This window comes from Hoyosella altamirensis (assembly GCF_014191505.1).
Classification (GTDB): domain Bacteria; phylum Actinomycetota; class Actinomycetes; order Mycobacteriales; family Mycobacteriaceae; genus Hoyosella; species Hoyosella altamirensis.
Map to the genome: position 1 here is coordinate 692,058 of NZ_JACHWS010000003.1, position 115,343 is coordinate 807,400.

General features: G+C 61.6%; 100 protein-coding genes, 5 tRNA genes and 2 pseudogenes (2 of these 107 cut by a window edge). 39 read left to right on the forward strand and 68 right to left on the reverse strand.

Translation table 11 applies throughout. The features are described 5' to 3' along the window. The 4 genes in view from ndk to FHU29_RS17350 are tightly spaced (at most 53 nt apart) and all read right to left on the reverse strand, a layout consistent with a single transcriptional unit that may run on beyond the window. On the reverse strand, nt 1-325 hold the 5' portion of the coding sequence (ndk, locus tag FHU29_RS17335; RefSeq protein ID WP_064439327.1) for a nucleoside-diphosphate kinase. The gene continues 89 nt to the left of window position 1, outside the view; only the first 325 of its 414 coding nucleotides appear in the window; its start codon is at nt 323-325; its stop codon lies off the left edge, out of view. Between the two features lie 43 nt (nt 326-368). Beyond that, a complete protein-coding gene (locus tag FHU29_RS17340; protein ID WP_232322907.1) occupies nt 369-749 on the reverse strand; it encodes a DUF4233 domain-containing protein in 381 nt (126 codons plus the stop codon). Between the two features lie 53 nt (nt 750-802). Next, nucleotides 803-2,290: a bifunctional tetrahydrofolate synthase/dihydrofolate synthase gene (folC, locus tag FHU29_RS17345; protein ID WP_232322890.1), complete on the reverse strand. Its 1,488-nt coding sequence runs from the start codon at nt 2,288-2,290 to the stop codon at nt 803-805. Further along, a complete protein-coding gene (locus tag FHU29_RS17350) occupies nt 2,287-5,007 on the reverse strand; it encodes a valine--tRNA ligase (protein WP_074390769.1) in 2,721 nt (906 codons plus the stop codon). Before FHU29_RS17350 ends, folC begins: the two co-directional genes overlap by 4 nt. Nucleotides 5,008-5,332: 325 nt before the next feature. Between FHU29_RS17350 and FHU29_RS17355 the strand changes: the two genes are divergently transcribed. From FHU29_RS17355 to FHU29_RS17365, 3 genes are all read left to right on the forward strand, one after another. Then, complete coding sequence (locus FHU29_RS17355; protein WP_157094954.1) at nt 5,333-5,509, forward strand: hypothetical protein; 177 nt, start codon at nt 5,333-5,335, stop codon at nt 5,507-5,509. 52 nt (nt 5,510-5,561) lie between these two features. Continuing rightward, nucleotides 5,562-5,912: a hypothetical protein gene (locus tag FHU29_RS17360; protein WP_064439329.1), complete on the forward strand. Its 351-nt coding sequence runs from the start codon at nt 5,562-5,564 to the stop codon at nt 5,910-5,912. A gap of 161 nt (nt 5,913-6,073) precedes the next feature. Further along, nucleotides 6,074-9,556: a serine/threonine-protein kinase gene (locus FHU29_RS17365; RefSeq protein ID WP_064439330.1), complete on the forward strand. Its 3,483-nt coding sequence runs from the start codon at nt 6,074-6,076 to the stop codon at nt 9,554-9,556. Here FHU29_RS17365 and FHU29_RS17370 read toward each other — a convergent pair. The 9 genes from FHU29_RS17370 to FHU29_RS17410 all read right to left on the reverse strand — a co-directional run bounded on the left by FHU29_RS17370 (nt 9,516) and on the right by FHU29_RS17410 (nt 19,263). Beyond that, nucleotides 9,516-10,325 carry an alpha/beta hydrolase gene (locus FHU29_RS17370; protein ID WP_064439331.1) on the reverse strand — a complete coding sequence of 270 codons (810 nt, stop codon included), beginning with the start codon at nt 10,323-10,325 and terminating at the stop codon, nt 9,516-9,518. The two genes, FHU29_RS17365 and FHU29_RS17370, sit on opposite strands and share 41 nt — an antisense overlap. Nucleotides 10,326-10,464: 139 nt before the next feature. Further along, nucleotides 10,465-10,875, reverse strand: coding sequence for a hypothetical protein (locus FHU29_RS17375; RefSeq protein ID WP_083962178.1), 411 nt, complete (start codon nt 10,873-10,875; stop codon nt 10,465-10,467). Next, nucleotides 10,872-11,186: a class I SAM-dependent methyltransferase gene (locus FHU29_RS17380; protein ID WP_083962179.1), complete on the reverse strand. Its 315-nt coding sequence runs from the start codon at nt 11,184-11,186 to the stop codon at nt 10,872-10,874. Before FHU29_RS17380 ends, FHU29_RS17375 begins: the two co-directional genes overlap by 4 nt. After that, nucleotides 11,183-12,469: an MFS transporter gene (locus FHU29_RS17385; RefSeq protein WP_064439332.1), complete on the reverse strand. Its 1,287-nt coding sequence runs from the start codon at nt 12,467-12,469 to the stop codon at nt 11,183-11,185. Before FHU29_RS17385 ends, FHU29_RS17380 begins: the two co-directional genes overlap by 4 nt. After that, nucleotides 12,466-13,743, reverse strand: coding sequence for an ATP-grasp domain-containing protein (locus tag FHU29_RS17390; protein WP_064439333.1), 1,278 nt, complete (start codon nt 13,741-13,743; stop codon nt 12,466-12,468). Before FHU29_RS17390 ends, FHU29_RS17385 begins: the two co-directional genes overlap by 4 nt. Further along, entirely contained in the window at nt 13,740-14,960 is a 1,221-nt protein-coding gene (locus FHU29_RS17395) for an aminotransferase class V-fold PLP-dependent enzyme (RefSeq protein WP_064439334.1), read from the reverse strand. Before FHU29_RS17395 ends, FHU29_RS17390 begins: the two co-directional genes overlap by 4 nt. Nucleotide 14,961: 1 nt before the next feature. Next, nucleotides 14,962-16,293, reverse strand: a complete 1,332-nt coding sequence (locus FHU29_RS17400; protein ID WP_064439335.1) for a pyridoxal-phosphate dependent enzyme — start codon at nt 16,291-16,293, stop codon at nt 14,962-14,964. Continuing rightward, complete coding sequence (locus tag FHU29_RS17405) at nt 16,290-17,810, reverse strand: type III PLP-dependent enzyme domain-containing protein (protein WP_064439336.1); 1,521 nt, start codon at nt 17,808-17,810, stop codon at nt 16,290-16,292. Before FHU29_RS17405 ends, FHU29_RS17400 begins: the two co-directional genes overlap by 4 nt. A 76-nt stretch (nt 17,811-17,886) precedes the next feature. Beyond that, entirely contained in the window at nt 17,887-19,263 is a 1,377-nt protein-coding gene (locus tag FHU29_RS17410) for a DUF2252 domain-containing protein (RefSeq protein ID WP_232322891.1), read from the reverse strand. Nucleotides 19,264-19,375: 112 nt separating this feature from the next. Between FHU29_RS17410 and FHU29_RS17415 the strand changes: the two genes are divergently transcribed. Continuing rightward, nucleotides 19,376-20,356: a pirin family protein gene (locus FHU29_RS17415; RefSeq protein ID WP_064439337.1), complete on the forward strand. Its 981-nt coding sequence runs from the start codon at nt 19,376-19,378 to the stop codon at nt 20,354-20,356. Nucleotides 20,357-20,392: 36 nt separating this feature from the next. Here FHU29_RS17415 and FHU29_RS17420 read toward each other — a convergent pair whose 3' ends face one another. The 19 genes and pseudogenes from FHU29_RS17420 to FHU29_RS17505 form a co-directional block, all read right to left on the reverse strand. Beyond that, complete coding sequence (locus FHU29_RS17420) at nt 20,393-20,908, reverse strand: SRPBCC family protein (RefSeq protein WP_064439338.1); 516 nt, start codon at nt 20,906-20,908, stop codon at nt 20,393-20,395. Next, complete coding sequence (locus FHU29_RS17425) at nt 20,905-21,549, reverse strand: TetR/AcrR family transcriptional regulator (RefSeq protein ID WP_064439339.1); 645 nt, start codon at nt 21,547-21,549, stop codon at nt 20,905-20,907. The genes FHU29_RS17420 and FHU29_RS17425 overlap by 4 nt, the downstream gene beginning before the upstream one ends. A 66-nt stretch (nt 21,550-21,615) precedes the next feature. Beyond that, nucleotides 21,616-23,022, reverse strand: a complete 1,407-nt coding sequence (locus tag FHU29_RS17430; RefSeq protein ID WP_064439340.1) for an MBL fold metallo-hydrolase — start codon at nt 23,020-23,022, stop codon at nt 21,616-21,618. Nucleotides 23,023-23,122: 100 nt separating this feature from the next. Beyond that, complete coding sequence (locus FHU29_RS17435) at nt 23,123-24,088, reverse strand: linear amide C-N hydrolase (RefSeq protein ID WP_064439341.1); 966 nt, start codon at nt 24,086-24,088, stop codon at nt 23,123-23,125. Between the two features lie 91 nt (nt 24,089-24,179). Then, a complete protein-coding gene (locus tag FHU29_RS17440; RefSeq protein ID WP_064439342.1) occupies nt 24,180-25,796 on the reverse strand; it encodes an amidohydrolase in 1,617 nt (538 codons plus the stop codon). A 24-nt stretch (nt 25,797-25,820) separates the two neighbouring features. Then, on the reverse strand, nt 25,821-27,059 hold the full coding sequence (locus FHU29_RS17445; protein ID WP_232322893.1) for an MFS transporter: 1,239 nt from the start codon (nt 27,057-27,059) through the stop codon (nt 25,821-25,823). Nucleotides 27,060-27,176: 117 nt separating this feature from the next. Next, nucleotides 27,177-28,154, reverse strand: a complete 978-nt coding sequence (locus FHU29_RS17450) for an iron-siderophore ABC transporter substrate-binding protein (protein ID WP_232322894.1) — start codon at nt 28,152-28,154, stop codon at nt 27,177-27,179. A gap of 131 nt (nt 28,155-28,285) precedes the next feature. Beyond that, complete coding sequence (locus FHU29_RS17455; protein WP_064439345.1) at nt 28,286-29,857, reverse strand: dipeptide ABC transporter ATP-binding protein; 1,572 nt, start codon at nt 29,855-29,857, stop codon at nt 28,286-28,288. Beyond that, on the reverse strand, nt 29,854-30,675 hold the full coding sequence (locus FHU29_RS17460; protein WP_064439346.1) for an ABC transporter permease: 822 nt from the start codon (nt 30,673-30,675) through the stop codon (nt 29,854-29,856). The genes FHU29_RS17455 and FHU29_RS17460 overlap by 4 nt, the downstream gene beginning before the upstream one ends. Then, a complete protein-coding gene (locus FHU29_RS17465) occupies nt 30,672-31,676 on the reverse strand; it encodes an ABC transporter permease (RefSeq protein ID WP_064439347.1) in 1,005 nt (334 codons plus the stop codon). The genes FHU29_RS17460 and FHU29_RS17465 overlap by 4 nt, the downstream gene beginning before the upstream one ends. Continuing rightward, nucleotides 31,673-33,361 carry an ABC transporter family substrate-binding protein gene (locus tag FHU29_RS17470; RefSeq protein WP_083962181.1) on the reverse strand — a complete coding sequence of 563 codons (1,689 nt, stop codon included), beginning with the start codon at nt 33,359-33,361 and terminating at the stop codon, nt 31,673-31,675. Before FHU29_RS17470 ends, FHU29_RS17465 begins: the two co-directional genes overlap by 4 nt. 155 nt (nt 33,362-33,516) lie before the next feature. Further along, nucleotides 33,517-35,556 carry a S9 family peptidase gene (locus FHU29_RS17475; protein ID WP_064439518.1) on the reverse strand — a complete coding sequence of 680 codons (2,040 nt, stop codon included), beginning with the start codon at nt 35,554-35,556 and terminating at the stop codon, nt 33,517-33,519. A gap of 159 nt (nt 35,557-35,715) precedes the next feature. Beyond that, a pseudogene (gene mobA, locus FHU29_RS23375) lies at nt 35,716-36,180 on the reverse strand (molybdenum cofactor guanylyltransferase); the annotation flags it as partial. Next, nucleotides 36,177-36,641 carry a type II 3-dehydroquinate dehydratase gene (gene aroQ, locus FHU29_RS17480; protein ID WP_064439348.1) on the reverse strand — a complete coding sequence of 155 codons (465 nt, stop codon included), beginning with the start codon at nt 36,639-36,641 and terminating at the stop codon, nt 36,177-36,179. The pseudogene mobA and the gene aroQ, both read right to left, overlap by 4 nt. Nucleotides 36,642-36,643: 2 nt before the next feature. Continuing rightward, nucleotides 36,644-37,924, reverse strand: a complete 1,281-nt coding sequence (gene clpX, locus FHU29_RS17485; RefSeq protein WP_064439349.1) for an ATP-dependent Clp protease ATP-binding subunit ClpX — start codon at nt 37,922-37,924, stop codon at nt 36,644-36,646. 331 nt (nt 37,925-38,255) lie between these two features. Then, nucleotides 38,256-38,918: an ATP-dependent Clp protease proteolytic subunit gene (locus FHU29_RS17490; protein ID WP_064439350.1), complete on the reverse strand. Its 663-nt coding sequence runs from the start codon at nt 38,916-38,918 to the stop codon at nt 38,256-38,258. Between the two features lie 59 nt (nt 38,919-38,977). Beyond that, a complete protein-coding gene (locus tag FHU29_RS17495) occupies nt 38,978-39,565 on the reverse strand; it encodes an ATP-dependent Clp protease proteolytic subunit (protein ID WP_041451546.1) in 588 nt (195 codons plus the stop codon). Nucleotides 39,566-39,775: 210 nt separating this feature from the next. After that, nucleotides 39,776-41,185 (reverse strand): trigger factor, encoded by a 1,410-nt coding sequence (gene tig, locus FHU29_RS17500; protein WP_064439519.1) that lies wholly within the window; start codon nt 41,183-41,185, stop codon nt 39,776-39,778. A 141-nt stretch (nt 41,186-41,326) separates the two neighbouring features. Further along, nucleotides 41,327-41,400, reverse strand: a tRNA-Pro gene (locus FHU29_RS17505). 229 nt (nt 41,401-41,629) lie between these two features. On the opposite strand from FHU29_RS17505, the gene FHU29_RS17510 reads away from it, so the two are divergent. Beyond that, nucleotides 41,630-41,700, forward strand: a tRNA-Gly gene (locus FHU29_RS17510). 59 nt (nt 41,701-41,759) lie between these two features. Here FHU29_RS17510 and FHU29_RS17515 read toward each other — a convergent pair. From FHU29_RS17515 to FHU29_RS17525, 3 genes are read right to left on the reverse strand one after another with little or no spacing between them, the layout of a single operon-like run. Further along, on the reverse strand, nt 41,760-42,761 hold the full coding sequence (locus FHU29_RS17515; RefSeq protein WP_064439351.1) for a DUF2804 domain-containing protein: 1,002 nt from the start codon (nt 42,759-42,761) through the stop codon (nt 41,760-41,762). Beyond that, nucleotides 42,758-43,048 (reverse strand): GNAT family N-acetyltransferase, encoded by a 291-nt coding sequence (locus FHU29_RS17520; protein ID WP_064439520.1) that lies wholly within the window; start codon nt 43,046-43,048, stop codon nt 42,758-42,760. Before FHU29_RS17520 ends, FHU29_RS17515 begins: the two co-directional genes overlap by 4 nt. A gap of 60 nt (nt 43,049-43,108) precedes the next feature. Continuing rightward, the gene (locus FHU29_RS17525) at nt 43,109-44,692 is read right to left on the reverse strand and encodes an alpha/beta fold hydrolase (RefSeq protein ID WP_157094956.1); all 1,584 of its coding nucleotides are present in this window, start codon (nt 44,690-44,692) and stop codon (nt 43,109-43,111) included. Between the two features lie 77 nt (nt 44,693-44,769). On the opposite strand from FHU29_RS17525, the gene FHU29_RS17530 reads away from it, so the two are divergent. Then, nucleotides 44,770-45,552 carry a hypothetical protein gene (locus FHU29_RS17530; RefSeq protein ID WP_064439522.1) on the forward strand — a complete coding sequence of 261 codons (783 nt, stop codon included), beginning with the start codon at nt 44,770-44,772 and terminating at the stop codon, nt 45,550-45,552. A 23-nt stretch (nt 45,553-45,575) separates the two neighbouring features. Here the strand turns inward: FHU29_RS17530 and FHU29_RS17535 are convergent, their stop codons facing one another. The 8 genes from FHU29_RS17535 to FHU29_RS17570 all read right to left on the reverse strand — a co-directional run bounded on the left by FHU29_RS17535 (nt 45,576) and on the right by FHU29_RS17570 (nt 54,336). Further along, a complete protein-coding gene (locus FHU29_RS17535; RefSeq protein ID WP_064439352.1) occupies nt 45,576-46,370 on the reverse strand; it encodes an Fpg/Nei family DNA glycosylase in 795 nt (264 codons plus the stop codon). Nucleotides 46,371-46,382: 12 nt separating this feature from the next. Continuing rightward, nucleotides 46,383-46,856: a ribose-5-phosphate isomerase gene (locus FHU29_RS17540; RefSeq protein ID WP_064439353.1), complete on the reverse strand. Its 474-nt coding sequence runs from the start codon at nt 46,854-46,856 to the stop codon at nt 46,383-46,385. Nucleotides 46,857-46,911: 55 nt separating this feature from the next. Next, nucleotides 46,912-47,526 carry a mycothiol-dependent nitroreductase Rv2466c family protein gene (locus FHU29_RS17545; RefSeq protein WP_083962183.1) on the reverse strand — a complete coding sequence of 205 codons (615 nt, stop codon included), beginning with the start codon at nt 47,524-47,526 and terminating at the stop codon, nt 46,912-46,914. 100 nt (nt 47,527-47,626) lie between these two features. Further along, complete coding sequence (locus tag FHU29_RS17550) at nt 47,627-48,529, reverse strand: SGNH/GDSL hydrolase family protein (RefSeq protein ID WP_083962184.1); 903 nt, start codon at nt 48,527-48,529, stop codon at nt 47,627-47,629. 55 nt (nt 48,530-48,584) lie between these two features. Then, nucleotides 48,585-49,196 carry a GNAT family N-acetyltransferase gene (locus FHU29_RS17555; RefSeq protein ID WP_083962185.1) on the reverse strand — a complete coding sequence of 204 codons (612 nt, stop codon included), beginning with the start codon at nt 49,194-49,196 and terminating at the stop codon, nt 48,585-48,587. An 85-nt stretch (nt 49,197-49,281) separates the two neighbouring features. After that, the gene (gene uca, locus FHU29_RS17560) at nt 49,282-52,830 is read right to left on the reverse strand and encodes an urea carboxylase (protein ID WP_064439355.1); all 3,549 of its coding nucleotides are present in this window, start codon (nt 52,828-52,830) and stop codon (nt 49,282-49,284) included. A 26-nt stretch (nt 52,831-52,856) separates the two neighbouring features. Continuing rightward, nucleotides 52,857-53,471: an urea amidolyase associated protein UAAP2 gene (locus tag FHU29_RS17565; RefSeq protein ID WP_198156516.1), complete on the reverse strand. Its 615-nt coding sequence runs from the start codon at nt 53,469-53,471 to the stop codon at nt 52,857-52,859. 25 nt (nt 53,472-53,496) lie between these two features. After that, entirely contained in the window at nt 53,497-54,336 is an 840-nt protein-coding gene (locus tag FHU29_RS17570) for an urea amidolyase associated protein UAAP1 (RefSeq protein ID WP_064439357.1), read from the reverse strand. A gap of 332 nt (nt 54,337-54,668) precedes the next feature. On the opposite strand from FHU29_RS17570, the gene FHU29_RS17575 reads away from it, so the two are divergent. Continuing rightward, nucleotides 54,669-56,147, forward strand: a complete 1,479-nt coding sequence (locus tag FHU29_RS17575; protein ID WP_064439358.1) for a high affinity choline transporter 1 — start codon at nt 54,669-54,671, stop codon at nt 56,145-56,147. A 68-nt stretch (nt 56,148-56,215) separates the two neighbouring features. Then, nucleotides 56,216-56,917 (forward strand): TetR/AcrR family transcriptional regulator, encoded by a 702-nt coding sequence (locus tag FHU29_RS17580; RefSeq protein WP_269747830.1) that lies wholly within the window; start codon nt 56,216-56,218, stop codon nt 56,915-56,917. A 353-nt stretch (nt 56,918-57,270) separates the two neighbouring features. Here FHU29_RS17580 and FHU29_RS17585 read toward each other — a convergent pair whose 3' ends face one another. Further along, nucleotides 57,271-58,119 carry a class I SAM-dependent methyltransferase gene (locus tag FHU29_RS17585; protein WP_232322895.1) on the reverse strand — a complete coding sequence of 283 codons (849 nt, stop codon included), beginning with the start codon at nt 58,117-58,119 and terminating at the stop codon, nt 57,271-57,273. Nucleotides 58,120-58,243: 124 nt separating this feature from the next. On the opposite strand from FHU29_RS17585, the gene pepN reads away from it, so the two are divergent. Further along, a complete protein-coding gene (gene pepN, locus FHU29_RS17590) occupies nt 58,244-60,814 on the forward strand; it encodes an aminopeptidase N (protein ID WP_064439360.1) in 2,571 nt (856 codons plus the stop codon). Nucleotides 60,815-60,884: 70 nt separating this feature from the next. Here pepN and FHU29_RS17595 read toward each other — a convergent pair whose 3' ends face one another. From FHU29_RS17595 to FHU29_RS17600, 3 genes are all read right to left on the reverse strand, one after another. After that, nucleotides 60,885-61,463, reverse strand: a complete 579-nt coding sequence (locus tag FHU29_RS17595) for a DUF5130 domain-containing protein (RefSeq protein WP_260152858.1) — start codon at nt 61,461-61,463, stop codon at nt 60,885-60,887. Further along, entirely contained in the window at nt 61,354-61,611 is a 258-nt protein-coding gene (gene ctaJ, locus FHU29_RS23885; RefSeq protein WP_439951633.1) for an aa3-type cytochrome oxidase subunit CtaJ, read from the reverse strand. The genes FHU29_RS17595 and ctaJ overlap by 110 nt, the downstream gene beginning before the upstream one ends. Before the next feature lie 69 nt (nt 61,612-61,680). After that, nucleotides 61,681-62,367: an HNH endonuclease gene (locus FHU29_RS17600; RefSeq protein ID WP_064439361.1), complete on the reverse strand. Its 687-nt coding sequence runs from the start codon at nt 62,365-62,367 to the stop codon at nt 61,681-61,683. A 256-nt stretch (nt 62,368-62,623) separates the two neighbouring features. Here FHU29_RS17600 and FHU29_RS17605 point away from each other — a divergent pair, with 256 nt between their 5' ends. From FHU29_RS17605 to FHU29_RS17615, 3 genes are all read left to right on the forward strand, one after another. Next, nucleotides 62,624-63,571, forward strand: coding sequence for an ABC transporter substrate-binding protein (locus tag FHU29_RS17605; RefSeq protein WP_423785890.1), 948 nt, complete (start codon nt 62,624-62,626; stop codon nt 63,569-63,571). A 36-nt stretch (nt 63,572-63,607) separates the two neighbouring features. Then, nucleotides 63,608-64,549 carry a mechanosensitive ion channel family protein gene (locus FHU29_RS17610; protein WP_064439363.1) on the forward strand — a complete coding sequence of 314 codons (942 nt, stop codon included), beginning with the start codon at nt 63,608-63,610 and terminating at the stop codon, nt 64,547-64,549. A 62-nt stretch (nt 64,550-64,611) separates the two neighbouring features. Beyond that, on the forward strand, nt 64,612-65,013 hold the full coding sequence (locus FHU29_RS17615) for a globin (RefSeq protein WP_064439364.1): 402 nt from the start codon (nt 64,612-64,614) through the stop codon (nt 65,011-65,013). A gap of 15 nt (nt 65,014-65,028) precedes the next feature. Here the strand turns inward: FHU29_RS17615 and FHU29_RS17620 are convergent, their stop codons facing one another. The 7 genes from FHU29_RS17620 to FHU29_RS17650 form a co-directional block, all read right to left on the reverse strand. Further along, a complete protein-coding gene (locus FHU29_RS17620; RefSeq protein ID WP_064439365.1) occupies nt 65,029-65,718 on the reverse strand; it encodes a DUF8185 domain-containing protein in 690 nt (229 codons plus the stop codon). Beyond that, complete coding sequence (locus tag FHU29_RS17625) at nt 65,715-66,131, reverse strand: acyl-CoA thioesterase (RefSeq protein ID WP_269747832.1); 417 nt, start codon at nt 66,129-66,131, stop codon at nt 65,715-65,717. The genes FHU29_RS17620 and FHU29_RS17625 overlap by 4 nt, the downstream gene beginning before the upstream one ends. Nucleotides 66,132-66,205: 74 nt before the next feature. Beyond that, nucleotides 66,206-71,254, reverse strand: a complete 5,049-nt coding sequence (locus FHU29_RS17630; protein WP_064439366.1) for an NAD-glutamate dehydrogenase — start codon at nt 71,252-71,254, stop codon at nt 66,206-66,208. A gap of 95 nt (nt 71,255-71,349) precedes the next feature. After that, nucleotides 71,350-71,763, reverse strand: coding sequence for an acyl-CoA thioesterase (locus tag FHU29_RS17635; RefSeq protein ID WP_074390774.1), 414 nt, complete (start codon nt 71,761-71,763; stop codon nt 71,350-71,352). A 3-nt stretch (nt 71,764-71,766) separates the two neighbouring features. Continuing rightward, nucleotides 71,767-73,443 carry an energy-dependent translational throttle protein EttA gene (gene ettA / locus FHU29_RS17640; RefSeq protein ID WP_064439367.1) on the reverse strand — a complete coding sequence of 559 codons (1,677 nt, stop codon included), beginning with the start codon at nt 73,441-73,443 and terminating at the stop codon, nt 71,767-71,769. A gap of 118 nt (nt 73,444-73,561) precedes the next feature. Then, nucleotides 73,562-74,191: a single-stranded DNA-binding protein gene (locus FHU29_RS17645; RefSeq protein ID WP_183377597.1), complete on the reverse strand. Its 630-nt coding sequence runs from the start codon at nt 74,189-74,191 to the stop codon at nt 73,562-73,564. A gap of 80 nt (nt 74,192-74,271) precedes the next feature. After that, nucleotides 74,272-76,344 (reverse strand): bifunctional copper resistance protein CopD/cytochrome c oxidase assembly protein, encoded by a 2,073-nt coding sequence (locus FHU29_RS17650; protein ID WP_157094958.1) that lies wholly within the window; start codon nt 76,342-76,344, stop codon nt 74,272-74,274. A 174-nt stretch (nt 76,345-76,518) separates the two neighbouring features. Between FHU29_RS17650 and FHU29_RS17655 the strand changes: the two genes are divergently transcribed. The 5 genes from FHU29_RS17655 to FHU29_RS17675 all read left to right on the forward strand — a co-directional run bounded on the left by FHU29_RS17655 (nt 76,519) and on the right by FHU29_RS17675 (nt 80,306). After that, nucleotides 76,519-77,154 (forward strand): SipW-dependent-type signal peptide-containing protein, encoded by a 636-nt coding sequence (locus FHU29_RS17655; RefSeq protein WP_064439368.1) that lies wholly within the window; start codon nt 76,519-76,521, stop codon nt 77,152-77,154. Beyond that, entirely contained in the window at nt 77,154-77,792 is a 639-nt protein-coding gene (locus FHU29_RS17660) for a hypothetical protein (RefSeq protein WP_064439369.1), read from the forward strand. The genes FHU29_RS17655 and FHU29_RS17660 overlap by 1 nt, the downstream gene beginning before the upstream one ends. Nucleotides 77,793-77,801: 9 nt before the next feature. Continuing rightward, nucleotides 77,802-78,383, forward strand: coding sequence for a signal peptidase I (locus FHU29_RS17665; protein ID WP_083962189.1), 582 nt, complete (start codon nt 77,802-77,804; stop codon nt 78,381-78,383). Continuing rightward, complete coding sequence (locus tag FHU29_RS17670; protein WP_064439371.1) at nt 78,380-80,110, forward strand: hypothetical protein; 1,731 nt, start codon at nt 78,380-78,382, stop codon at nt 80,108-80,110. Before FHU29_RS17665 ends, FHU29_RS17670 begins: the two co-directional genes overlap by 4 nt. 122 nt (nt 80,111-80,232) lie before the next feature. After that, nucleotides 80,233-80,306, forward strand: a tRNA-Arg gene (locus FHU29_RS17675). An 88-nt stretch (nt 80,307-80,394) separates the two neighbouring features. On the opposite strand, the gene FHU29_RS17680 is transcribed toward FHU29_RS17675, so the two are convergent. Genes FHU29_RS17680 through FHU29_RS17690 form a run of 3 tightly spaced genes read right to left on the reverse strand, consistent with a single transcriptional unit; the run spans nt 80,395 to nt 82,573 of the window. Next, the gene (locus FHU29_RS17680; RefSeq protein ID WP_064439372.1) at nt 80,395-81,348 is read right to left on the reverse strand and encodes a hypothetical protein; all 954 of its coding nucleotides are present in this window, start codon (nt 81,346-81,348) and stop codon (nt 80,395-80,397) included. Beyond that, a complete protein-coding gene (locus tag FHU29_RS17685) occupies nt 81,349-81,915 on the reverse strand; it encodes a DUF4232 domain-containing protein (protein ID WP_083962190.1) in 567 nt (188 codons plus the stop codon). Nucleotides 81,916-81,931: 16 nt separating this feature from the next. Beyond that, entirely contained in the window at nt 81,932-82,573 is a 642-nt protein-coding gene (locus FHU29_RS17690; protein WP_064439374.1) for a DUF4232 domain-containing protein, read from the reverse strand. A 158-nt stretch (nt 82,574-82,731) separates the two neighbouring features. Between FHU29_RS17690 and FHU29_RS17695 the strand changes: the two genes are divergently transcribed. Then, entirely contained in the window at nt 82,732-83,544 is an 813-nt protein-coding gene (locus tag FHU29_RS17695; RefSeq protein WP_064439375.1) for a hypothetical protein, read from the forward strand. A 34-nt stretch (nt 83,545-83,578) separates the two neighbouring features. On the opposite strand, the gene FHU29_RS17700 is transcribed toward FHU29_RS17695, so the two are convergent. Beyond that, nucleotides 83,579-83,947 carry a hypothetical protein gene (locus tag FHU29_RS17700; protein ID WP_064439376.1) on the reverse strand — a complete coding sequence of 123 codons (369 nt, stop codon included), beginning with the start codon at nt 83,945-83,947 and terminating at the stop codon, nt 83,579-83,581. A 235-nt stretch (nt 83,948-84,182) separates the two neighbouring features. On the opposite strand from FHU29_RS17700, the gene FHU29_RS17705 reads away from it, so the two are divergent. The 10 genes from FHU29_RS17705 (at nt 84,183) to FHU29_RS17750 (ending at nt 94,034) form a co-directional block, all read left to right on the forward strand. Next, entirely contained in the window at nt 84,183-85,175 is a 993-nt protein-coding gene (locus FHU29_RS17705; RefSeq protein ID WP_064439377.1) for a YihY/virulence factor BrkB family protein, read from the forward strand. Between the two features lie 71 nt (nt 85,176-85,246). Continuing rightward, the gene (locus FHU29_RS17710; protein ID WP_064439378.1) at nt 85,247-85,663 is read left to right on the forward strand and encodes a DUF4383 domain-containing protein; all 417 of its coding nucleotides are present in this window, start codon (nt 85,247-85,249) and stop codon (nt 85,661-85,663) included. A gap of 84 nt (nt 85,664-85,747) precedes the next feature. Beyond that, complete coding sequence (locus tag FHU29_RS17715; RefSeq protein ID WP_064439379.1) at nt 85,748-86,347, forward strand: sigma-70 family RNA polymerase sigma factor; 600 nt, start codon at nt 85,748-85,750, stop codon at nt 86,345-86,347. Next, nucleotides 86,344-87,075: an anti-sigma factor gene (locus FHU29_RS17720; RefSeq protein WP_064439380.1), complete on the forward strand. Its 732-nt coding sequence runs from the start codon at nt 86,344-86,346 to the stop codon at nt 87,073-87,075. The genes FHU29_RS17715 and FHU29_RS17720 overlap by 4 nt, the downstream gene beginning before the upstream one ends. 44 nt (nt 87,076-87,119) lie before the next feature. After that, nucleotides 87,120-88,673 (forward strand): molybdopterin-dependent oxidoreductase, encoded by a 1,554-nt coding sequence (locus FHU29_RS17725; RefSeq protein ID WP_064439381.1) that lies wholly within the window; start codon nt 87,120-87,122, stop codon nt 88,671-88,673. A 115-nt stretch (nt 88,674-88,788) separates the two neighbouring features. Next, a complete protein-coding gene (locus FHU29_RS17730) occupies nt 88,789-89,481 on the forward strand; it encodes a fasciclin domain-containing protein (RefSeq protein WP_064439382.1) in 693 nt (230 codons plus the stop codon). 131 nt (nt 89,482-89,612) lie between these two features. After that, nucleotides 89,613-90,134: an O-acetyl-ADP-ribose deacetylase gene (locus FHU29_RS17735; protein ID WP_064439383.1), complete on the forward strand. Its 522-nt coding sequence runs from the start codon at nt 89,613-89,615 to the stop codon at nt 90,132-90,134. A gap of 48 nt (nt 90,135-90,182) precedes the next feature. Further along, on the forward strand, nt 90,183-90,779 hold the full coding sequence (locus FHU29_RS17740) for a PadR family transcriptional regulator (protein ID WP_083962193.1): 597 nt from the start codon (nt 90,183-90,185) through the stop codon (nt 90,777-90,779). A gap of 53 nt (nt 90,780-90,832) precedes the next feature. After that, on the forward strand, nt 90,833-92,884 hold the full coding sequence (locus tag FHU29_RS17745) for an NADPH-dependent 2,4-dienoyl-CoA reductase (protein ID WP_064439384.1): 2,052 nt from the start codon (nt 90,833-90,835) through the stop codon (nt 92,882-92,884). A 94-nt stretch (nt 92,885-92,978) separates the two neighbouring features. Beyond that, the gene (locus FHU29_RS17750; protein WP_064439385.1) at nt 92,979-94,034 is read left to right on the forward strand and encodes a zinc-dependent alcohol dehydrogenase family protein; all 1,056 of its coding nucleotides are present in this window, start codon (nt 92,979-92,981) and stop codon (nt 94,032-94,034) included. 33 nt (nt 94,035-94,067) lie between these two features. Here the strand turns inward: FHU29_RS17750 and FHU29_RS17755 are convergent, their stop codons facing one another. Further along, complete coding sequence (locus FHU29_RS17755) at nt 94,068-94,616, reverse strand: hypothetical protein (protein ID WP_064439386.1); 549 nt, start codon at nt 94,614-94,616, stop codon at nt 94,068-94,070. 266 nt (nt 94,617-94,882) lie between these two features. Here FHU29_RS17755 and cmrA point away from each other — a divergent pair, with 266 nt between their 5' ends. From cmrA to FHU29_RS17780, 5 genes are all read left to right on the forward strand, one after another. Then, complete coding sequence (gene cmrA / locus FHU29_RS17760) at nt 94,883-95,689, forward strand: mycolate reductase (protein WP_064439387.1); 807 nt, start codon at nt 94,883-94,885, stop codon at nt 95,687-95,689. Between the two features lie 11 nt (nt 95,690-95,700). After that, nucleotides 95,701-97,374 carry an AMP-binding protein gene (locus FHU29_RS17765; RefSeq protein WP_064439388.1) on the forward strand — a complete coding sequence of 558 codons (1,674 nt, stop codon included), beginning with the start codon at nt 95,701-95,703 and terminating at the stop codon, nt 97,372-97,374. A gap of 59 nt (nt 97,375-97,433) precedes the next feature. Further along, the gene (gene orn, locus FHU29_RS17770) at nt 97,434-98,072 is read left to right on the forward strand and encodes an oligoribonuclease (protein ID WP_064439532.1); all 639 of its coding nucleotides are present in this window, start codon (nt 97,434-97,436) and stop codon (nt 98,070-98,072) included. A gap of 64 nt (nt 98,073-98,136) precedes the next feature. Further along, nucleotides 98,137-98,209: transfer RNA gene (locus FHU29_RS17775), tRNA-His, on the forward strand. A 151-nt stretch (nt 98,210-98,360) separates the two neighbouring features. Continuing rightward, the gene (locus FHU29_RS17780; protein ID WP_083962194.1) at nt 98,361-98,801 is read left to right on the forward strand and encodes a hypothetical protein; all 441 of its coding nucleotides are present in this window, start codon (nt 98,361-98,363) and stop codon (nt 98,799-98,801) included. Nucleotides 98,802-98,811: 10 nt separating this feature from the next. On the opposite strand, the gene FHU29_RS17785 is transcribed toward FHU29_RS17780, so the two are convergent. Then, nucleotides 98,812-100,005 (reverse strand): L,D-transpeptidase, encoded by a 1,194-nt coding sequence (locus FHU29_RS17785; RefSeq protein WP_064439534.1) that lies wholly within the window; start codon nt 100,003-100,005, stop codon nt 98,812-98,814. A gap of 288 nt (nt 100,006-100,293) precedes the next feature. Between FHU29_RS17785 and FHU29_RS17790 the strand changes: the two genes are divergently transcribed. The 3 genes and pseudogenes from FHU29_RS17790 (at nt 100,294) to FHU29_RS23750 (ending at nt 101,407) form a co-directional block, all read left to right on the forward strand. After that, nucleotides 100,294-100,366, forward strand: a tRNA-Lys gene (locus FHU29_RS17790). Between the two features lie 183 nt (nt 100,367-100,549). Then, nucleotides 100,550-100,660 (forward strand): annotated as a pseudogene (locus tag FHU29_RS23745) (type IV toxin-antitoxin system AbiEi family antitoxin domain-containing protein); the annotation flags it as partial. Nucleotides 100,661-100,909: 249 nt separating this feature from the next. Further along, the gene (locus FHU29_RS23750) at nt 100,910-101,407 is read left to right on the forward strand and encodes an endonuclease domain-containing protein (protein ID WP_341478983.1); all 498 of its coding nucleotides are present in this window, start codon (nt 100,910-100,912) and stop codon (nt 101,405-101,407) included. A 66-nt stretch (nt 101,408-101,473) separates the two neighbouring features. On the opposite strand, the gene FHU29_RS17800 is transcribed toward FHU29_RS23750, so the two are convergent. From FHU29_RS17800 to FHU29_RS17820, 5 genes are all read right to left on the reverse strand, one after another. Further along, nucleotides 101,474-102,568: an ABC transporter ATP-binding protein gene (locus FHU29_RS17800; RefSeq protein WP_064439390.1), complete on the reverse strand. Its 1,095-nt coding sequence runs from the start codon at nt 102,566-102,568 to the stop codon at nt 101,474-101,476. Between the two features lie 26 nt (nt 102,569-102,594). Further along, a complete protein-coding gene (locus FHU29_RS17805; RefSeq protein WP_064439391.1) occupies nt 102,595-103,914 on the reverse strand; it encodes an ABC transporter substrate-binding protein in 1,320 nt (439 codons plus the stop codon). Between the two features lie 24 nt (nt 103,915-103,938). Further along, a complete protein-coding gene (locus FHU29_RS17810; RefSeq protein ID WP_064439535.1) occupies nt 103,939-104,790 on the reverse strand; it encodes a carbohydrate ABC transporter permease in 852 nt (283 codons plus the stop codon). 50 nt (nt 104,791-104,840) lie between these two features. After that, the gene (locus FHU29_RS17815; RefSeq protein ID WP_074390776.1) at nt 104,841-105,773 is read right to left on the reverse strand and encodes a carbohydrate ABC transporter permease; all 933 of its coding nucleotides are present in this window, start codon (nt 105,771-105,773) and stop codon (nt 104,841-104,843) included. Nucleotides 105,774-106,229: 456 nt separating this feature from the next. Further along, on the reverse strand, nt 106,230-109,712 hold the full coding sequence (locus FHU29_RS17820; RefSeq protein WP_064439393.1) for an indolepyruvate ferredoxin oxidoreductase family protein: 3,483 nt from the start codon (nt 109,710-109,712) through the stop codon (nt 106,230-106,232). Between the two features lie 203 nt (nt 109,713-109,915). Here FHU29_RS17820 and FHU29_RS17825 point away from each other — a divergent pair, with 203 nt between their 5' ends. Continuing rightward, entirely contained in the window at nt 109,916-110,395 is a 480-nt protein-coding gene (locus FHU29_RS17825) for an Lrp/AsnC family transcriptional regulator (RefSeq protein WP_013805828.1), read from the forward strand. Nucleotides 110,396-110,423: 28 nt separating this feature from the next. On the opposite strand, the gene FHU29_RS17830 is transcribed toward FHU29_RS17825, so the two are convergent. Together FHU29_RS17830 and FHU29_RS17835 are read right to left on the reverse strand one after the other, a co-directional pair. Then, entirely contained in the window at nt 110,424-111,356 is a 933-nt protein-coding gene (locus FHU29_RS17830; protein ID WP_064439394.1) for a 2-oxoacid:ferredoxin oxidoreductase subunit beta, read from the reverse strand. Then, entirely contained in the window at nt 111,353-113,218 is a 1,866-nt protein-coding gene (locus FHU29_RS17835) for a 2-oxoacid:acceptor oxidoreductase subunit alpha (RefSeq protein ID WP_064439395.1), read from the reverse strand. The genes FHU29_RS17830 and FHU29_RS17835 overlap by 4 nt, the downstream gene beginning before the upstream one ends. A gap of 120 nt (nt 113,219-113,338) precedes the next feature. Between FHU29_RS17835 and FHU29_RS17840 the strand changes: the two genes are divergently transcribed. Together FHU29_RS17840 and FHU29_RS17845 are read left to right on the forward strand one after the other, a co-directional pair. Then, nucleotides 113,339-114,136, forward strand: a complete 798-nt coding sequence (locus FHU29_RS17840; RefSeq protein WP_064439396.1) for a 2-keto-4-pentenoate hydratase — start codon at nt 113,339-113,341, stop codon at nt 114,134-114,136. Between the two features lie 16 nt (nt 114,137-114,152). Beyond that, nucleotides 114,153-114,344, forward strand: coding sequence for a ferredoxin (locus FHU29_RS17845; protein ID WP_064439397.1), 192 nt, complete (start codon nt 114,153-114,155; stop codon nt 114,342-114,344). A gap of 124 nt (nt 114,345-114,468) precedes the next feature. On the opposite strand, the gene dmpG is transcribed toward FHU29_RS17845, so the two are convergent. Further along, nucleotides 114,469-115,343, reverse strand: partial view of a 4-hydroxy-2-oxovalerate aldolase gene (dmpG, locus tag FHU29_RS17850; protein ID WP_064439398.1) — the 3' portion only. 175 nt of this gene lie beyond the right edge of the window; the window shows 875 of its 1,050 coding nt (coding positions 176-1,050); its start codon lies off the right edge, out of view; it ends in the stop codon at nt 114,469-114,471.

The following is a 115,343-nucleotide window of genomic DNA, read 5'->3' on the forward strand; positions in this document are numbered from 1 at the left end:
GAGCAAAGTCTCCACGGATAGAGCCCGGGGCTGCCTTGTCGACAGGGTCGGTGCCGCCAGCGATCTGACGGAAGGCTCCCACGGCGCGCGGCCCCTCCACCACTGCGGCCACCAGCGGACCCGAGGTGATGAAGTCAAGCAGAGACTGGTAGAAGGGCTTGCCTTCATGCTCGGCGTAGTGCTTTGCCGCGAGATCGTCGGCGACGTTCTTCAGCTCTAGAGCTACGAGCTTCAGGCCGCGCCGTTCGATACGGGCAACAACTTCCCCGACGAGGCCACGGGCCACTCCATCGGGCTTGATCAAGACTAAGGTGCGCTCACTCACGCGCCTAGCGTATCTGCCATGCGCTGAATACTTGCGCGGGGTCCTACTTCCGTTCGCCTTCGGCGCCCTCAGACCCCTCAGCGTTCTCAGCGGCACTGATCTGCTGGCTCGGCAGCAGCCCCGCCTTGATCCGGCTCTGCAGGTCGTTGCGCAGATACAAGATGTACCCCCACACCGCGGCGAAGATCAGACCCAGGATGCCGAGGGCCACGCTGATGACGAAAGTCCCCACCATCAGCACCTGCAGCGCTATGTCGAACTTCAGCGCCCACGGCCGCCCTTGCAGCCCAGCACCGAGAATCATCAGAACGGCGAGACCGATGACGTAGCTGCCGGAGAACCAGGTAATCCCATCCCCCACGCGCCACACGACGGGCAATGCGAGCATCACCACGATCGCCTGCAAGATGAGTGTGCCGGCCATGACGCCGCGCAAACCCTTCCATGGATCCTTCGCCGGGGGCGGGACCGCGTCGGTCACACCGGCTCCTTTCCGAAAAGCGTTCTCGCGATTCCCGCGGTAACCACAGATCCCGTGATCACTATTCCGGCGCCCGAGACATGCTCGCCAGGTTCGATGGTGTCCTCGGCACGAGCGACAGCGATCTCGATCGCGTCCGCCAGATCAGGCGAGACGATGACTCGGTCTTCACCAAACCTCGGAAGCGCAACGGACGCGAGTTCGTCCGGATGCATGGCGCGGGGAGATCCATTGGTGGTGACGACAATTTCGTCGAAGACAGGTTCAAGCGCATCGACAATGCCCGATGCGTCCTTATCCGCCATGACGGCGACGATACCGATTAACCGGCGGAAGTCGAATTCGCTGCTCAGCGCGTCGGCAAGTGCCTTCGCGCCGTGGGGATTGTGTGCTGCATCAAGGAAGACCGTTGGCGCTGCCCGAACGCGTTCAAGCCGCCCGGGACTTGCCACGCTTGCAAATGCGTCGCGCACCGCCTCAATGTCGAGCTGGCGGTCTCGCCCGGCCCCGAAGAACGCCTCAACAGCGGCGAGGGCGACAGACGCGTTCCGGGCCTGATGCTCGCCATGCAGCGGCAAGAAGATGTCGTCGTAGACACCTCCGAGACCCTGCAGGGTGAGCTGCTGTCCGCCGACAGCAACTTGACGCAAGATCACTTGGAACTCGCTGCCTTCGCGTGCAACCGCGGCGTCCGCTTCCACGGCCCGCCGCATCACGACCTCCATCGCTTCAGGTTCTTGCTGGGCGACGACAGCAACTGTGTCCGTGGGAATAAGTTTCTCGGGCGCCTTCTTGATGATGCCCGCCTTCTCACCAGCTATCGACGCGAGATCCGGCCCCAGATATTCGGTGTGGTCGGTGCTGATCGGCGTGATGACCGCAACCTGCCCATTCACGACGTTCGTCGCATCCCAGGTTCCGCCGAGGCCGACTTCGATAATTCCCACGTCGATAGGCGCATCCGCGAACGCCGAGAACGCGATTGCAGTGAGGACCTCGAATTTGCTCATGCGCGGCCCGCCACTCGCCTGAGATTGCGCGTCAATCATTTCGATGTACGGCTTGAGCTCAACATACGTGTCGATGTATCGACGGGGTGCGATAGGCGCATTGTCCACGCTGATTCGTTCCGTGACGATCTGCAAGTGGGGGCTCGTCGTCCGGCCAGTGCGCTGGCCTAGCCGCGTCATAAGTGCGTCAATCATGCGGCTAACCGATGTCTTACCATTCGTGCCCGCGATGTGAATCGAGGGAAACGAATGCTGGGGCGTACCCAGAACATCCATCAGTGCGCTGATCCGCGCAAGCGAAGGCTCAATCTTGGTCTCTGGCCAGCGCTGGTCGAGCTCAGCCTCGACTGCCGCAAGCTCAGCGAGGTCCTCTGGGGTGGGTGTGTCATCGATCGGCGTGTCTGGAGTCTCAGGACCGTCGAGAGGCAGGAAAAAAGCGTTGTCGTGAGCGTTCTGGGAATCTTTTCGGTTCATGCTCCACCAAGCGCGGCAAGGCGTGAACCGATGCGCGCTACTTCCTCTTCTGCGACGCGCTGCCGCGTTCTTATTTTCTCCACCACGTGCTCAGGCGCCTTAGCGAGGAACGCATCGTTTCCAAGCTTTGCTGAAGTCTGCGAGAGCTCCTTTTCCGCAGACGAAAGATCTTTTGCCAGACGGCGTTTCTCCGCTTCGATGTCGACAGTGCCTGACGTGTCCAGTTCCACGGTAAGGGTTGTCCGGCTCACACGAACCTCGATCGACGCACTGACGGAGAACTCGTCTCCTGCCGGAGTGAGTTTCGCGAGGCTGGCGACGTAAGGCTCCATTTCCGAAAGGTCGGCTTCCGCGAGCCCCGTGATGCGCGCCGGTACCTTCTGCCCTGGACGCAGACCTTGGTCTGACCGAAAACGCCGAATCTCGGTGATGAGATGCTGCGTGTCGGCGATCCGTCCCGCAGCACGGTTGTCCTGCGGGGCACCAACCGCCGACGGCCAGTCTGCGATCACCACGGACTCTTCGGCGGTCAGCGCTGTCCAGAGTGTTTCGGTGACGAACGGGATCACCGGATGCAGAAGACGCAGCAGGGTGTCGAGCACGTTGCCGAGCACTGCCCGAGTCGTTGCGGCGGCCTCGTCGGTCCCGAACTGCACCTTGGACAACTCGAGGTACCAGTCACAGAATTCATCCCAGGCGAAGTGATAGAGCGCTTCACACGCCTTGCCGAATTCGTATCTGTCGAAGGCGGCGTCCACTTCTGCGCGAACCGCGTCGAGCCGGTCAAGGATCCACCGGTCGGCATCGGTGAGGTCGCCAAATGGCGGCAACTCCCCTGGTTTTGCGCCGTTCATCAGCGCGAACCGCGTCGCGTTGAAAAGCTTCGTCGCGAAGTTGCGGGCAGCCTGCGCATGGTCTTCACCGACCGGGAGGTCGGATCCCGGGTTGGCTCCGCGAGCGAGTGTGAAGCGCAGCGCGTCCGCACCGAAACGTTCAACCCAGTCGAGCGGGTCGATACCGTTGCCACGCGACTTAGACATTTTCCGGCCGAACTCGTCTCTGACCAGGCCGTGGAGGAAAACGTCATGGAACGGGACCTTGCCAGGTGCTTTGGCGGATTCGCTCTCGGCGACAAAGCGGCCGAACATCATCATTCTGGCGACCCAGAAGAACAAAATGTCGTAGCCGGTAACAAGCACGCTCGTGGGATAGAACTTCGCTAGTTCTGGCGTAGCGTCTGGCCACCCCATTGTCGAAAACGGCCACAGCCCTGATGAGAACCAGGTGTCGAGAACGTCCGGATCCTGGACGTATCCCTCGGGTGCAGTCTCGTCAGGTCCGAGGCAGACAACGTCTCCTTCTGGGCCGTACCAGATCGGGATCCGGTGGCCCCACCACAACTGCCGGGAGATACACCAGTCATGCATGTCATCGACCCACGCGAACCAGCGTGGTTCCAGGCTCTTCGGGTGGATCACGGTGTCACCGTCACGCACGGCGTCGCCCGCCATCGTCGCAAGGTCCGCGACCTTGACCCACCACTGTTTAGACAGCCGTGGCTCAATGACTTCGCCGCCGCGTTCGGAATGCCCGACGCTGTGGACATAGGGACGCTTTTCCGCGACGACACGGCCCTCGCTGGCCAGACGCTCGCGGATCTTCACCCGGGCTTCAAACCTGTCCATACCATCGAACTCCGTGCCGGTGCCCGAAATCCGTGCCTGCTCGTCCATGATGGTCGGCATCGGGAGGTCATGACGCAGCCCGATCTCAAAGTCGTTGGGGTCGTGCGCAGGGGTGATCTTGACAGCGCCGGAACCGAAAGCCGGATCGACGTAATCGTCGGCGACGATCGGGATCTGGCGCTCGGTGATCGGGTGGTACACAGTTGTGCCGATTAGGTGCCTGTACCGCTCGTCCTCGGGATGCACCGCCACTGCGGTGTCCCCAAGCATCGTCTCGACACGGGTGGTCGCGACGATCACATGCGGCTCATCGTCCTGAAGTGAGCCATACCGGAGCGAGACGAGTTCGCCGTCAACCTCCTCGTGCTTCACCTCGATGTCAGAGATTGCCGTTTGCAGTACGGGCGACCAGTTGACCAGTCGCTCCGCGCGATAGATCAGTCCGGAGTCGTAAAGATTCTTGAAGATGGTCTGCACGGCGCGCGACAGACCCTCGTCGAGGGTGAACCGCTCGCGGGTCCAGTCGACGCTGTCACCGATCCGGCGCATCTGCTCGAGGATGGTGCCGCCAGATTCTGCCTTCCAGTCCCAGACTCGTTCAATGAACTTGTCGCGGCCGAGCTCGTGGCGGTTAGCCCCTTGGGCATCGAGCTGCTTTTCTACGACCATCTGCGTGGCGATGCCTGCGTGGTCCATACCTGGCAGCCACAGCACTTCGAATCCCTGCATGCGTTTGCGGCGGCACAGTACGTCCATCAGCGTGTGGTCAAGCGCGTGGCCCATATGCAGGCTGCCGGTGACGTTAGGGGGCGGAAGTACGATCGAGAAACCGGGCTTGTCGCTTTTCGGGTCCGCAGTGAAGTAGCCCGCGTCGATCCACCTCTGGTACAGGTCGGCCTCTACCGCCTGCGGTTCCCACGACTTTGGCAAGGTCGTCTCAGTCGGGACGCCGGAATCTGCGGCTTCCGTCCTGCCCGCGGCATTCTGTGCGGCCGCAGTTGTCTTGGGGGGCTCTGGCGCTGCGCTGGTCACCCCGCGATTCTAGGGAAGATGCCCGCGCCGGTCACATCGCATCCCGGCAGTCCCAGGACTTTGCCCGGTTACCGGGCGGTAAATTCAAGTTTGAAGTGATGAACAACACAGTAAAAGGTCTTAAAGTCATTAAATTAGGGTTCCAATTTGGTAACAGTTCGCGCTAACGTGGCCCCTCGAACGGCCTCAGTCTTTCGGCACCTGAATTCTTGCCGACCACCGTTCATTCACCCGACATCGTCGTCACCGCCGCAACAACCTCTTGGCTTCATCCAGTGAGGTCTATTCGGCATGCCAAATTCACGCACCACGCAAGGAGAACCCCATGGATATCGAAACGATCATCGCCCTCATCGAAGCGACCGGCGGATTTGGCGACATCGGCGCACTCTTCAGCGGAATTGCCGACTTCCTGACGGCGGGCACCGGATCGCTCGAATCACTGGGCGGCCTCGGCGCTGAAGCACCTGAGGCTGACGCCGCCACAGCAGCCGCAGAGTAATTCGCAACAGTCAGTTCTTCACCACGCCCATACGTCTACTACCCTGTGTCGTATGGACGTGGTGATTGGCTTTTTCCTGGCACTGCACATCATTGGCATCGTCGCGCTACTCGGCGGTGTCATCTACCAGATGAAGGCTATGAAGGCCGGCGAGGCCCGGATGGTCCCGGGGATGCTGCACGGCGCGTTCCTGATGCTGGTTTCCGGCGTGGCGCTGGTCGGCCTCAATGAAGCCGCTGGATACGACCTCAACCACATCAAGGTCGGCATCAAGGTCCTGGTGCTCCTTGTTATTACCGCCCTCGTGTACATCTATCGTGACGCACCGCGCATATCGAATGCCCTTCTCGGTGCCGTTGGTGGCCTGACGACTCTGAACATCCTTCTGGCCACCATGTGGTGACGCAAGCTTCCCGAGATCCTTCCGTGATGTAGCCGGACCCACTTCTCAGGTGGATCCGGCTACACCATCCCGCTCCTGACAAACGGCACCAGCGGTATGCTGATCATGAGGGCGCATAGGTCCCAAATGACTGTTTGGGGCGCCAACGATTGGGGCCGGTGATGGTCGAGGTCGATCCGGAAACGACGCAGCGAAACCTAGCTGCCCGCATTCCGGAAGAACTAGCCGCCGCCGGATTCGACGATGTTGAGCTCATAGCTCGGGGCGGATTCGGCGTGGTTTACCGATGCTCTCAACCGTATCTGGACCGAGTTGTCGCAATCAAAGTCCTCTCCTCCGATGGTAACCCGGACAATATCGACAGGTTCCTTCGCGAGCAGCGCGTCATGGGCAAGCTCTCCGGACACCCGAACATCGTTGATGTGCTGCAAGTCGGCACTACGTCCTCTGGGGCCCTGTACCTGGTAATGCCGTATCACTCGAAAGGGTCGCTCGATACGCTGATCCACCACCACGGTCCCTTCTCCTGGCAGGACACGCTGCGCATCGGGGTGAAGATGGCGGGAGCTCTGGAAACCGCGCACCAGGCGGGAGTCCTTCACAGAGACGTCAAGCCCGGCAACATTCTCATCACCTCCTACGGGGAACCGCAGCTCACCGACTTCGGCATAGCGCGCGTCTCGGGCGGCTTCACAACCACGGCTGGAATGATCATGGGTTCGCCGGCCTTCACGGCGCCTGAAACACTCACTTCCGATGCTGCAACCGTCGCCGGCGATATCTTCAGTCTTGGCGCCACCCTGTTTTGCGCCGCGACCGGACATGCCGCATTCGAGCGACGCGAGGGTGAACGTGTGATCGCACAATTCGTGCGTATGACCACTCAAAAACTCCCTGATCTTCGGGAACACGGCATGCCTGAGGATCTCTGCGGAGCCATCGAAGTGGCGATGAACCGCAGCCCCGGCGCACGTCCTTCGAGTGCCGCAGATTTCGGTGAACTGCTGCGTGACGTGCAGTTGCGGCATGGACTCGACGCCGACGCCATGGCGATCCCTGAACGTCGGCCGCATGCCATGACAGCATTCAATGGAGTCGGCGAATCAACGACGGCGCAACCGCTCACTGAGCCGGCACGCACAGCCACACCCTCGTCCCGGCACACGCCACCGGCCCCGGCAACCAGGTTCCGGCCGCCATCGCCTGGCCGGCCCCTCGTTGAGCGACAACAACTGATCGAAAGGCTGATGACGGTAAAGCGCCATCGCCTCACCGTCATTCACGCACCAACGGGGTTCGGGAAGAGCACCCTTGCGGCTCAATGGGGTGCGCGCCTTTCCGCCCAGGGCGTACCCGTCGCGTGGCTGACGGTGGACAGCGACGACAACATGGTCGTGTGGTTCCTCGGGCACCTGATCGAGGCGCTACGCCGGGTGCAGCCTGCACTCGCGCACGAACTTACTCAGGTGCTGCAGGAGCACGGCAACGAAGCCGAGCGCTATGTACTCACATCGCTGATCAATCAGATCCACGATGGCGGCCAGCACACCGTGCTGGTGATCGACGATTGGCACCGCGTAACTGAACCCGGCCCGATCGCTGCGATGGAATTCCTGCTTGACCATGGCTGCCACCATCTTCAGATCGTCGTCACTACACGCACTCAAACCGGTCTTCCCATCGGCCGGATGCGCGTGCGCGATGAACTCGTGGAGATCGACGCGTCGAATTTGCGTTTCTGCACGGACGAGGCGAAGACGTTTCTCGTCGATCATGCAAAGCTGAAGCTGACCTCAGCCGAGGTCGAGGAACTCACGCGGTCGACAGATGGCTGGGTCGCAGGGCTGCAGCTGGCGTCCATTTCGCTTCGCGGGCAATCTAATACGAGCGAGCTGATCCACCACATCACGGGTCGTCATTACGCGATTGAGGAGTTTCTGGCCGAGAATGTCATCAACCGCCTCGAACCGCGCATGCTTGACTTCCTCATGTGCGCAACGACTACCGAGCGGACGTGCGGCAGCCTCGCTTCAGCACTCGCGGAAGTCCCGACTGGCCAGCTGCTCCTCGAAGAGGCTGAGGAGCGTGAACTGTTCGTTACCCGCGTCGACGAACAGCGCCAGTGGTTCCGTTTCCACACCATGTTCGCTGAATTCCTGCAGAGACGACTCGAACGTCAGCAACCGGAACGCATCCCGCAGCTCCACCGGACGGCCTCGCAGTGGTTTGCCGACCACAAAGCGCTCGGCGAAGCGGTTGATCATGCGCTAGTCGCCGGCGATCACGAAGGGGCTGCACGGCTGATCGAGCAGGACGGCATGCGGCTTGTCGAACTGTCACAGATGGGGACGCTCGAGGCGCTTCTCGCTAAACTTCCGCCAGGTGAGGTCACCTCGAATCCGCGGCTGCAACTGATCTCCGCGTGGGCGAAAACGTTGCTGCTCAAGGTGCCGGAAGCACTGACGATCCTCGCCCGCCTGCAAAGCACCGTCGCGGCGAGTTCGCTGAAAGCAGCAGAGCGGGAGGCGATTCTGGTCGAGGCCGACGTCGCCCGAAGCGTAATCAGATGCATCACTGATCATTTCGATAAAGTCGATGACCTCGTGCAGGGCTGCCTGGCCAATCCCGGTGCGTTCTCACCATGGTTAGTGGCATCTGCGGCGAACGCTGCGACCTATGCAGCCCGGGCGCGACTGGACTTTGGGGAAGCGCGCCGCATCCAGGAGTGGGCGCAGCCATATCATGCACGAACGCGTGGGGGGCACAGCGTGATCTTCGGTAGCGCAGCACTCGGTATCGCGGAGTTCGATGCTTTGCAGGTCGACGCTGCCGAGGAATCCTTCCGCCGATCTGTCGAGTCGGTGAAGAAGGTTTCCGGCATGAACAGGCACGCGGCGCGTCTTCCGGCCGCGCTCCTCGGCAACCTTCTGTATGAACGCGACCGCATGGACGAGGCGGAGTTCTTCATTACTGAGAGCCAACTTGTGAGCACGCGCTCGGGAATGGTCGATTTCAGGATCGCGAGGTTCAGTTCAGGCGCGCGCATCATGGCCAGCTACGGAGACATGCCGGCCGCGGAAGAGTTCATCACGGACGGGGTTGAGAGCGCCGATACCGACTCGCTGCCGCGGTTGCGGGCTGCCTTGGAGTTCGACGCAGCTTCATTGGGATTGACGATGCCCAAGGGCTTCGAGCGGGCCAGTTACCAGGAGCGCCCGCGGCCGGTAACCGTGCGGAACGCCGCGCTGCTGCAGTTCCGCGAGTCGACGGCGATTCTGCTCCTGAGCCGTGAGGATGCGGCCGCCCCACGCGAGCTCGCCTGCACGTGGGCACAAGAGTGGGTGGGGATCGCAGCGGACCTGCACCACCCGCGAGGTGAGCTACTGGCGCGCAGGCTGCTCGCGATTTGCCTTTGGGCGGCCGGCAAGCACGTTGAGGCGATCCGGGTGGCGATGCTGATGCTCGCGCAATGCGAGCAACTGGACTTGCCCCGGTTTGTGCTAGACGCAGGCGCCGACATCGAGGCACTGCTGATCGCGGTCGAGCAAGCCATGCAGTCCGCGGCGGAATCGACAGCCTGGCCACCCGTATCCAGCAAGTTCCTTACTCGGGTGCTTCAACTATCTCGAGCACGAAGCTCGTGACGTCCCGCAGCACCTCGGACTTGTTGGTTTCGTTGAAGACTTCATGCCGTGCCCCCGGATACATCTTCTGGCTGAATAGGCTGCCCCGTATTTTGTCGATGCCCTGGCGTGTGCCCTCGATCGGAACGAGCGCATCGTCTTCACCGTGTACCCACAATGTCGGCAGCCGCCCGAGGCTGCCCGCGTCGTTGATCGTCTCGATGCAATTCATCAGTGCCTCGAGAGTGGTCCGCTTGAATTTCCCGTGCCACACCAGCGGATCTGACTCATATAATCTGCCCACTTCAGGATCGCGGGAAAGCGTTTCCGGATCGATCGGCACTTCTGGAATCTCCTCGGCGGCGAGCAGTCCGGCTGCGGCATCCCAACGTCCGAGGACTGGTCCGGACAGCACCAGTGCGGTGAGCTCATTCCCGAACCGCTGAGCGTAGCGGGAAGCGATCATCCCGCCCATCGAATGGCCTATTAGCACGAGGGGAAGATCGCGCGAATTCACTTTCTCAGCAAGGCGGTGGAAATCGTCGACTACAGCTTCATAGTCGCGGACCAATACCCGTTCACCGTCACTTCTGCCGTGGCCGACGTGATCGGCGCCGTGCACTTCGGCTCCGGCGCGGACGAGCGCATCAGCGACGTGGTCGTAGCGGCCGATGTGCTCACCGTATCCGTGGCACAACAGGGCGCAGAACTTCGCGTCGGGGTTGTCCCAGCTGCGAGCGTAAATGGCGCCTGCATGCCCTTCATAGTTCCATTCGCGGAATTCTGACACGGTAGCCTCCTTGGCTTCCCGAGGACGCCTCGCGTCCCGGACCAATGGTTCCACTCCAGTGTGTTCCCCTGCCCCAGATCTGGGCGAGTTTCTAGTGTCTCGACCAGTCGTGTCCTAAACCGGGCAACTAACGCTGCCGCTACCTCACGGCGACGACGACCGCGCTGCGCCCGTCGCGCCATACCTCCCCGGCTTCGCGAAAACCCGCCGCCTGCATCAGCGCAATGTGCGCGTCGGCCGACAACGCATTGTCGCCGCCATGCGGCAATACTGTCTTCGCTCGCGCCGCGAGCGGAAGTGATAATCGCTTGTCCGTGTGGACGTCACGCCACCAGCCCTCCCAGTCTTCTCCGGCCGGTTCGCACCGTGTCATCGCGGAGGCGACGGTGTCGAGCACCGGGGTGGAAAGTGGGAACATGTCCGCATTGATCAGCACACCACGATCAGGCAGAAGCCGGGCGAGCGTGCGGTAGATGTCCGCAAGCTGTGTCGGTGACGGGTAATGCAGCGCCGTGGACGACACCACCGCGGCGGGCTGGCCGAAACTCACGATGGATTCCTCCCATCCGGGGCACCGACGAGAGTCTCAGCGAGTTCGACGTCTGGATAAACGGCTTTGCCCAGCGCGAGCAGAAACGGATCGGCGTCGAGTCCGACCGGCCGAACACTGGGCACGCGCGCGGCGATACGCGCAGCGAGCGAGCCTGGCCCGCATCCCAGATCGATTACCGGTCCCTCGACGGCGAGCGCGGCAAGCACCGCGCACACGACCCGGAACCGTTCTTCTCGCTGGTAGGCGTAGCGCTCTTGCTGAGCGTCCCACCGGTCAACGAGCTCCCTCGCTACCTCCGTGCTAATCATGCGGCCACCTCCTGCAGTTCTGCTCCGCGTGTCGGTACCCGTACAAATATCGCGGCTGCCAGCGCGAACAGGACGGCCACGGCACACAGCAGGAAACCGTTATGCCCAGCCGCGAACGAAGGCATCGGGGGGTGTTCGACAACGAACCCTGCGATCGCTGCCCCGAGCGCAGCGATCGCCATATTTGTTGTGGTGAGCCATGTATACGCCTCGTTACGCATGGCTTCAGGGGTGAGTTCGGCGACAAGATTTGCCGTCACCGCGAGCGCAGGCGCGATGACGCCCCCTGTGAAGACCAGCAGCACCCCGAGCAGCCAGGTACTCGGTGCCACTACCCACAGGGCATATCCAGCGCCGAGTCCGGCCAGCAGGACCAGGTACTGCGACCGAAGCGGTGCGAGCAGCCGAAGACTCCCGAACCATAATCCGACCGCGGCGCTGCCCAGGGACCACACGGCGATGAGCACTCCGGTGACAGCGCCACCTGAGAGTCCGTGCTGTTCTTCGGCATGGGCAGCGAGAGCGACCGGTGCTGCACCGAATGAGAGCGCTACCCCCGCTGCACTCACCAGCAGCACAACGAAGCGACCGGATCGCAGCGGACCGAGGCCACGGGTGAACCCCGCGCTCGGCGTGCGCGCCGCACGCATCGCAGTACCCCTCGAAATCCACAATGTGCCGAGCAATGTGCACACTGCTGATCCGCCGAGCGCCAGCGCCGGCCCGCTCAGCGCGGCTGATTCCGCGCCCGCAAACAGCCCTGCGGCGAGGATAGAAGTGGAGAGGATCAGTGGGCCGATCACGAACACGAATTCGAACATCGCTGACTCTGCCGCCATCGCGGTGGGCCGCAGCGGTGCGCGCCCTGATGCAGGTGACGTCAGCACGGACCAGGTCGCACGGACGGCCGGTGAAACCGGCGGGAATGACGCACCGGAAACGATCGCGAGCGTCACCAGCAGCGTCATCGGCTGGCCGGTCAGCACCGCCGCGAGCAGTGCGAGCTGGCTCATCGAGTAGGTAACCGCGTAGTACGGAAGCACTTTGCAGGCACTGAATCGATCGGCGAGCCGACCCGCGACCGGTGCGGCGCACGCGGTGGCAAGAGAGATTGCTGACGCGACAAGCGCTGCTTCCGAGTAGCTTCCGCGAGTTTCGCGTACTAGCAGCAGCCACGCTATGACGGTGACGCCCTGTCCGAGCCGCGCGACGAAACCCCCGCTAACAAGGCTGGGTGCCCCTGGTATCTGCCACATTTCCCGGTACAGCGCGAAACCTTTCACGCGGTCCCCATTTCGATGTCGTAGAAGCCGTGACCGTCGAGATAGTGGACGGTGAGCAGATCACGTTCGAGGACGGATGGCGCAGGGTGCGCAAGGCCGATCATCATCGGTTCAGTGGTATCTGAGATCGTGACGGCTATCGGTTGCCCAGGTTTCACGATCTGAATCTGGTTGTGGAAACTCTCAAGTGCCTCGACATGCGCGAGCAAGGGATAGCCGCGCAGGACGCCCTGTCGGGGCGATGTCAGGAACACCATCGCGACGTGGTTGTGCACTTCGTGTGGCGTCTGGGAGCGCGCTTTGAATCGCATTGGGTCTGTGTAGGCATCGATGGTCCACTCGATCTGCGACTCACCACCGGCGAGCATCGCGTAATAGGCCGTGTCCGCACCAGAGATCCGTGCACCGATTTCTACGAGGCATGGTCCCTCCGCGGTGTCCATGATTTCGAGGTGCGCTGGACCGAACTGGATGCCAAGCGCGTCGAGCACTGCGAAGGCATAGGCGGTGAGAGCGTCGTAGCGGGAGTGGTCAGGTGGAACGGAAACCGCGGCGCTTACCCGGTCAGCCACGCCGTTAGCTGACATCTTCGTGTACCGCCAGACATCTGTGACGCGATGCTGGCTCTCACAGCTCACGGTGTTCACGACGAACTCGGTGCCCACAAGGTATTCCTGCGCGACCACGCCTTCGTTGCGAACGGAGAAAATGTTCTTCGCATCGCGTATCGCCTCGAAGGCGCGCATCGATTCCTCGGGATCATCGCAGAATTGGACGCCATCGTTGCCTGCGCTGCGCAGCGGTTTGATGACGGCCCGGCCGCCGAGCGCGTTATGCCACGACCGAACGTGCTCACTGCTCTCCACCAGAATCTGCCGGGTCGCGCGCAGCCCTGCAGCGCGCAGAAGCTCAACCTGATTGAACTTGTTGCGCCGTGCCTCGCTGTGAGCGGTGCCGTTGGTGGGCAGAGCGAGGGTTTCGCTCAGCAGGTCGGCAAGCTCGACGCCACATTCACCGCCGGCGATGACCGCATCCGGGCTGAACTCGCTTAGGGAATCTAATGTTGCTGGCACGTCGGCATCGTGAATGACGTTCCCGTCGAATACCTCTCGTAGAAGCGATTCGTCGAGTCCCGGCTTGTACACGCGCGGGACATCGACGGTGCTCTGGACGCGGATGACTTTGTGTCCAGCATCGGCGAATGCCCGCGCCAGGCGCACAGAGGGTGCGTAGACGTCGACGATCGCGACGGTTTGCTGGCGGCCGGTGCTCACGAGGGCTCCTCATTCAATTCGGTGAGAAAGTCAACGAGTCGGACGATCTCTTCGACGGTGTTGTAGACGTGGGTACTTACGCGCACCGACGGTGCGGTTTCTCCGTCGCGTGCTTGACAGTGACTGTCCGCACGAACAAGGAAGCCATGGCTCTCGAGGACGAATCCGAGGTCGTGCGCGTCGATACTGCGATGGCGGAACGACACTATGCCTTGCCGGCGTTGCACCGGGGAGTCGAGGGAGAGGCTGGCCTGGCAGCCCAGAACCTCGTAGGACCCCAGCCGGTTCAATGCGTCAGTGAGGATGGCGCCGAGACCAGTTGTCCACGTGTCAATGTCGTGGAGTCCTGCGCTCTGCAGCCAATCCAGTGCCGCAGACAGGCTGAGAATGCCCACTGTGTGAGGGCTCCCCGACCAGCCCTTCAGAGCGAACGCCGCACCGCGCTGGTTTCGGCTCCACACCACCCCGATACCAGGCATCGCCATTGCTTTGTGGCCGGAGAAGACAACGAAGTCGGCTCCGAGCGCTGACACGTCCAGGTTGAGGTGGCCTGCACTCTGGGCGGCGTCGAGGCAGATGACGACGTCCGGTCCCGCGGTCTCCCTGATCCGGTGGACGTTCATGTCCACGCCATACACGTGATGGACGTGCGTCGCGGCGATGAACCGGGTTCGCGAGTTGATCAGCGCAGCAAGCGATTCCTGACAGTAGTCACCCGATTCAGGCTCGTATGGCATCGGGTGGACGTCGATCTGGATTCCCTGAGCGGCGAGTTGATCGCGTGCTTCTAGCCAGCACAGTGCGTTGGCTTGATGGTCAGCGAAGGGCACGATGATCTCGTCGCCGTCCCTGAGTTCGTGCACCAGCCAGTCCAGCGCGACACGGCGAAGTCCTTCGGTCGCGCCGCTCACGAAATGGACGCCCGACGTCGCGGGCGCGCAGTCGTGGAGAAACTGCTTGACCTGCTCGCGAGTGCTGTCGATCATTGTGGTTGTCTGGTTCGCCCACGGGTACGAACCACGCCCGGCATTGGCGTTTCGGGTGCGCAAGTAGTCCTGCACGCTCTCGAGCACCGCATACGGTTTCTGCGCGGTCGCGGAGCTGTCGAGGAACGCCAGGCCCGGGTCGGCGGTGATTTGCGGAAACTGTGCGCGAAGCTCGTCATGCCAGTCAGCGAGTTCTGCGAGGCCGGCGGGGAGAACAGCCGCGTGCATCATGTCAGTCCCTCACTAACGGGGCACCAGCGTCGCGCCACGCGACGATGCCACCTTCGAGGCTGCGTACATTTTCGTGGCCCATGCGCGCCAGCAGCGCTGCGTATTGCGCTGACTTCTCACCTACTGGGCATGTCAGAAGCGCTGGCTGAGACTTGCCGAAGGGCAGGCCGCCGCGCAGGAGCTCACCGAACAGTTCATCCACAATGTTGATCGCGCCGGCAATATGCGATGCGCTGTAGGCGAAGGCGCCTCGCAGATCCACCACAATCGGATTCGCGTCGTCAATCCATTTCTGAGCGTCGCCCGGGTCCAGTGCGGTCACCGCTGAGAGCTCGTCGGCGCGCACCGTGGTGACCGAATGTGGCCGTGCTGTTTGACCGAGCAGTTCGGGCCGCCGAGCTCGCACGTAGCTCATGTACGACTCGACGCGATCGCACACGATGAAGACAGCCGAGCGGCGCTGGCCGAGGCCCTCAGCTTCGAGCTGGCCGTCGACCTTCTGCAGGTGTCGCTGCGCACCGAAGTATGCGGCGCCGCCGGTGGGCCCAGCAAGCATCCCGCACCGCCGAACGAGGTCAAGCATTCCGTCGATCGCTTCGTCCGCGCTGACGGCTTCGATGGTGTCGTAGGTGTCGGGATCGAATAGCCCGACTTCGTGCACTTCATCGATGTTCCGGATGCCGGGAATGAAATCTGATTTGTGGGCGACCAGACCGATGACATTCACATCGTCGCGGGCCTCCCGCAGCACCTTCGCGACACCGGTGGATGAACCAGCGGTGCCGACGCACGCGATGAAATAGTCGGGAGCCTGCCCGTCGAGGTCGGCAATGATTTCGGGGCCCGTACTGTCGATGTGGGCGGCGGTATTGCGCTGGTTGAAGTACTGGTCAGTGTGCAAGTACGTCGAGTCTTGGGCGATCGCTTGGTGAATGCGCGTGAGGGGATCGTCGACATTAGTGGGGTCCAGGCATTCCGCCTGCCCTGGAAGTTCCTCGATGTCGGCTCCGATGAGCAGCAGTAAGTCTTTGATCTCGGGGACCTTCATGCGGTTGGTCACGCTTTTGAACGGCACCCCGTGCATGCCCGAAATCACCGCGAGAGCTTTCGCGGTGTTGCCGCTCGATAGTTCGATGACGGTCTGACCTTCAGCGCGGGCATCCCCCAGCGATTCCCGCACCATACTCCAGGCGGCACGGTCTTTTACCGATCCGAATGGGTTGAGCATCTCGAGTTTGGCGTAGAGGTCAATGTTCTTCAGCCCGTGGATTTCCGGGCTGATTCGCACCAGCGGCGTATCACCGATGACCTCGGTGATGCTGTCGCATCTCATGAATATTCTCCCCCTGTCTTGTGAATTGCCGCGGCCAGATGGCCTGTGTGCGGCCAGTATTCGTCGTCAAGGCACCAGCCGCCGTCTTCGGTCAGAGCAACCTTGCGCGCGATGGGCTGATGCAGCGCGTGATCGGCACTGAAGTCCATGAAGTACCCCGCGGTGTTCGGGAAGGCGAGAAGGTCACCTGGGCGGGGCATGGAGCGGAAATAGATCTTTCGCCTGCTGATGAAGTCCGCTTCGAGGCAGAGGTTCCCGATGAGATAGCCGCTGCCAGGCTCGCGCGAGGATTCTTGTGCGGGTATGACGATCGGATCCATGGCGACGCCGTGCTCTTCGAGACTGACATCACTGTGGTTGATGTCGAGGCGAACGAAAGTCGTCGCACTGTCGGCCTCTCGTACTTCAAGGACCCTCGCGAGAGCTGTTCCGCATTGATCGAGGAGGGCGCGGCCCGGCTCGACGATGAGGTCGAGCATCAGTTCCTGCAGGAGCGCGGCATACTGCTGTCCCCAGGTGGGTGACCGCTGCCTCAGCAGCTCATCGAGGTATGCGGGTCCGGAGACTGGACGGTGGGCGGGGTATAAACTGAGCGCGCCGCGCAGCCTGCCATTCTCTGCCCGCAAACCGTACCCATGTCCGCGCCACGTGAAAGAAGTGCGCTGCCCCAGAACAGCTTTGGTGAGTTCGGTTGTGAAGTGCTCCCACTGGTCCGCACGCGCGATGTAGCTGACGCCGTAGCCGCCACCGATGTCGATGGCGCGGGGCCGGTGACCTGCGGCGTGAAATTCGTGGATCAGGCGCAGCGAGCCCTCGAGCGCTAGCGCTTTTTCCGCGATGCCGATCGTGTCGAGATGGTATGCGACGCCGACAAGTTCGAGGTGTGCAGCATTGCGGTCAAGAGCTTCGAGATACTTCCGGACATCGCTCTCGTGAATACCGAAACGGGATAGCCGGGACGCGATGGTGGTGCCAGAGGCACTGAACCCCGAGAACCTCGTCATCACAGGGAGACGTGGCAAGCTGTGAGCCGCGCAGATGCGCGCGAGCGTTTCCAGTTCTGCTGGCGAGTCGACGTTGACGACGACTCCACTGCGCGCGGCGAGCCAGAGGAACTCTGGCGTCTTCGGACCTGTCGCCATGATCCGGTCGGGTGTGAACCCACTGGCAAGCGCGTGCTGTAGCTCCCCTAGCGACGCGATGTCTATTCGTGCCTGTGTCGCCGCGAGATGGCGCACGAGCGCCGAGGACCGATTGGCCTTGTGGGCGTAGTAAACCGTTCCGCGGATGCGATGTGCACTGAACACGCTCATGAACGCGTCGACATTCGCTGCGAACTGCTCCGGCAGGAGGAGGTTGAGTGGTGAGCCAAGGCTGCGCGTAAGGCTGTGCAGGAAAGCACGGTCAGCGAGGGTGCGCTGCATCGATGGGGCGAGTGCAGGGTCGAGGTAGACCGGCGGGGCGGCCGGATGAGTGGCGACTAAAGGTTCGGTGCAGGTATCTGCGACTGCTGCCATGCGTAGGCGTCCTCCGATAGGGGCGGCACGATCGCGAGCAGTCTATTCCATATTGATAATCGTTTTCAATACAGCCCTAGACGCCTGCTTCTGCCGCGACCCTTCCGGTCTTCACCGCCTTAGCTAGGTTCTCGTAGTCCTTCTCCGCCTGATCGGCATATTTCAGTGCCCACACCGCGACCGCATCATCGAACGCCTCGGACTTACCCATGTACCCGCCGATCGTCGCGAACGCAGGACTCTGACTGTGGGCCCGCGCGAGCAGGCGGGCACACAGGGCGCCGTACAGGGGGAACTGCACTGCCGATAGCTCAGCAACCTCGACGGAGCCCTTCATATCGCGGAACTGCCGAACGTAATAGTCAACGCGACGAGTCAGTCCGCTCTCCGCCGTACCGCCCTGAATCCAGCCAAGGAATGGATCGGATTGCGCCTGCAGAATTCTCTGTCCAGCCACCACGCGGAAACCTTGCACGCCCTTATTGACGGCAGCCGCGCGTCCAGGCAGCGCGGATCGCCATCCCCCGAACGTTTCTAGCACCGAGGGCGGCGCCTCTTTCACCTGCAGAAAGAGCGGCTCATCACCCGGGCCTACGAATAGAGCCACGTAACACCGCGTGCCCACCGACCCGACCCCGACAACCCGCAGGACGTAGTCGACCAATCGGAACTGAGAGAGCAGCAGCGCCGTATCCGCCCGGAGCGTGCGGCTGTACTGCGCGAATAGGTCGTCAAGCTGCTCGATCGATGCGTGATCGACATGCTGGGTGACGGGCGGAACGTCTTTGATGCGCATGTCATCGGTCGATACCAGCTTGCTGAGAATTTGGTCTGATGTTCGGCTGCGCGCCTTCTTCACGGTGCGGCGCAGCACTTTCCGGTTCTTGGCTTTGATCGTCGCTTCCATCCAGTCAGTCTCTACCTGGAAGAAGTAGCGATCGATCGCGCTCATCTCACATAGCGTCCGCAGCGACTCACGGTAATTGCGCACCGCCGCGTGCACAGCATCCGAGCATGCCTTGTCCGAAAGGCCATTGTCGCGCCCGCCGACTACGACACTCGCCGCGAGGCGCTTCACATCCCATTCCCATGGCGCGTTCGACGCCTCGTCAAAATCATTGAGGTCAAAGAGAACCCGTCGCTCCGGGGAGGCGAAGAGCCCGAAGTTGGAGATATGCGCGTCCCCGCAGCACACCACCTGTTCGCCGATCACCGGGTCGTATTTGAGATCCGCCGCCATCACAGCCGCCGTTCCGCGGTAGTAGGCGAACGGTGACTGCAGCATCCGTCCGATGCGCACCGCGACAAGGTCGGCAAGTCTGGTCTTGTTTTGCGCCTCGAGAATCCCGAGTGGGTCCCGGTCATCGCTCAGAACCAGCATGCTGTGCGCACTTCTGGGCGTTCCGCCGCGCAGTGCTCGTCCCCTTGCCCACAACTCTTGCGCCACCGTCACGAACGCAATCGTAGGCAACCACGATCGGTCACCGAGGCGCTTCGGCACCAACTGCCAGACACGGCGCATAGGATCGGAGTGGCCGATTATCCAGCAGCCCCTGGAGCGTCAAATGAGCAACGTCGAAGCCGACCCAGCAGAACTGCGCTGTCCCGCGAACAACCCCGACCATGACGCGGAGGTGCAGATCCTCACTCCCCGGGACGTGCCCCTCGGGGGTCCGCGAGCTATGAAGGTGCGGCGCACACTTCCGCAACGCAACCGATCATTCATCGGGGCGTGGTGCTTCGTTGATCACTATGGACCCGACGACGTCACATCGTCAGGCGGGATGGACGTCGCGCCGCACCCGCATACCGGTTTGCAGACTGTCAGCTGGTTGTTCACCGGCGAGGTCGAGCACCGCGACAGTGGTGGCGTCCATGGCATGGTGCGTCCCGGCGAGATCAACCTGATGACGGGCGGCAGGGGCATCTGCCACTCCGAGGTATCGACGGCCCGAACCAGCGTCCTTCATGGCGTCCAGCTCTGGGTGGCGCTACCGGAAGAAGCACGCAACGCGCCGCGCGGCTTCCAGCACTACGCCCCTGACGTAGTCGATCTCGACGGTGCGTGCGTGCGCGTGTTCCTCGGGTCCCTTGCTGGGGATACGTCACCGGTCGATACGTTCACCCCGCTACTCGGCGCTGAGCTGCTCCTAGACTCGGGCGCCGAAATCACACTTACTGTGGACAGTTCCTTTGAACATGGCATCCTCGTCGATACCGGTGCAGTGTCAGTTCAGGGCCAGCCCGTCAAACAGGCAGAACTCGGCTATATAGCGCCTGGGTGCCCTGATCTGCGAATCGCGAGCCTGGCTAATGAACAAAGCCGAATCGTTCTCCTCGGCGGGCCGCCTTTCGAAGAAGAAATCATCATGTGGTGGAACTTCGTCGGCCGCACACACGACGAGATTGTTGCCTTCCGCGAAGCCTGGGAAGCAGGGTCCGACCAGTTCGGCGAGGTCAGCGGCTACGTAGGCGCCGTCTCGAGGCTGCCCGCGCCACAGCTGCCCAATGCGCAGCTCAGGCCGCGAAGCAACCCGAAGGGGTGAGTCTGGCTTCCTTAGCAACCGGGCCCCCCGCCGAAACTAGGGAGAGCCGGCCGCTCCTGCTGTCGTGATTCCGGACCACTTCTCCGCGGTGGCCTGGATTCGCTGGAGGGTCTCCTCCATGCCTTTACGCAGGACAGCGCGGTCGTCCTTGATGCCGTAAAGCGTGCCGATGATGAACCAGCCGACACGTGAGACCGGCTTGACGACGCGATAGGACTCGATCATCCGGGTGCCACCGTTCACGGGCTCAAAGCGGTACCGCCACTCGATAGTGCCAGCGAACGGTTCAGTACGCTCGAATGCGAACTCACGTCCTGGATCGACGACCGTGACGACCGGTTTGTTGAACCACGCCGGACCTCGGCCCATGGCGTTGACGGCCTTGAATCGGGCACCAACAGTGGGGCCCGTCGCTCCTCTGATCCACGTGACTTTCCTGATGTAGGGGCTGAACTCCGGCATACGGGTGACGTCGGCGATCAGCTCGTAGAGCGACTGTGGGTCGGCACGAATGACGAGGGCAGCCTCATCGTGGTCGAGTTCCTGGATCATTGTGTCTCCGTGGGTGTGGGCAGGTACGAGGAGAGAAACACGTCGACCGCTCGTTCGGTGAGGGAACTGAAGCGGCCAATACCGAAAGACACTGCGGGTTCGTTCGCGAGTTGCTGAGAAATGAGACCGCTGATCACAACGGTGAACAGGGTTGTGACCTCGTCTACGTCAGTGCCGGATTTGAGGTGGCCGAACCGGACATAGCGAGCGATCTCGTTGCGGAGCAATCGCATCGCTTCAACGTTTGGCGCGAAGGCCTCGGGACTCGGTTCGAAACCGGGCACGGGCCTCATGTACATCAGGTGTGCAACAGCAGGGTTCTCGACGCACCAGCGCACGATCACGACCGCGAGCGCCCTGAGCCCCTCGACGGCGGACGAGGATGTGTCCAGCGCTGGCTGGGCAGTGGCGAGCAAGTCACGGGCGCCCCTGGCGAACAGTTCGTCGTAGACCGAGTGAAGCGACGGGAAATACTTGTAGAGCGATGGGGGCCGAACGTGCATGCGGCGGGCAATCTCCGAGATAGACAGGGCGCCAACACCATCAACGGTCATGATCTCGACAGCGTGCTTAACGATCTCGTCGATCGTAGCCTGCCTGCGTTGACTAGCACGACTGCCGAGGCTATAGGTTGTAGCCATAGCTATACACTATAGCCGACACAGTTTTGAGTCAATTAAATTGCCAGACCGTAGAGGCGTACACCGCTATGCTCTGTGCTGCTGCTGACTGTCGTTCCATTCCGCCCAGCCTGCATAGCTTCCGGCCACTTCAAGGACGTGGTAGCCCTTTCGGCGCAGGGCGCTTGCGGCGACGGAGTTGCGCACACCGGACTGGCAGTATGTGGCGATCGTGCCGTCTGCGGGCAGTTGATCAAGGTGCCATAGGACGCGACCAGCGCTCAGTTGCTGTGAACCAGGAATATGCCCGTCGGCATGCTCCGTCTTGTTGCGCACATCGAGGAGCAGCTTGATGTCGCTGGTTTCGATTTCTGCGGGCGCGATCGTCTCAGGCATAGCCAGAGGGAGGCCCCTAAGATCGGAGGTGTAGCCCGCGAACCGGTCAATACCGACGCGTAGCAAGTGGTCACGCATGTGCTGCGCGGTCATCTGATCCGGAGCGAGGAGCACCAGTGGCTGCTCGTCTGTTTCGGGGTCATACACCCACGCGCCGTACGTAGCGGCCTTCTCTGGTCCTGGGATGTTCAGTGCGCCAGCCACTGTCCCGTCGTGGACGTCGGTGTGTGAACGGGAGTCAACGAAGACAGCTTCGCCAGCTTCCAGTGACCGCGCGATCGAGTCGTTCGTCAGCTGCGTGAGCGGCGGCAACACACCCAGAACCGCTGGGCCTTCCTTGTTCTGCCTCTTCATGCGTGCGAAGTACGCGTGCGCGTCCGGCTGACCGTTGAGCAGCTGGTCAACAAAGCCCTGCTCGTCGTCCTCACGCAGATAGGGCGCCCACCATGCATTCATCCGCTCGTATCCGACCGTAGTGGCTGGCAGCGCACCCAGCGCTTTACCGCAGGCGCTGCCCGCGCCGTGTCCCGGATACACCTGGACATAATCGGGAAGCGTGAGAAACATGTGCCGAAGGCTTGCGTAGATCTGCCGGGCCCCCGCAAAGCGCGTGTCGACTCCCCCGGCTGCCTCGTCAAGCAGGTCCGGACGGCCGAGGTCGCCTGCGAAGACGAAATCACCGGAGAGCAGGTAACCCGGGTGCCCACTGAACGCACCATCGGTGATCAGGAACGACAGGTGCTCGGGCGTATGCCCTGGCGTGTGGCGGGCCTGGATCGTGATGTTCCCGATCCTGATGGCGTCACCATCGAACAGCCGCGAGGCAGCGAAGCCATACTGCCAGTCGGCGCCGCCCTCACCAGACACATATATCTGCGCGTCCGTAGCAGCAGCAAGCTCGCGGGTGCCCGACAGGTAATCGGCATGGATGTGGGTTTCAGTCACGGCGACGATCTGCATCCCGTGCTGCTGCGCCAGGTTGAGGTATTCGCCGATGTCGCGGCGGGCGTCGACTACTACAGCCTCGCCTTTCGCCTGACATCCGACGAAATAGCTGGCCTGTGCCAGGTCGTGGTCGTAAATCCGCTCGAGCAGCATTGCGCCTCCTTCGTGATCGGAATCCGATCAATCGAAATATACCCCTAGGGGTATATACAAGGCCAGCTGCGCGATTATTCCGTGTCCGCGACTTCGCGCCTCAACTCGTCGTGAACTCCATCGGCTCAGCTTCCCCGAGTAGGGACGTCACATTGCCGATCAGTCCCTCGGCCGAGAGGTCGAGCTTTTGCCATACGGTGAAGTCGATCTCCCCAACCTTCGTCCACACGATGTTCGGGCTGAACGACGATTCGAATAGGTAAACACCCTCGGTGAGGTCAGCCAATGTGCGCCAGATCGTCGCGGATATATTGGGGCGCAACGGGTCCGGCTCCCCAAAGGGCTGCGCAGCATTACGCATCACGCTGAGCAGTGCAGCATACGCCCGGGGCCGTGTTTCCGCGGGCGGAAGCCGGTCAAGGTAGTAGCTTGCGCGCACAAAGCGGTCAGCGGCTTCAGTCGTGCCCGGCAGCGGTTCCGTTCCCCCGAACCCTTCATATCGCTGCCGTAACTTCAGCTGTTCATCGAACGGCGGCGAGTTCGTCATAACGGTGTGCGTGGGGTCGTGATAGACATGCACAGAACCGTCGACGTACTGGATGATCGCGGAGTCGCCACTTCGATCGTCAAGCGCAAGATGCACCGTCGCTTCCAGCTGCGACCGTGGCTCGATCAACGAGCGGATCTGAAAGTTTTTCTCCTCCATGAGTTTCAGACATTCATCGACAGTCGCACAGGTGTCGAGAAACAATTGCGCCCACAGCGACACCGCCAGCGCTGGCCGTGACGCATCCCGCTCGCCGTAGTCCGATTCTGCGAGCCACAACAAATGCGCCGCGAGTCCAGCCTCGTTGACGCCATCTGAAGCGGCCATGTCCCACACCGCTGCGACGACACTTCCGTAGCCCGCGGTCCACGTCAGCGGGTTAGCATCCGCGCCGTGGCCCACTCGTTGCACGCCTCGCGGTGACACCCACAGGTTGGTGTCCATTTCCTCGCGCCAGTCCATGTTCCGGCCCACGAGAACACCGTGACCGCTTGCTGTCCATAACGCCCGTGTACACATCGTTTGCGCCCCTCGCTGCGGATCCTGTGGCTGCCATTCTTCCCGGGGCCAGGCCGAGAAGGGCCAGAAGGCGCGTATTAGTAACAGAAAGTCACCGATGGGTGGCGCCGTGAACGACGCGTCCGTTCACCACTGTCATCCGGACACTCATTTCCCGCAGAGACTCCGCACCCGACTCGAACGGGTTGTCATCGAGGACGACGAAATCGGCGGCGAGCCCCGGGCGCAGCTGACCGGTCAGGCTCTCCCAGCGGCACGAATAGGCCGCGTCACGCGTCGCATGTGTGAGTGCCTCCACCATCGGCAGCGCATACTGCGGGAGGTTCGCGGGCAACTCCGGGTCGATCGCTGACTTGCGCGTCGTGGCAATGTACATGTTGGGCAGCGGGGGGTGCGGCGCGGTTGGTGCATCCGATCCCAGCGCGAGCACCGCTCCCGCATCAGTAATCTCAGGCCAAGGGAATCCACGTTTGACGCGATGATCGCCCAGCATTGCACGCCAATTGTCTTGAATCGCCGGGTCGGCATGCACAGGTTGCATTGACGCCACCACACCGAGCCGGGCAAGTCGCTGTACGTTTTCTTCCGTCACCGTCTCGAGATGCTCGATTCGGTGTCGGCGCGACTTCTCACCATTGACGTCGATGGCGTATTCGACCGCGTCGAGCGCGATCTCTGATGCTTCGTCACCGATGGCGTGCATCGCGATTTGCAGCCCAAGCGCGTCGGCCTCCGCGACAACAGGCCGGAGCGCTTCGCGATCCCAGATTGGCCCCGAGTGAGAGCCGTCCGAGTAGGGCTCTTTCATTGCAGCAGTACAGCTGTCGATGACACCGTCGAGAATCAGTTTGATGCCGACGACATCTAGCCAAGGTCCGTTGTGTACTTGGCTGATTCTTGCGGCTTCTCGGACTTGACGTAGGTTCGCCTCAACGGACTCTTCGCGGGTGATCAGCCAGTGCGCGGCCACACGCATCGGCAGTGAGCCGTCAGCCCGCCGCGCCCGGTCGAGCGTGGCAAGATCCTCGGGATTCATCGCCATATCGATAGCGCTGGTGACACCATCGCGCAGATAGTGGTCGAACGCTGCTGAGAGCGCTTTGTCTCGGTCGTCGTCACTCACGCCGCGCGCGAGGTGCGGCCAGACCAGAGTTGTCACTGCCGTTTCGTACAGCATGCCCGTGGGCTGGCCTGCGCCGTCGCGTTCGATCCGTCCGCCGATCGGATCGGGTGTGCCACTATCTATGCCGAGTTCGCGCAGCGCCGCACTGTTCACCCACGCGGAGTGACAGTCGTTTGAGTCGAGGTAAACAGGACGGTCAGATATCACTGCATCAATGATGTCTTTCGACGGCGGCTCTCCGTGCAGCGCCGTGTGAAGCCAACTACGACCGAGTATGTGTCTCGCTGCAGGATCCGCTTCGGAGGCTGCCCTGAGCCGTGCCTGGATGTCCGGAACGTCTCGAGCATCAAAAAGGTCCACCTTGTGCATGGCCTGCCCCATCATCACCAGGTGCGTGTGCGCGTCGACGAAGCCTGGCAGCACGAATGCGCCATCGAGACCGATGACCTCAGCATCAGGCGCATGTTTTTCCGCGTCGGCGATGGATCCGGCGAACACGATCCGCCCGTCCTCTACTAGCAGCGACGTCGCCCATCGTTCATCGCTAGCGGTGAAGATGCGCCCGTCCCGATAGTGGGTAATCATTGGAATCTCCCAGTTGGTAACAGATCAGAATGCGTTAAGCACATCGCTGGGCGCGGCTTTGAACGCTTGAGTCTCTCGGTCTTCGCAGTGTGCCTTCTCCACTCGCGTCGACAATCGCGCGATTACGACAAGTGGCACGAGGAGCACGAAACTGAACGCAGCGAGAACCACACCGAGCACCTGGTAGCCCGCCGTTTCAGCGAGGAAGGTGCCGAACATCGGCGCGAAAGCCGAGCCAATAAGGTAGGTCCCCAGGATTGATGACGACCAGCGCCCGCTCGGATCAAGACCGGCCGCGATCGCGATGATGTAAATGAACGCGGCAACGTAGAGGGTGTTCCAGGCAACGATGATCGCGAGGTACGGGATCGCTGATGTGCTCAGTGTCGCGGCTAGCTTCAGTACGCCACCGGCTACAAGAAGTACTCCCACCGGGATGGCGCGTCCGAACCGGGCTCCGATCACGGTAAGTGCCAACGCCGCGGCGATACCGCCAGCGGTGGACAGGCTGAGTGCGAGACCCATTTGGTGATCTGTAAGAGCGGCCTGCTCTTGCCCCATCACTCCTGACACAGCCCACAGCGCGTCCTCACCAACGGCCCAGAGCGCGAAGCAACACAAAAGCGTGACGCCCGCGACAGTCATCATCCGAGGCGACAGGGAGGACACTTCCTTCAGCGAGGACGTTTCCCATGATTCCTCTGACGCAGACGGCGGCATTGGCAGCCATGTCACCGTGACGGCAGCAGCGAGTGCGAGCACAGCCACGATGCCGAACGCGTTCGTCATGTTGAGGCCAACGATCGGGACGAGCGCGAGCACAATCGTCACGACAATCCGGTTAACGAGGCCGCAGATACTCGAGACCCGGTTGGGGTTGATGAAAGCGGCGAGCGAGGCGCCGCCGACGGCGACCGCGCCGCCACTGCCTACACCGCCGATGATGACGAAGACGGTGGCCATGACGGGCGTGGTGCTAAAAGCTGTGCCCGCGAAGCCTATCGCCATCACGACCAGACCAATTCGGCCCAGATGGTACCTGCTGGCGTGTGTGGCCCACCGGCTCACAAACAAGCACGTCAGGGCACATGCAAGCAAGCACATAGTCATGATCGTCCCTGCGCGAGCGGATGACATGCCCAGCTCATCCACCATCACAATGATCATGAGAGGTATCAGGTTGGCCGTCATGTACCCGACGACGCAGACTCCGAACGTTGCTGTTCCGCTGCGCAGAGCGAGGGGAACACGGTTGTATGTCACCGGCGGCACTCCAGAAGACGAAGATCGATAATGAATGACGTTCGTTTAGTATGGGCACACCATGACGTGAATCACAAGACCTATACGAATGTGATTCGTATAAGTCCAATCCGCTCGCTATCCCTCAGCCCGCTCTGCGGCTGCCGACAACAGTTCGACGTACGAATCCAGTCCCCATGTCAGAGAGAGCGCTGTGGGCGGCGACACGGAGGCGATGAACGCAGTACCGACGACCTCAGCGACCGCGCCCCTCTGCACCTGATCCATCAACTCGGCTTCCGGCGAGGCGAGAAACGCCGCTGACTCTTCGGGAGTGTCGGAATACGTCACAAGCACGTCGCTAGTGAGATCACCCAGTCGCTCCTTGCTCAGCGTGAAGTAAAACGTCGAATCACCACTGGCCAGTTCATCAAGGCTGTCTGCGGTCACGAAGCCGAGATCGAGCATGAACGCAACCCTGGGGTCCGCCGGCTTGTACACATAAAACGCTTCGGGGGTGTCCCACACCATCGCTACTGATTTACCCCGCAGTACCGGGTTCTCGGCGGCTTTGGCGGCAACCTGAACGTCGATGTCTTCTAATAACTCCGCCGCTTTCGCTGAGCGCCCAAGCGCGTCACCGACAATGCGGATAGTGTCACGCCACTCTGTCGCCCACGGCTGATCGGGGTACGCCACGGTGGGAGCAATCTGCGACAACAGTTCGTACTCCTGCTCCGTAATGCCTGAGTACACGGCGAGAATCAGATCGGGCTCAGCGGCAGCAATCGCCTCGAACGGCACCTCGGTGACATTGGGCAACACTGTGGGCGTGTCCGCACCCTGTTTGTCGAGCGCATCCCGGATCCAGGGCAGCACCCCCTCTTCGTCGCCGCCATAACTCTGAAACGGGATGGCTGCGGGAACCACGCCTAGCGCGATCGCAGCGTCGGCGCTGCCCCAGCCCCACGTCACCACGCGATCCGGCGGCTCCGGAATCGCAGTGTCGCCGAACGCATGCGAAACGGTGACTGGCCCCGCTTCACCCCCCGATCCACCGGGACCATCGGGGCTATTGCCGCACGCCGCAAGCACGAACAGGAGCACAGCAAGCACCGAGGCCCTCACGCCGCGCTGAGCCCGAAGTCGACAACCGATCCGCATCATTCACTCCCGAGATGTTCTGACAACGGATCGAAACAATATCTCCGACGAGCGTTCTACGGTGAAGTACCTGTCTGAACTGGTCAGATAGGAGAAGGTGCGAGCCCCACTGCAGCGACGAGCCGCTGAGTGTAGGGGTGCTGTGGCGCGCCGAGAACCTCACCGGCGGGACCTTGCTCGACAATCCGCCCTTGCCACATCACGGCGACCCGGTCCGAATATTGGCGCACCAGCGGCAAGTCGTGCGACACCATCAGATACGTCAGGCCCAAGCTCTGGCGCAACGTGTCAAGCAGCGCCATGATCTCGGACCTCAACGCCATGTCCAGGGCCGAAACTGGCTCGTCGAGCAGCAGAATTCTCGGTTCGAGCGCGAGCGCCCGGGCGATCGCGACGCGCTGCCGCTGACCGCCTGACAACTGGCGAGGTCTGCGTTCTGCGAAGTCATCTGTCAGACCGACGATCCGCAGCAACTGCGGAACGCGGGCATCCACACCTGCAACCCGGTGAATGTGCAACGGCTCGGCGACGATTGATGCAATCGACATCAGTGGGTCGAGCGAGTCACCCGGGTCCTGCAGGACGATTTGGACTTCGCGTCGCAAGTTCTGCCGCTCAACTCGGGAGAAAGTGGACGGATCCTCTCCGAAAATGCTCAGCACTCCGGGCGGTGCTGTACCGGCGTGCAGGATCTCACGCAGCAAGGTTGACTTGCCCGCCCCAGACTCGCCGACAATCGCGAATGCTTCCCCGGCACGCACCGCAAAGGTCCCGTCTTTCAGCGCCGTCACCTTCCGTTCGCGTAGACGCCGTGCACGAAACGTCCGCGTCAGGCCCGCCACGGACAACGCGACCGGGCCAGTCAGTGCGGGACGGTCGACGGACTCCCAGCGCGGGGTCGCCGCCACCATAGCCTGCAATTCCGCACTTCGCGGCGCCGCAATGACCTCCCGAACGGTACCGTGCTCGACCACTGATCCACCTTCGAGCAGAACCAGTTCGTCGCAATACCGCTCGACAAGCGAAACGTCATGGGTGATGAAGAGAATTGCGGTGCCCGTTTCGCGCTGCAGTTCACCGAAAAGCTCCATGATCTGAGCTGCGATCGTAGGGTCCAGTGCACTTGTCGGCTCGTCAGCAATCAACAGGTCAGGTTTATTGATCATCGCCATCGCAATTGCTACGCGCTGCCGCATCCCACCGGAGAATTCGTGCGGATAGCTCCGCGCCCGTTGCCCGGCGTCCTCGATACCCACTCGCGTGAGCATCGCGACCGCCCGCTTCCAGGCATCTGCACGCGAAACACGTTGATGAATTCGCACCGCTTCGGCAACTTGCGCGCCGACAGTATGCACCGGGGTGAGTGAAGCAAGGGGATCCTGTGACACCAACGTCAGCCGACGGCCCCTCAGCCGCGATAATTCCCGGTCGCCTAGACCGAGTATCTCCTTGCCTCCCAGGCATACTGAGCCCGACGCCCGCAATTCATGTCCGAGCAGTCCCATCACCGCCAGCGCAGTGAGCGATTTACCCGATCCTGACGCGCCAACCAACGCGAGCGTACGTCCTTTGCAGAGCGTGAACCCTATGTTGTTGACTAGCGTTTGCGAGCCGGTCCGCACCGTCAAATCCCTGACCTTGAGAACGCTTGTCATACCAGTGCCGCCTTGCTTGATTCGCGGTCGATCGTCCTGCGCAATCCCTCACCGATCAGGCCGACAGCCATCACGGTGGTGATGAGGAACGCGACAGGTACCAGGAAAACCCACGGGTAGGTGATTGCCGAGTTACTGCCAATTCCGATCAACGTGCCCAGCGACACGTCAGGCGGACGCACACCGAATCCGAAATAGCTGAGCCCTGCCTCCGCGATCACCGCGACACCCACATTGATGGTGCAGTCGATGATGAGAAGCGGCGCCATGTTCGGAATCAGGTGCGTACGGATGACACGCGGGCCGCGCGCCCCCATGTATTCAGCGGCGCGAACAAACCCGCGCTCCCGCAGGCTCATGGCACGGGCACGCACGATCCGGGAAGCGAGCGTCCACTGAAACATGGCAATGACGACAACGAGCAATAGCCAGGACTGTCCGCGCAGCACCGGGGACATGACGGCGACGATGAGGAATGTCGGAAGAATCAACAGCATGTCCACGCACCACATCAGGCCCCGGTCGACTCTGCCGCCGTAGTAGCCAGCGAGGGTTCCGACGATGGCAGCGACTGCGGTGGACAGCACCGCGACTGCCAGCCCGATCAGAAGTGACTTCTGCAGTCCCCGCATGGTTTGTGCGAGTAGATCCTCACCGAGGCGGGAGGTGCCCAGCCAATGCTCCCAAGAAGGTGGCTGCAGTACCGCGGCGTGGTTCTGCGCAATGTGATCGTGTGGGTAGAGCCACGGCCCAAGGAAAGCGATTCCAACGATCATCAACAAGACTGCGGAACCAGCCAGCGTAAGCGGGTGCTTCACGTGGCACCGTCCGTCCTGATGCGCGGATCAAGCATCACGAGGACGATGTCCGAGAGCCAGCCTGCGATCACGATCACTACACCGATGAACAGCGTGACCATGGCGACAATCCGTGCGTCATGATCGTGGATGCCGGTTAGCAGCCAGTCCCCCATGCCGTGCCAGCCGAAAATGCGTTCGGTGAACACGCCACCGACGATGTGCAGGCCGAAACTGAACGCGAACAGCGACACCATAGGTATGAGGGCCACGCGAAGCGCGTGAATGCGCACGGCCTGGCGCCAGCGGAGACCTTTGGCGCGGGCTGTCCGCACGAAATCACTGTTCAGAATCTCGAGCATCGCGGCGCGCTGGTAGCGGCTGAAATAGGCGATTTGCGGCAGCGCGATCGCAAGAGTCGGCAGAACCATGTGCCGTATCCGGTCGAGCACCGCCTCCCATCCGGTGTAGTTCGCGCCGACAGTGCTTTCCCCGGAGAAGTAGAGGATCTGCGTCCCCGCCGCCTCGTTGATGGGTAGCCAGAGCAGCTTGAGCAGAGTCCCAAGGACGAACACCGGTATCGCGAGGAGTGCCAGAGTCCAGAACATCGTGAGGTGGTCGCTGGCGTGGCGTGAATTCAGCGCGCTGCGTACCCCTACGACAACTCCCAGGAGGATCGCGACGATGCTGCCCGCGAAGAACAGTCGCATGCTCGTTCCCGCCCGGGACCATAGCTCATCTCCGATCGGACGGCCACCGACTGTCGTTCCGAAGTCACCCGATGGGAAGCCAGCGATCCACTCGAGGAAGCGCAGCGGAATCGGTGAGTCGAGGGCGAGCCTCGCTGCCTGAGCTTCCAGAACGCCAGGCGGTGGCGGCGGCTGGCGCATCTGGAGCTCAGCCATTGGGTCGAACGTCATTGATGCCAAAGCGAACGCAAAGAACGTGGCCGCCAGACACAGCAGGACACGACCTGCAAGCCGTCCCGCGAGGTACTGGCTGGCCGCGGCGGTGCGGGTCACTTCACCCAGCCAGCCTTCGCGAACCCGTAGTGAGCAAGCCCTCGAGCGCCGTAGTTGGCGAGGCCTTCACGAACCGCGTACGCGCCTGATTCCGCGTAAAGCGGGATGTGGTGCGCGTACTCCCAAGCGAGCCGATCAATTTCGTTGGCGATCTCGTTGCGCCGGTCCGTATCAAGCTCTGCGAGTCCTTCGTCGTAGAGTTCCTCGACTCCGGGAACGACAACTCGGCCGAAGTTCGAACCGAAGTCCTCTCCGTCGGGAGTCTGGAAGACCGGCCGGTCGTGAGCGAACGGGGATGCGGACTTGGTCCACTCGAACACAGCGAGGTCAAACGCGCCAGGTAGCAGGTAGCCGTCGTAGAACTGATCGGATGGGACCGACACCACGTCGACGTGGACACCAACCTCGTTCAGCTGGTTGCGGATCACTCCCGAAACTGTGTCGAACACCGGTGCCGACTGGGCGATGAGCCGCAGGCTCAGACGTTCGCCATCCTTGGCGCGGAAGTCCCCGTCGAGTGACCATCCGAGTTCATCCAGTGCGCTCGCGGCAGCTTCGGGGTCGTACGGAAGGACATTTGAGTTGTCCTCATAGCCCGGATCAGTGGGCGGGAGAATATGGTTGCCGACGGCTTGAGCACCGGGCGAGATCGTACCCAGCACGACATCAGTGACCCCCTGCGGGTTGATTGCCTGGGCGATCGCCTGCCGTAACTCGAGGTCATTGAGCATCGCGTCATCGGAACCGTTCAGCGTGAGCTGCCCAGCGCGCCGCTCCGGGGCGGTGCGGACCTCGACGCCGCTCATGTTCTGCGCTCGGGTGTACAGGTCGACATTCCCGCCGATCGGATACAGGTCGATGCCCCCATTGGCGAGTTCATCCGCGCGTGCTGAAGCGTCAAGTGCGCGGAAGATGATGCGATCGAGCGGCGGAGCGGCGGACCACCACTCGGGGTTACGTTCGAGGACGATCGCCTTCGCAGTGTCGTCGATGCTTTCCACCTGGAACGGTCCTGAGGTGATCGTCGGACCGTTCATCCAGCCTTCGTTGAACTCCTCCGCGTCCCCCGTGACTTCCAGCGGGAGGAGGAGGTTGAAGAGGCCCTCCCACTCGGCGAATGTGTTCTCGAACGTGAGGATGGCTTCCTTGTCTGTCTCACCGCGTTCGACTGCGGCGACATCGCTGTAGCCGACCGTGCTGTAGCCCTCGAACGCCTCGTCGCTGCCACTGAGTGCACTCACCTGCGAGGCGAGATCTTCCCAGGTGAGCGGGCGACCGTTGCTCCAGACAGCGTCATCGTTGATCTTGTACGTAATTGTTTGCGGGCTGTCCGCCGTCAGCTCGGCGGAGTCGAAGAACGCGGTGTTCAGCTCATGCCCGCCGTCCGCACCATCGAGGTGAACGCTAGGCAGGATGGCTTCCGCCAGCTGCCAGGTCACGAGGCGCGCGCCATTGATCTGGATCGGGTTGTAGTTGGTGGGCAGCGCGTCGACTGGGATGCGCAGGTCTCCCCCGTCCTGTAGGGATGACGGGTCTTGTGGATTGATGCTCTGCGCAGCTGCGGCGCCGGTGACGCCGGGTGAATCGGTTTCCGATGAGCCGCACCCGGTCAGAGCAAGCGCAGCGGCAATGACAACCGCTCCACCTCCTCGCAACCAAGACGCAGCTGATGAACGTGTCGTCACAAAGAGTCCTTCCCCCGAGATTGAGCACGCCGACGGTGCTTACCGCACGGGAGTATATAGTAACGACAATCGTTTTCAATAATTGCGCTGCTGGCTCCTAGAAACGAAAAAGCTCCGGTAGGCGCGGACTACTGGAGCTTTCGGCGCGTAAGCGTTCAGTCTTCGTCGTTCCTGCCGGGGAACTCCCCGGCCCCCAACGCCTCAGGCCAGGGTTCATCCTTCCCGAGCACGTGGCGTGACAGGAACGCATTGACAGTCTGGTACCAGACCTTCGCGTGCGGCGGACTCAGAATCCAGTGGTTCTCAGAGGGGAAATACAAGAACTGATGGTCCGAAACCCCCTGGTCATCCGCGGGCAGCGCGGACTCGGCATTCAGTTCGTACCAGAGGCGCAGCGCCTCACCGATCGGCACCCGGTAATCCTTGTCCCCGTGGATCACAAGCATTGGGGTTCTGATGTCGGCCACGTACAGGTGCGGCGAGTTCTCGACCGCCATCTCGGGCGTCATTTCCCGGGCCCAGAACCACGCGGCGTCAGTCGTCGGTCCAAACTGATCGAGCGCCCAGAGGCTCGCGTGCGTCACAATCGCCTTGAACCGGTCTGTGTGACCAGCGATCCAGTTCGCCATGTAACCGCCAAACGAACCGCCCATCGCCGCAGTTCGCGCAGCATCAATTTCGGGGCGCTGCTCAGCAGCATCCGTGAGCGACATAATGTCGGTATACGGTTCTTTGCCCCACCGACCCCAACCGCGCTGAATGAACTCCTGCCCGAAGCCCGTCGACAGCGCCGGGTCGGGAAGCAAGACGGCGTACCCATGCGCGACCATCAGCCAAGGATTCCAGCGCCATTGCCACGAGTTCCAGGAATTCAGCGGCCCCCCATGAATCCACACAAGCAGCGCAGCCGGGTTCGTTTCCGACGCATCGGATGGCTGGGCGAGCCAGGCACGCAGCGGCGTCCCGTCCTCAGCTGTCGTCATCACTTCGGTCACCACACCGGGGACGGGCGGCGCCTCCGTCACCGGACCGGGCAATTCCCTCACCTCGCCGGTCGACAATTCGATGCGGACCGGATGCGGCGGACGAGAAATGGCGGCACGAAGCGCGTACACAGCGTCGCCCTCGGGTGCAACCACCACGTCTGAGTACGCCCCGTCATCTTCAGTGAGCTGCTGAACCTCTCCTGGGGTCGTCACGGGCACCAGGAAGATCGGACAGCGACTGTAATGATCAGCTGTGACAACCAGTGAGTTGCCGTTTGGCAGCCACCGGATCGACGTCGGCCACCGCTCCCAGTCCTGCGCGATCTGCGCGTTCTCACCGGTTCTGAGGTCATGAATATGCAGAGTGACTCTAGGGGGTGTTTCAGGGTCACCGTGAGCTTCACGCACGTACGCGACGAGGTTGCAGTCAGGAGAAATCGCAGGCGCGCCGAAATCGGCGTCCGTCTCATCGACGATGACTGATCGCTCACCTGAGTCCGCGTCTATACGCACAAGCTGGGTCCGCTGGCGGGCCAGCGGACCGGCGATCTGCCATGTCGACACCAAGAACGAACCGTCAGCGCTGAGATCTGCGCGCGCCTCCCGAAGCCCCGGCCCGGCTGCTATCCGAGTGAATTCCCCGGATGCGGGACCCGATCGAAGTCCGGGAACCTCGGGTCCAAGGTCGTGATCCCAGTAGCGGACCGGGTAGGCGGTGTGAACTATGGCATTGACTTTCGACTCTTTGCGCAGTTTGCGCAGCTTCGCGTCGTCGTCGTCCGTGGCGGTGTGAGGATAGGTAGTCGCGGTGAACACCACCCGGTCCGCGCCCGTAGCCGCAAGGGCTGACGCCACCCCGCCGGGCGGGTTCGCGATCTCGTACGCCTCACCACCGCGGGCGGGAAGACACCAAAGCGAAGCTGGCGCGTCATCATCTTTCCCGCGCGCGGAGACAAACAACAGGTCCCCATCAGTTGTGAAGACCGGTGCGGCATCTCCCTTCAGCCCTGCAGTGATTTGACGGGCACTGCGCTTGCCCGCGGGGTCAACTTCCCAGAGAGCACCTATGAACTTCGTCGCGTCGTCGTTTATTTGCTCCACCCGTGTCACGAGCCGCGTCCCATCCGGCGAGATCACGAGTCCCGCCACTCGCGGGATTCGCAGGTATTCGTCGAGGCTGTGGAACGCGGATGCAGCGGTATCAGTCACAGTGTCGTTGTTACCATGGCTCACTGTCTTCTTCTCCTTCGAGCCTTGCAGTCCCGCTAGTTCACCGGGAGTGTTGACGTTGATCAGCTGCCGAGCGCGAGCGGACACATCCACCGAGACCGTGGTCAACGTGTCAACAAATCCGTACAAACTGCGCCGTCCCCCAACTGCATAGGAACGAGCCTTGGGGAGCGCAGACACTTTGTAGACCCCTGCAAGGGGCTGTAGCCGGGAGCCATCGTGCGCCAGCACCGCATCGGTCCCGTCGGCCTGGCAGTGCTGAGCGAGCAGAGTCACCAGTTCCGCTTCGATCAGCGGCATGTCCGTCGCACAGACGAAAGCCCAGACATGGCCACCCTTTTCCGCCGCCTCAAGCCCAGTGATCAATCCTTGGAGAGGCCCGTGGTGTGCGACGGGATCGCGGACGACCGTCGCGTTGACTTCAGGCACCGTCTGACGCGGCGCCGCCACGACAAATACATCGGCACACACCGGACGCACGGTCTCGACGACCGCGGCGAGGAAAGTGGAGCGCTCCCACGGGAGTGACGCTTTATCCCGACCCATTCGCAGCGATGCGCCACCGGCGAGGACTATCGCCGCGGGACGGACGTGCTGAGTCACGACCGGCCAGTGAGGAATCCGACGGCCGCGACGTAGCCATAGACACCGAGACCACAGATGACGCCCTCAGATATGCCCGACACGTAGGAGCGGTGGCGGAACTCCTCACGCTTGTGAATGTTGCTGATGTGAACCTCGACGACCGGCGCTTCAACAGTGACGAGCGCGTCCCGCAGCGCCACCGACGTGTGGGTGAGCCCACCCGGGTTAATCACCAGACCAGCGCAGGTCTGCCTAACCTCGTGAATCCAGTCGATGAGCACACCCTCATGGTTGCTTTGACGCGCATCGATCGTGAATCCGCATGGACCTGCGGCCTCCTGACAGAGTCGCTCCACGTCAGCGAGGGAGTCACTGCCGTAAATGTCGGGCTGCCGCTGGCCAAGGAGGTTCAGGTTAGGCCCGTTTAAGACGACGATGGTGCCGCTGCTACCGGCACCATCAATCTCACTGCTCTTCATCGTTACGCGGACTTGTCCCGGCGCTCAGGTGACTCCGCGCGGCGCGGAATAATTGTCGGGTTGACGTTTTCCCGGACTGTCGCGCCCGTGACGACGACCTTCGCCACGTCATCACGGCTGGGAATGTCATACATAACCGGGAGCAGCACTTCCTCCATGATTGCGCGGAGGCCACGCGCTCCGGTGCCCCGCAGAATCGCTTGGTCAGCCACTGCCTCGAGCGCATCCTGGGTGAATTCGAGTTCGACGTTGTCCATCTCGAATAGCCGAGTGTACTGCTTGACCAGTGCGTTCTTCGGCTCAGAGAGAATCTCGACGAGGGAATGCTTGTCGAGATTCGTCACCGAAGCAACAACCGGCAACCGGCCGATGAACTCTGGAATCAAACCGAACTTGATCAGGTCCTCGGGCATAACTTCGGCGAAGTGGTCTGTGGTGTCGACATCCGCCTTGGAGCGCACATCCGCGCCAAAACCGATCCCCCGCTTGCCCACGCGGTCGGACACGATCCGTTCGAGGCCTGCGAACGCTCCAGCAACGATGAAGAGCACGTTGCTCGTGTCGATCTGAATGAACTCCTGGTGCGGGTGCTTACGGCCGCCCTGCGGAGGGACGCTCGCCTGGGTGCCCTCAAGGATCTTCAGCAGGGCCTGCTGGACACCTTCACCCGAGACATCACGAGTGATCGACGGGTTCTCGCTCTTGCGGGCGATCTTGTCGACCTCATCGATGTAAATGATGCCGGTCTCGGCGCGCTTGACGTCGTAGTCCGCAGCCTGGATGAGCTTGAGGAGGATGTTCTCCACATCCTCGCCGACGTATCCCGCTTCGGTCAGTGCAGTAGCGTCAGCAATCGCGAAGGGAACATTCAGCATCTTCGCGAGGGTCTGAGCCAGGTATGTCTTTCCGCAACCGGTCGGGCCGAGCATCAGGATGTTTGACTTCTGCAACTCAACGCCGTCGTTGCGGGCGTCGCGCGCCTTGTCACCAGCCTGTACGCGCTTGTAGTGGTTGTACACGGCAACAGCGAGAGTGCGCTTGGCCATGCCCTGGCCAATTACGTACTGGTCGAGGAACTCGTGGATTTCAACGGGCTTAGGCAGCTCATCGAGTTTGACGTCGCTCGCTTCAGCGAGTTCCTCTTCGATGATCTCGTTGCACAAGTCGATGCACTCATCGCAGATGTAAACGCCAGGGCCAGCGATGAGCTTTTTGACCTGCTTCTGACTCTTTCCGCAGAACGAGCACTTCAGCAGATCGCCCCCGTCGCCGATGCGCGCCATAACCGTGCTCCCTACTTCCCTATCCTCGCCCGTGCAACCCCCGAAAGCGGGCCGCATTCATACGCAGCGGTGTTGACCGGCTTCTCCTGACCGTACTCGCCACAGGCGTGGCTGGTCTAGGTTATGCACCATCCGCTTGACGTGTTCTCGCAGTGTGATCGCCCGCGCCTTCCGGGTTCACCCTGGGACTCCAAGCCTCGCTGCTACATGGCCCGCAGGGCGGTAACTTGTAACAGTCCGGCGTGTCGTCCCAGGATAGCGTGCAGCGCTCACACCGGCATCAGATAAACACCCGCGGATACGGCCGGGGGCCGTACCCGCAAGTCGCTGATCACTGAGTGGTCAGTGACAGCTTCCGGTATTCAAGGACGTTGTCGATGATCCCGTAGTCCTTCGCCTCTGCAGCGGTGAGGATCAGATCACGATCACTGTCCTTGCGGATCTGCTCAGCAGTCTTCCCGCTGTGGCGCGACAGCGTCGTCTCCATCAGCCGGCGCATGCGCTCGATTTCCCGAGCCTGGATCTCGAGGTCCGAGACCTGGCCTTGCATGCCGCCGGTGGACGGCTGGTGGATGAGAACGCGAGCATTCGGCAGTGCCAGCCGCTTGCCGGGCGAACCAGCTGCAAGCAGTACAGCAGCTGCCGAGGCGGCCTGGCCGAGGCAGACCGTCGTGATGTCAGCTCGCACGTACTGCATCGTGTCGTAGATCGCCATCAGCGAGGTGAACGAGCCGCCCGGAGAGTTGATGTACATCGTGATGTCACGGTCCGGGTCCTGTGACTCGAGCACCAGCAACTGCGCCATCACATCGTTCGCGGACGCATCGTCAACCTGCACGCCGAGGAAGATGATTCGCTCCTCGAACAGCTTGTTGTATGGGTTTGATTCCTTGACGCCGTAGCTTGAGTGCTCGATGAAAGAGGGCAGAATGTAGCGCGACTGAGGGCCAAGCGCCGACGGTGAATGGGGCAGCATGTTGGGGTTAATCGTCATGACTTTCTCCACAGGTCTCGAGGAAGGGTGAGTACTTTCTGGGTGCCTGCGCCGCCCGGTTAGCGGCCCACCCCGCCGGACTGCGCTGCACGACTGATCACGTGGTCGACAAAGCCGTATTCTTTGGCCGCCGTTGCCGTGAACCAGCGGTCACGGTCTGAGTCCTCGATGATCTGCTCGACAGACTGGCCAGTGTGCTCGGCAATAAGCTCAGCCATTTCTCTCTTCGTATACGCGAACTGCTCCGCCTGGATCGCAATGTCAGCCGCCGTACCGCCGATACCGGCAGAGGGCTGGTGCATCATGATGCGGGCGTGCGGCAATGCGAATCGCTTGCCGGGCGTGCCCGCGGAGAGCAGGAACTGCCCCATCGACGCCGCGAGGCCCATCGCGTATGTCGCGATGTCACACTCCGCGTACTGCATGGTGTCGAAGATCGCCATGCCCGAGGTGACTGAGCCACCGGGTGAGTTGATGTAGAGCGAAATGTCGCGTGTGGGGTCTTCCGCAGAGAGCAGGAGAATCTGCGCACACAGCTTATTGGCGATCTCGTCATCAACCTGTGATCCCAGGAAGATGATGCGTTCCTGCAACAGCCGCTCGAACACCGAGTCTGAGAGGTTCATTCCGTATGAAGTGGTACGCATCTCTGGGTTCTGCGCGGGAATCTGCACGGTCACGGGGCCTGCCTTCCGGGTACGAAGAACGTTGAGCCGGGAACATCTCGGTCTGCCGCGCCGGAACGGCGCGCCATCCGAGATGGCCCAGCCAAAACTTACTGACGTCGACACTAACGAACGTGGGCGGCACCAGTATCCCGGTACCGCCCACGTTCGCTGTAAGCGTCATGAATTGGCTTACTTGCTGGCTTCCTCAGACTCTTGTTCTGAGGGCTCAGCAGCGTCCTCGCCTGCTGTTTCCTCGGTCTGCTCTGCGTCCGGCTCGGCAGATCCGAAGATTTCTGTTGTATCGATGTCGTTGCCGTCTGAATCCTTGACGGCAACCTTCCGGATCACCTCAACAAGGGCCTTGGTGCGGCGCGCATCAGCGAAGATCGATGCCAGCCCATTCGGCTGCTTCTGCAGTTCCTGAATGAACTGCTGCGGCTCCATGCCGTAACGCTGTGCCTCGAAGAAGATCCGCTCGAACAGCTCTTGCTGCCCGACGGACACCTCGTCGGTGTCAGCAATGGTGTCGAGGAGGAGTTGGGTCCGGATGACCTTCTCCGCGGCCTCGCGGGAGTCCTTGTCGAATTCCTCGCGGGTCTTGCCCTGCGCCTCGAGGAGGCGGTTGAGCGTGTCCTCGTCGTGGTCCAGTGCATGGACAGCGTTGTGCAGTTGCTCATCAACCTGCGACTGGACGACATTCTCAGGTACAGGAATATCAACGGCGTCGAGCAGGGCCTCTACGACCTTGTCGCGGATCGTGTTGCCGAGCTGCGATTTCTTCGACTGCTCAGCCTTACTGCGGAGGTCTTCGCGGAGCTCCTCAACGGTATCGAATTCACTCGCCATGGAGGCGAAGTCATCGTCGACCTCAGGAAGCTCACGAACCTTGACCGAGCCAATAGTGACCGCGACGACAGCATCTTCACCCGCATGGTCTCCGGCGAGCAGCTTCGTGGTGAACTCAGTCTGCTCCCCGGCCTTGAGCCCGAGCACAGCTTCGTCGAGACCTTCGATGAGCTGACCGGAGCCCACCTCGTGGGACAGCCCAGACGCCGTCGCATCGTCAACGGCTTCACCGTTAACCGTCGCGGCGAGGTCGAGGGTCACAAAGTCGCCATTTTCGATGCCACGGTCCACGGGGTTAAGCGTGCCGAAGCGCTTGCGCAGCTCTTCGAGCTCTTCCTCAACGTCAGCTTCGGAGACCTCGGAGATTTCCACGGAAACCTCGAGCGACTCGTAATCAGGCAGGGCAACTTCGGGACGCACGTCAACTTCTGCGGTGAACGCGAAGTGGTCGCCATCCTCGATCCGTGTCACCTCGATCTCAGGCTGGCCGATTGCCTTGACGTCTGCTGAGCTCACAGCTTCGGAGTAACGCCCAGGGAGCGATTCGTTGATGACCTGCTCAAGGACGGCGCCGCGACCCACGCGTGCGTCGATGATGCGTGCGGGTACCTTGCCGGGCCGGAAGCCTGGAACACGAACCTGCTGCGCGAGCGCCTTATAGGCGCGGTCAAAATCCGCCTTCAGCTCCTCGAACGGCACCTCGACACTGATACGTACTCGCGTCGGGCTCAGCTGCTCGACGGTGCTCTTCACGGACATACTCCTGCCTGATTCTTCGTCTGCCAAAATCTGGTTGCCAAATTATCGTTGTGGTGAATGCCACCAATCGTGATGACATGGCGCTGTCGTGGCATGGAGCCGCTGGACGCATTTCTGCGCCCAGCGCCACCACCGTCGGGGTGACAGGATTTGAACCTGCGACCCTCCGCTCCCAAAGCGGATGCGCTACCAAGCTGCGCTACACCCCGTAAACCGCTTTAGCTGTCACCGAGACGACTTTAGCGACTCTCAGCGACGGCTCCAGCAGACTACCGCCCGACAGACTACCCCGCGGTTCGCCGCACGGAACACCTAGCCCGCAGTTTGCTGACCGCGAAGATGGTTTTTGTCACCGCCGCGACGATCCTACGTGGAGAGCTTGGCGTTTCCAAAGTAGGTTCGGTACAGTCACTCCTCGCACACGTCGAACGTGTCGATGCGGGCGTAGTTCAATGGTAGAACCTCAGCCTTCCAAGCTGATGGTGCGGGTTCGATTCCCGTCGCCCGCTCTCACTCTCCGAGAGCTTCGCGAAATGCTGTTCGCGAATGTTTCAAGTTTCGAGCTGACTCACCAGACAGCGCGGTGCTGCTCTGTGACGCCCCGCCCGCTGACGGTGACAAGACCAGCCTGGGTCCGTATCTGCCCTTCGAATCTGCCGAATGGCTGCGAGAAAACGCTTGCCATGACACCCGCGCGGAGATTCTCTTTGCGTTCTCCATCCGGATAGAAGTCGATATTTACGTACCCATCGACAGTCGCTATGTTCCACCGGTCCAGGGTGTTTTCCGGCCTGTAAGTGAAAACCGCCTGCCCCAGTGGAACAACGGCACCGTCGATCCACAGCGCATTTTCCAGGCCATTCATGAAGTGCGCGACGAGATTAATCCCGACTTGCCGCCCATCGGCGGTCGTGCCGTCGAGACTGGCCCAGTTCCAGCGGGTATCCCGGGGTGGATACCCGAGCGAGAAATCGAGGGCAGCATGTCCCTCTTCGGTCACGACGCGACCCTCAGTCCGAACGGACAAACGGCAATTCAGCGAACACAGCTTGTACGTGTGGTGGAACGGCCGGCCAGGCGCTGTACTTATCGCGGTGAGGCCGCGGCCGTGATCATCGATGTCGATGTCGACACCGAGACCAGACCCAGAATGCTTCGCCGCCCATCCAGCGCCCGAACGCGTAATCTCCCAGGACCGTGAGCCTCGGACCAGACGCCAGGGAACATCGAGTGACGGCTGAAATTTCGCGGGAAAACCGGCCGGCAAAACCGCCTTCTGCTCGGTAAACACTTCCCGCTGGCGATCGTGAATGTAGGCGAATGCCGTCGCCAGATAGCCAGCGTCGACGACTGCTAGCCCCACGGTGAACCGGGGTGTAAATGCGGCCGTGTAGATCCATGCTTTGCGCTGCCTCCGCCGCCGCGCGAAAGGCCCGCGCCCGTCCCATTTAGCCGTCGAAACGTCCGCGATCGGACCGAAGAAGCGGCCGTCAGACACACGGCCTGCGGGACCCAGTTCAAACGCGGGTGGAGCCGGTGGAAGACCGGGCGGGAAATCGTCGCTCGTCATGAGCGGTCGTGCACCACTAGGTCCCCGTATTCCGGATTCTTTGCGATAAAGTGCCGCACGAAAGAGCAAGTAGGAAGCACCCGTAATCCATTAACCCGGGTGTCATCAAGGGCAGCCTTTATCACCACACAGCCGAATCCCTGCCCTTGCTCAGCGGGATTGACTACCGTGTGGTTGAAATTGCGGACATGGTCGAATACCTGGTAGTCCGCGAAACCCACGCCACGCCCGTCGACAAGCAACTGGAAACGCTGCCCAGTAGTGTCGTGTTCAACCGTTGGTGTCATACCAATCTCAACGTTCATTTGCGTTCGATTTGTTCCCGGACTCTAACCCGCTCAGGGCATTCACGGAGGGGAACGCAGGACTATTTGATCGTGGCGCGGCACACCAAGTGGCCGGGACACCGCCGCGAGAAGATTCGCCGCTACCGGGGTGCACTCACGAGCATGCTCCCCATCGAGAAATCGGTTGATCTCGCGTGCCACGGCAGGAGAATTGGGGAGGGTGGGATGCGAGTTCCAGACAGGGCAAGCGTTCACCTCGGCGCCGATAGTCCAACCCGAGGGAAGCAGCACGAGGTCCGTCGCAGCCACGATGCTGAGGCCACGCACATGGTCGGGCAGAGGCGATCGCGATCGCATGATCTGTGCCGGGCCCTCCGGGTCCCCGAGAACACGCTGGAGTGCCGGAGTGTCGATAGCGAGAACCATCCCGAACTCCGTCGCTATAGGCGCTGCGATTCGCAACAGGTCCGCAGCGATCCGCCCTTGCCCGACCGTGTGGGCATCGACGTAGCCGTGGCCGCTTTCAGGGAAAGCGCTGAGCACTATGACCCTGTCGATCGGGAGGTCAGGCTTGGTAGCGGCAGCGAGCCACGCGACCCACGCCGAGTGCGAGTGACCCACCACGGTGATCGGCCTTGGCAGTCCCTCGACCTGGGCCGCTAGATGCGCCGCCAGCAGGTCCATCGGCTGGTGTGTGTCCTCCCCTGTGAAGGGCGCTCCCGTCCTGATTGGGCATGAGCCTTCCCGGCCTTCAACCCCGTCACCGGGGCCAGCGTACGAGTAGTAGTACATCTGTTCGCAGGTAAAGCCGAAACTTTCAGGCGCGAGCCGATAAACCGCGCCGTCGCCAGATGACGAATTGATGCCTGACATCACCATCAGGCTTCCTTCGCGCAAAGGTGGTTCCGGCTCACGCACAAACAACCGGTCTGCGCCCCACGCTGTCAGGAACAGTGCGACCCCGGTGAGCGCCACCGGCACTGGCCAGAGAAGCGACCGGACGGCATCGATATGGGGCAGTAACACCACGACGAATGCGGTGGCCAGGACGGCGGCGGGGATGGCCGCCAGGGTCAGCGAGGGCCATTGCTCCGCCGCCGCGCCGACCATGGCGATCACGGTGAGATAGATCATCAGCGCAGCGATGCGTTTGTAGCTCGTCAGGCCGAGAGCGATGCTGGTCCGTAGCCGTGCAGCGCCGGACCAGGGTGCGGCTGCCAACACAATGAACGTGACGATTGTGATCCACACGGACACCCAGAATGCCCGGACATACAGAATCGCGAATCCCATGTAACTGAGTTGCGCCGCGATCAGAGCGGGGACTGCTGCGGCGCTGTAGAAGAGCGCAGCGAACCGCAGACGTTGCCAGGTGATTCCCCCCAGGAGATACGCCAGTAGGACGATGCGGACGCAAATCAGCACGACGAGCAGACTGACAAATACCGGCCATGTCGGCGCGAGTACCAGGAGCATGCGCAGGTCGGCGAAGATGTCCAGCGGGGGCAGCCCTACGAGATAGACGAGCCCCGACCAGACAGGCAGCACACCTAATGTCGCAAGCACCATCACTGCTGCCGCAACGACAGCCAGTGGCCAGGTACGGCGAGCGGCGGCGTGCCAATCAATTGTGCTGTGCCTCACCACACCGACTTTGCCTCAACATGCGCCCGCCCGCGATCGGTACGGTGGAGGAAGGTACTCACGGCGAAAGTGGTGCGATGGAACTTCTTCTCATAGCCCTGGTCATCCTGGTCATCGTGTTCGTGATGCGTGCGAACTCGGCCAGCTCAGGGCAGATCCGGGGCGGGGCGGGTGCCAGCGCATCGCTCGAGGACGCGCAGGCGGAGGCTCGCCGCTGGATCGACCGGCTTGGCGGTCAGGTTCTGAACCTCACCGGCAGTGACGAGCCGTCGAAGCAAGCCCTCGCTGACGCGTCCGAACGCTACAACGCCGCCGGCGCTCAGATAGAGAGCGCGACGACACCACGCCAGGCGCAACTCGCTCAGGAGACGGCAATGGAGGGTCTCTATTACGTTCGTGCGGCGCGCGAGGCGATGAACATGGATCCCGGTCCGCCCTTGCCCGGACTTGACGGCCAGGATCGCGCGGGCCAGGTAAGCGAGAATCGCACCGTGCAGGTCGAGGGCCGCGATATCAGCGCGTCACCCGCTCCGTCGTCCCAGACCCCCAACTACTACCCGGGCGGAAACGTAGCAGGACGTCCAGTTCCCGCAGGCTGGTACTCCGAACCGTGGTGGAAACCCGCAATGGTCGCGGGTGCATGGGGCCTTGGTTCTGTGTTTCTGTTCAGCGCTCTCTTCACAGGCATGTCGGGGGTGAACTATGACGCAGCCGGTTTTGAGGGCGGTACGGGCGACGCAGGTGCCGGTGAAGGCGGCTACGGCGACGACTACGGCGACAGCGGTGGCGGGGAATTTGGCGGCGGGGACGTAGGAGGCGACGGGGGTGGCGGGTTCGATTTTGGTGGCATCGACTTCTGAGCCATACGAGCGGACTGCCTACGTCACACCTGACATTGCGGGCACCAGAAAATCTTGCGTGCCTGTAGTTCTGCCTGCTTGACGGGCGAGCCGCACACCCGGCATTTCTCACCGGCACGTCGGTAGACGTAGGTGCGAGGACGGCCTGGCTCATACGCTGGTGCGCCATTGTCGTGCTCTCGACGGATGGTGATCATTTTGCCTTCAGCGACCCCAACTGGCATGAGTTCAGTGAGGTCGCGCCACAGACCGTTCCATTCGCCGCGAGTGAGGGACGACCCTGCCCGGTTCGGCGCTATCCCCTGCCGGAACAGAACTTCCGCCCGGTACACGTTGCCCACACCGGCGATGACGGATTGGTTGAGCAGCAGTCCCCCTACTGGCGCGCGTGACCGATGCACTCGGCGCCAAGCCTGCTCAGGATCCGCATCCTCGCGCAGCGGGTCTGGACCGAGCCGGGCGAACAACTCGTCAACAGCTTCCTCACTGATGACTTCGCATCGTGTCGGCCCCCGAAGGTCAGCACCCCATTTCGAACCTGCGATCCGCATGCGAACCTCACCTACCGGCGCCGCCATCGGCGTGCACTGGCTGGTGAATTTACCGTAGAGGCCAAGGTGGACATGCACGACCGCGCCACCCTCGTAGTGGTGCAGGAGGTGCTTACCCCATGCTTCCGCACGCTCGAAACGTCTGCCGTCCACCAGGCGCGCGCCCGCGGCGAAACGGCCTTGCGGACTGTTCACGCGAACGATCTCACCCGCGAATTGTTGATGGTGGTCGCGGGCGAGCCGATGGAGCGTATGCCCCTCAGGCAATGGACGCCCCGCTCACGCTCCGGGAACCGCGGGGGCTTCGCCTGACTTCTCGTATTCGGCGAGGATATCGATGCGGCGCTGGTGGCGTTCTTCGTCGGACCAGGGGGTGGTGAGGAAGGCTTCGACGATCGCGAACGCTTCCTCTTTGCTGTGCATGCGACCACCGAGTCCCATGAGCTGAGCGTTGTTGTGCTGCCGCGCGAGCTGCGCTGTCTCTACGCTCCAGGCGAGCGCACAGCGGGCGCCCGGCACCTTGTTCGCGGCGATCTGCTCACCATTTCCGGAGCCACCGAGCACGATTCCCAGGCTGCCGGGATCTTTGACGACCTTACGGGCCGCGTCGATGCAGAAGGCTGGGTAGTCATCGAGAGCGTCGTACTCGAAAGCGCCACAGTCGATGGGCTCGTAACCGAGCGACTCGAGGTGGTCTTTGATCTGGTTCTTCAGTTCGAAGCCGGCGTGGTCGGCACCAAGGTAAACGCGCATGGCGCCATTCTGTCAGGTTTGACTGCGGTGTCACGCACCGAGTCGGTTCCGGCGCTCAACTGAAGACTGGTGATTCGTCGCGCGAACGCTTCAGCTCGTAAAAGTGCGGGTAACTCGCGAGTGCGACAGCTCCATCCCACACCTTCCCCGCATCTTCACCGCGGGGAATCCTGGACAGTACTGGCCCGAAGAATGCGGTCCCGTTGACGTGAATGGTGGGGGTGCCGACGTCCTCCCCGACCTTGCTCATGCCCTCGTCATGGCTTGCTCGCAAAGCGTTGTCGAAGGCATCAGTCTCGGCAGCCTCAGCGAGCGTCAAGTCAAGGCCGAGTTCACCAAGAGAGTCTTTGATGACCGCGACCCGGTCTTTCATACCCTCATTGTGAATACGCGTGCCCATCGCTGTGTATAGCGGACCCAGCACGTCCTCACCGTGTTTCTGCTCCGCCGCTATGAGGACGCGAACGGGGCCGAGTGTTTCCGCAATCATGCTGCGGTAATCGTCGGGGATGTCTTTGTTCTTGTTCAGCAGGTAGAGACTCATGACGTGGAAGTTCACATCGATATCGCGCGCCTTCTGCACCTCGATGATCCAGCGTGAGGTAATCCAGCACCAGGGGCACGCGGGATCAAACCAGAAATCGACGCGATCACGTTTGCTATCTGGCACAGCCACTCCTCACGCACTTGGATTGCGGGTCTCTAGTGGCATTAACAAGATCTTCAGAGACTGTGTTCCCTGTGCGAAAGTTGATGTGTTTAATGCCACATCACCTGACGCGCTTGCGGAACTCCCGCTTGATCTCATCCTCGAAGAGTTTCGCGAACGCCCGGTTACCAGTGTTGTTGGGGTGCATTGTCAGCGACGTCGACGTCGTCACGTTGCCTTCGTACCATTTGACGCCTTGCGGCTGGCACGCGTCGTGCCCGACGCTGGCCTTCGCCAGGTCCACATACGTGACCCCGGCGTATCTCGCTGCAGCCCTGATGATCTCGTTCATCTTGTCCTGGTACTCAGCGATGAACTGTGCGTCCTCGTCACTGGTCGGAACCACAGGGAAGCAGCCATGGTCCCCGACGGTGCCTCCGTGGCCGGCAAGGAAGATCTTTGCTTTGGGCGCACGTTCCTGCAGGGTTCCGAGCAGCCGATCCAGCCGCGGACGCAGCGGCCGCAGCGATTCCATTGCGGCGAGCCGGGTTTCAGGATCGTTGCGGCATTCCCGGTCTGCGCCTTCCTCCTTTGTGAAGCATGCGCGGGCAATGTCGTACCAGCGCACATCGTTTCCGCCAATACTGATCGTGATCAGTGTGGTTTCGTCCGTCACCGCGTCGACTTGCAGCGGCCGAGCGTCCCCGCTGCGCGACTCTTGAGGATTATCGAGAATGTGCTCAACACGCGCACCGCTGCAAGCCGCGAAATTGAAAAACTCCGGCTGCAGCCACTCCTCGATTAGGCGGGGGTAGGACGCAGCAGTTCGGCCGCACCCATCGTTCAGGAACCGCAGCGTTGATGGGCCGGCCGCTCGAGAATCGCCGAGCGCGACGTAGTGTTCACTACTTCGCGGTGAACTCGCCGCAGGGATCGCCGCGAGCGCCACCAGCAGAACTACGGTGAGCAAAAGCCATTGGCGCAGTCCCCGCCGACGTGTCGTGGTCCTCCCCTGTTCGCTCATACGAGCATCCAACGTACACGCTCAGGCGAGGCCTCGCGCAGCGCGAAATCTGGTTTCAGCCGCGTTCCGGAGAGTGCCTTGGTGAGCGCCACATGCACCACAGTGGCGGCCCGTCGGACAGGGACAAAACCTGTGTGATCTCGAAACCGTGGCGGAGGTATAGATCCCGATTGCGCGCACTCGTCGCCTCGAGGTAGGCAGGCATATCGTCCCGATCACACGCATCGAGCACGGGTCGCATGAGGGCGGATCCAATTCCCTGTGACTGCCACTCAGGCCGCGTTCCGAGCAGCCACAAATATTGGTGCTGCTTGTCTTTCGGATGATGTTCGTCCATCAAAGCCAATAGCGTGAAGACCCGCTCCGCGTATTCGCGAGACGTTCTTCCGATCTCGTCGGCGAGCCGCTCCTCATCGAGTTCCGCTCCCGGAGGTATCCATACAGCCGCGCCTACGGCGTCCGTGACAGTGTCGATTCCGCCGAGTGCGAGCGTAGCTTCGATCACCGAGCGAAAATTGTGCGGCAGAATTTCCGCCCGGCGAGCATCGTCGGGGTAACACCACGACATCACCGGATCAGTGTAGAAAGATGCTGCCAGGGTCCCCGCGAGATGTGGCACATCCGCATCAGTCGCTTTCCGCACTGACTTCGTGATCTGGACGGTCATGATGGCCCCCGTTGTCGTGTCGGGTTCGCGCGCCTATGTATCTATTTGTACTCCTCGCCGCACCGGCCGGACGGACGAACGGGCGTCACGCCCCGAGGACGACAAGTCCCTCGCCGGCGACGACTTGTGACCCCGTCGAGCCGAGCACCTGATCAACCACACCTGCCTGGGGAGCACTGATGATTGTTTCCATTTTCATTGCCTCCAGAGCCAGCAGAGGCTGGCCTGCCTGTACGACATCACCCGGTTCGACCATCACCTTCCAGATATTCGCGACGAACGGAGCCTCGACGAGCGCGCCGCCTTCGGGTACGACGACCTCCTCCACGGGCGTCACCACCTCCGGGACGGACTCCTGCCGGTCGAACTCTCCAGCCGCCGCCCACGCTGCGCGTTCAGCTCCGAAAGCGGTGGACTGCCGGTCGCGGAATTCCGCGATAGACGCCGCGTTCCCGGCCAGGAATCGCTGATGCTCAGCGAGGGAGAACTCACCGTCTGTGATGTCTGCATGGCCACGCCCCGCCGCTATGTCGGCTCGCATCTCGGTAAGTTCGTCCGGACTGACCGGATACCACTGGATTCGGTCGAAGAAATTTAGTAGCCACGGCCGCGCAGCGGGCTTGTGCCGGTTCCACACCTGGGTAGTGCGGCCAACAAACTGGTACCCGCCGGGGCCCTCCATCCCATAGATGCACAGATAGGCGCCACCGATACCGACAGCGTTTTCCGGCGTCCAGGTGCGCGCCGGGTTGTATTTGGTAGTGACGAGGCGGTGCCTCGGATCTAGGGGCGTGGCGACGGGTGCACCGAGGTACACGTCGCCGAGGCCGAGCACCAGGTACTCAGCGTCGAACACAGTGCGGAAAACGTCGTCGACGGACTCGAGGCCGTTGATGCGGCGAATGAACTCAATGTTCCAGGGGCACCATGGTGCGTCGGAGCGAACTCCAGACATGTAGCGCTCGATCGCTTCCCTAGTGGCGGGGTCGTCCCACGACAACGGAAGCCGGACTGTGCGACTAGGCACTACCAGTTCGGCTGCGGGAGGGATGTCTTCTTCAAGTTCGCGGAGCAGCCCAAGGAGTTTCGGAACTGGGAGGACGTCGGGGTCGACGTGCACCTGAAGCGAACGGATCCCCGGGGTCAGGTCGAGCACACCGTTGAGGCTGTCCCCCTCAAGCTTCATGTGCAGCGCGTGCACGCGAGCGCGCAGAGCGAGATCAAGAGTGATGTCGCCGTATTCGATGAGCACATTGTCATCGCCAGAACGCCGGTACGTCCGCGACGGCACACCCTCAGCGGCGTCGTAACGCGCGAGCACCCCATTGTCACCGTCCCCACTCGCGGTTGGCGTGTTCCACCGGCTGCTGTCCAGGGATCGCAACGAAGGTGACTTCGCTGACCGCACCGGCACAAACCGGACCGTGTCACCAGGTTTGAGCTGCCCAAGTTTCCACCGTTGCGCGGCGACGACCGTCACGGGACAGACGAACCCGCCAAGGCTCGGACCGTCGGGCCCGAGCAGGATCGGGGTGTCGCCGGTGAAGTCGAGCGCACCCACGGAGTAGGCGTTGTCATGGATGTTGGACGGATGCAGGCCAGCTTCACCTCCATCGTTGCGCGCCCATTCCGGTTTGGGCCCGATCAGACGGACACCCGTGCGCGCCGAGTTGAAGTGCACCTCATAGTCAGTGCGGTAGAGAGTGTCGATGTCTTCGCATGTGAAGAATTCCGGCGCGCCGTGCGGGCCTTCGGTGACAGCTATAGACCAGTGCCGGGTGAACTCCGGCGGCTCCGCGGCAACCGTGGTGTGCACCGTTCTGCCGCACGCGCGCAGGACGTCACCGGTCCGCAGCGCGCGGCCGCCGTGTCCCCCGAACTGTCCGAGTGTGAACGTCGAGGCGCTTCCCAAGTACTGCGGCACGTCAAGCCCGCCCGCGAAGAGGATGTAGGTCCGAAGCCCGGCCCCTTCCACCGTCCCGACGTCTAGAACCGCTCCCGCTGGCACAGTGATTGGTTTCCACATGGCCGCAGCGCTCCCATCAACCGTGACGGCGACTCCTGCTCCTGCCACACACACGGTCGTGTCGTGCGTGAACCGCAGCGCTGGCCCCGCGACCGTGCATTCAAGCCCCGGCGCACCCTCGTCATTGCCGAGCGCTCGGTTGCCGAGCCGGAAGGACAAATCATCCATGGGCCCACTTGGCGGCACTCCCACCTGCCACATTCCGATTCGTCCCGGCCAGTCCTGCACGGTGGTGAGCATGCCGGGACGCTCCACGACGATGCGCGGCTCGACGTCTTTGATGCCAGCAATCGTGGCGGTGCTGTGCTCTGCACGCAGAACGGCATCGTCTGTTGTGATGGCACGCAAGAGGCCCAGATTCGTTTCGATGCCGTCGAATCGAGTGGCTTTCAGCGCGTCGAGCATTGCCGTGAAAGCCTCGTCCCGCGTTTCGCTGTGGACAATGACTTTGGCGAGCATCGGGTCGTAGGCTGTCGAAACCTCTGTACCGGTTTCGGCCCAGCCGTCAACGCGCACGCCCTGCGGAAGGGTGACCTGAGTGAGTACGCCTGCGGACGGCAAAAAGTCACGATTAGGGTCTTCCGCGTATATGCGCGACTCGATGGCGTGGCCGTGCACGGGCAGTGCAGCGGGAAAATTGTGCTCCAGCCCAAGTGCGAGTTCGAGCATCATGCGAACAAGGTCGACACCAGTAACCAATTCGGTGACTGGGTGTTCCACTTGCAGCCGCGAGTTCACTTCGAGGAAAGAGGCTTCCTCGCGTACCGCGTCGTACACGAATTCGACAGTTCCGGCGCTCCGGTAGTTCACCGAAGCTGCCAACGCGCGTGACGTGTCGTGAAGCGTGTGACGGAGCTCGTCGGTCAGCCCGGGGGCTGGCGCTTCCTCGACCACTTTCTGGTTGCGGCGCTGCAGTGAGCAGTCCCGGTCGCCAAGGGTGACGATCCCGCCTGCACCGTCACCGAACACCTGGACTTCGATGTGGCGCGCGTTTTCGACGTAGCGCTCGAGGAAGATCCCCGCGGTCGAGAAGCTCTTCTCCGCGAGCCGTGCGACAACGTCATAAGCCTCCCTCAACTCGGCATCTGAGCGGCACACCTGCATCCCGATGCCACCACCCCCGCCAGTCGCTTTCAACATCACGGGATACCCGATTTCGGCAGCCGAGACGCGGGCATCGGCAAGGCTGTCCAGTAGACCTGTTCCAGAGATCATCGGCACGCCCGCTGCCTTCGCGGCGTCGCGTGCCGTGTGTTTTGAGCCGAAGACCCGCAGCTGGTCTGGTGTGGGACCCACAAAGGCCAGCCCCTCTGCCTCGACACGTTCCGCAAACACCGCGTCTTCGGATAGAAAGCCGTAGCCAGGGTGGATAGCTCCGGCTCCCGTTTGTCGCGCCGCATCGAGGATCGCATCAGCGTTGAGGTACGACTCTCGCGGGATGGTCGCACCGATGTGGATCGCCGCATCAGCCATTCGGACGTGGGCGGCGCCGCGGTCGGCATCAGAAAAGACAGCGACGGTGCGCAGCCCCATCTCTCCGGCTGTCCGGATGATGCGGCAGGCGATCTCGCCCCGGTTGGCAATCAGCAGCGTGTCAAAGGCAGGCATGGATGATGGTCCTTCCAGTGGTTCGCTTAAGCGGGCCGGGTGACGAGCATGCGAACCGGCGTGGGACGGAAACCGTTGCAGGGGTTGTTTATCTGTGGGCAGTTCGACACAAGGACGAGGGTGTCTTGCTCAGCTCGCAGCGACACTTTCTTGCCCGGTCCGGAAATACCGTCGACGATCCCGAGCGTTCCGTCGAGGTCAACGGGGACGTTCATGAACCAATTGATGTTCGAGACGAGATCACGTTTACCAAGTCCCCACCGAGCACCCTCCATCAGGAAGTTTTCAACGCATGCGTGCTGATGCTTCGTGTGGTGGCCATAGCGCAGTGTGTTCGACTCCTGCGAGCATGCGCCGCCGAGGGTGTCGTGGCGGCCGCAATTGTCGAACGTCACCGTCATCAGCGGTGAGCCGGTGTTGCTGCGCAGCACGCTTCCTTCGCTGAGGTAGGCGTTCCTCTGGGCCGCAATGGTTTCCGGAGCGGAATAGCGTTCGGCAGTGTCGGCAGCCTTGTAGAGGATGCAGTCGACGGCCTGGTTGCCCTCAAGGTCGATGATTGTGAGAGTGTCTCCGGCTTTGACGACGGCTGACCATGGCGCGCGGGCGGCCACGCGCTCGTCAAGGATCACCGAGGAACTGATAGTGGCAGTCATGTGTAAGTGCTCCTTACTTGAGGCCGCGTGCAGACAGATAGTCATTGGTGTTGGCAACGGCCCGGAGGAACTCGGGGTCACTGTTCGGGACGTGATCGAGGTCCTGCGGGCTCTCCCACGCCACAATCTGCAGGTTTGTGGTGGTGAATTCTGGAGCTGGATCAAGCCGGTGCGCCGTGTTGGCCAGCAGCACGATCGTTGGGATGTGAATCAGCAGGTCGACACTGGCGCCAGGTCCCGAGTTACCGACGCTTTCGAGCGTGCCGTCGGAAGCAACGCGGATGCCGTGAAAAAGCGAGATCGACGGTGGGAGGTCGCGCGGTGAGAGCCCGTGCTTCGCCGCGGCGACCGTGAACAGTTCGAAGCCTGCCGCGGCGGGCCCGTGGAGTGACCCGTCACCGTACTTCTCGGTGTTCGAACGCCTTGTTGTGGTGCCGCAGAGCAGGTCGTGTCTGCCCGAGGTGTCGGCCAGAACGGTGGCGATCACGCGGCCCTGATCGGATAGAAGCGGGTGGCCCGTGCTGAGGTAGGCCTGCCATGGCACTTTGACTGTGTCGGCGACGTTGAGACGCTCCCACGGCTGGTCCGCGTTGAACAGGAGCAGGTGGGCACAGGCGCTGCCGTCCACGTCTGTCAGGCGCAGACGGGTGCCGCGCGTGACGACCCTCGATGTGTAGCGGCCGCCCGCGATGGTCTCAGCCCACGTGAGGGCACCTGCATCCGTCGGCGGCTTGGGAAATGTTCTAGCCGGCACGAATGGCATGGAGTCAGTCATTGTTCCGGCCTGCGCGCGGGCATGGGCCCGCGCGGCCTTGGTGGTGGCCGTGCTTGCCAGCTCAGCTACTCCTGACATTGGTTCCTCCCGGTTGACACCGTCAGATATCTATCGATTGACAGATTTCCCGATTTTGCCGCATGGAGGGTGACGCACGGGTAACCAAGCGCCCTGCGCAGATTAAGGGTTTGTGACGTGCGTTACGGCCAGGTTTCGCACCCGTGAAGCGCGTTGAGCTGCGCTTTTGTTTCCAGAATCAGGTGTCCGCTTTACGGAAGGTTAACGGCGGCGAAACCATCCCGGCGGCCGCCCGCCGTAGGTTCCTGTCAAGTGATAGGTAGCCATGGCTGCTTGCATGAGGGCACATCCGCCCGCCCCACGACCCGACACCCTTCACCGTGGAGGCTTCCATGATCCTTTTCGGCGTCACGCTCAGCGTGCTCGTACTGCTCGCGGCAGGCTTATACGCCGCCCGGCGGGTGCAAGGCCAGAGCGCCAACTATCTCCTAGCGGGCCGGACACTCTCGATTCCGCTTGTCGCGATCGTGCTGGCCTCACAGGCAATTGACTCGAACGGCACCCTCGGCAATACAGACCTCACGGCTGATTTCGGTTTCTGGGCGGGCGCGTCATTGCCTATCGGCCTCGCAGCCTGCCTCGTTATTGCCGGTCTCTTCTTCGCCAAGCGAATGCGTGCCTTGCACGTCGTGACTCTGCCCGAGTACTTCGAGAAGCGTTTTGGCCGCGCCATGGAACTTCCGGCGTCGGCTCTCACTGTCTCTGCATTCGGCATTCTGCTGGCGGGAAACCTTGTGGCCATCGGCTTTCTGCTCGACCGGTTCGCTGGCATCCCCTATACGACCTCGATTCTGCTGGCAGTTCCATTTGTGCTCGCCTACACCATCGCTGGCGGCATGTTCTCGAGCACCTATGTCGGTGTCGGGATGATCATTCTGAACATCTTCGGTGTCCTCGCGCTCATGACGTGGATGACGCTGACGCACGGGTTCTCCGCACCGGAAGGGATGGGGCCTCTCGCTCTTGGACAGCTAACCAGCGCTGAAGAAGGTGCCGTACTCAACTGGGCGACAATCATCGCGCTCGCGCTGGGTAACTTGGTAGCGATCGACTTGATGCAGCGCATCTTCTCGGCACGCTGCCCCCAGACAGCGCAGCGAGCGTGCTTCGGAGGTGCCGCACTGATCCTGGCCCTGTGCATTCCGTTCTCGCTCGTCGCGCTAGCCGCGGTGTCGATTGTGGGACCTGACTCGAGCGGCCCAGTCCTGTTCTCCCTGTTAGGCGACTACGCACCGACTTGGCTGGCAATCCTTGTTCTTTCCGGACTTGTCGCCGCATCACTCACGACAGCGAGCGGGGTACTTCTCAGTACAGCGACAGTGATTGTGCAAAACATTCTTCGGCTGCCTGAGACAGTCCGGGGCATCAGTCCGATGACTGCCACACGCATCGCGATGCTGCCTATGGCGGCCCTCGGCGCATTCTTCGCTTTGCGTATCCCGCAAACAGGCATTCTGCTGACGCTGACGTTTGACCTGCTCCTCGCTGGCCTCGTGGTGCCATTCATCCTCGGGCTGTACTGGAGCCGAGGCGGCACTTCCGCCGCACTCGCCGCGTTGATAAGCGGCGTGACAGTCCGTGTCTTCTTCTTCGCCACCACGCCAACGGTCTATGGGGTCGACAACACGCTTCTCTTTATTCCGAATGGCCTCGTGCCAGAATCGATGGACGGGTGGTCGACCTTCCTCGCCGCGATCGTCTCGCTTACCGCTTATGTTGCGGTGGCGTTCACGTCACGGTCGGTCACGCCGCTTCCGGTTCCGCAGCAGCCGCAATCCCTGGAGCCGACGCTCGCGCCAGCACGCGTGTAGCAGTGGCGCTCTGCCTGGCCTGCTCCTTGTCCGGTACTTCACCGGGGAAGACCTGACAGTATGGTGTGGTGACAACGCAAGGAGCAGGCCGTCCCCGTTCATCCCAGCGCCGTCGCCCTGGTGAGACCGCGCGCGAGGAGATTCTAGACGCCGCAGCGGAGCTTTTCACCACCCACGGCTACGCGTCGACGTCAACACGGAAGATTGCTGAAGCTGTCGGCGTTCGGCAGGCGACGATCTACCACTATTTCGGAACCAAGGACGACATTCTCGAAGCGCTACTCAGCGGTACCGTTTCTCACACGCTCGACGCTGCTTCTGCTCTGTTTGCGACCACCGGCGATCCTGCTGCGCGGCTGCACTCCCTCGCTTGGTACGACGGAATCCAGTTATGGAACAGCCACTGGAACATCGGAGCGCTGTATCTGCTGCCAGAATTGCGTGCTGAGCGCTTCGCGCCCTTCGTTGCGAGCCGCGACGAACTCCGCCAGGTTTACCGTGACCGCACTGCCGACGTCATCACCCTCGCCGACAGCGACGCAACAGCGTCGCCCCACGCCTATCAGGAGGAAGACATTCCCTTGAGGCTCGTCGAGACGCTCGTCAACATGCGCTGGGATGGGCGCGGCGAGGTCGACGAACCCTTCCGGACAGCCAACTCGATTTTGCGCGCCATTGGTTGGCGCGGAAACTGGGAAATCCTTCAGAAAGAGTCACATCGAGCGCTCTGCACCATTCTCGATCCAGCGGAGATTATCGCCAAGCGCTGATTAGCGACAACTCGGGCCGACCGCACACGCGATCGGCCCGAGTTACCCAACCCCACCACACAACGATTCAAGGCTCGACTTCACCTCTGCCACCCCACAGCAGACAGTGCAGCGCGCCTTCAGTGCGACCACCACCGGCTACATACGAGTTGTAGACACCCCTCGTTCGCAGCGGTCACAACGCCGTGCGCTTTCAGCAGTTATTCGCGCGAGTGCGGCGAATCGTTACTCAGTTTCCCAGTTTTCCGCCCGTTTGGTGAGCAGTTTCACACTTTCGGTACTCATGCCTGCTTTGCCTAATAAAATTCCGGACAATCACACCGATCCGGATGGTGAGGCCAATTGGGGGCCATCTACTTCGCGCGCGCTGCCGTCGCGACTATTGTGGACGCGTCAGCTGTGTTCAGGCCACGGCGGCGCAGTTCAGCCAGAAACGCGGCGCGGATCTGTTCGACAGTTTCGGCACCGAAGTCGAGGAGCGCACCGCGCATTCCGCTTCCACGCACGAAGTCCCACGCGAATTTCTCGGTCAGTGGCACATAATTCGGAAACACCACCGCTTCAGGCTCGACGAGTCCGAGTTCCCTCAGCCACTCCTTCATCGATGCAGGTTCGTCTATCCGGACGATGTTGTCCTCCCACGGAGAACGGCGCGGCGGACCATCAGTGTCCATGAACTGCTTGAGTGTTTCCCCAAAGGTCCGCACATAGTCCTCGAGGGCACCCCGGCGCCACACCGTGACACCGATTCGGCCACCCGGACGCACAAACTCCACGAGTCGTGCGCAAGCGGCATCCATTTCGGGCAGGAAGAAGACGCCGTACGAGCATGCGAGTGCGTCATAAGACCCATTCTGGCTATGCCAGGCCGTCACGTCCGCTTCCTCGAAAGTGACATTGCGCAATCCGCGGTCGGTTGCGTTCTGCTGAGCCACTGCAAGGAGATCCCCGGCAAGGTCTATGGCGTGTACGGCACCGTCCGGACCGACAGCCATCGCGGCGGCAAGTGCTGAGGCGCCGGTTCCAGAACACACGTCGAGCACCCGCTCGCCGGGGGAAATCCGCAGTTCGCAGACTAGCGCTTGTGCTGCCGGGCCCCACACGAGCGGAGTCACTCGCTCGAAATCCGTACTCGCGGCATTGAACGTTTGAGCCAATCCTGAGCCAGTCACCCCGCCCATGCTACCGACAATCGTTGCCATTTGGGCTTGCCCCTTCCACGCGCACGGCCAGAACGCCACGCCCGCACGGTGCACGTGCCGAGAAGCTCTCATCAGAGCATGATGGGATGAACAATCACCGGTCCCCAACAAGAAGGCATCTCACGTGGCTGCACCAAACCTGACTCGCGAACAGGCGCGCACCCGCGCCGGGCTGATAAAAGTCGACAGTTACGCCATTGACATTGACCTCACGGACGGCTCAGGCGCGCCAGGAGAAAATACATTCCGGACGAAAACGACGGTGCGGTTTTCGGCAACTCCTGAGGCGTCGACCTTTATCGACCTGATAGCTGCGAAAATCCACAGTGCAGCGCTGAATGGGTCGGCTCTCGACACATCAGCGTACGAGGAATCAAGCGGCCTTCCGCTCCATGACCTCGCTGACTCGAATCTCCTCGAGATTGACGCGGACTTTGAGTATTCGCACACCGGCGAGGGCCTGCACCGATTTGTCGATCCCGCTGACAATGAGGTCTATCTCTACTCACAGTTCGAAACGGCAGACGCGAAGCGCATGTTCGCCTGCTTTGACCAGCCAGATCTAAAAGCGACATTTGAGTTCACCGTCACTGCACCGGACCACTGGGAAGTCATTTCGAACGGCGCGGAGGCCACCCGGGACGGGCTCACCCGCAAGTTCGTGGCCACCCCCAGGATGAGCACCTACCTCGCAGCCCTCATCGCTGGGCCGTACGCGAAGTGGTCCGACACTTACAGCGACGAGCACGGTGAGATCCCGTTGGGCATCTATTGCCGCGGCTCCCTAGCGGAACACATGGATGCCGATCGGCTGTTTACCGAAACCAAACAGGGTTTCGGTTTCTATCACGCCAATTTTGGAGTCCCCTACGCGTTCGGCAAGTACGACCAGCTGTTCGTCCCCGAGTTCAATGCCGGTGCGATGGAGAATGCGGGTGCCGTGACGTTCCTCGAGGACTATGTCTTCCGGAGCCGCGTCACGCGCTACCTCTACGAACGACGAGCGGAAACCGTGCTCCACGAGTTGGCGCATATGTGGTTCGGCGACCTCGTCACCATGGAGTGGTGGGACGACCTGTGGCTGAACGAATCGTTCGCGACCTTCGCTTCGGTGCTTTGCCAAGCAGAGGCCACTGAGTACACGAACGCGTGGACAAGCTTCGCCAACGTCGAGAAATCGTGGGCCTATCGCCAGGACCAACTGCCCTCCACGCACCCTGTCGCTGCTGATATTCCGGATATTGAAGCCGTCGAGGTCAACTTCGACGGCATCACGTACGCCAAAGGGGCGAGTGTCCTCAAGCAGCTCGTTGCCTACGTCGGGCTCGAGAGCTTCCTCGAGGGTCTGCGCTCGTATTTCCGTGAGCACGCCTATGGCAATGCGACCTTTTCCGACTTGCTGCGCGCCCTTGAGGCGGCTTCTGGACGTGACCTCTCGGATTGGGGCGCGCAGTGGCTTAAGACGACGGGACTCAATACACTTCGCCCCGAATTCTCAGTCGGCGACAACGGCACGTTCACCGCGTTCGCCGTGCGGCAGTCCGGCGCCGAGCCGGGGGCGGGTGAGACTCGGACGCACCGCCTAGCAGTCGGCGTGTACGACGATGACGGCTCAGGAAAGCTGACCCGCGTCAACCGTGTCGAGCTTGATATCGACGGTGAATCAACCGACGTCCCTGAGCTCACAGGCGTGTCACGCGGAAAGTTCATTCTCGTCAATGACGACGACCTCACATACTGCTCAGTTCGGCTCGACGAAGACTCGTTGTCAACGCTGATATCGCGGATCGGCGACATAGCGGATCCGCTGCCCCGCACGCTCGCGTGGTCTGCCGCGTGGGAAATGACACGAAATGCGGAGATGCGCGCGCGGGACTTCATCGCGCTTGTGCAGCGCGGCCTCGAAACAGAGTCGGAGATCGGAGTTGTGCAGCGGCTTTTGCTGCAGGCTGCCACAGCGATTTCGTCATACGCGGAACCTGGCTGGGCAACGGAGTCGGGCTGGCCGGAATTCGCAGATCGTCTCCTCGACCTCGCCCGCACATCAGAGGCAGGCTCGGATCATCAGCTCGCCTACGTCAATGCCCTGACCGCTGCGAAGCTGTCACCGCAGCACACGCAGGTGTTGTCGGCCGTCCTCGAAGGCGCACCTGAGTCTCAAGGTCTGCGCGGACTTGTCGTTGATACGGATCTACGGTGGCGCCTCATCCAGGCGCTCGCCGCGGCAGGTGTCATCGATGGCGACGGTCCGGAGTCCCCAATGATCGATGAAGAGATCAAGCGTGACGCGACGGCAGCTGGCGCCAGGCAGGGTGCGCAGGCAGCAGCGATGCGCCCCCAGGAAGCGGTGAAGGCCTTCGTCTGGTCGCGCGTGGTCAGCGATCCCACGCTGTCGCACACGATCACCCGCGCAATGATCGCCGGCTTCTCGCAGCCCGGACAGGCGGACCTGCTCAGCCCGTTCGTTGACCGTTACTTTGAGGTCATTCCGGAAATCTGGAAGACCCGAACCAGCGAGGTTGCCCAGACCATTGTGATCGGCCTCTACCCGTCATGGGCGATTAATAAGGAGGCGTTGCGCAAGGCAGACGACTTCCTGGCAGGTAACCACCCGCCGTCGTTGCGCCGACTGGTCCTTGAGGGACGGGCAGGCATCGAACGGTCACTGCGGGCGCGCGAATTCGACGCGAAGTAACCTATCCCGACATACTTTAGGTGGCCACCCTCAGACGAGAGTGGCCACCTAAATTAATGCGTGCGAGACGTCAGTGACCGACGGGACGTGCCGCCGCCGACATCACTTTCACTGCAGCAACGAGGCCGTCGATCAGCTTGCCCTCGCGGAACGCGGGAACAGCTGCGGTGACACCAAGCTGGCAGATGCGATCGCCAACCTTGCCGACCACTCCAGCACCGGACACCACTTCGATCTTCCGTTCACCTGGTGACACCGCAATCAGCGCACTGTGGTCAGGATCATCGAGGCTGTCCAGCAGATCGAATGCCCGGTCGTTTGCGTTATCTCCAAGCTCACCGAGGTAGATGGTGAACTTGACTCCGGTGGTGCGCGTACCGAAGGTCAGCGCATCATCAAGCCGGATGAGGTCGTCCTTGTCGAACGGGAGTTTCTCGACTGGCTCGTCGAGGAACCGTACCGCCGAAATGCGTCCGCTCGAGGTCTGCGCCGCTCCCAGCGGAAGATTCTCGACTACTGGTGCTGCAGGAACCAGAATCTCACCACGTTGCACTTGCAGATCCTCCAATCGGGTGCGCTCCGGATTCGGGGCGATGGCCGTGTCCACTGTGTCCACTGTGTCCTGAATGGCCTCCATGGCCATGTTCATCGACGGCACTCCACCACACCGGTCCGTAAGGCCAGGGATCACCGAGCTGGTACGGCTCGGGACGAAGCGGCTTCTTCATCATCGGTATCACGCCCAGCAGGAAATAAATCGCTGCGGGAATGACAACGAATACAAGGATGGTCTCCATAGGGCTCACCCCTAAAACGGTAGTCGAAGCGCCTCATGGATTTGTCGCCGGGTCGGTAAAAAGTCGCAATCAGGCGCTCTCGAGCGCCGGAACGTAATCCCCCCATACCGGGTCGAACGTGTCGATCTTCGATACCAGGTACCAGTGCCGTCCGGCGGGAGGTCGCGGAATGGTACGCAGTGACCAGCCCAGTTCGCTGAGCAGCCGATCGGCTTTCTTGTGATTGCAGCGCGCACAACACGCGACACAGTTCTCCCAGACATGCTCGCCACCGCGACTGCGCGGGACTACATGGTCAATCGTGTCCGCTTTTGCGCCGCAGTAGCCACACCTGAATCGATCGCGCTGCATAAGGGCGGCGCGCGTGAGGGGAACACGAGCTATGTAAGGGACGTGCACGTAGACCGTGAGACGGATGACAGACGGCACATACAGTTGGCGCCCCGCTGAATGGACGACCGTGCCCGCCGGATCGGAGTGGAGCATTTCAGCACGATTCCGGAGCATGAGGACCAGCGCGCGACGGACCGGAACAGTGGTGAGGGGTTCGTAGCTGGCGTTGAGCAACAGCACGCGCCGTGACGCCCAGCCTCGCATCGGTGCGCGTTGCGCCTCGGGCACTGCTTCTGCGGGTGGGGGTGACTCGTGCGCGATCGCTAAATGGTCACCGTGAATAGCCCGTGGCACCCACTCATTCGGGGTGACGCCGGGCACGAGTTGTCGGTGGTGGACCTTGTTGGAACTCCTCTTCGCCATCTCAGGCCTCCCGTGCTGTGAATCGTTCGCCAGAGACCGCCAGGCGGCGACCGCGACACTGCCCCAAGTGAACACTGTCGGACCACGATTGCGCAGCAATTTTCCGGAGGAAGACCTGGGAAGAGTGTGTGAATTCTTGGTGACGGCTCCCCCGCACGCCGCACGGACCAGTCTTCCTGACGCAAGCAGAGCGCTACTGAGCAACAAGGATAGGTTAGGCTACGCATAGTCGTCGACAAACGTGGGAGTAAAAGTGATTCTCCGGACACCGGTCCGCAAATCGAGAGCGACGCTCGTGACCACGAGCACCATCACGATTGCATTCCTGGCATTCCTCGCAGGGTGCACAGCTGAGTCCTCCGGAAATGGCGAAACGGGCGCGGTCAGCGAACCAGCACGCACCGTTGAACACGCTCGAGGCGCGACGGAAGTGCCCGCTCAGCCACAGCGCGTTGTGGTTCTCGAGCCTGTCCAGCTCGATACGTCTGTCGCGCTCGGTGTCATGCCAGTCGGCACGACCGTGTTCGGCAGCGCGAGCGGGGCACCTGATTATCTCGGGCCGCGGGCGGCGCAGATCGAAGCGGTCGGCACTGTTCCGGAACCCAGTCTCGAGGCAATCGCGGCACTTCACCCAGACCTCATTCTCGGCACCGAGACACGCCACGGAGAATTCTACGAGCAACTTTCAGCCATCGCCCCCACTGTCTTCATGGCCTCACAGTCTGATCCCTGGCAAGAGAACGTCGACTTGGTGGCCACCGCACTCGGTAAGCGCGAAGAAGCCAGTCGCCTTCTCGCTGATTATGACGACCGCTGTGCCGAAATCAGGGAGGAGTTCAGCACGGAGGGGCAGACCGCGCAACTCATCAGGCCGCGCGAGGACATCCTCACGCTCTACGGACCGACGTCCTTTGCTGGCAGTACCCTCGAATGCGCTGGCTTCACAACACCGGACCGAGATTGGGCCGGCGAAATTTCAATCGACATCTCACCCGAACTCGTCGCACAGGCGGAAGCCGACCTGGTAGTCGTGACATCCCCCACTCCCGGCGACCCTGGCACCCTCCCCGATGTGGTCACGAACAGCGTCGCCCAGTTCCCTAGACTGCATCTCGTTGACCAGGCGTATTGGATCGCGGGAGTCGGCCCACTCGGCGGAATGACAGTCCTCGACGACATCGAAAAGATCCTCCAGGAAGGCTGACAGCAGGGCCGTGACATCCTCGTCCTGGTCCGTACCATGGTCGGCGTGCTGACAAACGTGACAGAAGCTTTCGAATGGACTGAGACGAGCCGGGAGTGGCTCATCGCGAAGCCGATCGAGGCCGCTTCCTACATTGTTGTCGCTCTGATACTGAGATGGGTGGCACACCGCCTCATCGACCGCGCGACAAAGCGCAGCGGCCGCAGAATTCTGCCTGCCGCGGTGCGCAGAAACGGCGACGTGCAGGTTCTCGATCAGGCACGCCGGGATGAGCGCAACGCTCAGCGTCGCAAAACCATCGCGTCAGTATTCAAGTCAACCGTTACCCTCCTGCTCTTCACCTGGGTTGCATTGACGATCCTGACGATCGTCGGTATCAACGTGGCGCCGTTTATCGCCTCCGCAGGTGTTATCGGTATCGCACTCGGCTGGGGCGCGCAGAGCCTGGTTCGCGATTTTCTTTCCGGGGTCTTCATGCTGCTTGAAGACCAGTACGGCGTAGGTGACATCGTCGACTTCGGTGAGGCCGTCGGAACTGTCGAGAACGTCGGACTGCGCGTGACGACGCTGCGCGCCCTCAACGGCACTGTCTGGTACGTACGGAACGGCGAGGTGCTGCGGGTCGGCAACCACAGCCAGGGTTACGCCGTAGCAGTCGTAGATATTGCCCTCGCACGGCCGGTTAATGTCGGGAAGGCTACCCGCATCGCGGAACAAACAGCGCTCAACGCCGCAAAGGACGATGCCATTCGCGATGATGTGCTGGAGACGCCAACTCTGCTCGGGGTGGATTCCACCACGGCCTACACGGTCACTATTCGTGTGACCGCGACAGTGCGGGCAGGCTCGCAGTGGGGCGTCCAGCGCTACCTTACTCAGCGGATCCTGTCCGACCTCGCCGACGCCGATATCGTGACTCACGACGAGCCGGCCGCGACGACGGAAGAACCGACGGGCACGTTGCCTGCCCAGGGGTGACGTTGACACAGTTCTCGCGTCCATTTCGCGGCACGCACTCAAGACAGGCATGATGGAGAGTGATGGCAAGCGAGCAGCAGTTCGAAACGTTTTTTGATGCGGTGGGCGGTGCGGAGACCTTCCGCCGCATAGTCGCGCGCTTCTACGAGGAAGTGGCGAACGATGAAATCGTTCGCCCCCTGTATCCGGAGGAAGATCTCGGTCCCGCTGAACGCCGGTTCCGGATGTTTCTCGAACAGTATTGGGGCGGCCCCCGGACCTACTCGGACGAACGCGGCCACCCACGGCTGCGGATGCGGCATATGCCATTCCAGATCGGTCCGCTCGAGCGCGACGCGTGGCTACGCTGCATGCGCATCGCCATCGCTTCAATCGAGCCTGAAACACTGAACGACGCTAGGCGCAAGGAACTGCTCGACTACATGGAGATGGCAGCGAACTCGCTGGTCAACTCGCCGTTCTGACATTCGATGTGCTTGTCAGCGCACAAATAGCGGAATCTTCGACCGGTTGATCGCAACTGAACCGAACCGGGCGTCGATGCGCACCCAAGTCGATCGTGCCCTTACTCGGACGATTTCGTTCGGATCGACCGTTCCAGCCGCGCCCGTCGTAGGGTCGTCGGCTTTCGGGATGAAACCCATTCCTGTCATCGCGAAAACCGCTCGCATAGTGACGGCGGCTGTCCCGCCTTCGCCACGAACCGTGAGCACTTCCTGGTCCAGCAACGATCCTGGTGTGCCCTGGCTGGTGTTGTGTTCACGAGCGAGGTCAGCGCCCCGCTGCGCCAGATCGATAAGAACGTGAGCCGGCACGTCATCTACGTGGCTGTAGCCACCGTCTGGTGGTAGCGCGCCACGCCACGCGGAGTCCATGCTGTAACCGGCATGGATGATACCGCTACGAGTCTGCCTCAACGTCTGCAGCAGATGGTCAGCCGCCGTGATGAGGTCCGTGGGCGTGGCCTGTCCCTCAATAGTGCGCGCAGCTAGAACGTCAAGCCCCGTATTGACCCATGCCGTGACATGTCCTTCACCGCGGTTGCGGAACCTGATGACCGCTGATTCATCGAGGCGCAGAGCACGGGTGAGGAACGCGCCGAGGTCAGCGCGCGATGATCTGCCACGAAGGATAAGGTGACGTTCTACGCCACCGGCGATTTCCGTCATTTCGCGGTGTGGAGGAACTGCGCCAAGAATGCCCGCTCCCCGGTCGTAAGTCTGCGCAGCCGCTGGGTGTCGATGTCGAAAGCGGCTAACTGGATCGAGGCGGTCACCGCGGCCGGAACATTATTCTCGGCGCCATGTGGCCGGACTTCATAACCAATCGTCCAATCCGCACTGCGTAGTCGCTCAACCCACATGTCGACTTGCAACGGCCCGTCCGAGTGGCGAAGCTGGCCGCGGTAGCGGACCTTCATCTCCACGACCACGGCGCCCTGCCCGAGTTCAGCTGTCGGACGGTCGGGGGTCAGCAGCCACGGGATACGCGCCTCTTCGAGGAGCGTCACCATTCGCGCATGGTTGATGTGCTGGAACACGTCCATGTCCGACCATCTGACCGGAACTGACACGCGGAAAATGTTGCTGCCATTCTGCGAAGCGGGGGCGCCGCCAGCGGTCGTTGAAGCCGTCTGCTGCCGCTCCCCCGCCTGTGTCACCTGCTTGCCTCCGACCTAACGCTTCGTGAATGAACCATGCTCCGCACCTGACGCGCCGCGACCGACAGCGTTGCGAGGTCCAGTGTGCCTGAATTCGCGATCTGAGCGAGAGCCGTGCGCGCCCGCTCGAGGCGGGAAGCGTTGGACAACTCCCATTCGGCGATCTTCTCGGCTGCGTTTTCGTCCGGTTCCGCGTTCTCGAGCACGTCAAGGCAAAGTGCCCTTGTCGAACCATACAGGTCATCGCGGAGCGCCAGTCGAGCGAGGGCATGCCACCGGTCGCCGCGCTCTAGCCGCGAAACCGCGCCCTGGAGCATAGCAATGCCTAAGTGTGCTGTAAGCGCGTAGTACAACTCGGCAACCTCCGTGGGCTCGTGCTCGGAGAGGTCAGCAACTTCCGCGATGTCGAGTAGGCAATATTCGTGGGGAAGTCCGTAAACCCGTGCAGCGAGATCCTCCGGCGCACCCAGCGCGACAGCATCTTGGGTCCGCGACTTGAGGAATCGTAGGTCGTTTCCATGCAGCCACCCGGGGACCTTCGGGCCGAGTTCACGAACAGTCGCAGCGAACCTGTTGATTTCCGCACCCACTGCCAGTGGTTGCGGACGGTTTGCGAGCAGCCACCGCGAGGCCCGGTCGAGGAGGCGGCGACTACCCAGCATCAGGGTGTCAGAAGCTTCGGTTGGCATGTCCGCCGTACGAATCTGAGTCCAAAGCTCAGTTAGACCGAAAATCGTGTTCACCGCCGCGAAAGCCCTGATCGAGTCGGTGGTGTTGGCGCCAGCGTCCTCAAGGAGACGGAACGTGAAGGTGATACCCCCATTGTCGATCGCCTGGTTCGCAATCATCGTCGTCACGATTTCACGCTTGAGCGGATGCTGTTTGATGGCGGAACCGTACTGTTCCCTCAGCGGCTCTGGGAAGTACTCCGGCAACCGGGACGCAAAAACCTCATGATCGGGCAGTTCGCTGTCCATCAAGTCCGACTTGATCGCCAGCTTCACGTGCGCGAGCAGCGTCGACAGCTCGGGGGACGCGAGCCCCTCCCCGCGTTTGATCCGCTGATCGATCTCCGCTTCGTCCGGGAGCGCCTCGATCTCGCGGTCCATCCCGCGGTTCGCCTCAAGATCGGCGATTTGCCGGGCATGCACGGGCAGCAGCGATTCTGTGTTGGCGCGACTGGTGCCCATCAGTTCGTTTTGCATACGGTTGTCGTCGAGCACGAGTTCTGCCACCTCGTCCGTCATCGACGCGAGGAGCCCGTTGCGATCGGACGGAGCGAGATCCCCCGAACTAACGAGTGATTCAAGCAGAATCTTGATGTTCACTTCATGGTCGGAGCAATCCACACCCGCAGAGTTGTCGAGCGCATCCGAGTTGACCTTGCCGCCGCGCTGCGCGAATTCGATGCGGCCCTTCTGTGTGAGACCGAGATTGCCGCCCTCACCGACCACTCGGACCTTCAGGTCAGATCCATTGACCCGAACCGCGTCGTTGGCTTTGTCACCACAATCAGCGTTCGTCTCTTCGGAAGACTTGACGTAGGTTCCGATGCCGCCATTCCACAGCAGGTCAACCGGCGCGAGGAGGATGGATCTGATCAATTCGGGCGGTGATAGTTCGTCTAAACCTGCCGGCAGTTTCAGCACATCTCGTATTTGTGGACTAATGGGTATGGACTTCACGCTTCGCGGCCACACACCGCCACCCTCGCTGATCAGCGACGTGTCATAGTCTGCCCACGATGAGCGCGGCAATTCGAACATGCGCTGCCGTTCGCGGAACGACGTTGCCGCGTCAGGAGACGGGTCGATGAAGACGTGACGGTGGTCGAACGCAGCGACGAGTCGGATGTGCTCGCTCAGCAGCATGCCGTTGCCGAACACGTCGCCGCTCATGTCACCAACACCGACGACTGTGAAGTCTTCGCTCTGAGTGTCGAGACCCTCCTCACGGAAGTGGCGCTTGACGCTTTCCCAGGCACCGCGAGCCGTGATGCCCATGACTTTGTGGTCGTAACCAGCTGAACCGCCGGACGCGAAGGCGTCTCCGAGCCAGAAGTTGTACTTGCCCGCGACCTCGTTCGCGATGTCGGAGAAGGTCGCGGTTCCCTTATCCGCCGCCACCACCAGGTATGTATCGTCCCCATCTTGGCGCACCACGTCGGCGGGCGATATCACCGCGCCGGTTGTCTGGTCAAGGTTGTCGGTTACGTCGAGCAGTCCCGATATGAACAGGCGATAGCAGCGGATTCCTTCCGCACGGAAAGCGTCGCGGTCAGCGGCAACATCGCCGGTCAGTGCCGGTGATTTCTTAACCACGAACCCGCCTTTCGCGCCCACTGGCACGATGACGGCGTTCTTGACGGCCTGCGCTTTCGCGAGGCCGAGGATCTCGGTTCGGAAGTCTTCCCTGCGGTCCGACCAGCGCAGTCCTCCACGCGCGACCTCACCGAATCGGAGGTGCACACCTTCGATGCGGGGCGAGTACACGAAGATTTCGAACCGGGGCCGCGGCTTGGGGATCTCCGGCACATCTCGTGGATCAAACTTGAAACACAGCACTTCCCGGTAGCGACTCTTGCCCGCAGTCGAATCGATATCGTCGCGTGCGGCGACGAAGTAATTCGTACGGAGCGTCGCCCGGATCAGTCTAAGGTACGCACGAAGGATCCGGTCCGCGTCGAGACTAACCACCTTGTCGAGGTGATCGTTGATCTGGGTGATGAGCTCTTCAGCGCGCTCACGCGAGTGGTTGACCGGATCGAACGTGGCTTCGAACAGCGCCACGAGCGCTGCGGTGCTCGCCGAATGTTCGAGCAGCACATCCTCGATATGTGACTGGCTGTACTGGAATCCGAGTTGGCGCAGGTATCGGGCGTAGGCCCGCAGCATCGTCGCCTCGCGCCAGTTGACCCCCGCTCGCAGGATCAGTTCGTTGAATCTGTCCGCTTCCGCGAGTCCGTCCCACAGGGCGGCGAACGCTTCCGTGAAGCGACGCTCGAGATCGTTGTGAACGACCCCATCGTCCGTGAATTCCGGGATGGTTGGCAGGGCGCTGTCGAGGTCGGCTACTGCGGCGGTTTTCAAGGTTTCCGAGTCGACGACGAGGCTGAAGTCATAAATCCAGATCTCTGCCCCGTCAGATCGGGTAAGCCGGTACGGACGTTCATCGAGCACCTCGACGCCCATGCTCTGCATGACTGGCAGGACGTGACTCAGTGAGACGCTTTCGCCGTTCAAATATAGGCTGAGCTGCCAGCGTCCATCGACTGCGCCCTCCCTGCGGTAAATCGCGATCGCGATGTCGCCAGGTTCGAGGCGGTCGATGCGTCTGAGGTCGGAGATCGCCCGGACTGGTTCGAAGTCAGCCTTGTACGACTGCGGGAAAGCCCCGGCGTGTCGATTAGCACGTCCCGCGTGCGCGGTGGGCTCCTGCCGAGCCACCTCATCGGCGAGCAAATCTTCCCAGCTGCGGGTGGCTTCGCCGAGCGTTGTTTGCAAACGCTGCCTGGCTTCCTCCGACACGTCGGGCGCATTCCCACCTGTCCACCCATCTGGTATGCGGATGATGAAATGGACCTGAGCCACGACGGATTCCGTGACGCGGGCCGTGTAGTCGATCGTCGATCCCTGAAACTCGTTCAATAGAATCGACTGCATCTCTAGGCGCACGCCGGTCCGATAGCGGTCTCGCGGCATGTACACCAGAGCAGACACGAACTTTCCGTTGGGATCTGCCCGAAGGAAGAGTCTTAACTCGCGTGTCACGCCGATAGCGACGACTTCACTCACGGTCCGGTAGAGCGTTTGCACGTCCGCAGTGAACAGTTCTGTCCTCGGATACGACTGGATGATTTCCAGCATCGACTGGCCAGAGAACGAATCGGGCGAGTGCCCCGCCATCCGCAGGACTTCTTGAACACGACTCGCCAGGACTGGGACGTCCAGAACGTTCTCGTGCAGTCCCGTCACCGTGAAAATGCCCAGGAATCGATGCTCGCCCGTAAGTTGGTCGTCGTCGTTGAAAATTCGTACGCAGACAAAAAATGGGTATACAACGCGCAGCGACATCGCGGGTGCCTGTCCCTGTGCGAAAACCAGCAGCCGCTGCGCCTCCGACGCGTCACTGTAGAGGCGGAAGCGCAGGTCCGTCATCTCAGGTGAACGCAACACGCCGAGACCGCTGCCGTCCACGACGCCGAGATCAGGCCCAGACTCGCCACGGCCGGTGACTTCATACCGACGGTAGCCAAGGACCCTGAAATTACCGGAGGAAAGCCACCGCAGAAGGCCCGCTGATTCGTTCGCTTCCGAGACCTCCGCCTGACCGATCCCGCGGCCGGACTCCAGTTCCGTTGCGATATCAGCGAGCGTGCTCCGCATCGTCGACGTATCCGAGACAACCTGGCGAACATCGCCAAGCAGTTTCGTGACCCTGTCAGTGATCTGCTGTGTCAGTTCAGGCGGGGTACCGGTGAGTTCGAGGTGCATCCATGATTCAGCGAGCGCGTCGTCAGGCTTGTCGAATGTGGAGTGGTCAGTAAGGACCTCGACGAGGTTTCCGTCGTGGTCCCGACGCACGATCAGGACAGGGTGGACGATCTGCTCAACGCTGATCCCAACGCTGCCGAGCAGTGCGGTGACGGACTCCACCAGGTAGGGCACATCGTCGGTGACGATCTGGAGGACTGACGCGTTCGACTGACCGGAACCGTTGCCGGTGCGCGCCTCATCGGCGGAGATCGACACCGCCGGGGTGCCGGGGGTTCTGCGGGCTGCGAGTTCCCGGTGGCGCTGCAACAGGCGGTAGGCACGGCGCTGATGATCATCGGCCGCCTCGCCTTCAGGAGGCCGCTGCGCCCCGCCGATGTCGGAGGGGACAGCGTCTTGCCGATAGTACGTTCGGTACAGGCGCGTGAGATCCCGGTCTCCCGAGGAGTCCTGTTCGAGACGCGAAGCGATATCCGCATCGGAGGGGTGTTCCTGAGGCGCATCCGCACCCGCAGTAGGCCCGGTAGTGGAGTGGACGTGGGAATCCGTCATCGCTTACCTTCCTGACGCAGCACCAACGCTCACGAGGCTATTAGCGATTCCCTACTTGTGGGTGTAGTTACGCAATATTGCCTGTAGCAGGCTCGTTACTCGTCCGTAACCAGGTACGCTTCTAGCCCTTCTCTCTCGGCAGGCTCCAGTGGCCGTGACGAATTCGATGTCGTCGAGAATGCCACCAGCACAGCGGTTAGTGCTCCAGCGCGATTCCCAGCGTTGTCGAATACGAGGTGGCGGATCGTGAACGAACTCGTTCCGATCGTGAGCACCTCGAGTTCGACTGTGAGCGGACCCGACTCGGTGAAGAGCGGGCGCTCAAAGTCGGCCTCGAGGTGTCGGACCACGACTGCCTTGCCTGCGGTGAAGGCATGCCCAAAGTTCTCCGCGATGAAACGTACGCGCGCCTCCTGCGCGTATTCGATGAACTTCGTGTTGTTGACATGCCCGAGCATGTCGGAGTCGCCCCAGCGGACCTCGACCTGACATTTGTATGTGTCGGACACAGATCAGTCTCTCGTTAGGCGACGGTATGTGACGCGATGTGGACGCGCAGCTTCGGGACCCATCCGCTCGATCTTGTTCGCTTCGTACGCTTCGAAGTTTCCTTCGAACCAGAACCACTTCGCGGAGTTGGTGTCGTCACCCTCCCACGAGAGGATGTGCGTACAGGTCCGGTCAAGGAACCATCGGTCGTGGGAAATCACGACAGCACAGCCTGGGAAGTTCTCGAGAGCATTCTCAAGTGAACTGAGAGTTTCCACGTCTAGGTCGTTAGTGGGCTCATCCAGCAGGATCAGGTTGCCACCCTGCTTCAGGGTGAGCGCGAGGTTGAGCCGGTTGCGCTCGCCACCGGACAGCACTCCCGCCGGCTTCTGCTGATCTGGCCCCTTGAAACCAAAAGCGCTGACGTATGCACGCGACGGCATCTCGGTGTTACCGACCTCGATGTAATCGAGGCCGTCCGACACGACCTGCCATACCGTCTTCTTCGGGTCAATACCGCCACGGTGCTGGTCAACATAGCTCAGCTTGACCGTCTCGCCGACCTTGACCGTGCCCGAGTCCGGCTCTTCGAGTCCGACAATCGTTTTAAACAGGGTTGTTTTACCAACACCGTTCGGACCGATGACGCCGACGATGCCGTTGCGTGGCAGAGTGAACGACAGATCTTTGATGAGTATCCGGTCGCCGAAGCCCTTGTCGAGGTTCTTGACCTCAACAACGACGCTGCCGAGGCGTGGACCAGCAGGTATCTGAATTTCTTCCATGTCGAGCTTCCGCGTCTTTTCCGCTTCAGTCGCCATTTCTTCGTAACGCTGCAACCGCGCCCTGCTCTTGGCCTGTCGCGCCTTCGCTCCCGACCGGACCCAGGCGAGTTCGTCTTTGAGGCGCTTTTGGAGCTTCTGGTCCTTCTTACCCTGGACTTCGAGTCGCTCGGCCTTCTTCTCGAGGTACGTGGAGTAATTACCCTCGTACGGGTACGCCTTGCCGCGATCGAGCTCAAGAATCCACTCGGCGACGTGGTCAAGGAAGTAGCGGTCGTGTGTGACCGCAAGGACCGCGCCCGCATAATTCGCGAGGTGCTGCTCAAGCCACAACACGCTCTCCGCGTCAAGATGGTTGGTGGGTTCGTCGAGTAGCAGGAGGTCCGGCTTGCTCAACAACAGCTTGCACAGTGCAACGCGGCGCCTTTCACCACCGGAGAGCTTGGTGACCGGCTCGTCAGCGGGCGGGCACCGAAGCGCATCCATCGCCTGTTCGAGCTGGGATTCAATGTCCCAGGCATCAGCATGGTCAAGCTCCTCCTGGAGCTTTCCCATTTCTTCCATCAGTTCATCGGAGTAGTCGGTCGCCATCAGTTCGGCTATCTCATTAAACCGGTCGAGCTTCACCTTGGTCTCGCCGAGACCATCCTCGACGTTCTGGCGAACAGTCTTCGACTCGTCAAGCGGTGGTTCCTGAAGCAGAATGCCGACGGTTTTGTCATTCGCGATGAACGCGTCGCCGTTGCTCGGATGTTCCAGTCCCGCCATGATCTTCAGTACAGTTGACTTACCTGCACCGTTGGGCCCGACAACACCAATCTTGGCGCCGGGGAGAAAAGCCAGGGTGACGTCATCGAGGATGACCTTGTCACCGTGCGCCTTCCGCACGCGCTTCATGGTGTAGATAAACTCAGCCACAATTACCTCTCGAAGTTGTCCTGCATTGCAGCGGGAACGGCCTCATGCGTCACCCAAACTACCGTGTTGCAGGTTAGCGCAGTTGGCCGTTCTCCCCTACCTCGCAGTCGACGATTCGCTAGGCAGCGACTGCGATTCCGCTCTCACTGAGGTCAGGCTCGTCGCCTTCATCATCACTTGCATCCTCGTGCGGCACAGTCTCTGCGCTGCCTTCTGGTCGTTGCTCCACATTCAGCTCTGGCGCCACCTTGTCTTCAGTCTTCGCTGGCGCGCGACGATCGATCTGCGCGATGCACCTGGTGACGTCTGGCCCGACCGCGCGTGCTCGCATCTCGAGTGACATTCGCTGCTGACCCTCATTGTCCGTGTACGTGTGGGTATGAAGATCGCCGTGCACGATCACCGGATCGCCCTTCATCAAGCTTGCAATGACACGGTGAGTGGCCTTGTTCCAGCAGCTGACGCGGACGAACAGCGTTGTTCCGTCTTTCCACTCTGCATTCGATCTGTCGAACACTCGGGTCGTCGATGCCACCGTGAAACTCACCACGTCATCACCGCGGGTGCCAACTACGCGTCGGTTCATGCTGCTCGCGACGTTGCCCACGATGGTTGTGTAGCTCTCGTACATGCCTTTTCCCCTGGTCTGTGCCGCCGCCCACTGGCGGTCTGGAATGCGAAGTGACGCTGAAACCAGAATGACGGGGTTTGAAAGCTCGCGGGGCGCGGCGAACCGAATTGTGGACAACCCCCTAACCTGTGGAAAACCGGGTGAGTTCCTTCTCATGGCAACCGGATTGTGTCGGGGGCGCGTGGTAGGGCGCGGGGCTACTTGCCCTGCCGCTCCGCCTCTTTGCGGGCCAACTCGGCGAACATCGCGTTGTAAGCCGCGAGCGCCGCGTCGTCGTCATTGTCCGCCACGCGGTCCATTCGACGCGCAAAGCGCCGGTCAGTACGCGACCACTGAACAAGGAGCGCAAGCATGACGATGATCAACGGCATTTCACCGGTGCCCCACGCCAAACCGCCCCCAACTCGCTGGTCCGCTAAAAGGTCGGGGACCCACGGCAAATTGAGTTGCTGGTAGAACCAGCCACCCATGACTGTTTCCATGTTCATTAGAGCGATACCGAAAAACGCATGGAACGGCAGCGTCGCCCAGAGCACTCCGAGCTTCGCGAGCGGCTGCATCGGGTGTGGCGACTGGTCCACACCGATCACCACCCAATAGAACAGGTAACCGCTCAGGAGGAAATGTAGATTCATCAGGATGTGGGCCGCATGGCTGCCCACGTAGGCGTCGAAAATTCCGCCGAAGTACAGACCGTAGAAGCCCGCAACGAACAGGATCGCGGCGATCACGGGCTGGGTGAGGAACCTCGAAACCGGGCTGTTGACTGCAGCGAGAATCCACTCCCGTGGCCCCGGGACGCCACCCTTGCCTGCCGGCTTTAGCGCACGAAGCGCCAGCGTCACCGGGCCTCCAAGCACCAGCAGTACCGGAACCAGCATTGACAGCAGCATGTGGGAGCCCATATGAACGCTGAACATTGCCGGCGCATAGCGCGCGATCCCAGACGAGGTCGCGATTAGGAGAACAACACAGCCGGACAGCCACGCGATCGTGCGTCCGATTGGCCACGCGTCACCCCGCGCATTCAGCTTCCGGACGCCGACTGCGTACAGGACCGCCAGGACTATCGCGAGCGTCCCGAAAATGAGGTCGAAACGCCAGTCAAGCATCAGTCGCGCGAAAGTGGGCGAACCTTCCAGGTTGTAGCCAAGTTCTACCTCCATCAGTGTCGGGACGGAGGAAGGGGCAGGGGGCGGCGTTCGGCCTAACGCCACCGCAAGCCCGAACGTCGCCGCGAGAATGAAGAACTCGGCGACGGCGAGCGTGACAAACGGGGTTCGCGCGTGAGCGTCACGATGAAGGACGCCGACCACGCGCCGGCGCTGAGACCAGCCGAAGACACCGAGGAAAACCAGCGCAACCGCTTTAACCAGCACGATCCTGCCGTATGCGTCACTGAAAAGATCGCCTAGCTCGATGCGGACAAACGCATTGACAATCCCACTAAGCCCGACGGCTGCGAAAGAAATCCCGGCGAGCAGCGAGTAGCGCCGTACCACGAGCGCAAGATGTTCACCCCCGTGCCATGCATGCATCAGCACGGCGAACAGCCCACCCATCCAGAGCGACGCGCCCACGATGTGCCAGAACAGACTGTTCGTTGCTACATCGTGGCTGCCGCCCGACGCTGAATGGCCCGTCAGTACCAGCGGCATCAGCGTGAACAACGACAACGCAAGCAGGGCGGGTGTCCACGACCAGCGCAGCACAGCGCGCGAAACCATTGCCAGCGTGGAAGCGAACACGCCAGTCCAGGCCCACGCGAGCGCCGTGTCGACGCGGGGAAGGCTTGGCCACAGGTTTTCGGGTCTGACGGCCTCGAGGAATCCGGCCCCCGAAACGTCGGACAATGTCAGCGGAACCATGAGAAACGCACATGCCGCCCAGATCGCCGCAGCACCGCCGCACACGCGGATCGCGCGATAACCGCCAACATCAAGCACCCCGTTGGACTGCGGCGGCACTAGGAAGGCCGCCAGCAAAGCGCATCCGACAGCCGCTACTGCGGCGACGTAGCCCACTGACTGCACTGCAGGCAGCCCATAACGTGTGGCAACACCCGGGTCAGGTATGCCGAGGAGGACCAGCGCGTCGGTTGCCGACAGGCTCGCCAACCCAGCTGCCACGAGCGCGGCAATCAAAGCCGCCATCGCGGCCACTGCTGCGAGACCCGACCGGGACTCTCCGTCAATAGGCTGATTCGGTGTCTCGTCCTCAGCACTGCCGAGCGACCCGGCTGACATAGCCGCAGATTCAGCGTTCGCCATGGCAGACAGGGTACGGGGACATCGACTGCCAGCGCGAACCGCAGATTCATGGAGAAGGACTTAGGTCACCAAATCTAATTTCCAAAGGCCTGTAACATTTTGAGACCGGGGTGTGATACTTCACATGACACATACTTCAGTGTTAAATCACACCTTCTCTCGAAAGAGGCCGCCGTGACCACGACCGCCCCCGTCACGCCCCGCGACACATCCGACCGCAAGCGCAAGATCCGCGCGATACTCGCGGGTGGTGTAGTCCTAGGCATCGGCGCTGCAATCACCCTTGCCGCGTGGAACGACTCGGTGTGGGCAGAGGGACAGTTCGCCACCGATGCCTGGAACGTGCAGGGCTCGACCGATGGCGGAAGCACCTGGTTCGAGTACGCAACGTCGGCCGAAGCCGGACAGCTTCAATTCACGCTCGACAACCTCGCTATGGTCCCCGGTGACACGGTCTACGCTCCCTTCGCGCTGCGGGTCGGCCCGGACACCTCCACCCTCGACGCGTCCGTCATCCTCAACGGCGCCATCGTCGCGAACACCAACCCATTCGTCAGCGACCTCCAACTGACGGTGACCGGCGCGAACTTCGCAAACTGCAACGACGGCACAGCAGGTGCAGCGCTCACAGGCTGGCCTTCGAGCGCACCGCTCGGTGCGGGCGGCGCCACCCCCATCACCGTCAATGGCGACGGCACCCAGTACAACCTGTGCTTTGTCGTCCATCTCCCCAACGGCTCCGGCCCGTACACCGGAGGCCAGCAGGAAACCGGCTCGGTCCTGTGGAAGTTCGACGCTGAATCCGCCTGATGGCTGACCGTCCTGCCCAAGGGCGGTCGAGGGCCCGAAAAATCCGGGCCCTCGCCGCCGCTGGGGTTGTCCTAGGTACCGGAGCGACGATCGTACTTGCTGGCTGGAGTGAATCGCTGTTCGTCGCCGCAGGGTTCGGGACCGCACCATTCAGCGTTGAGGGAAACGTCGGGAATGGGTGGCAACATTATCCCGGACCCGATAGTGGCGCCGCGGAACTCGCATTCCCGATCGACATTGAATCGATGCGTCCAGGCGACGCCGGATACGCGGGTATCTCACTGCGAACGGGTCCTGATTCGCTCCCCGCTGTCGTCACCCTCGAGGGAGCAGCGGGATCCGGCTCCCTATTCCAGGCTCTGCGCTATCGGGTTGTGCAGGCATCGACATGCAACGCGGCTGCTTTCGCATCCGGCACGTTTGTCATCGGAAACCCGAGCACGTCGCAGGGTCTGGGAACTTCGTCGGCGACCGCAGCAATAGCGCTCGATGCCGGCAGCACTGGCAGCCCGGGGCCAAGCAGAGATTACTGCTTCGAAATCAGCCTGCCGAACGTTCCAGCTAACTGGACGACGTCCGGAATCTCCGGCGCCCAACTCACCGTGAACTGGAAGTTCGCGGCCGAATCAACATCGTAGAAGGACCCAATGACCACACCCGCCACGTGGCGCTCGCCCCGGAGAGCCCTCCGGAAAACTGGAGCCTTCTTCAGTGGGATGCTGCTGAACATTCTCTCGGTACTCGGTGTGGTCTGCATCATCGCGGTGATCTGCGCCTTCGCCTTCAACATCACACTGATCATGTTCCGGACAGGGTCGATGCACCCGACCATTCCGGCTGGCTCGCTCGCCGTAGTGCGTGAAGTGCCCGCGGAGACTGTGGAGATCGGTGACATCATCACAGTCGACCGGGAGCCAGGACTGTTGCCCGTCACGCACCGCGTCATCGGCACAGAACTAGGGGCTAACGGCGCCACGGTCATCAGCATGCAGGGTGATGCTAATCCGAATCCCGACCCCGCCCCATACGAGGTCACCACCGTCCGCACAGTGTTGTGGCATATGCCTGGGCTCGCCCGGGTAATCGTTCGGGTGTCCGACCCGCGTGTAATGGCTGGGATAACCCTCGGCGCGGCGCTTCTCGTCGGCTGGGCTTTCTGGCCGCGTCGCGAGGATGACGAAGAGGTCGTTGCAGCTCCTGCAGCTGCAGAACCGAAGTCGGGATTATGAAACGTCACGTTCGCCGGAAGCTTGCGGTGATCGCCCTAGGTGTCGTCGCGTTCGCGGCAGCCGCTCTGCACCCCGGGGGCGGACTCGTCACCGCCACGGACGCGGCATTCAATGACGCCGTCTGGGCTAGAGCCAACATCGGGACAGATACCTGGCCGACGCAGGGTTACGGGCGGGGCGCCGCTGGAGCTGGCGTTGTCACCGACAACTTGCTGATCATTGGATCACAGCAGCCGATCCCTGGGGCGTCGGCTTTACGTTCACACACAAGCCCTGGCCGCACCACACACACTCCCTCGCTCGGTGCCGCACAGATTCTGTTCTTCACCGTGAGTAGCCGGAATGCAAGCGCGTGCGGGGCATACACAGTCGGGGCGGCGAACCCCAACGAAGACTGCGATCCTGCGGCTGCTCCGCATAGCGCAGACGCAGCGACAAGTTTTAGCAACCTCACCGGTCGCGTCAATCTCCTCGGCCTTATCGGCCTCTACACGGTGATCCAGACATCCGGAGCAATTACTGGTGCCGCTCGGTGTGACGATGGCTCACCCACCGCAATTGCTCCAGCAGGGAACAACATCGCGGCAGGGACACTCAACATCCCCATTCCCACAAGTAACGGCACATTTGAATACACACAGGCGCAGAACACGCTTTTAGGGCGTCCCTATATCAAGGCGGGCCTTACTCGGCAGGTGCAAACATCATCTAACGGCGCTAGGTCCTACTTGCACATACGGCTTGATGTCAGGTATCTCGCCGTGATCGACGGAGTCATTGACATCACCCTCGTTGATGCTGAATGCAACCTGGGCGGACTTTCCCCATTCGCTGCAATGTCCGCACTCTCCCAGCCAGTTGCCGCGAATGTCGGCCGGTTCGAAGACGCAGCCGACCTGGCAGAGGTCGAGGACGATGCGGCCGATAGCGAAGCTGACGGCGCGCGTTTAACCGAGACGTCAGATGAAGAAACTGACTCAGATGCCGGGACCACGTCAGCGTCGGAACCAACCACCGAGGCGAACGAAGCCGATTCCGATCTTGAGCAGCAGTCAGACGAGCCCTCGCCGACACCCGCACCCGCGCCAATCGCCCTCCGTGAAACGTTTGCTATGCGCGCGATAGACGGCACGGAACTCGGCAGCGCGTCAATCAGTGACATCGTGTATACGACTGGCTGCCCAGGGACAGCACTCGGGGAATTCGTAGCCATCCAACTCGACATCACGACGTCCGATCAGGACAGCACGAGCCGCGTCTCCGGTGTGACGGCATCAAGTTTCGGCACTCTCAGCACCACCGGTGACGTCGCGAAGTTCACCTCATCGGTAAGTGGATGCACGGACGCGGCACCTGCCATCGCTACCACGATGGCCCCGTCCTCCACCTATCGCGGCTGGATCGTCTTCGACGTGCGCAATACCGATTCGCGGCTTGTATTCCAGCCGAACGGCACCGCCGGATGGTCCTTCACGTTGCCGCCAGCGCCGCCACCCCCGACACCGGTGACAACTCCCCCACCGGAGACCACTGCCGATGCTGAGGCTCCGCCGGCGGAACCGATGCCTGTAGTCCCGCAAGAACCGGCGCGAACCACAGAACCACAGGCCCCACCGCCGCCGCCGAGCACAAGTGCTCCGCTGCCCACGACAACCGCAGTACCTGCCCCGACGACGATGGAGACGACCGCGGCCGTCACCACAACACCCGACGAGGGCAACGTCTAAGCCGTGGCAATGGCTAGTGACACCCACAGTCGATCGCGACGCGTCCGCTAGCAACGACGCTCGGCGCAACGACCGCCATGCCACCTCCGCTACACTCTCAGGCGTCGCGGGTGACGTGTCACGCCTCCGTAGCTCAGGTGGATAGAGCAAGGGCCTTCTAATCCCTAGGTCGCAGGTTCGAGTCCTGCCGGGGGCACAATCATCGCGCAAGTCCCGAACCTTGGCTCGAAGAGCGCGACAACGAGACGAAGTCCGCCTACCTCTCCCGGATCCGCATACGGCATTCAGGAACTGAAGATGGCGGGGATGCAGATCGACCCTAGCGTGAAGCCGTCACAGGGCGCGGGTTCCAAGCCTTGTTCGCTGTACATGATCGTCACGCTGGGAGGAAGCGCTGTGGTGCTTGAGGCGCCACCGGCAGACGATCCACCACCGCCACCACCGCCTCCGGTTCCGCGGGCACCGATTCCGCCGCCGCCACCGCCGAAGAGTCCCCCACCGCCACCACCTGCGGCTCCACTGTCGACTGGGCCGGCAGCACCAGTTCCGCCTTGTCCCTGCGTACCGTCGCCGCCGCCGAGGGATCCACCGGGTCCGCCTGCCGTCTCACTCGCGGCTCCACCGCCGGAGCCCCCGCCGATGGTCCCGCCTGCGGAACCTGCTGCACCTGCTGTCCCACCCGACCCGCCGAGATTGCCGCCGGTACCACCGCCACCGCCACCGCCCCCACCTGCGGCCACGATTAGGGGGGTCCCACCGGCGAGCACCTCGGAGGCTCCACCTCCGCCGCCGCCAGCCCCGCCATCTCCAACGTCGACGTTTCCGCCGTTTCCTCCTCCGCCGTAGCCGCCGACGCCGCCCGTCGCACTCACGCCTGGGCCGCCGTTCCCGCCAACCACCACATCGAGTGTTGAGCCGGGTGTCACCGCAAGGGCCTGCGCAGTCACCGCGGCTGCCGCTCCGCCTGCGCCCCCGTTTGCTCCGATAGCGCCAGCGCCACCGGAACCGCCGATCGCGGTGATGCTCACAGACGAAACGTCTCCGGGAACTTCGAAGCTGTGGTCGCCCCCTGCGTTGTCAGCAAAGCTATAGATGCACATGACGGTTCCAGTGCCGTGACCAGTGCACACTTCGTCTGCCGCCGCGGGGGCATTAGTGAATAGGAAGATTCCCGCTGTCGCAAGAATCGATGACGAGGCGACCGCCGAAAACCTACGGGACCCGCTGGGCAAGTTCACTTACTCCTGAACGCCCGGTTCGACCGTCGTCACGTCGAGTTGGTGGGCATCCGTATTGACGTTGGCGCATGCGGTCGCGCTGTTGGCGACGTACAGGGAGTCGTAGTCGTTAGGCGGGTAGATCCGGAATCCCGCGACCTCCATCGGGTCACAGACATTCGACGGATAGTTCTCCACATCCACTGCCCTGATCCTCGCCGATGCCTGCCCATCGGGGTCTAGTGAAATCTGGCCACCTGTCGACCCGCTGCGCTCGGCTGCGCGACCGATTTGGGAACCATCAGGACCAGTCACGTACGACACGCCAGGGAACCCCTGCAGGGTGCAGGCTTCCGAGCCCGTGTTGGTGAAGATGAGGGTGTAAACAGTTGAGCCCGCCGCTCCTTGCGGTTCGCCCAGACTGGCCTCGAGCTCACCGGTTGTACAACCTGCCAGTGACTGTGACGAGTTCACCAGGTCTAGCCCCTCGGACGCTTGCTCCGCACCGCATCCGCTGAGCGCAGTAGCAGCAAGCAGCACCACGGCCGCGCCATAACTTGCGTGGGTCTTTAGCGTTCTCCCCGTCATTTCGCGACCTCCGTTGTCATTCACCGGCGCCGGCCACGACGGCGCTTACATCGAGTTGATGTGCGTCAGTGGTGGCGTTGGCGCACGCGGTGGTTTCATTCGCCACAAAGAGGTAGTCGAAGTCGTTGGGCGGATAGACCCTGAATCCAGCAACATCGGTCTGGTCGCACACATCATCTGGGTAGTTAGTCACGTCTACGGCCTCGACTTCAGACGAAGCCTGCGCTCCTGGCGCAAGGTCAATGGCCTCGCCGACGTCACCGCTGCGCTCGGCGGCCTGTCCTATCTGCGAGCCGCCCTCCCCCGTCACATAGGAAACACCCGGGAACCCGTGCATCACACACGTGCGATCGCCCGTATTCGTAAATACGAATGTGTACGTTGTTGAGCCGGCCGCACCTTCCTGGCCACCAATCTCGACATCCAGTTCGTCTGACAGGCACCTGTCACCGTGAGCCGGTCCCGCGGGCGTCTCTTCGGCTGTAGTCGTGGCTTGCGGCTCTGTCGTTTCTGGACTTGGTTGCGCTTCGGTCTGCTCGCCGTTCGTGCCGGGCTCCGTCGCGGGTTCGTCCTCGACGACGGTCGTACACGCTGTGAGCGCCAGGCCGAGGGCGCAGCCGAGAGCTGCGGCAATCTGTCGTGGGGTTCGTGCGATCATCACGCCTCCATCCGTTGCCTGCCCGCCAGCAGCAGCTGAATGAAACGCATATGATCTTACTCTCGATATCATGCACCGTGTCCGAAATGAACGGTTGCCGGATGACGATGTACGTCGGGTTTCGCTGATGGCTCGCTCTGGAAAGGTCGCGGTCGTCGATGACGGAATGGTTCACCGAGAGAATCGTCGATAGCGGCCGCTTGCCGCTGTTCTTCCTAATGGTGGCGTTCGCGCTGACGTTCTTGTTCATACGCTTCAGCACCAGGATGATCCGCGCGCAAGTGTCCTGGTGGCCGGGCAACGTGACACCAGGCGGACTGCACATACACCACTCGGTGTTCGGCATCGTGATGATGCTCATCGCCGGATTTCTGCTGATCGCACTTGCCAACTATGAAACGCACGTCACGAACAACATTCTCGCCGCTCTCTTCGGCATCGGCGCCGCCCTCGTCCTCGACGAATTCGCGATGCTTCTCCACCTTCGAGATGACTATTGGACGCAAGAGGGACGCGAGAGCATCGACGCGATTTTCGTAGCTTTCGCGATCACAGTTTTGTTTGTGCTTGGGATCCATCCGCTCGGCCTGTCAGGCGACTTCGCCAGGTACGAAGAGCAACGCACCGCAGCGGTTCTCGCGATGTCAATTGGTGTCTTAGCCGTTCAGTACGGACTCGCCGCGGTGACGTTGCTCAAGGGGAAAGTGTGGACCGGGCTTTTCGGTCTGTTCATTCCCCCGCTATTGCTCATCGGTGCTATCCGGCTCAGCCGGCCAGCCGCACCATGGGCGCGCTGGCGGTACCCACCCGAATCACGCAAAGAAAGCCGCGCTAAGACCAGAGAGAAGCGATTCCGGCAACCCGCCGTAAGAGCGAAGATCGCCGTTGAACAGGCAGTTGCCGGAAAATTTGATCTCCCTGACCCGTCGGCGGCCGAATCCGCTGCGCGTCGAGACGAAGAGCAGCGCTAGAGAGCGAATCACGCTTCAGCGATTGACCTCGTTCTCAATTGCACCGCGGATCACCATCGTCGGTCTGGGAAATCTCCACCCGTGCCGGCTCTTCATCGAAAAGGATGACGCTCAGCCATTCGCGGGGTGAGCCTTCTTCCGCCGCGGCTTCCCACCAATGCCACGCCGTCATGGTGGCTAGTTCTTGCTTGACGCAGTAGTCGAGCTCATTCAGTCTCTCCCCCGCGGGCAAGTGTTTGTCGAACCACCCGATCAGATCTTCGTAATCGCTTTCAGGCAACGTCCACACAGTTATCGCAGTGTTTTCGGCATGCTCCGGGACTGGGATTCCAGCGACACCCGACGGCGCCGGGCCACCAAGCTCAGCCTTGCCGTCACTACAGGCGCTCGCAAGTGCGGCCACGCACACACCCCACGCCGCGAAGCGTGCCCCACGCGGCGCGGCCCGTCGCCGCACCGGACACTGCCCAGCCAATCTCCCACCGCCATCCCATCGTCGTTCAAGGTGCTTGATACCCGGCATTCTGGTTTTTAGACCCTCGGTCTGGGTATCCCTCGCCGCAGCCAGCTACTGTGGAACCAGAGAGTCCGACGGATATGCGGACGGTCCTGACCCAACTGAAAAGCCAGGTTCGTCGATGCAACTAACTGCGGCGTCATGGCGCTACATAGCGAAAAAGACCGGCCGGAATTTCTTGCGTGATGATTGCGTCGATCTCGCGGCCGCGCTCACCTTCTTCGCTGTGTTGTCGCTTTTCCCGGCTTTGATTGCTCTCGTCTCGCTCATTGGGTTGCTAGGTCAAGGCCAGCGCACCGTTGACGTGGCGCTCGAATTCCTCGCCGATGTGGCGCCAGAGGTCGTCGTTGAAGCGCTGGAAGGACCTATCGAACAGGTCGTGGCCACCCCCTCGGCAGGTCTCGCGTTTACCGCAGGTCTAATCGGCGCGCTATGGACAGCTTCGATTTACGTCAATGGTTTCGGCCGGGCGCTGAATCGCATCTATGGCATTGAGGAGGGGCGGCCATTCTGGAAACTGCGCCCATTCATGCTTGGTGTCACGATAGTTGTCCTGGTGTTTGCGGCGCTAGTGTGCGCAATGCTCGTCGTGAGCGGGCCGATCTTGGAAGCGCTCGGCGGACTTGTCGGACTCGGGGACACCACATTGCAGGTGTGGAACTTCGTGCGGTTTCCGCTCATCCTCTTCCTCGTGATGGTGCTAGTAGCACTGCTGTACTACGCGACACCCAATGTGCGGCGGCACCGCTTTCGCTGGCTCAGTGCTGGGGCAGTCGTGGCGATCAGCGCGTGGGTGGCGGGCTCGGTGGGCTTCGGCAGCTTTGTCACCAGCTTCGCGACGTATAACCAAACGTACGGCTCGCTCGCGGGCGTGGTGGTCTTCCTGCTCTGGCTTTGGATCACGAACATTGCGCTCCTGTTCGGCGCGGAACTCGACACTGAAATACAGCGCGGGAAGCAACTTCAGAGTGGCGTTCCTGCCGAGGATCAGGTGCGCCTGGAGCCACGCGACACGGAGGCCACCATCAAGCGCGACAGTCAGCGTGAAGAGGAAGAGCGGGACGGACTTCGACTACGGCGTGGCCAGGGCCATCCTGACGATACCCAGCCGTGAGTGGGACCAATCCTGGGCGCCTTCGGTCGCGAATACATCAGTGACTGACTGATACGTGCCAGGGAGGACTGATGTCGCGGAGCGTGAACCAACTCGTCGCATACGGGTTCGGCACGATTTATCTCGCCGTAGGCATTCTCGGCTTCACGGTTTCAAGCGGGTTCCCAGTCGCTGGCGCAGAAGGAGGTGCCCTGCTCGGACTCTTCGGCGTCAACGCCTTACACAACCTCGTTCATCTGCTGATTGGGGTGGGCCTCATTGTGGCTGCCACGGCCGGAACCCGTGCTGCCAAGGCGGCGAACGTGGCCGTCGGCGCAACTTACCTGCTCGTCGGCGTGGCTGGGCCAATCATCAGTGCAACGGTGCTTAACGTCCTGGCACTCAACGGACCGGACCATTTCCTTCACTTGGGAAGTGCGCTCGCACTTCTCGGCGTGGGAATGCTCGCGGACCGCCCCGTAGCCCGCCCAAGGTTTGTGTCGCCATGACAAACGCAGTGCGTACTTCGGCCAATCCATCCCGCAGCACGGAGCGGTCACCCATGCTGAGAAAGCACAGGAAGGATGTCCGATATGCCGGAGCATGAACGCGTGCGGGCCGTCGCGCCGGCCGGAGATGACGGGGTGCCCGAGCCGCCCGAGGTACTTCTCTCCCGAGCCGGTCTGGGCGACGAGGAGGCGTTCGCTCAGTTCTACGACCACGTCACTCCTTCGGTGTTTGGCCTGGTCCGCCGGATTGTGCGCGATCACGCCCAATCAGAGGAAGTCACGCAGGACGTTCTCGTTGAACTCTGGCGAACCGCTCCCCGTTTCGATCCGGAACGAGGCAGCGCGATGACCTGGGCAATGACCCTCGCGCATCGACGGGCGGTGGATCGCGTGCGCTCCGCACAAGCGTCGACGGACCGCGAACGAAAAGCGGCATACACGTCGGAGCAACGGAGTTTCGACGAGGTAAGCGAGAAAGTGGACGCAAAGATGGAGCGCCGCCAGGTGCAGCGATGTCTCGGATCGCTGACGGAGTTGCAGCGCGAATCGGTGATGCTCGCTTTCTACCAGGGATACACCTATCCCGAGGTCGCGACACTGCTGAAGGTACCGCTGGGGACTATCAAGACCCGGATGAGGGATGGGCTTATCCGGTTGAGGGATTGCATGGGGGTATCGCGGTGAGGACGGACTTTCATTCGCTAACGGGGGCATATGCCCTTAACGCATTGCCCGCGTTCGAGCGTGAACGCTTTGAGGCCCACCTCAAGCGGTGCCCGATGTGCGCTGACGAAGTGGCTGAACTGCGTGAAGCAGCCGCACGCGTCGGCGCTGCTGCCGCGGTTGACCCACCAGAACGGTTGCGGGAGCGCGTTCTCAACGAGGTCGCACAAACTCGCCAACGGCCTCCTGAGATCGCACCTGAGCCACGCCGGACATCTTGGCTACCGGTCGCGTCTTCGATTGTTGCCGCAGCCAGCCTGGTTGTAGCTATCGCGCTTGGCATTCAGCTCGGGCAGGTCAACGAACGTCTAAGTGACGAGACGGAGGCGCGCCAACTCCTCGCACAGCAGTATGAGGAATTCGCCACGCTGATCACCGCCGAGGATGCACAGATGATGACCACGACGATGGAGAGCGGCGGCGCAGCAACCGCGGTGGTCGCGCATAGCCATGGAGCAGCCCTGTTCGTGACACACGATCTCGAGCCGCTCCCCGAGGAGCTCGCCTATCAGTTGTGGGTGCTGGGCCCAGACGGCAGCCACTCGCCGGGACTCATCGAGAACTACGAACAAGATGCAGTACTCGCCCGCGGCATCGGCGAGGGTTCGCAACTCGCGGTGACGATCGAGCCGGCCGGCGGTTCACCGCAGGGAACAACCGACCCGATCATGGTCATGCCAGTCGACTAAGACCGGCGACGTAGACGAACAACGACACGGAAAGAGGGAGTTGGATGACCGCCACCATCACACCGTTGCGCGCCATCACGGCGAGCGTTCTGGCGGTGGCGGCTGCTCTCGGCGCGGGACACTTAGCAGCCGGGTTCATCAGCCCCGAAGCCTCACCGATTTTCGCGGTCGGCAACGCGGTCATCGATGTCACCCCCACACCGATGAAAGAGTTCGCGATCCAGCAGTTCGGAGAGGACAACAAGAATGTCCTTCTCGGTTCCATCGGTTTAGGTCTGCTGGTTCTCGCCGCGATCGCGGGGCTGGCTTCACGGAAATCGAAAATCGCGGGTTCGGCTCTGATCGTGATTCTGGGAGCTGCGGCGGTAGCGGCGGCGCTCTCGCGGCCGACGTTCACTGGGCTGTGGCTTGTTCCTCCCGCCGTCAGCATCCTTGCGGGTGTGGCGAGCTTCATGTGGCTGCACCGAGCTGCGGCTCCCGCGTCGCCCGATGCGCCCACCGAGAAGCAGCTGGCGTGGGACGTTCCTGGTCTCGGCCGTCGCACATTCCTGGTTAGTTCGACTGCCGTCGCAGTGGGTGCGGGTGCGGCCGCGCTCGGCGGCAGAATGCTCGGCCAGCGCGTCGGGGCGGAGAGTTCCCGTGAGGCGCTCGACATCATCGCGGACGTTCCAGCACCGCCAATACCGCCCGGCGCTGACTTCACAGCGGACGGGACACCAACTTTCATCACCCCGAACTCTGAGTTCTATCGCGTCGACACAGCGCTGACACTTCCTCAGTTGCGCGCCGACACGTGGCAATTGCGCATCCACGGCATGGTCGATCGCGAGATCGTCCTCACCTACGACGATTTGCTGTCAATGCCGCTGGTCGAGAAGACGATCACGCTGGTTTGCGTGTCCAACGAAGTCGGTGGCCCATACATCTCGACCGCGAACTTCATCGGCGTTTCGCTGGCAGACGTCCTTCGTCAAGCGGGCCTCGACCCGCGGGCTGACCAGCTAGCGACGACCAGTTCGGACGGGTGGACGTGCGGCACTCCTGTGGATGTGGTCATGGCTGAGGACAGCAACGCCCTCATCGCCATTGGCATGAACGGAGAGCCGCTTCCCGTCAAGCACGGGTTCCCGGTGCGTATGGTTGTTCCTGGTCTGTATGGATACGTGTCAGCCACGAAGTGGCTGGTCGACATGGAAGTCACCACGTTCGATGAGTTCGATGCGTACTGGGTCCGGCGCAACTGGGCTGAGCGCGGACCGGTCAAGACCATGTCGCGGATCGACCGGCCGCGCTCGTTCGCTCAAGTCCAGCCCGGGCGGTATGTGGCAGCGGGAATCGCGTGGGCCCAGCACACTGGAATCGACCGTGTCGAAGTTCGCGTGGACGGCGGCGAGTGGGCTGAATCCGAATTAAGCGCTGAAGTCAATATCGACACGTGGCGAATGTGGCGAATTGAGCTCGATCTCGAGCCGGGAAGTCATCGTATTGAATGCCGCGCGACCGACCGCAGCGGTTTTACGCAGCAGGAAGAGCGCGTACCACCCATACCGGACGGCGCGACAGGCTGGCATTCGATCGCGTTCAGTGCCGAAGCATGATCTCGAAAATATTTCTTTCTTCTCAACCAATCCTCAGGCAACATCGCGTCGAATATCATTCGAAGGCACCGGAAGAACTGGTCCGGGCCACGTCCGATGAAGGAGTGATAGTCCAATGCGCGTTACCAAGAAAATCGCTGTGCTTTCGGCCGCCTCGGCGCTCGCATTAGTAATGTCTGCCTGCGGCACCGACGATGAGAACGGTACGACGGACACAGTCCAGGACGCTGTGCCTACCATGGAAGACGACACGACCATGGACGATGGCATGGACATGGACGACGACGACATGGCTATGGGCGACGGTGTCACCACTGTCGACGATGTCTTCGGCGAAGCCTGCAGCGCAGTGCCTACAGACCCAAGTGATCCAGGCTCGCTCGACGGCATGGTTGCGGATCCCGTGGCTACTGCAGCCAGCAACAACCCGCTGCTACAGACCCTGGCAACCGCAGTTGCCGAAGCAGGTCTCGTTGATACCCTGAACGATCCGAACGCCGAGTACACCGTTTTCGCACCGACTGACGATGCCTTCGACGCTCTCGGTGAAGAAACCTTGAACGAGGTGCTCGCGGATCAGGAGCAGCTGACGTCGATCCTGACCTACCACGTCGTTCCGGAGCGTCACGACCGTGACGCGATCCTCGAGGCTGGCGAGCTCGAAACCATCCAGGGCGAGACAATCACAATCAGCGGATCGGGCGATGACGTGACCGTCAACGACGCTACCGTGCTGTGCGGCAATATTCCTACGGCTAATGCCACTGTGTTTGTCATCGACACCGTGATGCTCCCACCGGAGGAGTGACCCCTCAATTACCTAACAGGTAATGCGTGAAAACCACCTCAGCCTCAGCTGGGGTGGTTTTCGCTTTTTGACGAGTTTCCGCACGATACACTCAAAGTTGTTAAGCAACCCTAAATTCCTGCGGAGTCACAATGCGCATCGAAATATATCAGGGTGACATAACCCAGGCCGAGACCGACGCGATCGTCAATGCGGCAAATTCCTCACTACTGGGCGGCGGCGGAGTTGATGGAGCGATCCACCGCGCCGGCGGTCCGGCAATCCTGCGAGAATGCCAAGAAATTCGTGCAACGACATTTCCGTCTGGATTGCCAGCCGGGAAAGCGGTAGCGACAACTGCCGGAGACCTTTCGGCGCGCTGGGTCATTCATACAGTTGGCCCCGTTTACTCAGCCAGTGAGGATCGCACTGACATACTTCGTTCGGCCTACCTCAGCAGCCTCGATGTCGCGAGCGGGCTCGGGGCAAGATCGATCGCCTTTCCGCTGATCTCCGCGGGGGCATACGGGTGGCCACTCGCGAACGCAGCACTTCTGGCCGTTGAAGCCGTCTACACCTCGCACACCCAGCTGTCGGTCCACCTTGTCGCGTACTCACCGCCAGCGGCGGATGCGCTGCAACAAGCATTTGAAGAGATCCGTCGACACGAGTAGGGCAATTCAGGCTTGCTATGAAACCAGTTGCATAGCTATGCTCCTGACATGTCGTTGGAGCATGCGATTCTCGTATCGCTGATGGAGCGCGCTGGGTCAGGCTACGAGCTGGCCCGGCGATTCGACCGCTCCATCGGCTACTTCTGGAGCGCAAGTCACCAGCAGATCTACCGCACGCTCAAGCGAATGGCTGACGTCGGCTGGGTCAATCAGGAAGTCGTCTATCAGAACGCGCGGCCCGACAAAAAGGTCTACAGACCAAGCACGGAAGGCCAGGAAGCTCTGCGGGCGTGGATCTCCGAGGAGACCGGCGAGGCAAATACCCGAGCGACCCTTGCGGTCAAGCTTCGCGGCGCCAGCTACGGAGATACCGGCGCGCTCGTAGACCAGTTCACGCATTACCGCGACGCCGCGCTTCGACAACTCAGCGTGTATCGCGAGATCGAGGCGCGGGACTTCCCTGATGCAGAATCACTGTCTGGTCGCGCTCTGCACCAGTATCTCGTGCTTAGAGCCGGAATTCTCGAAGAACAAACGCTTGCCGCATGGTGCAGCGAAGTAATCGCCCGCCTCACCGAAGTCTTGAAGCAGCCACAAAATCCAGAGCATGCGCGAGATGAGGCACAGCCCGCTGACGCTCGCTAACCGGAATGCACAGCCCGCATCCTGGTCGCCCCCTGATGAAAGTGACATCACCAATGGCAGATAGCCCCGCAACGCCGCACCCCAAGTACCCGAACCTGCTCTCCCCACTTGACCTGGGCTTCACGACGCTTCGAAACCGGGTCATCATGGGGTCAATGCATACGGGCCTCGAAGATCGGCCGAAGAATACGAAGAAGCTCGCGGCTTACTTCGCTGAGCGGGCGCGTGGGGGTGTGGCGCTCCTCGTCACTGGCGGCTACTCCCCCAATCTCGAGGGTTGCCTGTACCCCTTCGCTGGCAAGCTCACAACAAAGAAGGAGGCGAAGCGCCACCGCGAGATCACGGGTGCAGTGCACAAAGAGGGCGGAAAGATCGCGTTGCAGATTCTGCATGGCGGTCGCTACAGCTATCTGCCCTTCAGTGTTTCAGCCTCTAGGATCAAATCGCCCATCAACCCGTTCACGCCGTTCGCGCTCCCGGACATCTTGATCAAGAAGACGATCCGCGACTACGCCCGGTGCGCCAGGCTGGCGAAAGAGGCCGGTTACGATGGGGTTGAAATCATGGGCGGTGAAGGGTACTTCATCAACCAGTTCCTATGCACGAGGTCGAACAAGCGCACCGACAAATGGGGCGGCTCACCCGAAAACCGTCGGCGTATCGCTGTCGAAATCTCCAGGGCGATCCGGGATGCGGTCGGCACCGATTTCATCGTGATCTTCCGGCTCTCCATGGCCGACCTCGTCGAGGACGGCCAGACCTGGGACGAAATTGTCGGGCTTGCGAAGGATCTCGAAGGTTCTGGAGTCGACATCATCAACACCGACATCGGCTGGCACGAGGCGCGCGTGCCGACCATCGTCACTTCTGTTCCGCGCGGTGCATTCGTCGAGGTGACCTCCAAGCTCGAGAAGTACGTCGGTATTCCTGTGTGCGCATCTAACCGCATCAACATGCCCGAAATGGCCGAGGAGATCCTCGAAAACGGCGATGCTCAGCTGATCTCGATGGCGCGCCCGATGCTTGCCGATCCGGATTGGGTCAACAAGGCCGCTGAAGCACGCGAAGACGAAATCAACACCTGCATCGCCTGCAACCAAGCATGCCTCGACCACGCGTTCGGGATGAAGAAGGTTTCCTGCCTCCTCAACCCGAGGGCCGGGCGAGAGACCGAACTCGTTTTGTTGCCGACCAAACGCGCGAAGCGGGTCGCCGTCGTCGGTGCCGGACCAGCTGGCCTGTCTGCAGCGATCAACCTCGCTGACCGAGGCCACAAGGTCGAACTTTTCGAAGCGGACTCGGAAATCGGCGGACAATTCGCCATAGCCAAGGAGATTCCCGGCAAAGAGGAGTTCGCTGAAACGATCCGCTACTACAAGCGTCAGATCGAAGTTAAACAGGTCACACTGCATGTGAACACTCGAGTCACCGCGAGTGAACTCATCGAAGGTGGGTTCGACGACGTCATACTCGCCACCGGAGTCACGCCTCGGGTCCCGAAGATCGCGGGCGTCGACCACGCGAAAGTCCTCACCTATGCCGAAGCCGTGAAGGAGAAGAAACCCGTCGGAAAGAAAGTCGCCGTGATCGGGGCCGGCGGCATCGGTGTAGACGTGAGCGAGTTCCTCACCCACGAGACTTCTCCGTCGCTCAACCTCGAAGAGTGGAAGGCTGAATGGGGTGTTGACTATGAGGAGACCATCCCTGGTTTTGTGACGGAACGTAAACCGTCACCGTCCCCGCGCGAGGTCTACCTTCTTCAGCGCAAGTCGAGCCGGATCGGCAAGACACTGGGCAAGACAACTGGGTGGGTACATCTCGCCGCACTGAAGGGCAAAAAGGTCAAACAGATCACCGGCGCCAACTACGAACGCATCGACGATCAGGGTTTGCACATCAGCTTCGGCGAGGAAAGTAAGGACGCGAAAATCCTTGACGTTGACACGGTTGTTCTGTGCGCCGGTCAGGAATCCGTACGGGACCTCGAAGCGGAACTGATAGCCGCCAACATCCCGACCCACATCATCGGCGGCGCTGACGTCGCCGCCGAGATCGACGCCAAACGCGCAATCAGGCAGGGCACTGAACTCGCCGCGAAGCTGTAGCACGCCCGCGCATCACCTCCTTTCTCCGCACCGTGCGTACGACCGTGCATACGGTGCGGGGAAGGGGCAGCGCCCGACGTATAGCCTGGAACGCATGCGTTCAACGATCATCCACGGACCCGGTGATATTCGGCTCGAAACCGTTGCCGATCCCCAGCTCGCCGCACCCACAGATGCGCTCGTTCGCGTCGTCCGGACCTGCGTATGCGGGTCCGACCTGTGGGCCTACAGGGGCACTGAACCCACAGCTCACCCGCACCCGATCGGTCACGAATTTATTGGGATAGTCGAAGAAACTGGCACCGAAGTACAGGGAGTCGGTGTCGGAGATTTCGTCATCGCACCATTCGCGAACAGCGACGGGACCTGCGCGAACTGCGCGAACTGCGCGAACGGCATCTATACATCGTGCACCCGGGGTGGTTTCTGGGGCGGACTGAACCGCGCCGGTGAGCAGCTCGGCGGCGCCCAGGCAGAATTCGTTCGCGTTCCCTACGCGGACGGAACTCTCGTCCCCCTCCCCGACCAGCCAGATCCTGACACGTACGCCAGCCTGCTCGCGCTGACCGACGTGATGGGCACCGGCCATCATGCGGCCGTCATGGCGAACGTATCCCCCGGCTCAACAGTTGTGGTTGTAGGCGATGGGGCTGTCGGCCTGTGCGCGGTCATTGCAGCGAAGCGGCTCGGAGCCGAACGCATCATCGCGATGTCCCGCCACGAAACACGTCAGGCGCTGGCACGCGAATTCGGCGCGACAGATGTTGTCGCTGAGCGCGGCAAAGAGGGCGTCGCGCACGTCAAAGACCTCATTGGTGGAGGAGCAGACTGCGCGCTCGAATGCGTAGGGATGAAAGACTCCATGTCACAAGCGCTCGCGAGCCTCCGGCCCGGCGGTCACCTCGGGTTCGTCGGCGTTCCCGCGGGCGCGCCGGAACTCCCCGCGGGGGCGATCTTCAGCAAAAACCTGCGCGTGGGCGGCGGGGTTGCGCCGGTGCGCGGCTACATCACTGAACTACTCACTGATGTGACGACCGGAGGCATCAACCCAGGAAAGGTCTTCGACTCCACGATGAAGCTCGACGACGTCAGCGATGCCTACCGGGCAATGGATACCCGTTCGGCTATCAAAGTGATGCTGCAGGTCTGACAGCGGGCTCGACTCTCGGCTCGAGTTAGTGACTTACGAAGACCCGATTAGGCTGCCAAAAAGGGAGCCGAAATCAAGCTGGATGCTTCCGCTCGGAGGGTCAGGGACAGGATCGGCGCAACCCGTCACTGTCGTCTCATAGAATTCACCTGAGCCGCGATCAGCAGCGCTTGGTCCGAGAATCATCCGATACCTGATCAAGTGGCTATCAGCGCCAATGTTCGGTCGGTTTTCGATGTCCCGGAGATTCACTGTGACGGTGGATGTCTCGGTGGGCCTGTTGCGGACGTAGCCGGGCGGGCCGAGCGGCTCTTCCGCGGCCGAATTCAGCACACGCCTGCCCGTAGGGCCAGAACCGAAGTCTGTTCCGGTTGCGACCTCATCGTCAATCAGGTAGTCGATGGTGTAGAAGCGACTGTTCGTGTCATTTTCGATCGTGAAGGTGACTTCGCACTGGTCGTTACCCACAGCACTGAATCGCACCGGTCCATCGGTCTTCTGCGCGAGCGCGGGCGTCGCTGCGAGAAGCAGCCCGCCCGTCATTAGGGCCGCGGCGAGCGCGGACCCCTGGCGTCGTTTCATGTGCTCTCCTCGGAGCAAATAGTTTCAGCATGTTAGGTCGGGGTAGTGAGCCCAACTGTACATAACTCAAACCTCGCAAATTCTGTCTACAGCAAATTGCGCTCCGGGATGCGGCCCGCGAATCCACTTAGGCATTTATCACAAATCGTCGTTTTTCGATGAATCTGGTGGGGTCCCCATTCAACCCACAAATCGAGTCAATATGCCAGCGAAGTCCACGCGGTCCACTGCCCGGACGGCTCGGCCCCACACAGTACGATCGCGTCATGGCCATACCCCTTCCCAGCACTGAGAACTGCGCTGTAGTCACCGGCGCGTCACAAGGAATAGGTGAATCGCTCGCTGCTGAACTCGCGTCGCGCGGCTACAACCTGATCACTGTTGCCCGGCGGCGGGATGTACTTGAGCGCAACGCAGCCAGCTTGAAAGAGAAGTTCGGTGTGAGCGTCGAAGTGCGGGCGATAGACCTCGCAGACCGCGCCAAGCGCACTGAACTCAGTGAGGAGCTCGCCAGCCGCGATATCGCAATCCTCTGCAACAATGCGGGAATCGCAACGTTCGGCCCCGTCAGCAAACTCGATCCCGATTACGAACGATTTGTTGTCGAACTCAATGCGGTCGCGGTCCATGACCTGACGCTCGCCGTATTGCCCGGAATGCTTGAACGTGGCGCCGGGGGCATCCTGATCACTGGTTCAGCTGCCGGAAACATGCCCATCCCCAACAATGCGACGTATGCCGCAACGAAGGCATTCACCAACTCGTTTAGCGAATCGCTCCGCGGGGAACTCAAAGGAAGCGGGGTGCACGTCACGCTCCTCGCGCCCGGGCCGGTCCGTACGGATATGCCACCTGTCGAGGAGCAGTCAGTAGTGGAACGCGTCGTTCCTGACTTCTTCTGGGTCTCGGGTGAGTACACGGCACGGCTGTCCCTCGACGCGCTCGCACGCAACAAGATGCGTGTCGTACCCGGGCCATTGAGTAAGGCGATGTCCGTTGCGGGCGGTTATACGCCGCGAGCGGTCGTCGCACCGATAGTCGGTAGCTTCTACAAGAAGCTCGGCGCAGAGTGAAGGGTGCACCGATGGTGTCAAAGACGTCCCTGTCCGAGGCGATCGACCTTGCCAGAGGCTTGATCCCGATTACCAAGGCCGGGATCGTCGCCCCGATGCGGCCTGACCGTCTCGGCAAGGTCGCCGCCGCGTGGTACCGGTTCGACTTCACGCCCGGCGGCCTGATTGCATTTGGTGCCCGCCGCAATCCAGATCATCCCGCCGTCATCGACGATGCCGGGACAATCACATACGGCGAGCTCGATGCGACTGCCGATGCACTCGCTCGCAGTTTGGTCCAGAAGGGTGTCGAGCCCGGCGACCGTATCGGCATTCTCGCCCGGAATCACCGGGGTTTTCTGCAGCTGATTGGCGCGTCAGCGCGCCTGGGAACCGACCTGGTCATGCTCAACACCGGCGCGTCCAGTGGTCAGTTGGTTGACGTCCTTCGTGAACAGAAGCTCGTGTGGTTGTTCCTCGATGAGGAGTTCACCGAACGCCTCCCTGAAGGCTTCAGCGATGCTGAGGTCGCGCTTTCCTGGGCGGACAGCGGTTCGTCCGCGCTACGGGACGGCTGGACGACTATGACGCAACTGATCGACGATGCTCCCCCACCGAAAAGCCCCGAAGCCAAGCTCCCAGCTCGGCCTCGACGCGGCAAGACGATTGTCCTCACCTCGGGCACTACGGGCACACCGAAGGGCGCGAGGCGCCCGGAACCGCGCAGCTGGATGCCCGCATCAGCTCTCCTGTCTCGCTTTCCCCTCCATAGCAAGGAGGTGAGCTTCATCGCAGCGCCCATATTTCACACATGGGGCTTCGCAACGGTTCAGATCAACCTCGCGCTGCGTTCCACGCTGGTTATGCAGCGCAAGTTCTCCCCGAAGGAAACGCTGCGGCTGGTATCCAAGCACCGGGCAGCATCGCTGTTCCTCGTTCCCACGATGCTGCATCGCATCGTCGACCTGCCCGAGCAAGACCGTGACGTCGACCTGACGCACCTTCGTGTGATCGCCGCCAGTGGATCGGCAATTCCCACCGGTCTTGTCAAACGCACCCTCGATGAGCTCGGCCCAGTCCTCTACAACCTGTACGGCTCTACAGAAGTCAGCTGGGCTGCGATTGCCACACCGGATGAATTGCTCGACTACCCGACGACCACTGGCCGTGCGCCGCTGGGCACCGTTGTGAAGATCCTCGACGACGATGGGAATGAGGTGCCCAACGGCGAGGTCGGCAACATCTTCGTGGGCAACGGGATGATTTTTGAGGGATACACCCGTGAGGGTGCCGAGCAAGAAGTCCGGGGCAACCTCATGTCGACCGGCGACCTCGGCCACCTCAACGAAGAAGGCTTGCTCTTCATTGACGGGCGCTCTGACGACATGATCGTTTCTGGCGGCGAGAACGTGTACCCACGCGAAGTTGAGAATGTGCTCAGCGAACTCGATGGTGTTCTGGAGGCCACCGTGGTGGGCGTCGACGACGAGGATTTCGGAAAACGACTCGCGGCCTACGTGGTCCGCAAAGAGGGACAAGCGGGCGATCAACTCGACGAAGACGGCATAAAGGCGCACGTCAAGGACAAGCTAGCGCGATACTCGATCCCACGGGACGTCGTCTTTCTCGAGGAGCTGCCGCGCAACGCTACGGGGAAGGTCGTGCCCCGGGAACTGCCTGACCCTCAAGGCGACGAGAAAGCATAAACGTCGCCTCGTTGTGAACAAACCCCCGTCGCCGTGACATGCTGGCTACTGTGAATGGAGTGCACGACAAGCTGGTGTGGATTGACTGCGAGATGACTGGCCTTGACCTCAGCAAGGACAAACTCATCGAAATCGCCGCCCTGGTAACAGACGCAGACCTGAATATTCTCGGCGAAGGCGTAGACGTGGTGATCCACGCTGACGACGCTGACCTCGACGCCATGCAGCCCGTGGTGGCGGAGATGCACCGCCGCTCCGGGCTTACCGAAGAGGTGCGGAAGTCAGCCGTGACGATCGACGAGGCCCAGGAGCTGGTGCTGGAATATATCCGCAAGCATGTTCCGACGTCGAGCAGCGCCCCTCTCGCTGGTAACTCGATCGCGACTGACCGTGGTTTCCTCTCTCGCGACATGCCAAAGCTCGACGAGCACTTGCACTATCGAATGATCGACGTCAGCTCAATCAAGGAACTGTGCCGGCGCTGGTATCCGCGGATCTATTACGGCCAGCCGGACAAGGGACTCGCGCATCGGGCACTCGCCGATATCCGTGAGTCAATCCGCGAACTTAAGTTCTATCGTCGCACCGCTTTCGTGGCGGCTCCCGGTCCGTCGACGACCGATATTGCGCAGGTCGCAAAGGAACTTATGGAAGAACCCGACGGTCCTGCAGAGGCCGATTCGGCAAAACGCACCTAAACGCGCTAGTATCGGGACGCTCGCTGCGAATGAGTCGTCGAGGCTTATGTGTTGTGCGAGCATGGTGGGCGTAGCTCAGCTGGTAGAGCACTGGGTTGTGATCCCAGATGTCGCGGGTTCGAGCCCCGTCGCTCACCCAAACGAACGAGGTTCGAACCTCAGCCAGGGGAAACCCTTGGCGGGTTCGGGCCTCGTTTCTCGTTCGGCGGTTGAAGTCAGCGCAGTGCTAACAAACCCGGGTTCTATTGCGGACGGAAACTGTCCGCATCCCCGCATACAGTCGAAGTTGTGACGGACACGAGAACAGCGCGGACGGTCGCACGGAAGATGGGCATAAAAGGTGGGTCGCGCGCGCACTTAGCGGGCGCCCCGGATTCAGTTGTGGCCGCGATGTGCCTGCCTGCACTTGACCTGTGTGACGAGCTGACAAGCGAGTTCGACTATCTTCACCTGTTCGTCACCCGTCAGCATCAGATGCGAGCGCAGTTCCCAGTCATGCGTGACCGACTCCGGGCCGGCGGCATGCTGTGGGTCTCGTGGCCCAAACGCGGGCGGCTAGGCACGGACCTGACCATGAAGTCCGTGATCGCGATCGGGTACGACCTGGGCATGGTGGAGAGCACCTGCCTGCGCATCGATGAAGTGTGGGCGGGACTGAAGTTCACTCACCCCAAGCCTGGCAAGGTCTATGCCAATAGCTACGGCACACTCCCAGCCCACTACGCCTGACGCTGTTACCTCAGGCGTTTCCGGCTTTCCAGGTCGACCACGGGATGTTCCAGTCGCCAAGCCCGTCAAATCCGGAGAGCGTGCCCCCAACGGTGTTGCGAACGACAACGAGGTCGCCGGGTTTGGTGTTGTAGTAGAACCACTGCGCGTTCGCAGGACTGACGTTAAGACAGCCGGCACTCACGTTGCGGTAGCCCTGATCCCCCAGTGACCACGGCGCCGAGTGCACGTAGATGCCGCTGTACGACATCTGCGTGGCCCATTCAACTCGCGTGCGGTACCCGTTCGCTGAACTCACCGGCACGCCGTATGTCGATGAGTCCATGATCATCGACTGCTGGCGGTCCCCGATGATGTAGGTGCCGTTGGGGGTGGGCGTCGAACTCTTGCCGAACGACGTGGGCATAGTCCGGACCACAGTGCCGTTCACCTGAATAGAGATGGTCTTCGAATAGTCATCCGCGATCGCGATCACCGAGTCGCCGATGGTGAAGGTCGTGCTCTTGTTCGCCTCACCGTAAAGACCGTCACCGAGGTCATAGCCGTACACGTCGACGTCGACCGTGACAGTCGTGCCGGGCACCCAGTAGTTTTCTGGACGCCAGCGGACCTCAGTGTTATTCACCCAGTAGAAAGCGCCCTCTACCGGTGGGTCAGTCGTGATGGTAATGCGATCCTCAGCAGCCTTCCGATTCGGGATGGACTCGTCGAACTGCACACGGACCGGCTGACCGATCCCGACGACAGCGCCCTCCCACGGCATCGCGAAAGGCATCGTGAGGTTGTTCGGTTGCAGCGTCGTGAACTGGCTCGAGGTTGTTGTCGTGCCGCCCCGCCCCTGCGCTTCTGCGTCAAGGGTATACACGCGGCCGTAACCCAGAACCTCGGTGGTGTTAAAAGACTTTCCGTCCTCGGCGATCTCACCTTCGACAACTTTTCCGTCGAGGTTCGTCAGTGTCGCGTTGACGAGAGACCCTTCGGACACCGCGAGCGTAAATGGCTCGAGCGGGTCGATGCCGACTGCCCCATCGGGCTGTGACTTGCTGATCACAGGCTTCGGCAATTCAGCTTTCTCGCTGACAGGGGTTGCACTGTTACCAGAAGGGACCGTGCATGCGGCAGAAAGAAATAGAGCACTGGCGGCGAGGACCGCGGCACCCACTGCTCTTTTACGTCGATCTGGACTACCCATCAGGGTTTTCATGCATCCCACCACACTCGTCTTATCGTGCTTGTCGCCATACGCGTTGTAGCTTTCGTCCACTCGATACCCGCTTGTTACGCATTTCAGGCAATCAGGACGCGCTGTCCGCACTTGGCGGAACCTATCGATGAGTATGCATGAGTGACGCTAGCCCCGGATAGAGGATCGTGACCTACCCAACTGCACTATCGTCTGTTTGAACGACTCGGGTGCACGCTCGAGCTGACCAGCCGATTTCCACTCTGCGCTCTAACCTGTTACTGTTTCACACCGCAGCACGCAGTGCAGGCGCCATTAGCTCAATTGGCAGAGCAGCTGACTCTTAATCAGCGGGTTCGGGGTTCGAGTCCCTGATGGCGCACCTCCAAGCCCCAGGCCCATCGGACCTGGGGCTTTTTGCTTCCGTTGCGCCTCCCTGAGACTCGATCCCGTAAGTATTCACGCGCCACGCGCGGCATTCGCTACTGGATCGTTCGAACGAGGGAACCGATTCTCCCGCGGCGCGTCTAACCGCTCTATGGACTTGCAGCGCGTTCAGGCGATCATGGCGCATCAAGACGGGGTTATTCGAATCAGCCAGGCCCTCGGGGCTGGTATGTCGCGCGACCAGATTCATCGGCGGGTTGAGTCCGGGGAATGGGTGCGACTACACCAGGGCGTCTACCTGCACGGTGGTCGTTCACCTAACGCCGCGGCGTGGCTGCGGGCGGCAGTTTATTCCGCGGGACCGTCCGCGGTTGCGCGCAGTCTCAGCGCCGCGTGGTGGCACGGATTGCTTACACATCCGCCTCGACAACATTTCGTGGCAATCCCTGCGGCCCGTCGGGTGCGCCACATGCCGCACAGGCACGTACGTCACCGCAATCTGCTCAACCTCGATACCACGACCGTTAGGAGCCTTCGTGTGACGTGCATTCCACTAACGATTCTCGAGGCCGCTGTCGACCACCCGGAAGGGTCAATGTTCATGGACAGGGCTCTCCAGAAGCATGCGTCGCTGCACAACCTGTGGTCAGTCCACGAGCGCAATCCCGGCCGGGCGGGCGCGAAAGCTGCCGAGACCCTTCTCCGCGCAGCCGGTGAGGGCGGAGCTTCGGAAGCCGAACGAATGCTCACCAGACTGCTGCGGCGCTCCGGAATATCTGGGTGGAAAGCGCACGTCCACGCACTCGGCTACGAAATCGATGTCGCCTTTCCGCTTCAACGAGTCGCAATCGAGGTGGACGGGTGGGCATGGCATCGTGACGCCAAACGATTTAAACGCGACATGGACCGGCAGAACGCACTGGTGAATGCAGGCTGGCACGTCTTGCGTTTCACCTGGCATCACCTGATGCATGAGCCGGACCGCGTCGTGAAGGAGATTACCGCGGCCTTAGCGAATCGCCCCACGATTTGGTAAACCCTGACGCGCTACGCGCGGCATTTGCTACCGGATCGCGCTAGGCAGTGAACCGCTTGATTGCGCTCAGCCCCTCAGCCGCGCCCCCGTGAGCGAGTCGAAGAACAGCACTTCCCGGGAAGCCGTCCGGACACGCAGGGTCTCGCCCACCGCGACCGGGACCCGCGCACCGAGACGCACGACAATCTGACCTGTTTTGGTTGTCCACCTGTCCCCGTTGACAGCAACCCCGTAAGCGAATCCCTCCGAGCCGAGTTCTTCGTGCAGCGTTACCCGCATAGCGATCGATTCCTCTTCGGTGACGAGTTCTAATGCCTCTGGACGGATGCCCACCATCACCGCGTCGAAACTCAGCTGGGTACGCACGGCGCGCGGGATCGCCAAGCGCAGGCCGCCCAGCTCCGCCTCCCCTCCCACCACGGGGACGGTTATAAGGTTCATCGCGGGCGAACCGATGAACTCCGCGACAAACGCGTTGCCGGGGTCGTCGTAGAGTGCCCGCGGTGTGTCTGCCTGCTGGAGTTTCCCCCCGTTCAGAACTGCCACCCGGTCACCCATCGTCATAGCCTCGACCTGGTCGTGCGTGACGTACATCGTGGTGACCCCGAGACGGCGTTGCAGCGCCGCTATCTGCGACCGCGTGCTCACCCGCAGTTTCGCGTCCAGGTTCGAGAGCGGCTCATCCATGCAGAACACTTTTGGGTGGCGCACTATCGCCCGCCCCATTGCGACGCGCTGCCGCTGTCCGCCCGAAAGCCGTGCGGGCTTTCGGTGGAGCAATTGCTCGAGGTCGAGCATTCTCGCCGCCTCAGCCACCTTCGCCTTTCGCTCTGACTTCGGCACACCGGCATTGCGCAGGGCGAACCCCATATTCTCGGCGACGGTCATGTTCGGATACAGCGCATAGTTCTGGAACACCATCGCCACATCCCGCTTGGTGGGCGGCAGGTCCGTCACGTCCTTATCCCCGATGTAAATGTGGCCTTGCTCAACAGATTCCAGACCTGCGAGCATGCGCAGCGTCGTTGACTTGCCACATCCTGATGGCCCCACCAGTACCAGGAACTCGCCGTCCGCAATGTCGAGGTTCAGGGTGTCCACAGCAACTGCGTCGCTGCCCTGGTAGCGGTGGGTGACGTCGTCGAGGTGAATACCCGCCACAGCGGGGCTCCTTCCGTAGCGGGAGATCAGCCTGGCAGGTTCGGCGTGATCTGGCGGTCGATGATCCGCTGGATTTGTTCCTGCACATCGGCGAATGTCGACTCAACTTCGTTGTTTTGCAGTGCGATCCGCTCGAACCCGGTACCGAGGATCTGATCGGCACCCGGGACGAAGACTCGCGCATTGTCTTGGGGACCCGTGAACTGAAGCTGATCGACTGCGGTACGCGCGTTGGGGTTGTCATTGAGGTACTGGGCGAACTCATCGGATTCGACGGCAGTCTTCCGCACTGGCATGTAGCCGACGTTCTGCGAGAAGTAGGCGGTGTTTTCCGCATTGGTGATGAACTCTATGAACTTCAGCGCGTTCTCTTTCCGCTGATCGGGGATTCCCGAAGGGATTGCAAGTCCGGCGCCGCCAGTCGGGCAGCCTGGCTGATCCGTGCGTGGCAGGAACGCAGTACCCACCTCGAAATTGGTTGCAGTGGCAGTGATTCCACTCAGACTTCCGGTAGACGCGATAGTCGAGCCGCAGAGACCTGCAGCGAAATCGGTCGCGATGTCCGGCGAGACGTTCGCGTAGCGTGCGGTATGGATCTGGTCCCTAAGCCAGTTGCCTGCTTCGATCGTTCGCTCGTCGGTAAGTTTCAAATCCCACTCGTTCGAGTACGCCCCACCGAAAGTCCAGTTCGGTCCTTGGAACGTCCAGGCGAGATAGTCGATGGCGTTGCCCCAGGAATGCGCGAACTTCCCGTTCCCGATAGCCTGCTGCAGTTCAGGCGCCCACTCTCCGAATTCTTGCCAACTCTCCGGGCCGCGATCGGGCAGGCCAGCCAGTCGCCACAGGTCCTTGTTGTAGTAAAAGAGCGGGGTCGAGCGGGCGTACGGCAGTGCGAAGTGGCTGCCGCCAAAGAGGTAGTCAGCAAGTAGAGCATCGACGTAATCATCGGGCTCGACACCCGCCGATGAGAAGTGCGCATCGAGTGGTTCGATTGTCTTGTTGAGCGCGTAGTTGAACCACCACACGTCAGAGAGGACCACGACGTCCGGTTGTTCGCCGCCAGCCAATGAAGCGTTGAACTTCTGGGCAACTTCCTCATAGTTCTTGCCTGCGCTGATCAACTGCACGGAGATGTCGTTTTCGGCTTCGAACCGGCGGATCAGTTCCAGTTCCACGTCACGTGATGTGCCGGGATGGTTCGACCAGAAGGTGATTCGGCTGCCAGCGCCGCCTGCGTTCCCGCCGCCGTTGCCTCCACTGCCCGCACCTGCGCAGGCTGTCAGCGCGGCAGTTGCCGCCGCAGTGCCCGCGAGGCCCAGGAAATGACGCCGATTGAAACCCGCCATGGGATGTTGCCCTCTCTGTTGTGGTCAGCCTTTGACAGCGCCTGAGGTCAGGCCCTTGATCATGTGTCGTTGAAGGATAAGGAAGACGATCAGGATGGGAAGCATCGTCAGAATCGTGCCAGCCATGACTGGCCCCCAGTTCGTGAGGCCCTCGTTGTTCTGCAGCAGGGTCAAACCTACGGGCAGCGGCGCGACGCGGTGATCGTCAGACATCAGAAATGGCCACAAGTATTCGTTCCACTCATTGACGAGCACGATGATCGCGAACGCAACCATAGTGGGGCCTGAGATTGGGAGCACCACGCGCCACAGCAGCGTGAAGTGACCTGCGCCGTCCATCCGCGCCGCCTCGATGATCTCAGACGGTATGGACAGGAAGTGGTTCCGCATCAGGAACGTGCCGAATGCGACTCCGGCGAGAGGGAGGATGATGCCCTGGAAGGTATTGCGCCAGCCCCAGTCCGCGATCAGCGCGTAGTTGGAGATCACGGTGATCTGATTCGGAACCATCAGGGCAGCGATCACGGTGAGGAAAACGAAGGACTTCCCCGGGAAACGTAGAAAAACCAGCGCATACGCGGTGAGGATTCCCAGCACGAACTTGATGACCGCCAGTGACGCCGTAATGATCAGCGAATTGCGCAGGAACGTCGTGAAGGGCACGAGGCCGGTCGCGTCCGCATAGTTCTGCGGATGGAACACGGAAGGCCACCAGGTGACCGGCTGAACATAGACGTCAGCACGGTCCTTGAATGACGTGACGAGAATCCAGTACAAAGGCAAAGCGATGAAGAGAAGCGCTAGCACCATCGCCGCGTAACCCCAAGCGCGCCGGAGGATCAGGGGCCGACGCGGCGTGGACGTGGCACGAGCCAGCGTCCGTTGCGGGGCTCTCGTCGGTGCTTCGACGGTGGCAATAGCCGGTTTCACTGGTCACGTCCCCTATCCATCAGGCGAACCTGCACGACGGTCAGGATCAAGAGCGCGACGAACATCAGAGTGGCAACAGTTGCGCCGTATCCGGCGCGGAAGTTGAGAAACGACTCTTGATACACCTGGTAGACCATGGTGGTTGTGCCGGTGCCGAGCGGGCCGCCCCGTGTCATCACGTGAATGATGTCGAAAACCTGCACGGATGACAGCAGCACAGTGATCGACAGGAAATACGTGGTGGGCCGCAGCTGCGGCATGAGTACCCGCCAGAAAGTGGTCCAGCGCCGTGCCCCATCGATCTGCGCCGCTTCCATGAGGTCTTTGCGTACCCCTTGCAGCGCGGCCAGGTAAATGACGAAGCTGTACCCGAGGTTCTTCCAGATGAACGTCACGGTCACCATGAACAGCGCCCAGTTCGGGCTCTGGTAGAAGTCCGGGACTGTGACGCTCACGCGGCGCAGTACATCCTGGATAAGACCAAAATTCGGGTCGAAGACGAACTGGAACGCGACGCCGACCGCAGCGCCGGAGATCACGAACGGCGCGAAGATCGCGGACCGAACCAGGTTGCGCCCTTTTAGTTGCTGATCCAGCAGTAGCGCGAGCCCCAGGCCCAACACCATTGACCCGATCACGGTGAACGCGGTGAAAATCACCGTGTTGCGCACAACCTCCCACGAGTCCGGTCTGCCAAACCACTCGATGTAGTTTTCTAGCCCGATGAACGTCGCGACCGGAGCCGCGAGGTTCCAGTCGAAGAACGAGAGGCGGATGTTGTCGACGAGCGGACGGTATGTGAAGAACGCGAGCAGGATCAGGTTCGGGCCGGCGAGCGCCACGAACAGCGCATAGTCCCGCCACGGCCGTCCCCAGAACCCGCGCCTGCCTGTTTCGGGCAGCACTCGCTCCGTCGTCGTCGAAGTCACCCCGGGAGCGTGCCCGGGCTAGTTCAACGGGAGGTTACACCGAGCTTGATCAGGCATGTCGCGCAGCGAACAATTGGCGCGTAACCGGATTCGGCTCCGGCACCCAATGTTCGTTCGCTGTTCGGTGCAGAAGGAAGCAGCTGGTGGACACTGCGGTCACAGCGAATGCGACGACTCCTGACCCTATGGTGATTAGGCGATCCATGACACCGCTCCTTCCGGCAAGCCACAATGATTGCCCGAGTGAAGCGCTGTCCCAGTTGCCCGAGTCAGCCCACCGACTGCTTCCCTCTACGCGATGTGTATCGGCGCTAGGTTCACAGGTGTTACACCGGTCACAGATCGGACAGAAGCCACCCCGCATAGCGGATTCATGCACGTACAGGCTGTACAGAATCACGATGGACTCTGTACAGCCTGTAACTGGCGACCGGAAAGTATCCGGAGGCCGAACCCCTAGCCTGAGACACGCTCCGCAAGCGCGGCACGGTACTTCACGACGTTGCGCATCTTGATGTCCTCGTAGCCGCGGACCATGTCGGGCAGGGATGCCGTCTCGACAGCGTTATCCAAACCCTCAGCGTGCAGACCGTCGAGAACGTTTCGCATCGCAACGATGTATTCGTCGATCAGTTCCCGTTCCGTCTTGCGAACCTCGCCGCGGCCGAATGGGTCAAGCTTGGTGCCGCGCAGCTTCTTCATCGACTTGAGACTGCGGAAGGCCGGATCGAACCATGTACCGAGCGTCATTTTCTTCTGCATGCCCATTGCACGAAGTGCCGGTGGATGCAGTTTGTAGTGCACCTTCGCGCCCTTGCCGAACTCGCCCTCGATCTGCTCGCGAATCTCCGGGAGAAGCGCAAGGCGAGCAACCTCGTACTCATCCTTGTAAGCCATGAGCTTGTGCAGGTACATCGCTACGGTCTCTGTCAGAACGGTAGAGTCCGGCTGCACAGACCTTTCCTTCCGGTACGTCTCCGCGACGAACGCGACGAACTTCTTCGCGTACTTCTCATCCTGGTAGGCGATGAGTTCGTCGATGCGCATGTCGATCGACTCAGATCGCGCGGGCAGGCCGATCAATGCGCCGAGCTGACGAGCACGAGCGGAGATCTCCCGCTTCTTTGGTTCCTGGCGCATCGCTGCCGCGAGCGCAGCCGGATCCGCGACGGACTGCCGTCCGCGACGCAGCGCCTGAAGGTTCTTCTCCACTGCGACACCGTTCAGCACGATGGCCTGCTCGATAGCGGACTCACTGATCGGCAAAACGCCTGTTTGCAGTGCCGCGCCGACGAGAATCATGTTCGCGTACTGCTCATCGCCGAAAAGCCGGTCGGCGAGATCGATCGCATCGAGGTAATGGACCTGCTTGGTGACCGCGTCGATCGCAGAATGTATCGACGCGTCGGCCGGATACACCTCGCTGGTATCGGTGATCATCTTTCCCGTTGCGACGTGAGTAGTAGAGACCACCGCGATGGTCTTGCTGGGGGACGCTACGCGAAGGTTCTGCGGGTCAGTCGCGACGAGCGCGTCACACCCCAGATACAGGTCGCATGAGCCTTCGCCGACCTTCGCCGACAGCTGTTCAGGGCCATCGGTCATCTTGATGTCGGATACGACGGCGCCGCCCTTCTGAGCGAGACCGGTCTGGTCGAGAGTGCGCACCGCGTGACCGTCGATGACAGACGCCATGGCGAGGACCTGACTCACAGTCACCACACCCGTGCCACCGATGCCCATGACGCGCATATCGAACTCGTCACGGCCCGAGTAGTACTTCGGGTGCGGCAGGTCGTCGAGTCCCAGCGGCGGCAGCAGCTGATGCTGCGGCTTCTCCCCTGGTGTGATCGTCATGAACGACGGGCAGTCGCCCTTCAGGCACGAGTAATCGAGGTTGCAAGATGACTGGTTGATCTGAGTCTTGCGCCCGAACTCGGTGTCAGTGGGCTGCACCGACAGGCAGTTGGACTTCTCGCCGCAGTCGCCGCAGCCTTCACACACGCGCTCGTTGATCATGACCTTTGTGGTGGGTGTGGCGACCTTGCCGCGCTTGCGCTTACGTCGTTTCTGGGCTGCGCACTCCTGATCGTGGATGAGCACCGTGACACCCGGGACCGTGGCGAGTTCACGCTGGACGTCCATCAGGTCGTCACGAGGACGGACCTGGACGCCCTTCGGCAACGCCTTGCGATTGATGCGCTTCGGATTGTCACTCGTGATGACAACCCTCGCGACACGCTCGTCGAGGAGGATCTTGGTGATCTGCTCGATGGTCATTTCGCCGACGGGGTGCTGGCCGCCTGTCATCGCAACGGCGCTGTTGTACAGGAGTTTGTACGTGATGTTCACCCCAGCCGCGACTGCGGCGCGGACTGCGAGTGAACCCGAGTGCATGAACGTGCCGTCACCGATGTTCTGGACGAGGTGGCCTTCCTCAAGGAACGGCGCCATGCCGATCCACTGCACACCCTCGCCGCCCATTTGGGTTGCACCCGTGACGTTGCCGACCTGCTTCTCGTCCATCAGCAAGACCATGGCGTGGCAGCCGATGCCACCACCGACGAGCGTGTTGTCGTCGACCTTCGTTGAACTGTTGTGTGGGCAGCCCGAGCAGAAGTACGGACTGCGCACCGCGAGCGGGAGCGACAACGTGTGCGGGCGCGGCCGGCGATACCAGGCTTGCACCGAATCGATACCGCGTGGTTTCAGCGCCTTCGCCATACCTCGCGCGACAGCGTCGAGGTCGAGTTCGCCGGTCACTGGGAACAGTACGGAACCGTCAGTGGCTTTCCGTCCGATGACGCGGGGAGCGTTGACCCGACCGTAGAGAAGATCGCGAACCGCACTTTCGATGAAGGAGTGTTTCTCCTCAACGACAATGATCTCTTCGAGACCGTCAGCGAACGTTTCGATGATCCGCGGCTCCAAGGGGTACACCATGCCAAGCTTGAGCACGCGAATCCCAAAGCGGGCGAGGTCAGTCTCCGAGATGCCGAGCGTGCGGAACGCGCTCTGCAAGTCAAGGTAGGTTTTGCCGGATGTGATGACACCAATCCGATCGGTGCCGCCACTTCGGGTGATCTTGTTTAGCCCATTGTTACGGGCGTATTCGAGTGCGCGCGGAAGCCGGGTCTCATGGAGGCTGCGCTCGAGCGCCATAAGCGTCTTGCCGAGCACCATGCCGGTCGGCTGATGCTTGCTTGGCTCCGAGTGCCCCAGCAACGGTGACGACAGGTGCGGGTGAACTTGGACCGTACCGGCGCCGTCAGCTACGGCAGTGACGACTTTCAAGCCCGTCCACAGGCCGGTGAAGCGGGACATGTACTGCGCGTGCAAACCGAGTTCGACGATATCCTGGCTGTCAGCCGGATACAGGACCGGCATGTACATATCTGCCATGAGCGCTTCCGATGCCGACGGAATGGTCGACGATTTCGCACCAGGATCATCACCGACCAGAGCCACCGCACCGCCCATCGGGTCCGTGCCGATCATGTTGGCGTGGCGCAACGCGTCAGTCGAGCGGTCCAGGCCGGGCGCTTTGCCGTACCAGATGCCCGTCACACCGTCCCGATTGAAGGTGCCGACGTTTCGCGTGAGCTGGCTGCCCATTACCGCGGTCGCCCCGTACTCTTCGTTCAGGCCCGGCTGGTGGACGACGTCGAGGGTGCTGACAAGATTGCGCTGTCGGATCAATTCAAGGTCATAGCCAGCGAGCGGCGAGCCCTCATAGCCAGAAACGAACGTCGCGGTTTTCAGCCCGGCACGGCGGTCCTGGCGTGCGCGATCGAGGAGCATGCGGACCAGTGCCTGAATGCCTGTGAGGTATACGACGCCGTCTTCGCGCTCGTACCGCTCATCAAGATAGAAAGACTGGCTTTTCCTTTTGCCTCCGGTGGTGATTTCCGCACCGTGGGCAGCCTCGGACGTGGTCATCGTGGCACCTCCTGTCGCGCCTGGAATGGGTGACTCCCGGCGTGAGCCAAATCGGGTGTGATTCGGCTCATAAATGTCCATGTGACTACTAGTTAGCCTGAGATCCCCGATTGGCCGCAAGTGATGCACAACACAATGGGCCATTGGTACAGTCATGGTGAGCCCCGGCACACCGATGGTGAGCCATCTGCATACGAGGTGCGATGCCCCAGCAATTTGATCGTCTCGACCTGACCATCCTGCGACTACTCGTCGAGCAACCCCGTGCTGGTGTGCGGGAATATGCTCGACAGCTCGGAATCGCGCGCGGGACCGCTCAGGCGCGAATCGACAAACTACAGCGGGAAGGCGTGATAGAGAGTTACGCCCCGCAGATCTCGCCAGTAGGCCTTGGCTTCAGCGGATTGGCCTACATTCATATACATCTGGCCCAGGGTCAGCTCGATCAGACAAGCCGATTGCTCGCCGCCATTCCAGAGGTCATCGCGGCCGATTCGATCGCCGGTGAAGGCGACCTGATCTGCCAGGTCGTCGCGAAAGATAATCACGAACTCGAGCGGGTGATCCAGCGGATCATCGGCACGCCAGGCGTGGTTAGGACGCGCACCGAAATCGTCTTGAGCCGGAGGATACCGCTGCGGGTCGTGCCACTGATCGACGCGCTGGCACAAGAGCTGGGATGAAACGCCTCGCTGGGTGTCGGCAGAAATCCTAGGCAACAATCCAGGTGTCATGCCCATCGAGCAGGCGCTGCAGATCAGGCGCCCCCGCCTCCCGTGCCCGCGCCACCTGTTCACGCGCTAGATCGTCGTATGTGGGCCGTTCGACCTGCCGGAAAATCCCTATCGGTGTGCGGTCAGTCATGCGTGACAGCGCGAACGCACCAGTAGGGTCGGGGTCGCCGGGATCGTGCACCTTCCCGCCGACCTCCACTCCCGCCCGTAGCCGAAGAAGCTGCGACTCCCCTTCCTCGGTTTTGAGCGCATCGAATGCGCCCTGGTTGAAGATCGGACAGTTCTGGTAGATCTCAATGAACGCCGATCCGCGATGATGCGCCGCCGCTTCGAGTACCTCGGTCAGACCCTTCCGGTCCGAATCGATCGCGCGTGCCACGAATGTGGCTTCCGCGCCCAGTGCGAGCGAGACCGGATTGAAGGGGTGATCAAGTGACCCCATCGGCGTCGACGTCGTGACTTTCCCCGCTTCCGAAGTCGGCGAGTACTGTCCCTTCGTCAGCCCATAGATGCGGTTGTTGAACAGCAGGATCTTGAGATTGACGTTGCGGCGCAGCGCGTGGATGAAGTGGTTGCCGCCGATCGACAATGCGTCACCATCGCCCGTCACCACCCACACTGAAAGATCTGGCCGCGAGACCGCGAGCCCTGTCGCGATAGCAGGTGCGCGCCCATGGATCGAGTGCATGCCGTAGGTGTTCAAGTAGTACGGGAACCGGGACGAGCAGCCGATACCCGAGATGAAGACCAGGTTCTCGCGTTTGATGCCGAGCGTCGGTAAGAACGCCTGCACGGCGTTCAGCACGACGTAATCACCGCAGCCGGGGCACCAGCGCACTTCCTGGTCAGATTTGAAATCCTTCGCTCTGTACGGGGCGTCGCTCAGCGGTATCAAGTTGAGCCCGTTCATTTCACACCTGCCTTGTGATACTCCGGCGTCATGTGGTCGAGGAGCATCTGCTCGATCTCTTCAGCTTTGAATGGCATACCGCTGACCTTCGTGAACGGCACTATATCGATGAGAAACCTGGCGCGCAGTAGCATCGAGAGCTGCCCGAGATTCATCTCCGGAACGATCACCCGCCCGTAGCTGTTCAGCACATCGCCGAGATTCGCTGGCATCGGATTGAGAGACCGCAGGTGTGCCTGCGCGACACTGAGCCCCCGCCGCCTCACCCGGCGGCAGCCCGCACCGATCGGCCCAAGCGTCGAACCCCATCCGAGCACGAGGATGTCCGCGTCACCGGTTGGGTCATCAACCTCGAGGTCCGGCACCTCGATCCCGTCGATCTTCGCCTGTCGCAGCCGCACCATTGTGTCGTGGTTCTCTGGGTCGTAGGAGATGCCGCCCTTTCCGTCAGCCTTTTCCAGGCCGCCGATGCGATGCTCAAGCCCCGGCGTACCAGGAATTGCCCAGTCACGCGCGAGGGAGCCGGGGTCGCGCCGGTAGGGCCAGAATTCGCCGGACCCGTCCGGGGCATTCGGGGCTGTCGCAAACCCGGCGGAGAATTCTGGAAGCGTTTCTGCGTCCGGGATCCGCCACGGCTCACTGCCGTTCGCGATCATGCCATCAGACAGAATGATTACCGGCGTTCGATACTTGAGTGCTATCCGCGCTGCTTCTAGCGCGGTGTCGAAGCAGTCCGCCGGTGACGACGGGGCGAGCACAGCGACCGGCGACTCCCCGTTGCGGCCGCAGAACGCCTGCAGCAAGTCCGCTTGCTCTGTCTTCGTGGGCAGACCCGTCGACGGCCCGCCGCGTTGCACGTCGACGATGATGAGCGGAAGTTCTGTCATCACAGCGAGCCCGATGGTTTCGGCTTTCAGCGCAAGGCCCGGCCCGGACGTCGTAGTGACGCCGAGCGCCCCGCCGTACGACGCACCGAGAGCGGCACCCACTGCCGCGATCTCGTCTTCTGCCTGAATGGTGGTGACGCCGAAGTTCTTGTGCTTGCTGAGTTCGTGCAGGATGCTGCTAGCGGGCGTAATCGGGTAGGAGCCGAGCACCACGGGCATGCGCGTGCAGCGGCCCGCCGCGATAATTCCGTAGGCCAGGGCGATGTTGCCGGTGATCTGCCGGTACTTGCCCGGCGGCAGTTGTGCGGGCGGGATTTCGACCCTCGCTACCGACGACTCGATTGTTTCGCCGTAGTTCCAGCCAGCGTGCAGCGCAAGCACGTTCGCTTCGGCGACGGTCGGTGCTTTGGCGAACTTGGTTCGCAGGAACCTTTCGGTGTGCTCGACCGGGCGATGGTACATCCAGGACAACAGACCCAGAGCGAACATGTTTTTGCAGCGCGACGCGTCCTTCTTGCCGACTCCCGCGGGCGCGACGGCACCCTCCGTGAGTGACGTCATCGCTACCGGCTGGATTTGGTATCCATCTAGGGAATCGTCTTCGAGCGGGTTCGCGCCATAACCGGCTTTCTGCAGATTGCGCTTGCTGAACTCGTCACTGTTGGCGATGATCACACCGCCGCTGCGCAGATCTTTGAGGTTCGCGCGGAGCGCGGCGGGATTCATGACGACGAGTACGTCCGGGCGGTCACCCGGCGTCAGGATGTCGTGGCCAGCGAAGTGAATCTGAAACGACGAGACTCCGGGGATCGTCCCCTGCGGAGCTCTGATCTCGGCGGGGAAGTCAGGGAGGGTCGCGAGGTCATTTCCGAAGATCGCAGTGGACGAAGCGAAGCGCTCCCCCGTCAGCTGCATTCCGTCCCCGGAATCCCCCGCGAACCGTACAACAACCCGTTCCGACGTGTTGTCTGCCATTCGGTCTGGTCCTTTGTGCGACGTCCGCGCGGGATCATCCGCGCGTTACCCCTTCCACACTAGTAGAACACGTTCTACTATTCTAGTAGGGGTCTAGAGCGCCAACAGACGGAGAGTTACATGGAAGCGGGAACGATTTCCCAAGCCGCCCAGGCAATCCTGGACGCCTACGACACGGGAAAGCCGATAGAGCCCGTTGTCGATCAATTCCCTGGCTCCACGATCAGGGACGCCTACAGAATTCAGAAAGAAGTTGTTCACCAGTGGCTTGCGGGCGGTGACACCGTAAAAGGGCACAAAGTCGGCCTCGCGTCCCTCGCCATGCAAACCCAGATGGGCGTAAACCAGCCCGACTACGGTCACTTACTCACGTCGATGTTCCAGCTCGAGCACCTGCCGATCGATGCATCGACGTACCTGCAGCCCCGCATCGAACCCGAGATCGCGTTCGTACTGGGCCGGCAGCTGAGCGGGCCGGGTGTGACGGTCGCCGATGCCCTGCGGGCGATTGACTACGTGGTTCCCGCGCTGGAAATCGTCGATTCACGCATTCGGGACTGGCGTATCTCGATCGTCGACACCATCGCCGACAATGCCTCTTCGGGCGGCGTCGTTCTCGGCAGCAAGCCGACGCTGATCCATCAGGCCGATCTCGCCAAAGTCAGCTGCGTGATGAGCATAAACGGGAAAACTACCGGAACCGGGGTGGGCGGTGCCGTACTTGGGTCACCGATCAACGCGCTCGTGTGGCTTGCGAACACTGTTGGACCGCTCGGTACGACACTCGAACCCGGGCATGTCATCCTGCCAGGATCGATGACCCGCGCAGAACCCGTCGGGGCTGGTGACGTCGTTACCGCGACTATGGGAGAGCTCGGCGATGTTACCGCGGTTTTTACTGACAGCGACGAGCAATAGCTCGAGGAGGCAAGAAATGAAAATTCAGGTCGATACCAACGCATGCGTGGGCACCGGATTCTGCGAGGCCATTCGCTCCGATATCTTCGAAGTCGGCGACGACGGAGTCGTCACGTTGCTCACCGAGGAGTTCACTGAAGCCGACCGGGCCGACCTGGATGACGCCGTCGCGCAATGTCCCATGGGGGCGCTGTACTTGGAGGGGTGATACGGGCGAAGCCGTGCGCCCACCTCGTAGCGACAAAGTGTGGGCCACCGGCCTGCTGTCGCTGTGAGGCGGGCGGACCGGACATGGCTCTCAAAGGCCAGTTCGACGCGCGCAACGGGCGGTGTCACGCCCCCACTACTGAGGCACCGCGCTCGGCCTGGATCTCAAGCGCGATGCTAATGATCATGTCTTCCTGGCCACCCACATATCCACGCTCGCCACAGCGATACAGGATTTCGTGCGCAGGCACGCCATAGCGTTCCGCCGCCCGCTCCGCATGCAGCAAGAAGGACGAGTACACGCCCGCATAACCCTGCACGATGGATGAGCGGTCCATCACCGGCAGGCGCGTGATGAACGGTTTCACGACATCCTCCGCGGCAGTCATCAGGGCGTCCTTGTCTACACCGGTTTTGATCCCCAGCCGCTCAAACGTCGCCGCGAGCACTTCAGTCGGAGAGTTTCCCGCGCCCGCCCCGAGCGCCACCAGCGAACCATCAATCTGCCGCGCTCCGGCGCGGTACGCGAGGACAGAGTTCGCGACGCCGAACGATAGGTTCTGGTGCCCGTGGTACCCCACCTGGGCGTCTCCCCCGAACTCGCTAACCAGCGCAGCGACGCGCTCAGCTGCATCTTCGAGGATGAGCGCCCCTGCCGAGTCGACGACGTACACGCACTGACAGCCCGCGTCGACCATGATCCGTCCCTGCTTTGCGAGCTGTTCCGGCGTCACCATGTGCGAGAGCATCAGGAAACCGACGGTTTCCAGGCCGAGTTCGCGCGCGGCGCTGAAATGCTGGACGGAGACGTCGGCCTCGGTGCAATGTGTCGCGATGCGCACGGCACCTGCACCGAGATCAGCTGCAGCACGAAGGTCCGCGACGGTGCCGAGACCTGGCAACAGCAAGACCGCGATTTTCGCGTTGTGAGCCGTCTCGACGGCGGTGCTGATGAGCTTGCGTTCATCCACCAGAGAGAACCCATAGTTGAAGGTAGACC

Coding starts and splice junctions, on each gene's coding strand:
- FHU29_RS17340 (WP_232322907.1), bottom strand. CDS start 749: ATGGCCGGCACACTCATCTTGCAGGCGATCGTGGTGATGCTCGCATTG.
- folC (WP_232322890.1), bottom strand. CDS start 2,290: ATGAACCGAAAAGATTCCCAGAACGCTCACGACAACGCTTTTTTCCTG.
- FHU29_RS17355 (WP_157094954.1), top strand. CDS start 5,333: ATGGATATCGAAACGATCATCGCCCTCATCGAAGCGACCGGCGGATTT.
- FHU29_RS17360 (WP_064439329.1), top strand. CDS start 5,562: ATGGACGTGGTGATTGGCTTTTTCCTGGCACTGCACATCATTGGCATC.
- FHU29_RS17365 (WP_064439330.1), top strand. CDS start 6,074: ATGGTCGAGGTCGATCCGGAAACGACGCAGCGAAACCTAGCTGCCCGC.
- FHU29_RS17380 (WP_083962179.1), bottom strand. CDS start 11,186: ATGATTAGCACGGAGGTAGCGAGGGAGCTCGTTGACCGGTGGGACGCT.
- FHU29_RS17395 (WP_064439334.1), bottom strand. CDS start 14,960: ATGATGCACGCGGCTGTTCTCCCCGCCGGCCTCGCAGAACTCGCTGAC.
- FHU29_RS17400 (WP_064439335.1), bottom strand. CDS start 16,293: ATGAGATGCGACAGCATCACCGAGGTCATCGGTGATACGCCGCTGGTG.
- FHU29_RS17405 (WP_064439336.1), bottom strand. CDS start 17,810: ATGGCAGCAGTCGCAGATACCTGCACCGAACCTTTAGTCGCCACTCAT.
- FHU29_RS17415 (WP_064439337.1), top strand. CDS start 19,376: ATGAGCAACGTCGAAGCCGACCCAGCAGAACTGCGCTGTCCCGCGAAC.
- FHU29_RS17420 (WP_064439338.1), bottom strand. CDS start 20,908: ATGATCCAGGAACTCGACCACGATGAGGCTGCCCTCGTCATTCGTGCC.
- FHU29_RS17425 (WP_064439339.1), bottom strand. CDS start 21,549: ATGGCTACAACCTATAGCCTCGGCAGTCGTGCTAGTCAACGCAGGCAG.
- FHU29_RS17430 (WP_064439340.1), bottom strand. CDS start 23,022: ATGCTGCTCGAGCGGATTTACGACCACGACCTGGCACAGGCCAGCTAT.
- FHU29_RS17435 (WP_064439341.1), bottom strand. CDS start 24,088: ATGTGTACACGGGCGTTATGGACAGCAAGCGGTCACGGTGTTCTCGTG.
- FHU29_RS17440 (WP_064439342.1), bottom strand. CDS start 25,796: ATGATTACCCACTATCGGGACGGGCGCATCTTCACCGCTAGCGATGAA.
- FHU29_RS17455 (WP_064439345.1), bottom strand. CDS start 29,857: ATGACAAGCGTTCTCAAGGTCAGGGATTTGACGGTGCGGACCGGCTCG.
- aroQ (WP_064439348.1), bottom strand. CDS start 36,641: ATGAAGAGCAGTGAGATTGATGGTGCCGGTAGCAGCGGCACCATCGTC.
- clpX (WP_064439349.1), bottom strand. CDS start 37,924: ATGGCGCGCATCGGCGACGGGGGCGATCTGCTGAAGTGCTCGTTCTGC.
- FHU29_RS17490 (WP_064439350.1), bottom strand. CDS start 38,918: ATGACGATTAACCCCAACATGCTGCCCCATTCACCGTCGGCGCTTGGC.
- FHU29_RS17495 (WP_041451546.1), bottom strand. CDS start 39,565: ATGCGTACCACTTCATACGGAATGAACCTCTCAGACTCGGTGTTCGAG.
- FHU29_RS17515 (WP_064439351.1), bottom strand. CDS start 42,761: ATGACGAGCGACGATTTCCCGCCCGGTCTTCCACCGGCTCCACCCGCG.
- FHU29_RS17520 (WP_064439520.1), bottom strand. CDS start 43,048: ATGACACCAACGGTTGAACACGACACTACTGGGCAGCGTTTCCAGTTG.
- FHU29_RS17530 (WP_064439522.1), top strand. CDS start 44,770: ATGGAACTTCTTCTCATAGCCCTGGTCATCCTGGTCATCGTGTTCGTG.
- FHU29_RS17540 (WP_064439353.1), bottom strand. CDS start 46,856: ATGCGCGTTTACCTTGGTGCCGACCACGCCGGCTTCGAACTGAAGAAC.
- FHU29_RS17550 (WP_083962184.1), bottom strand. CDS start 48,529: ATGAGCGAACAGGGGAGGACCACGACACGTCGGCGGGGACTGCGCCAA.
- FHU29_RS17555 (WP_083962185.1), bottom strand. CDS start 49,196: ATGACCGTCCAGATCACGAAGTCAGTGCGGAAAGCGACTGATGCGGAT.
- uca (WP_064439355.1), bottom strand. CDS start 52,830: ATGCCTGCCTTTGACACGCTGCTGATTGCCAACCGGGGCGAGATCGCC.
- FHU29_RS17570 (WP_064439357.1), bottom strand. CDS start 54,336: ATGTCAGGAGTAGCTGAGCTGGCAAGCACGGCCACCACCAAGGCCGCG.
- FHU29_RS17575 (WP_064439358.1), top strand. CDS start 54,669: ATGATCCTTTTCGGCGTCACGCTCAGCGTGCTCGTACTGCTCGCGGCA.
- FHU29_RS17585 (WP_232322895.1), bottom strand. CDS start 58,119: ATGGCAACGATTGTCGGTAGCATGGGCGGGGTGACTGGCTCAGGATTG.
- FHU29_RS17595 (WP_260152858.1), bottom strand. CDS start 61,463: ATGAACATGGCCATGGAGGCCATTCAGGACACAGTGGACACAGTGGAC.
- ctaJ (WP_439951633.1), bottom strand. CDS start 61,611: ATGGAGACCATCCTTGTATTCGTTGTCATTCCCGCAGCGATTTATTTC.
- FHU29_RS17600 (WP_064439361.1), bottom strand. CDS start 62,367: ATGGCGAAGAGGAGTTCCAACAAGGTCCACCACCGACAACTCGTGCCC.
- FHU29_RS17610 (WP_064439363.1), top strand. CDS start 63,608: ATGGTCGGCGTGCTGACAAACGTGACAGAAGCTTTCGAATGGACTGAG.
- FHU29_RS17615 (WP_064439364.1), top strand. CDS start 64,612: ATGGCAAGCGAGCAGCAGTTCGAAACGTTTTTTGATGCGGTGGGCGGT.
- FHU29_RS17620 (WP_064439365.1), bottom strand. CDS start 65,718: ATGACGGAAATCGCCGGTGGCGTAGAACGTCACCTTATCCTTCGTGGC.
- FHU29_RS17630 (WP_064439366.1), bottom strand. CDS start 71,254: ATGACGGATTCCCACGTCCACTCCACTACCGGGCCTACTGCGGGTGCG.
- FHU29_RS17650 (WP_157094958.1), bottom strand. CDS start 76,344: ATGGCGAACGCTGAATCTGCGGCTATGTCAGCCGGGTCGCTCGGCAGT.
- FHU29_RS17660 (WP_064439369.1), top strand. CDS start 77,154: ATGGCTGACCGTCCTGCCCAAGGGCGGTCGAGGGCCCGAAAAATCCGG.
- FHU29_RS17665 (WP_083962189.1), top strand. CDS start 77,802: ATGACCACACCCGCCACGTGGCGCTCGCCCCGGAGAGCCCTCCGGAAA.
- FHU29_RS17670 (WP_064439371.1), top strand. CDS start 78,380: ATGAAACGTCACGTTCGCCGGAAGCTTGCGGTGATCGCCCTAGGTGTC.
- FHU29_RS17685 (WP_083962190.1), bottom strand. CDS start 81,915: ATGACGGGGAGAACGCTAAAGACCCACGCAAGTTATGGCGCGGCCGTG.
- FHU29_RS17690 (WP_064439374.1), bottom strand. CDS start 82,573: ATGATCGCACGAACCCCACGACAGATTGCCGCAGCTCTCGGCTGCGCC.
- FHU29_RS17695 (WP_064439375.1), top strand. CDS start 82,732: ATGACGGAATGGTTCACCGAGAGAATCGTCGATAGCGGCCGCTTGCCG.
- FHU29_RS17705 (WP_064439377.1), top strand. CDS start 84,183: ATGCAACTAACTGCGGCGTCATGGCGCTACATAGCGAAAAAGACCGGC.
- FHU29_RS17710 (WP_064439378.1), top strand. CDS start 85,247: ATGTCGCGGAGCGTGAACCAACTCGTCGCATACGGGTTCGGCACGATT.
- FHU29_RS17715 (WP_064439379.1), top strand. CDS start 85,748: ATGCCGGAGCATGAACGCGTGCGGGCCGTCGCGCCGGCCGGAGATGAC.
- FHU29_RS17725 (WP_064439381.1), top strand. CDS start 87,120: ATGACCGCCACCATCACACCGTTGCGCGCCATCACGGCGAGCGTTCTG.
- FHU29_RS17730 (WP_064439382.1), top strand. CDS start 88,789: ATGCGCGTTACCAAGAAAATCGCTGTGCTTTCGGCCGCCTCGGCGCTC.
- FHU29_RS17735 (WP_064439383.1), top strand. CDS start 89,613: ATGCGCATCGAAATATATCAGGGTGACATAACCCAGGCCGAGACCGAC.
- FHU29_RS17740 (WP_083962193.1), top strand. CDS start 90,183: ATGTCGTTGGAGCATGCGATTCTCGTATCGCTGATGGAGCGCGCTGGG.
- FHU29_RS17745 (WP_064439384.1), top strand. CDS start 90,833: ATGGCAGATAGCCCCGCAACGCCGCACCCCAAGTACCCGAACCTGCTC.
- FHU29_RS17750 (WP_064439385.1), top strand. CDS start 92,979: ATGCGTTCAACGATCATCCACGGACCCGGTGATATTCGGCTCGAAACC.
- FHU29_RS17755 (WP_064439386.1), bottom strand. CDS start 94,616: ATGAAACGACGCCAGGGGTCCGCGCTCGCCGCGGCCCTAATGACGGGC.
- cmrA (WP_064439387.1), top strand. CDS start 94,883: ATGGCCATACCCCTTCCCAGCACTGAGAACTGCGCTGTAGTCACCGGC.
- FHU29_RS17765 (WP_064439388.1), top strand. CDS start 95,701: ATGGTGTCAAAGACGTCCCTGTCCGAGGCGATCGACCTTGCCAGAGGC.
- FHU29_RS17785 (WP_064439534.1), bottom strand. CDS start 100,005: ATGAAAACCCTGATGGGTAGTCCAGATCGACGTAAAAGAGCAGTGGGT.
- FHU29_RS17805 (WP_064439391.1), bottom strand. CDS start 103,914: ATGGCGGGTTTCAATCGGCGTCATTTCCTGGGCCTCGCGGGCACTGCG.
- FHU29_RS17820 (WP_064439393.1), bottom strand. CDS start 109,712: ATGACCACGTCCGAGGCTGCCCACGGTGCGGAAATCACCACCGGAGGC.
- FHU29_RS17825 (WP_013805828.1), top strand. CDS start 109,916: ATGCCCCAGCAATTTGATCGTCTCGACCTGACCATCCTGCGACTACTC.
- FHU29_RS17830 (WP_064439394.1), bottom strand. CDS start 111,356: ATGAACGGGCTCAACTTGATACCGCTGAGCGACGCCCCGTACAGAGCG.
- FHU29_RS17835 (WP_064439395.1), bottom strand. CDS start 113,218: ATGGCAGACAACACGTCGGAACGGGTTGTTGTACGGTTCGCGGGGGAT.
- FHU29_RS17840 (WP_064439396.1), top strand. CDS start 113,339: ATGGAAGCGGGAACGATTTCCCAAGCCGCCCAGGCAATCCTGGACGCC.
- FHU29_RS17845 (WP_064439397.1), top strand. CDS start 114,153: ATGAAAATTCAGGTCGATACCAACGCATGCGTGGGCACCGGATTCTGC.